Below are 99,676 nucleotides of genomic sequence, written 5' to 3'. Positions count from 1 at the left end.
ACGCCCGGTTACATTCCGAACCCGGAAGCTAAGCCTCACAGCGCCGATGGTACTGCAGGGGGGACCCTGTGGGAGAGTAGGACACCGCCGAACAAATTGTGAGAAAACCCCGCATCGAAAGATGCGGGGTTTTCTGCGTTTAGGCTCGGTGGTATGCGCTATGACCTCATCATCTTCGACAACGACGGTGTCCTCGTGGACAGTGAGCCGATCTCCAACCGGCTGCTGGCCGCGTATCTGACCGAGCTGGGGCACCCCACGTCGTACGAGGACTCGGTCCGGGACTACATGGGGTCGGCGCTGCACCGGGTCCACGACCTGGTGCTGGAGCGGACCGGGCGGCGGCTGCCCGACGACTTCGACGACGTCTTCCACGCCCGCGTCTTCGCCGCGTTCGAGCGGGACCTGAAACCCGTGCCGGGCGTCACGGACGTGCTGGAGAAGCTGACGGCGGACGGGGTGCCGTACTGCGTGGCGTCGTCGGGGAGTCATGAGCGCATCCGGGTCGGGCACCGCACGACGGGACTCGACCGGTGGTTCGAGCAGTCCCGGGTCTTCAGCGCGCAGGACGTCGGACGGGGGAAGCCGGCGCCGGATCTCTTCCTGTACGCGGCCGAGCGGATGGGGGTGGCGCCGCAGCGGTGCGCGGTCGTCGAGGACAGCCCGCTGGGCGTACGGGCGGCCGTGGCGGCCGGGATGGACGTGTTCGCCTTCACCGCGATGACGCCGCCGGCCGGGCTCGCCGGTGCCACGCAACTCTTCGCGGACATGGGCCAGTTGGCTGACCTGCTGAGATGACCGGGGCCACGCCGCGACGCTGACAATTGTCATGCGGACCTCCGGACGATCGTGCCTACTGGCGGACCCCGCCCGCACGGGAAGCTGAGGGCATGACGACGAACACGGTGACCAAGGCCCGGACCACGACGAAGCAGAACGGCGCCCCGAGCGTGCTGGACAACTTCCGTCCGCTGATCGTGGACGTGGCGGTGCCCCTGGGTTCGTACTACCTCTTCAAGGACGCCTTCGGGATGAGCACCTTCGCGGCGCTCGCCTGGAGCAGCGTGGGACCGGCGCTGCGGACCGGGTGGAGCCTGGTGAAGGAGCGCACGGCCAACGGACTCGCCGGCGTCATCCTGGCCGTCAACGTCGTGTCGCTGCTGCTGAGCTTCGTCTCCGGCGACCCGCGGCTGCTCCTCGCCAAGGACAGCGGGGTGAGCAGCACGGTCGGCATCGGCATCCTCGTCTCCGTGGCGCTCGGCCGGCCGATGATGACGGCCGGGATGAAGCCCTTCCTGGTGAAGGGTGACGCGGCCAGGGAGGCCGCGTGGGCGCGGCTGGCGGCCGGTACCGCGGCCGCGTCGGCGGACTTCCGGCGCAAGGAGCGGACGTTCTCCGTGGTGTGGGGTGTGGTGCTGCTGGCCGAGTGCGTCCTGCGGATCGTGGGCGCGTACACCGTGCCGGTGGACACCATGGTGTGGCTCGGCTCGGTGGTGATGGTGGCCGCGATGGTGATCGGGTTCGTCGCCGGCGGCGCGCTGGCGGCCGGACCGATGGAGCGGATGCTGGGCGACGAGGTCAGCGCCCGGGCCGCCACCGAGACCGGCAGCTTCACCGAGGTCGAGGCGGAGGCCGGGTTCCCGGTGCACGCCGAGATCGTCACCGCCGCCTGAGACCGCGGTGGGACCGGCCGAAGGTGAGGGAAACTCATCTTTGGCCGGATCTACCCACAGGTAGCCCGGGGCCCTACGCTCGCCGCCATGACTGATGTGCTGCGGCGCGGCAGGGCCTCGCTGGCGTTCGGCTTCTTCGCCCAGGGCACCGCGTTCGCCCTGCTCGTGACGCGCATCCCGGCCGTCCAGGAGCGGTACGGCGTCTCCGACGCGCTGCTGCCGGTGTTCCTGGCCGCGGTGCCGGTCCTCGCCGGAGCGGGCAGCGTGACGACCGAGCAGCTGGTGAAGCGGATACCGCCCAGCCGGCTGCTGCGCTGGTCCCAGCCGGTGGTGCTGCTGGCGCTGCTCGGTGTCGGGGCGGGCCGCGGGCTGGCCGCGCTGGCGGTGGCGCTGGGGGTGTTCGGGCTGGCCGTCGGCGCGCTGGACGCCTCGATGAACATGCTCGGGGTGAGCCTGCAACGGACGTACGGGCGCAGCATCATGCTCGGCTTCCACGCCGTGTACAGCCTGGGCGGCATTCTCGGGGCGTCGCTGGCCTGGGCGGGGGCGCACTGGCAGCTGGCGCTGTGGGTGTCGTACCTGCCGGTGATCGCCGTGCTGCTGCCGGCGGTGCTGGTGGGCAGCCGGTGGTACGTGGACGCGGGTCCGGCGGCGGGGGCCGGCGGCGGGGCGGGGGGCGCCGGTGCCGGCAGTGGCGGGGGTGTGGTGTTCCGGCTGCTGCTGCCGCTGTGCCTGGTGATGACCTTCGCGTACATCGGGGACTCGACGGTCTCCAACTGGAGCGCGAAGTACCTGAAGGACGTGCTGGGCAGCTCGGAGCAGCTGGCGACGGTGCCGTACAACGTGTACATGGTGACGACGCTGGCCGGCCGGGCGATCGGGGACTTCGGGGTGCGGCGGTTCGGGGCGGTGGCGGTGGTGCGGCTGGGGTCGCTGGTGGCGGCGCTCGGGTTCGCGGTGGTGGCGTCGGCGCCGGGGGCGTGGGTGGGCATGCTCGGGTTCACCCTGCTGGGCCTGGGGCTGTGCGTGCTGGTGCCGCAGACCTTCGCCGCGGCGGGGCGGCTGTTCCCGGACGCGTCGGACGCGGCGGTGGCCCGGCTCAACATCTTCAACTACGTGGGTTTCCTGATCGGTTCGCCTCTGGTGGGCGCTCTCGGGGACGGCTGGAGCTACCGCGGGGCGATGCTCGTGCCGATGGTGCTGGTGCTGGTGACGTGGGGGTACGCCCGGTCGTTCGCCGCTCAACCGGACCGATACGGTGGCGGGCATGAGCGGCCGCGCACAGCTGATGTGGGACGAGGCAGTAACGGGCTATGACTTCGGCCCGGACCATCCGATGGACCCGGTCCGGCTGGAACTGACCCGGCGACTGGTGGGCGCGTTCGGGCTCGACCGGGAGGTGGCGGTCGTCGCGGCCCGCCCGGCCGGGGAGTCGACGCTGCGGCTGGTGCACCGGCAGGACTACATCGAGGCGGTCAAGGCGGCGTCGGCCGACCCGGGCTCGGCGGACGGGTCGTACGGGCTGGGCACGCCGGACGATCCGGCGTTCGCCGGGATGCACGAGGTCGCCGCGCTGATCGCCGGGCAGTCGGTGGGCGCGGCGGAGGCGGTCTGGCGGGGGGACGCGGAGCACGCGGTGAACTTCGCGGGCGGGCTGCACCACGCGATGCCGGGGTCCGCCTCCGGGTTCTGCGTCTACAACGACGCCGCGCTCGCCGTGGCGCGGCTGCTGGAGCTGGGCGCCGAGCGGGTCGCCTACGTGGACGTCGACGTGCACCACGGGGACGGGGTGCAGGCGGCGTTCTGGGAGGACCCGCGGGTGCTGACGATCTCGCTGCACGAGCATCCGCGGACCCTGTTCCCGCAGACCGGGTGGCCGCAGGAGACCGGGGCGGAGGGTGCCGAGGGGGCGGCCGTGAACCTGGCGCTGCCGGCCGGGACCGGGGACGCGGGCTGGGTGCGGGCGTTCCACGCGGTGGTGCCGGAGCTGCTGGCGCAGTTCCGGCCGCAGGTGCTGGTGACGCAGCACGGGGCCGACACCCACTTCGAGGACCCGCTGGCGCATCTCGCCGTGTCGCTGGACGCGCAGCGGGCGGTGCAGGCGGCCTGCCACGAGCTGGCGCACGAGTACGCCGGGGGGAAGTGGCTCGCGCTGGGCGGGGGCGGGTACGCGGTGGTGGACGTGGTGCCGCGGTCCTGGACGCATCTGGTGGGGATCGCGGCGGGGCGGCCGGTCGACCCGGCGGCGGAGATCCCGCAGGAGTGGCGGCAGGCGGTGTACGCGCGGACCCGGCAGCAGGGGCCGCGGCGGATGACCGATGGGCGGTGGCCGGTGGCGTACGCCGAATGGGAGGCGGGCTACGACCCCGCGGACCGGCTGGACCAGGCGGTGCTGGCGACCCGGCGGGCGGTGTTCCCGCTGCGCGGGCTGCTGGCCTGACGCGCGGGCCGCACCACGGGCAGGCGTCACGCGGGGAGCCGTGGCGCGGGCCGTTGGCGCGGGGGAGTCGTAGCGCCGGGTGTTGGGCCAACCGTGCGGTGTTTCCGGGGTTCTCGTCCCGCGTGCGGCGCCCGTGCGTCACCATCGCACCCGTGCTGACCCCCGGAACCCTGCGCGCGCATCTGCTGGCCGCCCGGCTGGCCGGGCCCGTGGCCACCTCGCGCGAGGAGAGCCTGCGCAGCTACCGGCTGTTCGCGGCCCGGGACCCCGGGGTGCTGATCGGGCTCGATCCCGTACGGCGCTGGTCGGTACGGGAACTGCTCGGGCTGATGGCGGACAAGTGCGGGGTTTCGGCCGATCCGGCGCACACGGCAGGGCATGATGTGATCGACCCGGAGCGGACTCTGACCGCGTTGGAGGCCTTCGCGGACCGGATCGGTGCCGCCGCCGGGCGCCGCGCCCCCGTGCTGCTGGGCACCGGGCACCCGCGGCGGCTGCTGGGCTTCTACGTCGCTCTGGCGGACGCCCTGTCGGCGGCGGGATGTGAAGTCCTCACCCCCGCGCAGGGTCTCTGTGTCGACATAACGACCCGGTTCGGTCTACGCACGCACCGCCTCGCCTACGTCCGGGGTGTCGGGTTGATGCGAGATCCGGAAGCCGAGCGCCCCGGTGGTGAGCCGGGCGCACACAGCCATTCACCACTGCCGGTTCGGACCGCGCTCGCCGCGGCCGCCGAAGCCGGAGGACCGCTGCCCGAGCTGGTGATCGGTGACCACGGATGGGTCTGCGGTGCAGGTCAGCTGGGGTTCGAGGCGATCGGGCCGGCGGATGTGAACGATCCCGCGCTGTTCGTGGGGGAGGCCGAGGGGTGCGTGTCGGTCGCCGTTCCGCTTGACGACGCCGTGCGCTCGGAGCACTACCGGCCACTGGCCCGCTACGTACTCAATCGGGCGTGTCTGTCACGGTAGGGCGCCGATGGATGCACCTCTTCCCCACTCGCATCACCCGCCCCTACATTGGGGAGTGAGCACGCAACGACGAAGAGTCACCGGAAGGGGAAGCCGGTGGCCGTCGAGTGCGGAAGGTTCAGGTGTGTCATGGCTGCAGCTGGCGAGAGGCCTCTGAACGAGGTTCAGTTCCTTACCGTGGCGGAGGTCGCCTCGGTGATGCGAGTGTCGAAGATGACCGTGTACCGGCTGGTGCACAGCGGTCATCTGCCCGCGATCCGGGTGGGGCGGTCCTTCCGCGTCCCGGAGCAAGCGGTTCACGAGTACCTCCGCGAGAGCTATGTGGGGGTGGAAACGGCCTGACGGCGATCGCCCGGTGAAGCCCCGGCTCCCTCGATTACGACCTCAGCGCTCGGGCGGGTAGGCTAGCCCCTCGTAGGTCGTATGGGCCCATGGCGCCCAGCACCGAGTGATGAGAAGTGAGCGAGGGTAGTCGTGGGCTCTGTTATCAAGAAGCGGCGCAAGCGGATGGCCAAGAAGAAGCACCGCAAGCTGCTCAAGCGCACGCGCGTTCAGCGTCGCAACAAGAAGTAAGCGGCGTCGCCAGAGCGTGTCCCTGTGGCCCCCCACCGAAGCGGTGGGGGGCCACAGCCGTTCACCGCCGCCCGCGGGTGATCCGATTTCGGCATATTCCGGATGGGGAATTCCCGCCGCTCCGCGCGTCGGGCGGTCATCACAGCGCAACACCGAACCGCTAGGTTGGCCGCACACGGGGAACGCGTGCGGGGACGAGGTGCGGAAGGAAGGCGCTGATCTTGGGCAAGGTCGTGCTCGTGACCGGAGCGGCCCGGCAGCTGGGAGGCCGTTTCGTCCGGCGGATCCAGCGTGACCCGGACGTCGACCGGGTGGTCGCGGTGGACGCGCTGCCGCCCGCCCACCATCTGGGCGGGGCCGACTTCATCCAGACCGACATCCGGCAGCCCACGATCGCCCGGGTGCTCGCCGAGACCGGCGCCGACACGGTCGTCCACCTCGACGTCACCGGCACCGCCCTGGGCAGCGGCAGCCGCACCGCGCTCAAGGAGACCAACGTCATCGGCACCATGCAGCTGCTCGGTGCCTGCCAGAAGTCACCGGCCGTGCAGCGCCTGGTGGTGAAGTCCAGCACCAACGTCTACGGCTCCGCGCCCCGCGACCCGGCCGTGTTCACCGAGACCACCCCGCCCAAGTCGCTGCCCAGCGGCGGCTTCGCCAAGGACGCCGTCGAAGTCGAGGGGTACGTACGGGGCTTCGCGCGCCGCCGGCCCGACGTGGCCGTGTGCGTGCTGCGGTTCGCCAACATCCTCGGCCCCGCCGCGGAGACCCCGCTCGCCGCCTACTTCCGGCTGCCCGTCCTGCCGACCGTGCTCGGCTACGACCCGCGGCTGCAGTTCGTGCACGAGGACGACGTCGTCGAGGTGCTGCGGATCGCCTCCCGCGAGCCCCGGCGCGGAACGCTCAACAGCGGCACCTTCAACATCGCCGGCGACGGTGTCCTGCTGCTCTCGCAGTGCTCGCGGCGCCTGGGCCGCCCCACGGTGCCCCTGCTGCTGCCCGCGGTCACCTGGGCCGGGTCCCTGGTGCGTACGCTCGGTATGACGGACTTCTCGCCCGAGCAGATCCGGCTGCTCACCCACGGCCGGGTGGTGGCCACGGACCAGATGCGCGAGACGCTGGGGTTCCAGCCCTCCCGCACGACGGCGGAGACCTTCGCGGACTTCGTGCGCAGCCAGGGCCAGGGGCTGCTGCCGCCGCAGGCCGTGGCGGCGGCGGTGGACCGGGTCGCCGCGCTGCCCGCCCTGGGCGGCGGCCACCGCCCGACGCAGAGCGCCAACTGAACCAGAGCGGCAACCGAGGAGCGCAGCAACGATGGCGGACGCCAAGGTCATTCCGTTCGACGACGACCGGTCCCGCGGCAGCGCCGTGCAGCGGCCGCAGCGGCGCCGCGGCGCGGGCGGCCGGCGCAAGGGCGGCGAGCCCGCGGTGGTGCGTGAGGTCCAGCCCCTGCCGGGCACGGGACCGGAGCGCGACGATGCCCCGGTGGACACGGACGCCGCGAACGCCGCGGCCCCCCGCCCCGGGGACGGGCGCCCCGAGGGCACCGGCCGCCCGGACAGCGGCCGCGTGGACGCGGGCGCCGGGGAGGCGGGACCGGCGGGCGACGGGGGCCTGGAGCGGCGCGTGGCGGCCGGTCTGGCGTTCCTGCGCCGCCGCCTGACCGGTGACTACGACGTCGACGACTTCGGCTACGACGAGGAGCTGACCGACCAGGTCCTGATGTCGCTGCTGCGCCCGGTGTACGAGAAGTACTTCCGGGTCGAGGTGAAGGGCGTCGAGAACATCCCGGCCGAGGGCGGCGCGCTGATCGTCGCCAACCACTCCGGCACACTGCCGCTGGACGGCCTGATGATGCAGGTCGCCGTGCACGACCACCACCCGGCGGACCGCCATCTGCGGCTCCTCGCGGCCGACCTGGTGTTCGTGCTGCCGGTCGTCAACGAGCTGGCGCGCAAACTGGGGCACACCCTGGCGTGCGCGGAGGACGCCGAACGGCTGCTGGCGCAGGGCGAGCTGGTCGGGGTGATGCCGGAGGGCTTCAAGGGCATCGGCAAGCCGTTCAGCGAGCGGTACAAGCTCCAGCGGTTCGGCCGGGGCGGCTTCGTCTCGACCGCGCTGCGCCAGGGCGCGCCGATCGTGCCGTGCTCGATCGTCGGCGCCGAGGAGATCTACCCGATGCTCGGCAACGCCAGGACCCTGGCCCGGCTGCTGGGCTTCCCGTACTTCCCGCTGACCCCCACCTTCCCGTGGCTGGGCCCGCTGGGGGCGGTTCCGCTGCCGACGAAGTGGACGATCCAGTTCGGTGAGCCGATCCGCACGGACGGCTACCCGCCGGAGGCGGCGGAGGACCCGATGCTGATGTTCAACCTGACCGACCAGGTCCGCGAACAGATCCAGCACACGCTGTACAAGCTGCTGGTGCAGCGCCGCTCGGTGTTCTTCTAGCGCCCGGGGTCCTTCTGACAGCCTGAAGCCTGACAGCGGCCGGTCCTCTCCGGCCCGGGCGCGCCGGTGGGCGTACGGCGGCGGGGGCGCCCTCCGCCTGGAGGACGCCCCCGCCGCCGTACCGCGGAACCGCTAGGGCCGTTCGTCGAGGTCCTCGCCGTTGATGCCCAGGCCTGGCAGGAGGCCCGGCAGGAGCGGCGGGACGGTGACGTCCGGACGGGTCGGCTCGGTCCGGCCGTCGGACGGGGAGGCGCTGCCGGTGCCGGTCCTCGGCGGGTCGAGCAGACCGCCCGTGCCGCCCCCGATCAGGCTGTCGTCACTGCTGCCGGAGGCGGAGCCGCTGGGGCTGCCGCTGCCGGTGTGCTTGCCGGAGGAGGGGGTGTCGCCGGTGGACGGCCGGGTCGACCGGTGGTCGCCTGAGCTGCTGCCGGACGCCGGGTCGGAGCCCTGTGGCCTGCTGCCGCCGCCGCTCGGGGCGGGTGGCTGCGGCAGCAGCGACTGGAGCGGGGCGACCTCTTCGTCTATGGCGTCGAAGACCGACGAGACCTGCTGACTGACGTCTCCGAGCTGGACGGGCAGCTTCTCCCGCAGCGCGCCCCAGACCTCCCGGTGGGACCGGGAGAAGGTGTCGAGGGCCTGGATGGGGCCCAGGGACCCGGGGTCGCGCTCGTAGGCCGCGTGCAGCAGGCGGTGTCCCTCGACGACGTCGTGCTGCATCCCGGTGAGGGTGCGGCGGATCTCGCGGATGGACTCGTGGTCCAGATGGCCGCCGCGGCCCCGGTCCAGCAGCCTGCGGGCCTCGCTCAGCCGGGTGGAGGCCTGGTCGAGGTAGGTCTGGCCGCGCTCGTCGTCACCGTCGCTCAGGTGGTTGAGCCTGAAGTCCTCGATGCCGCGTTTCAGCCCGTACAGCGAATCGCCGGGCAGCGCGTCGGAGCTGGCGGCGGCTACTCCGCCGAAGGCTCCGGCGGCCACGCCGACGCTCAGGCCGCCCGCCGCGAGCCCCTTGGTCAGCCTCGACCGCGGTCGCAGCTTGCCCAGTGTGCTCGCCCGGTGCGCGCCCCGGCCGTGGGTGCGCTGCTCGGGTACCGGCGCCTCCGCCGCCCCGCCCAGGGTGCCCTCCTGGAGCATGGCCTCCATCGCGGCCACCAGCTGGGCCCGCTGGACGACCTTGACCTCCGGGTCGAGCTGCGGCTTGGGCAGCGCGCCGAGACCCGCGGTGAGGGTCAGCAGTTCGCCCTGCTCGGACCGTTCCGCGGTGACCGGCGGGGCTTCCGCCGGCGGTGCGGACTGCTCAGCCGCCGTGTCCCGGTCGGACTGCTCCTCCAGGGCCTGGGCGAAGGCGTTCGCCCGCCGGTGCGCCGATACGTTCGCGATCACTGGCGGCACCTCCTCTCGTCATGACGGTCGACTCCCCAGGGGGTCCTGAGGGTTGCACGCCCGCGACCACTTCACACGATCGAGCGATCAGGGTCGGCCAGGACGTGACCACAGGGAGCCTGTATCCCGCACAACGACTGGCGCGGCACTTGGGTTACGGACGGCGGATGAACGGATCGGAAACGCAACCCGCGCCGACGCGGCGCCAGTTGGCGCCGCCCGGTCGGCGGCCGCCCGGCCGGGGCTCAGCGCACGTCGTCCGGCAGGAGCCGGGCGAGGGTGCGCACGGCCCGGTACTGGAGGGTCTTGATGGCGCCCTCGTTCTTGCCCATCACCCGGGCGGTCTCGGCGACCGAGAGGCCCTGGAGGAAGCGGAGCGTCACGCACTCCTGCTGCTGCGGGTTCAGCCGCCGTACGGCGTCCAGCAGGGCGGCGTTGGAGAGGTGCTCCAGGACGGAGTCCTCCGGGGAGCGCTCGACCTCGTTGGCGTCCAGCATCTCGCCGGTGGTGACCTCGAGGCGGAAGCGGCTGGACTTGAAGTGGTCGGCGACCAGGTTGCGGGCGATCGTGACCAGCCAGGCGCCGAAGTCGCGGCCCTGCCAGGTGAACGTGCCGATGCGGCGCAGGGCGCGCAGGAACGTCTCGCTGGTGAGGTCCTCGGCGGTGGCCTTGCCGTTCACCCGGTAGTAGATGTACCGGTACACCGTGTCGCTGTACTGGTCGTAGAGGCGGCCGAAGGCCTCGGCCTCGCCGGCCTGGGCACGTTCGACGAGGTCCATCATCCGGGCGCTGTCGCTGTCGGCGGCTGGCCGGCGGTGGGTGGTCGCGCCGGTGGCGCGCCCTCGTCTGCCGACCGCGGCGCTGCCGTCGGCCAGTGCGTAGCACGGGCCGACGGGCGCGGCGGTGGCGAAGGCGGGGCCGGCGTACGCGGGGGGGACCAATTCGCGCAACATGTCTTGCACCGTTGCGACCGTTGCGCGCAGCGTAGCCAGGCCCGAGGCGTCAACCCCGACGTGTGGGTACACGGGACTCCCAGAGGCAGAGCTTCCATCACGAGCAGTGCGGAACCGTTCACCCGTCGTAGCGACGGAGGGGTACCGGTATGCGTCTGAGGAGAATAACGCTTCGTGCAGGCACTGCTACACCCAGTTGCTCAAATCTGCGATTACGTCGCTTCCGCAACCGAATGACACCGCTTCAAGTGCCTAAGAGTGATCGCTTATTGATCGGAAAAGCACGTGTTCCGGCGAACTGGGGCGTGTTGGGGGTCGGGTGGGGTATCTCACTCCGACCCGTGTTCGAGCGTCCGGGTCACCGGCCGCGCCGGGGCGGTGCCGGGCGTGGCGGTGCGGCGCGGGCCGGTTCGCGTACCCGCTGTCACCGGCGGCGGCGGTGCAGGGCGATCGCGGCCGCCGTGCCGCCCGCCACCGCGCCCACGCCCGCCGCGGCCGGGATGCCGACCTTCGCCGCCTTGCGGCCGGTGCGGTAGTCCCGCAGCCGCCAGTCCTGCTCGCGCGCGTGCCGGCGCAGCTTGGCGTCGGGGTTGATCGCGTAGGGGTGGCCGACCAGCGACAGCATCGGGATGTCGTTGTGGGAGTCGCTGTAGGCGGCGCAGCGCGACAGGTCGAGGCCCTCCGCCGCGGCCAGCGCCCGTACCGCCTCCGCCTTCGCGGGGCCGTGCAGCGGCTCGCCGACCAGCTTGCCCGTGTAGATGCCGCCGACCGACTCGGCGACCGTGCCGAGCGCGCCGGTCAGACCCAGGCGGCGGGCGATGACCTGGGCGATCTCCACCGGGGCCGCCGTGACCAGCCACACCTTCTGGCCCGCGTCCAGGTGGGCCTGGGCCAGCGCCCGGGTGCCCGGCCAGATCCGCTCGGCCATGTACTCGTCGTAGATCTCCTCGCCGATCGAGCGCAGCTCGGCGACCCGGTGGCCCTTGACGATGGACAGCGCCGAGTCGCGCGCCTCCTGCATGTGCTCGGGGTCCTCGACCCCGGCCAGCCGGAACCAGGCCTGCTGCCAGGCGAACCGGGCCAGGTCGCGGGTCTGGAAGAACTTCCGCTTGTACAGGCCCCGGCCGAAGTGGAACAGGGCGGCGCCCTGCATCACGGTGTTGTCCAGGTCGAAGAAGGCGGCGGCCTCCTCGTCGCCGAGCACCGGGAACACCGGCTCGGGGGCGGGGGCCTCCTGCGAGGACTTGCGCGCTGCCTCCGCCGAAGCCTCGCCTGCCAACACGCTCCGCGCCGTGGCGGAGCGCCTACGGGGAGTGAGCCATCCGAGAGCGGCCATGGCGTGAGCATAGCCAGTCCGTATGGCGGTTCCGGAGCCGAGCGGCCGGGAGCCTGTGAACTCTCCGCGACCGGTTCGTTAAGGATCCGGTCCGGCCCGGACACCGCTCGCGCGAGAATGGCCGGTATGAGTCCCCTTTTCCGACGCAGGACCACCGCCCGGGAGCGGTCGGTCACCCTCGTCCGCAAGCCCGGCTGCCACCTGTGCGACGACGCGCAGCGCGTGATCGAGAAAGTCTGCGGCGACCTCGGCGTGCCGTGGGAGTCCCGGGACATCACCGACGACCGGGAGCTGTACGACCGCTACTGGGAGCAGATCCCGGTCGTCCTGGTCGACGGCGAGCAGCACACGTTCTGGCGGGTCAATGAGGAGCGGCTGCGCAAGGCACTGACCGACTAGTGCAAATGGCCGGGAACGTCGCTTAGGATCGATGGCGGCCCGGTCCCGGGGGGCGGTATTCACGAGGAGTGTGTGGCGGTTTTGCCCCCAGTGATGAAGCGCGTGACCCCGGTCACGTTGGCCGGGCAAATCGGACACCGTCTTTGTGCACGCGTTCACAAAGACATAGCCTGCAAGAGACGGGGCGGTCCAGGGACGTGTGACCGCCTGCAGCCCCGCTCTACCCGCAGGAGCACCGTGGCAACTGGCCGAACTCACCGACCGGCGACCCGTAGCCGAGGAATTCCCGAGGCCACCGTCGCCCGGCTTCCGCTGTACCTCCGCGCCCTCACCGCTCTGTCGGAACGCTCGGTCCCCACGGTCTCCTCCGAGGAGCTGGCCGCGGCGGCGGGCGTCAACTCCGCCAAGCTGCGCAAGGACTTCTCCTACCTCGGTTCCTACGGCACCCGCGGTGTCGGCTACGACGTCGAGTACCTCGTCTACCAGATCTCCCGCGAGCTGGGCCTGACCCAGGACTGGCCGGTAGTGATCGTCGGTATCGGCAACCTCGGCGCCGCCCTGGCCAACTACGGCGGCTTCGCCTCCCGCGGCTTCCGGGTCGCCGCGCTGATCGACGCCGACCCCGCGATGGCCGGCAAGCCGGTCGCCGGCATCCCCGTGCAGCACACCGACGAACTCGAGAAGATCATCGAGGACAACGGCGTCTCCATCGGTGTGATCGCCACGCCCGCGGGCGCCGCCCAGCAGGTCTGCGACCGCCTGGTGGCCGCCGGGGTCACGTCCATCCTGAACTTCGCGCCGACCGTGCTGTCCGTCCCCGAGGGCGTCGACGTGCGCAAGGTCGACCTCTCCATCGAGTTGCAGATCCTCGCCTTCCACGAGCAGCGCAAGGCCGGCGAGGAGAGCGCCGCCGGCAACGGCGCGCTGCCCGCCGCCACCGCCCGCAAGGCCGCCGCCGACCAGGGACCCGACGGGGACGTACCCGCCGTGATGCCGGCATGAGTCTCCTCGTCGTCGGGCTGAGCCACCGCAGCGCCCCGGTCAGCGTGCTGGAGCGGGCCGCGCTGAGCGCGGACGCCCAGGCCAAGCTGGTGCACGACACGCTCGCCGCCGAACCGGCCACCGAGGCCGCGGTGCTCGCCACCTGCAACCGCATCGAGCTGTACGCCGACGTGGACAAGTTCCACGCCGGTGTCGCCGAGCTGTCCACACTGCTCGCCCAGCACAGCGGGGTCGGCCTCGAGGAGCTGACTCCTTATCTCTACGTGCACTACGAGGACCGGGCCGTCCACCACCTGTTCTCGGTGGCCTGCGGGCTGGACTCGATGGTCGTCGGCGAGGGCCAGATCCTCGGCCAGATCAAGGACTCGCTGGCCAGGGCGCAGGAGCTGCACACCGCCGGACGCCTGCTGAACGACCTGTTCCAGCAGGCGCTGCGGGTCGGCAAGCGGGCCCACTCCGAGACCGGCATCGACCGCGCCGGGCAGTCCCTGGTCACCTTCGGCCTGGAGCAGCTGGCCGCGGGCGCCGACGTAAGGCGCTGGGCGGACGGCAAGAAGGCGCTGGTCATCGGCGCCGGTTCGATGTCCTCGCTGGCCGCGGCGACGCTGGCGCGCGCCGGGATCGGCGAGATCGTCGTCGCCAACCGCACCTTCGACCGCGCCGAGCGCCTGGCCCGCATCCTCACCGAGGGCGACGACACGGACGTGAGCGCCCGCGCGGTGCCGATGGACGCGGTACCGGCCGAACTGACACGTGCCGACGTGGTCGTCTCCTGTACCGGGGCGACCGGGCTGGTGCTGGACGCCGGGACGGTCGCGGCCGCGGCCGGGGGCCGTACCGGACAGCCGGTCGCCCCGGCCGCCGGCCACCACCCCGCCGACGCCGACGGCAGCGCGCGTACGGCCGCCGCCGCGGGCGGGACGCGGACCGCCGCGCAGCCCGCCGGCGCCGACGACACCTGCCCGCTGGACCTGGCCGCCGTGCCGGACACCACCGGCTTCTCCGTCCTGGGGGAGGCCGCGGTGGCCGGGATGGACGCGGCCACCCTGGAGCAGCACGGGGCCTGGGCCGCCGCCACCACCGTGGACCGCCGCGAGGCCGCCCGCCGCGGCCCGGAGGCCGACGCCGAGCTGATCGGCGCGCTGGCCGCGGCCGCCGCCGGTGCGGGCCGCATCCCCGAGCGCCGCAAGCCCGAGCCGGTCGCCGGCCTCCCGCGCCCGGCGCCGGTGCTGTTCCTGCTCGACCTCGCCATGCCCCGCGACATCGACGCGGCCGTGCACCGGCTGGCCGGGGTGCGGCTGGTGGACATCGAGTCCCTCGCCGAGGCCTCCGCCGACGCCCCGATGGCGGCCGACGTGGACCTGGTCCGGCGGATCGTCTCCGACGAGGTCACGGCGTTCGGGGCGGCCCAGCGGGCGGCGCACATCACGCCGACCGTCGTCGCCCTGCGCACCATGGCCGCCGACGTCGTGGCCGGTGAGATCGCCCGGCTCGACGGACGCCTGCCCGACCTGGACGAACGCCAGCGCGGCGAGATCCGCCAGGCCGTGCACCGCGTCGTCGACAAGCTGCTGCACGCGCCGACCGTACGGGTCAAGCAGCTCGCGGCCGAGCCCGGCGGCGCCGGGTACGCGGACGCGCTGCGCACCCTGTTCGACCTGGACCCCGAGACGGTGGCCTCCGTCTCCCGGGCCGGGGAAAGCACCGAGAACCAGGCCAAGAACCGAGGGCCAGCATGAGTACCAAGGCACTGAGACTGGGGACCAGGCGAAGCCAACTCGCCATGGCCCAGTCCGGGCAGGTGGCGGACGCCGTGAGCCAGGTGACCGGACGGCCCGTCGAGCTCGTCGAGATCACCACCTACGGCGACACCTCCCGCGAGCACCTCGCGCAGATCGGCGGCACCGGCGTGTTCGTCACGGCGCTGCGCGACGCCGTGCTGCGCGGTGAGGTCGACTTCGCGGTTCATTCGCTCAAGGACCTGCCGACCACGCAGCCCGAGGAGCTGGTCCTGGCCGCCGTACCGGTGCGCGAGGACCCGCGGGACGTGCTGGTCGCGCGGGACGCCCTGAAGTTCACCGACCTGCCGCGCGGCGCCCGGATAGGCACCGGCTCCCCGCGCCGCACGGCCCAGCTGAACGCGTACGCGCGCGGCCACGGGCTGGACATCGAGACGGTCCCGATCCGGGGCAACGTCGACACGCGGATCGGATACGTCCGCGACGGCGAACTGGACGCGGTCGTGCTGGCCGCGGCCGGCCTGAACCGCATCGGCCGGATCGACGAGGTGACCGACTTCCTGTCGGTCGACACGGTTCTGCCCGCCCCCGGCCAGGGGGCACTGGCGATCGAGTGCGCGGCGGACGCCGCGGACCTGATCGCGTCGCTCGGCGAACTCGACGACCCCTTCACCCGGGTCGCCGTCACCGCCGAAAGGTCACTGCTCGCCGCCCTGGAAGCCGGTTGCAGCGCCCCGGTGGGCGCCTTGGCCGACCTTCCCCCCTTCTCCGCTCCGCTGGAGCGGGGGGACGTCCGGGCCGACGGGCAGACTGTCAAGGAAATGCGCCTGCGCGGCGTCGTCGGCACGACCGACGGCACCCGCATGGTGCAGCTGTCCACCACCGGTGTCGTGCCCGAGACGTACGAGCAGGCAACAGCACTCGGTCGCGAACTCGCCACCGAGATGCTCGCCCAGGGCGCGGCCGGTCTGATGGGGGAGCGAGCACAGTGAGCCCCACCACTCTTCCCGCCGGTCCGGAGCACGGGCACGTCACCTTCCTGGGTGCCGGACCCGGGGATCCGGGACTACTGACTCTGCGTGCCGTGGAGGCACTGTCGAACGCGGACGTCCTGGTCGCCGAGCACGACGTGCTCGACGTGATCCGGACGCACGCCCGGCAGAGCGTCTCCGTCGTGCGGACGGACGCGGACTCCTCGTCGGGTCCGCTTCCGGGCACGGGCACGCCCCAGCTCACGGTTGTTGACGGCGCGTCAAAAACCGCTGCTGTCCCCGCCGTGCGGGATGCCGCTCATCTTGTCATGGAGGCCGCGCGGGGCGGCAGGCGGGTCGTGCGTGCCGTGTCCGGGGACCCCGGACTGGATACGTACGCGGCCGGGGAAATGCTCGCCTGCGCCGCCGCCGGGGTGCCCTTCGAGGTGGTGCCCGGGGTCGCGGCCGCGGTCGGCGTGCCCGCCTACGCGGGAGTGCCGCTGCGGGACGCGCAGGGCGCGGACGTCCGGTTCGTCGACGCCCGCACGGCCTCGGACCGCTGCTGGACCGAGGTGGGCGCCTCCGACGGCACTGTCGTGGTGTCCACCACGCTGGACTCGGTGGCCGCGGCCGCCGGTGAGCTGGTGGCCGCCGGCCGCAAGCCGGACACCCCGCTGACGGTGACCGTCGCCGGTACGACGACCCGGCAGCGCACCTGGACCGCCACCCTCGGCACGATCGCGCAGACGCTGAAGCAGGCCAAGGTGCTGCCGTCCCCCGACGGCGGACGCCCGGTGATAGCCGTGGTCGGTGAGCGCTCCGCCGCCGCCCGCCGCGACCAGCTGTCGTGGTTCGAGTCCAAGCCTCTGTTCGGCTGGAAGGTCCTCGTGCCGCGCACGAAGGAGCAGGCGGCTTCGCTCTCCGACCAGCTGCGGTCCTACGGGGCCGTGCCGCACGAGGTGCCGACCATCGCCGTCGAACCGCCGCGTACGCCCCAGCAGATGGAGCGGGCCGTCAAGGGCCTGGTGACCGGCCGCTACGAGTGGATCGCGTTCACCTCGGTCAACGCGGTCAAGGCGGTCCGCGAGAAGTTCGAGGAATACGGCCTCGACGCCCGCGCCTTCGCCGGGATCAAGGTCGCCGCGGTCGGCGAGCAGACCGCCAGGGCGCTGATCGCCTTCGGCGTGAAGCCGGACCTGGTGCCCAGCGGCGAGCAGTCGGCCGCGGGCCTGCTGGAGGACTGGCCGCCCTACGACCCGGTCTTCGACCCGATCGACCGCGTCTTCCTGCCGCGCGCCGACATCGCCACGGAGACCCTGGTCGCCGGGCTGATCGAGCTGGGCTGGGAGGTCGACGACGTCACCGCCTACCGGACGGTGCGCGCCTCGCCGCCGCCGGCGGAGACGCGCGAGGCGATCAAGGGCGGCGGTTTCGACGCCGTGCTGTTCACCTCGTCCTCGACCGTGCGGAACCTGGTGGGCATCGCCGGCAAGCCGCACAACGTCACGGTGATCGCCTGCATCGGCCCGGCGACGGCCAAGACCGCCGAGGAACACGGTCTGCGGGTCGACGTCATGGCACCGGAGCCGTCGGTGCACAAGCTGGCGGAGGCCCTGGCCGACTTCGGCATGAAGCGCCGCGCCGCGGCCCTGGAGGCCGGCGACCCCGTCACCCGCCCCAGCGAACGCCGTCCCGGCGCCCGCAGACGCCGCTCGACGACCTGAGCGGACGGCTACGACGCCCGCAGGGGGCGCCCCGTGAATCGGGGCGCCCCCTGCGGCGTAATCGATCGACCTAGCCGACTCTCCACCCCGTCGGCACCTTCCGCGCACGCCTTCTGTCGCTCCCGACTGGAAGTGGCAGAAGGGAAAGGTTTTCAACCTCACGTCAGACCGATACTCTCCCTGAGAAGGAGCCTTCTCAGGCGTTGGTATCTGTAAGGCTTGTTCGGGGGAGGCGGATCTACTACTGTGGTTAGTGGGCGCCGAGTCGAAGCGACTTGGTCGGCCCTAACTCCAGAAACAGTTGTGCCCCCGATCCGCCTGAATCGGGCGGGCGGATCGAGGGTCACAACCAAGCACTGCCATGGGCTGTGTGCAATGCAGTGACAGTGATCCAAGGCTTACTCGAGAGACCCTACCACAGGCGGGTCGCGGGCGAAAGGACGCGTGATGACGCTGATCGATGGTGGGGCGAGCGAGGATGACCGGTTAATCCAGGCCATCTCTCCGGAGCGGTTTCAGCCCTTCCTGCACAAGTGCGGAGGTGACCGCGTCCGTGCACTTCGGTTGTACGCCTGGGACTCGGAGGTGGCCCGGGCTCTGCAGAGTCCCTTGCGGGACTTGGAGGTGAGCCTGCGCAACCGTCTCCACCGCCAGCTCGTCGGCAAGCACGGTCAGGAGGCGTGGTGGGACGTGCCGAAGGCCCGGCCCAACTACAAGGGCCTGGACATGCTGGATCGGGCGCGGGACACCCTCGAGGACAGGCGGCCGTACCGCCCGTTCGGACCCTCCGACATCGTGGCGCAGCTGTCGTTTGGCTTCTGGGTAGGTCTGCTCGGGCGTGGTGGCCGTGACAACTACGAGATGAAGTACTGGAACTCCTCGCTCCGGCACGTGTTCAGAGAGCACCGCGGTGGTCGGGCCGACCTGTACGAGCAGTTCAAGTTCATGTTGACGCTGCGGAACCGCATCGCGCACCACGAGTGCGTCTTCCAGCGGCATCTGGAGCAGGACCTGGAGACCGCGCTGAGGCTGCTGCGGCACGTCTCTCCGGAGATGGCCGACCGGCACGAGAAATACGGGCAGGTGCCGCAGGTGCTCGCGCGTCGGAGGGCGGTGCTCGCCGGTACCGAGCCGATGCGGCTGTGAGGCGCGCCTTCCCGGCGGCTGCGGCCGTCGGGAAGGGAATGCCGTCGCCGCGAGGGAAGAGAACAAGGATCGGAGGAGCGGAGATGACGGTGCAGGTTCCGGGCGCGGCCGAGGGGGCGGCGCTGGTTTCCCTGGGGGAGATCAAGGAACTCGCCAAGGTCGGCCGGCCAACGGTCAGCAACTGGCGACGGCGGTTCGCCCGGGACGCCCTGGAGGCGGCCGGTGACCGCCGCGTACCGTTCCCCGACCCCGTGGCGGGCAGCGACAGCAGGCCCCTCTTCGACGCCGGGGAAGTGGCGTCCTGGCTGGATCTCCGCCCGATCCCGGACGCGGAGCCGGCCGAGGACGACACCGTCCCGACCTACGGCGACCGGTTCCGCCGGGGACTGCGTCTACGCGGGCTGGTCGCCCTGCGCCACGAACTGGGCTCCGCGAACCGGCTCATCGTCGACGCGCTCGCGGTGTGCGCCATGGCGGGTGAAGGCGGCGACTGGTACCGGGAGGCCCTCCCCGCACAACTGCTGGAGGACGCGGAACACGCCGATCCCCGGGTGGCTCGCGCCGTCCGTGAACTCATCGAGGAGCTCGGCTCGCCCGGCGCCGCCGCCGACACCGTGCTCGGACTGGCCGAGCGGCTGGAGTCGGACCTGACGACGGAGACGACACCACCGGAGGTTGCCCGGCTGATCAGCACCCTGGTCGGACCGTCCGGGGTACTGTCCGCAGGCCCCGGCCAGCCATCGGTGATCAACCTGTGCGCGGGAACCGGTGAGCTGCTGTTCGCCCGGGACGACATCGGCGGACGCGGTGACATCGTGGCGGTGGAGTCCGACCCGTTGCGCGGCAAACTGCTGCTGTACCGGCTGTTCGCCCACTACTGCACCGCCGTGGACGTCTGCGCACGACCGGAAGACCTGGACACCTTGCGGCCCTGGGAACAGCGGGAGTTCGATCTCGACCCGGACCGGCCCTGGGGCATGCCCTCCGCCGATCTGGTCGTCGCCGATCCGCCCTACGCCTCCGGGGAGCGGGAGGCCGACGAGGACGGGCCGCTCGGCTGGGCGCTGGAGGCCGTGCGGCGGCTGAAGCCGGGCGGACGGGGCTATGTCGTCGTGCCGTCGTGGACGCTGAGCCGGCCTCGTGTCACGGCGCCGACGCCGAGTATGCGGATGCGGGAGCAACTGCTGGGCAGCGGCGCGGTGACCGCCGTCGTCCAGTTGCCACGCCGGATCCATCCCTTCCGTACGGGAGCCGAGCACGCGCTGCTCGTGCTGCGTGCGGAAGCGCGGGAGGAAGCGGGCGAGGTGTTGCTGGTCGACGCCGACCGTATCGCCCGCCGGGTCGGCGGGGAGTGGTCCGCCTACGTCGCCGAGGTGCTCGACGCCGGGCGGTCACCGGTGGACGAGGAGGCCGGGTTCTTTCCCGTGTGGGGTGCCGGACCGCGAGCGGAATCGCTCCTGGACGGCCGCTCGATCCTGCCGGCGCACCGACTCGCCTCGAAGGAACAGGACCTGGACCACTTCTCGGCGACCCTGGACGCCCGCCGTGAGGCCGCCGTCGCCCTGCCCCGGCTCAAGGAGTGGATAGGCGATCTCGGGGTCGCCAGGCGCCAGCCGGAGAACAGGGTGGCGCACCGCAAGGTCGCGGAGCATCTGTTGGCCGGACAGCTCAAGCTGCTGGCCGGCCACCGGATCCGCGAGGCGGACGTCGGGGAGGCGGGACTTCCGGTCGTCGGCCGGGAGGAGATGCTCGGCGCGCTGCCTCTTGGCTCGCGGAGGATCATCCTGGAAGACCTGGTGCAGCGGTATCCGCACGCAGTGGTCACGGAGCGCGGCGACGTCTTCCTGCTCGCCGAGCACGGCATCCGTACGCACGTCGACGAGGCGGGCGGATGCGTCCTGCTGGCGCCGGTCCAAGGACTGCGGATCGCCGCCTACCGCCAGTTCCTGGCGGGAGAGGTCCTTTCCGAGGAGTTGTGGATGCGCCCCCAGCCGTTGGCCCAGCTGCTCGCCGCACCGCGCAACCAGCAGCGCAGCAGCGGCTCCCTGGTCCGCCGGGTGAGCGTGCGGGAGATGGATCTGCCCGAGCTGCTTCCCGAGGAGGTCGCCGAGCTGGAGGCCATCCTGAGCGAGACGGAGCGGCAGCGGGCGCAGGTGCGGCGGCAGCTGAACGCGCTGGACGAGCTGGCCCTTCGGCTGGCGGCAGGGGTTGCCGACGGGGATCTCGCGCTGCGGCGCAGAACCGACGGTACCTGAGTGTGGCGGGGGCGAGACTGCCCGTCCGTCCCCCGCCATGACGTACGACGAGAAACACCGCGAACGAGAAAGAGACGAGGCACCGGTGCCGCCACGCAAGAAGAAGACAACTGAGCCCCCGGCCATGAAGAAGGTGCTGTGGGCGTCCGCGGACAAGCTGCGCGGCAGCCTGGACGCCGCCGAGTACAAGCACTTCGTGCTGGGCCTGGTCTTCCTCAAGTACGTCTCCGCCGCCATGGCCGAGAAGCGCGCGCAGCTTGAGGCCGAGCTGCGGGAGGAGGGCGGCTGGAGCGAGGCCGACATCCTCGCCACCCTTGAGGAGCGCCGCGAGTACACCGGTTCCGGGATCTTCTACGTGCCGCCCACCGCGCGCTGGGAGAGCGTCCTGGAGCGGGCCAAGGGCACGGTCGAGGGCCAGAGCATCGGCGAGGCCATCGACGCGGCGATGCGTGCCATCGAGAAGTTCAACCCGTCGCTGAACCGGACCCTGCCGAAGATCTACGACAGCGGGCGCGTCGACAGCGAGCGCCTGGCCGGCCTGGTGAAGCTGCTGGACCGGCTGGTCTTCCAGGAGCAGCTCGGCGAGGACGGCAAGCGCCGGGGCGCGCGCGACATCATGGGCGAGGTCTACGAGTACTTCCTTGCGGAGTTCGCCCTCAAGGAGGGCCGCAAGGGCGGCGAGTACTTCACCCCGGAGAGTGTGGTGAAGCTCCTCGTCGAGGTCCTGGAACCCAAGCAGGGTGAGCGCGTCTACGACCCGGCGTGCGGCTCGGGCGGCATGTTCGTCCAGGCGGAGAAGTTCATCGAGACGCACGGGGGCAACCCGCTGAACGTCGGCGTGTACGGGCAGGAACTCAACCAGACAACCTGGCAGTTGGCCCACATGAACCTCGCGATCCACGGCGTCGAGGCCAAGCTGGGCGACGAGCCGGCCGACACCTTCCGCAACGACCAGCATCCGGAGCTGAAGGCGGACGTGGTCATGGCCAACCCGCCCTTCAACATCTCGGACTGGGGCGGGGAGTTGCTCGGCATGGACAAGCGGTGGGTGTACGGCACCCCGCCTGTCGGCAACGCCAACTACGCCTGGCTTCAGCACATGATCAGCAAGCTGGCGCCTGGCGGGCGGGCCGGTGTGGTCCTGGCGAACGGCTCGATGAGCAGCAAGCAGTCCGGTGAGGGCGACATCCGGCGCGCGATGGTCGAGGACGACCTGGTGGCCTGCATGATCGCCCTGCCGGGCCAGCTCTTCCGATCCACGCAAATCCCGGCCTGCCTGTGGTTCCTCGCGGAGGGCAAGGGGCGGCACTCGGGGTGGGCGCCGGGGCGCAAGGGCGAGGTGCTGTTCATCGACGCGCGCGAGTTCGGCGAGATGGAGAACCGGACGCTGCGGGTGCTGACGGAGGACGAGATCGTCCACCGCATCGGCGACACGGTGCGGGCGTGGCGGGGAGTGCACGGGCACGGGCCTTACGAGGACGTGCCGGGGTTCTGCGTGAGCGCACCGCTGGAGGTCGTCGCCGAGCACGACTTCGTGCTGACGCCGGGGCGGTATGTCGGGGCGGCCGAGGTGGAGGTCGATCCGGATGCGGAGCCGGTGGAGGAGAAAATCGCCCGGCTGACGGCGCTGCTACGGGAACAGTTCGCGGAGTCGGAGCGGCTGGCGAAGGTTGTGGACGAGCAGTTGGGGAGGGTGTGATGAGCCGCGTGGTACAACTTGGTGATCACGTCGAGGTTCTTAGCGGCTTTCCCTTCAGAAGTGGCGACTATTCGGAACGCGGAGTTCGGCTGCTGCGGGGAGACAACATCGCGCCAGGACGCCTTCGGTGGTCTGGTGTGAAGAGGTGGCCCGAGGACCGCTCGGATATAAGTAAGAAGTATGCGCTGGCCGTTGACGACGTTGTCCTAGCGATGGACCGTCCATGGATTGAATCCGGGCTCAAATACGCGCGTATCCGAGAATCGGACTTGCCCTGTCTGCTTGTGCAGCGGGTCGCCAGAATCAGGGCAAGGGAAGGGATGGAGCAATCGTTTTTGCCCTATCTGTTGGGGAGTCGCGACTTTGTGAACCACGTTCTCGGTGTTCAGACGGGCACGGGGGTTCCGCACATCAGTGCAGGGCAGATCCGTGAATTCCGTTTTACTTGGATCCCGTATGCTGATCAACGCGCGATCGCCGAAGTCCTCGGGACCCTGGACGACAAGATCGCACTCAACGAGCAGCTTGCGGATACGGCCTTGGAGTTGGCGGGCTCTATTTACGAGCGTGAATCCATTGGGTCCGGTAGTTGGGCCGAGGTCGCGTTGAGTGAGACCGCGAAGTGGCTTTCCGGGGGTACTCCCAAGACCAGTGAGCCCAGCTACTGGGGAGGCGACATTCCCTGGATCTCTGCGGCCAGCCTCAAGACGCCCTGGCTTTACGAGTCCGAGCGGCGTGTGACCAGTCTAGGTGCGCGGAATGGAACGCGGCTGGTACCGAAGGGGACGGTCCTCTTCGTGGTCCGCGGAATGAGTTTGACTTCGGAGTTCAGGGTCGGAGTCGCGCAGCGAGAAGTGGCGTTCGGGCAGGACTGCAAGGCGCTCATCCCTCATCCGGATATCGACCCGGCTACGCTCTTTTTGGCAATCAAGGCGCAGACGGCCAACATCCTGGGAATGGTTGATCTCGCTGGCCACGGCACAGGGCGCCTGGTCACCGAGCGGGTCGCAAATCTTCGCGTGCGCCTTCCGCAGGGCCGGTCGGCAACCGAGTTCGCCGCACGCGTGGGAGCGTTGCTTGGCCGCGCTGTGGCCGCGACCAACGAGAACCGCACCCTCGCCGACCTCCGCGACACCCTTCTCCCCCAGCTCCTCTCCGGAAAGCTCCGGGTGAGAGACGCCGTCCGTGCCGTCGAGGAGGTCGTATGACCGCAGCCGCCGATCACCAGCCCGGTGAGCCGCCGATGGACCGGCTCACCGAGGCGGAGTTGGAGCTGCACGCGCTCGAACTGCTCGCCGAGTACGGGTGGCAGCACATTCCCGGGCCGGAGCTGGGGCCCGCGCACGGGGTGCGTACCGACTGGGACGACCTGACCCTGCGGCCCCGCCTACTCAAGGCGATCCGCACCCGGTACCCGCGCCTGCCCGAGCACGTCGCCGATGACGCCGTCAACGAGTTGCTGCGCTGGCAGACGCGGAACGATCTCCGGGAGAACCACCGGTTCTACGAGCGGCTGACCGACGGAATCAGCGTGCCCTACGACGACCCCGCCACCGGCGAGCAGCGGCACGCCCGCATCCGTCCCGTCGACTTCGCAGACCCGCACGGCAACGATCTCGTCGCCGCCTCCCAGGTGCGGGTACGCAGTACGAAGGACCGGACCTTCGTCTTCGACATCGTGCTGTACGTCAACGGGCTGCCCCTGGCCGTCTTCGAGCTGAAGAAGGCCGACAGCAACGACAGCGCCCGCACGGCGTACGACCAGGTCCAGGGCTACCGGCGGGAGCTAAAGGAAACCGGCACCTTCGCCACCCTCCTGCTCACGCTCGTCTCCGACGGGATCACCGCGCGCGTCGGCACCCCCTTCACGCCCTGGCAGCACATGGCCCCCTGGCACGCCGACGAGAACGACGTCTTGCTCCGTAAGGACGAGCGGCAGGACGGGCGGGCGCTGGAGCGGATGCTGTACGGGGCCTTCGAGCCTGTCCACTTCCTCGACCTCGTCGCTAATTTCCTTTCCTACTCGGCCCCGAAATCCGGTGCCGTCGACACGGTCAAGCTCGCTAAGGCGCACCAGTACATCGCCGTCAACGCAGCGGTGCGCGCCACCGAGTCCGCCGTGGCCACCGACGGCCGGGCCGGTGTCGTCTGGCACACGCAGGGCGCCGGCAAGAGCGAGGAGATGCTGTTCTACGTCGGGAAGGCCGCCCGGACGCCCGAGCTGTCCAACCCGACGTTCGTCCTGCTCACCGACCGCATCGACCTCGACACCCAGCTCTACGACACCTTCGCCGCCAGCCGCACCCTGGAGAAGATCACCGGGGCTCCAGAGAAGGCCAACGACGCGAGCGAACTGCGGCGGCTGCTCCAACGGCAGGAGGGCGGCGGGGGCGCCGTTTTCACCACCCTCCAGAAGTTCCGGCTCAACCCGGAGGAGAAGGAGGCCGGCGTCCGGCACCCGCTCGTCTCTCCGCGCCGTGACGTGATCGTCGTCGTCGACGAGGCACACCGCAGTCACTACGACTTCATCGACGGGTACGCCCGCAACCTCCGAGACGCGCTGCCGAACGCCACGTTCATCGCTTTCACCGGAACCCCCATCGAGAACGGCGTCGGCAGCACCCGTGCCGTCTTCGGTGAGAACATCCACACCTACGACCTCACCCAGGCCGTGGACGACGGGGCGACCGTCCCCGTCTTCTACGAGCCGCACCTGGTCCGCGTCGACCTCCCCGCGGATGTCGATCTCGACGAACTCGACGCCCGTGCTGAGGGATTGATAGAGGGGCTGTCGGAGGAGGAGAAGCGCAAGGCCCGCCGTCAGTTCGGGGACTACGAGAGCCTGATCGGCGCCTCAGGGCGGATCGAGGAGCTGGCCGGGACGATCCTCGAACACTGGGACGCGCGCCGCTCGGAGATGGTCAAGCTCACCGGTCATCCCGGCAAGGGCATGGTCGTCTGTGCGTCACGGGTCATCGCCGCGCGTCTCTTCGAGGCGATCGTCCGGCGTCGGCCTGAGTGGGCGGGGGAGAAGGATCCGGAGACCGGGCTCCTCACCGACGACACCGGCCATATCCGGGTCGTGTTCACCGGCAACGCCGCGAAGGACGTTCCCGAGGTCGCCGACTACGTCCGCACCCCGATCCAGCTGAAGAACATCCAGAAGCGGGTCACCGACGCGGACGACGTGCTGGAACTCGTCATCGTCCAGTCCCTCTGGCTGACCGGATTCGACGCCCCACCGCTGCACACCCTCTACCTGGACAAGCGGATGCGCGGCGCGGCCCTGATGCAGGCCATCGCCCGCGTCAACCGCACCTGGCCGGGGAAGCCGTCGGGGCTGGTCGTCGACTTCCAGGGAGTGATCCGGGAGATCAAGGAGGCTCTGGCCGAGTACTCCGAGCGGGACCAGGAGAACCCCATGCTCGGTGCCGACCTTCGCCAGGCCGTCCAGCTCGTCCGCGAGAACCACCAGCGCATCGACGAACTCCTTCATGGCTGCTCCTGGCGCGAGATCCGCGACGCGGGCGGCCCGAGCGCCTACCGCGAGGCGCTGACGGAGGCCCTGGAGTTCCTGATCGCGCCCGAGCCTCCGCCGGAGCAGGGGAAAGCGACCCGCCGCCAGCGGTTCATGTATCACGCGAACCTGCTCCGCCAGGCGTTCTCCCTCTGCCCCACCGACGAGCGGGTGCAGGACCTGCTTCCCGACATCCGGTTCTTCGAGGCCGTGCGCACCTCCCGCGAGAAGTACGCCATGGACGAGAAGGAGGAGCAGGGACTCGCCACGGCCGCCGACGTCCGCCTCCTCATAGCCCAGCTCAACGAGTCCGTGGTCGCCGCCGAGGGGGTGGTGGACATCTACGACGCGGCCGGGCTCACCAAGCCCGACCTGTCCCATCTGGACGACCGGGTGCTGAACGACCTGAAGGCGAGCCGTCACCCCAACCTGGCCATCGCCGCGCTCCGACAGGCGCTCATGAAGGAGATCAAGGACGCCCATCCGAACAACCTCACCCGCCAGGAGACCTTCACCAAGAAGATGAAGGCCGCCATGAACCGCTACACCAACGGCCTGCTCACCGCCGCCGAGTTCATGGAGTTCCTGGTCAACCTGGCGCGCGAGGTGTCGGCCGATCGCGGCCGGGCGAGGAAGCTCGGACTCTCGGAGGACGAACTCGCCTTCTACGACGCCCTCGCCGCCGACCCGTCGGCGGTGGAGGAGATGGAAGACACCGTCCTCGCGAAGATCGCCCACGAGTTGTACGAGCAGATACGGAAGGACGTCACGGTCGACTGGAAGGTGAAGGAGCAGGCCCGGGACAAGATCATGGCGCGCGTCCTGCGCCTGCTGCGCAAGCACGGCTACCCGCCGGACAAGCAGCCCGCGGCGATCGAACGCGTCCTGAAGCAGGCGGAGGAGATGGCGGAGAGCCTCGCCTGAATCTCTGGCCGGGCTCCCGTCCGGTGCGGACGAGCGGGAGCCCGGCCGGCGGTGGCGTCAGTGGTCGGACGCGTACGGGAGGAAGGCCGCCCAAGCGGTGGGGGCCAGGGCGAGCCGAGCCCACTGGGGATGCTTGGAGTCGCGGATCAAGATGCGGGCGGGAGCAGAGGCCACTTCTACGCAGGGTCACCCCGTACGGCCCGGACGGAACCGGACGCCACCCGGACAGACACCGTCCGCACGGGCCGCCTTCCTTCACAGGTTACGCACGTAGGGGCACGCTGCTTCCGTCTCGTGGGGTGCGCGGTGCGGGCCGGTGCCGTGCAAGACCGTGTGGGCGGAACTGGATCTCGACCCATGCCGGTGAACTCCGCACCGGAGCCCGGAAACACGGGACCTGGTGGGGCGAATGCCGGTGCTGCGGGCCGTGTGAGCACCATGACAAGGCCGTCGCTCTGCTGGCGGGTCTGCGGCGCACCGACGACCGCTTCACGCTCTCCCAGCGGGAGGTGGCACGCCTCGCTCCCGCCGTAATGGCCTGGTTCGGCAACGGCGCGTCCCGGGCCGCCGTGATCCATGCCATGACCGACGGTGTTCCGGCCCTCCTGAAGTCCCCGGCTCGGTTCCTCGCGCACCGGCTGCGGGAGGGACTGCCACCGCCCCTGCCGTCGCTTCCGTCGTACGCGGCTCCGTCCGGCGCCCCGCCGACCGCCGCCGTGTCGGTTCCGCCCGAGCCCTGGTCGGACCCCTGGGAGGACTGCGTGGGCGGATGCTCGCGCTTCGTCCGCGCGTCAGCGCCCGACACCTGCTGCCGGGACTGCCGTGCGCGCAGAGCGGGAGCGGTACCGGCGACCGGGGCCGACTGGGCGTCGGTAAAGGCAGGGGAGGGGCGGGCGTAGCGTAGGAGGTATGGCGAAGTACGGATCCTTTCCCGGTACGCGACCTCGTCGGCTGCGCACCACCCCCGTGATGCGGCGCATGGTCGCGGAGACCCGGCTGCACCCGGCCGACCTCATCCTGCCCGCGTTCCTGCGCGAGGGCGTGAGCGAGCCGGTGCCGATCTCGGCGATGCCCGGGGTCGTGCAGCACACGCGGGACAGTCTGAAGAAGGCCGCCCTGGAGGCGGTGGAGGCCGGGATTTCCGGGATCATGCTGTTCGGTGTGCCGGAGGAGTCCAAGAAGGACGCCGTCGGCACCGCCGGGACCGACCCGGACGGCATCCTCCAGGTCGCCATCCGGGACGTGCGCGCCGAGGTCGGCGACGAGCTGCTCGTCATGTCCGACCTGTGCCTGGACGAGACCACCGACCACGGGCACTGCGGGGTGCTCGACGCGCAGGGGCGCGTGGACAACGACGCCACCCTGGAGCGGTACGCGGAGATGGCCCAGGTGCAGGCCGACGCGGGCGCCCACGTCGTCGGGCCGAGCGGGATGATGGACGGCCAGATCGGCGTCGTACGCGACGCGCTCGACCAGATCGGGCGGGAGGACGTCGCCGTCCTCGCCTACACCGCCAAGTACTCCTCCGCCTTCTACGGCCCCTTCCGCGAGGCCGTCGGCTCCTCGCTCAAGGGTGACCGCAAGACGTACCAGCAGGACCCCGCCAACTGGCGCGAGTCGCTTCGGGAGCTGGAGCTGGACCTCACCGAGGGCGCCGACATGGTCATGGTCAAGCCGGCCGGCCCCTACCTCGACATCCTCGCCCGCGTCGCGGACGCCGTGGACGTGCCGGTCGTCGCGTACCAGATCTCCGGCGAGTACGCGATGATCGAGGCCGCCGCCGAGAAGGGCTGGGTCGACCGCGACCGGGCCGTCTTCGAGACCCTCACCGGCATCAAGCGGGCCGGGGCGCGCAACATCCTGACCTACTGGGCCACCGAGGTGGCCCAGAAGCTGCGCGAGGAGCTGTAGGGCCCACGCGCCGCCTCACCAGCTGAGCGCGTCCTGCGCGTCGCGCTGCCAGTACGTCACCTCCAGCGAGCTGTCGTAGGAGACGCCCTTCGCGGGCAGGGCCGGCGTGGCCGAGGCGCCGCCGGAGCTGCCCGGGGTGGCGCCCTGGAAGGCGACGGTCAGCCGGTGCCCGGTCGTGCCGCCGTCGCCGCTGCCGTCGGCGGCCGCCAGCAGCACGCCCGCGTAGCCCGACTCGCCGGGCGCCAGGGTGGTCACGGCCTGCGGCCTGGTCTCCTCGGCGCCCTGCGGCGCCCACTGCATCTCGTCGAAGCGCAGCACGGGGTAGTAGGTCAGGTCGCAGGTCCGGGTGCCGGTGTTCCTCACCGTGATCAGCATGTGGTTCAGCGGCCGGGAGACCGGGGCGGCGGTGACGGTGGTGTTCGAGCCGTTGCAGAAGGGCCGGGGGCCGGAGTCGCGAGCCGTGGTCGCGGTCGAGCTCGAGGTCGCGCGGGGCGTCTTCGCCGTCGTGCCGGAAGTCCGGGTGGACGTGCCGCTGCCGGACGTGCCGCCGCCTTCCGACGTGGACGCGGACGGGGAGGGCGCGGCGGAGCCGGACGGGGAGGGCGACGCGGTGACGGACGCCGGGGCCGACGCGCCCTCGTCCTTCGCGCCGGTCCCGTCCTCGCACGCCGTCAGCGCGAGGGCGGCGACGACGGCACCGGTGGTGGCGAGCAGGCGGATACGGCGGCTGCGCATGGCAAGTCCTCTTTCGGGAGCGGGGTGTTGGCGTGCTTGGATGGCTACAGCCTGTGGGGCGGCCCGTCCCGCCCGCCACGGTTACCGGGTGATCCGGGACGCTGGAACGCCCACACCGGCTGTGACCTGCGTGAACATCCCTCCCTTGGAACGGGGGAGCGGGACGGGGAAGAGGGGGAACGGTGCCGGACAGCACTGCGGGAAGCGGTTTCGCGGAGTTGCTGCGGGAGTTGAAGGACCGCTCGGGACACAGCTACGGCACGCTCGCGCGACGGCTGCACATGAGCACGTCGACGCTCCACCGCTACTGCAACGGGGACGCCGTACCGGCCGACTACGCCCCGGTGGAGCGCCTCGCCCGCCTGTGCGGGGCGGCGCCGGAGGAACTGGTCGAGCTGCACCGGCGGTGGGTGCTGGCGGACGCGGCGCGCGGCCGGAAGGGGGACCCACGGGACCCACGGCAGGCCCCGGCGCCGGACGTGCAGAGCGAGGGGGCGCCGGCCGGCGCTGACCATCCGGTGCCGGTCGGCGACACCGACGACCCGGTCCAGGTCGCCGAGCCCGCTGAGGTCACGGTCACCGACCTACCCCCGGCGCCGCCCCGCCGTCCCCGCCGTCCGCGGCGCCCCGTGCTGCTCGGCGCAGTCGCCGCGGCCGCCGCGGTGGCCGTGTCCGGTGCGGTGGCGCTGGCCGTCGGGCTGCCCTCGGACGGTGCGGACACCGGCTCGGCGGCGGCCGCGGGTGCGGCGAAGGGCGGGACGGCACCGAGCCGGACGCACGGCTCGCGCACGCCGGGCCCGGCCGGGTCCGCCTCGGCCTCCGGCTCCCCCTCCGCCGCCGTCTCCGCCTCGGTGCCGGCGTCGGCCGGTCCGCCCCCGGCCTCGGCCCGTGTCTCCGGTCCGCCCGCCGCCGCGTCCGCGGGCACGGCGGGGGCCGTCGGCGGCGTCCCGCCCCTGACGGTCGCCGCCGAGCCGTACAGCTGGCAGAGCGCCTGCTCGCAGCGGTACCTCATCGACCGGCCGCCGGCGCGGGTGGCGCCGCCGCCGCTGGAGGGGGACGCGCCCGCCTGGGTGGCGGCGCACGGGGCGGTGTCGTCCGGGGAGCAGTACCTGACGCTGACCGTGCAGGGCACCGGTGCGCGGACGGTGGTGGTGCGGGGCCTGACCGTGCACGAGGCCGGCCGGCGCTCACCGCTGGCCTGGAACGACTACGCGATGGGCTACCCGGGCGTCGGCTGCGGCGGGGGCGTCCCGACGCGCTCCTTCACCGTGGCGCTGGACGCGATGCGCCCGGCGGTGGTGCCGCAGGCCGGGCACCGGGACTTCCCGTTCAAGGTGAGCGAGTCGGACCCGGAGGTCTTCCACATCACGGCGGACGCCTCGGCCTACGACGTCAGCTGGTACCTGGAGCTGTCCTGGTCCAGCGGCGCCCGGCAGGGCACCCTGCGCATCGACGACCACGGAAGGCCGTTCCGCACCAGCGGCGCCAACGGGCGCCCCGCGTACGCCTTTCCGCTGGGCGGCGACGCCTGGGCGGCGGCGACGGGCTGACGCGGGCGGCACCGGGCCCGCCGTGGGGCGCGGCACCGGGTACGGCGTGTGTCCCGGCGTGCGTCCCGGCGTCCGGATCCCGGAATGTCGGGTGTAGACGGCATGTACCTGCCTAGGCTGCGGCCAGGACGCCGTCCCGCAGCCGAAGGAGCCGTGTCATGACCGTCACCGAGCCCGCGCCGCCCCGTGCCCCCAGCGCGCCCGTCCCGCCCCTGGCCGCCCGCACCCGCGCGGTGGGCGGCTCGCCCGTGCGGGACATCCTGGCGGTCACGGCCCGCCCCGAGGTGATCAACTTCGCCGGCGGCCTGCCCGCGCCGGAACTCTTCGACCGGGACGGCATCGCCGCCGCGTTCCGGCAGGTGCTGGAGGAGACCCCGGACCGGGCACTGCAGTACTCCACCACCGAGGGCGAACCGGCGCTGCGGGCGGGGCTGGCGGCCCGCGTCACGGCCCACGGCCTGCCGACCGGCGCCGACGACCTGCTCGTCACCACCGGTTCGCAGCAGGCGCTGTCGCTGCTGGCCACCGCCCTGCTCGACCCCGGGGACACCGTCCTGGTCGAGAGCCCCTGCTATCTGGCCGCACTCCAGGCCTTCGGCCTGGCGGGCGCCCGGGTGCTGGCCGTTCCGGGCGACGACGACGGCGTGGACCCGGCGGCCCTGGAGGAGCTGATCCGGCGCGAACGCCCCAAGCTGCTCTACCTCGTGCCCACCTTCCAGAACCCCACCGGCCGCACCATGCCGGCCGCCCGCCGCGCCGCCGTCGCCACCGCGGCCGCCCGGTACGGACTGTGGATCGTCGAGGACGACCCCTACGGCGACCTGCGCTACGACGGCGAGCGCGTCCCCTGGATCGCCTCGCTGCCCGGCGCCGAGGACCGGGTCGTGCTGCTCGGCTCCTTCTCCAAGATCATGGCTCCGGGCCTGCGGCTGGGCTGGCTGCGCGCACCGGCGGCGCTGCGGCGGGCGTGCGCGGTGGCCAAGCAGGCGGCCGACCTGCACACCCCGACCGTGAACCAGCTCGCCGCCGCCCGGTACCTGGACGTCCTCGACCCGCACGTGGCCAGGGTGCGCGCCGTCTACCGTGAGCGGCGCGACGCCATGCTGGCCGGGCTGCCCGCGGCCCTGCCCGAGGGCTCGGTCTGGCACCGCCCCGACGGCGGCATGTTCCTGTGGGCCAGGCTGCCCGCCGGGTACGACACCACGGCCCTGCTGGCCGGCGTCGTGCGGCAGCACGTGGCCTACGTCCCCGGCGAGCCCTTCTACGCCGGTGAGCCCGACCGCGCGACCCTGCGCCTGTGCTTCGTGACGCAGACCCCGGAGGAGATCGGGGAGGGCCTGCGGCGCCTGGCGAAGGGCCTGGCCGGCTGAGCCCCGGCCGCGGCCGGGGTCAGTCCCACCAGAAGTGCCAGGCGGGCGCGCCGACGAGGTCCTTGGCGTACGCCCGCAGGGTGCCGGCGTCGTCCTGGAGGACGCTGTCGGGGCAGAGGGCGAGGTGTTCCGCCGCCACTGCCTCGGCGTCCTCCAGGGTGGCCGGGGGCGCCGCCACCGACACCACGAGCGTGTCGAGTCCGAGCGCCACCACGCGGACGCCGAAGCGGTCCTCCCAGGAGCGCAGCACCGCGCAGATCCGGGCCACGTCCCCCTCGTAGTTGACCGGGCCGGTCCAGCCGATCGCCGCCGGTATGTCGGCCGACCGGCGGGCCGGGACCAGCGCCAGGCGGGCTTCCTCGATCAGCGGGTCGTCGCCGTCGTCCCAGGCGTCGGCGATCTGGGCCGCGCGGGTGTCGGGGTCGGCGGTCAGGGAGGCGGCGGGGGCGAGACCGGGCCACTCGGGGCCGAACGGCTCGACGGCCGCGGGCGGTTCCTCGGCCGCCACGTCCTCCCAGCACTCCGCGAGGACGTCCTCGGGGTCGTGGTCCCCGGGGTACGACGTCTCCCCGGGGCTCAGCTCCCAGTCGTGCAGGCCGCCTTCGCACCCGCCGACGTCCACGAGGACCGGCAGCAGGCCGGCCCGGGCGGCCGGCCCGCCCAGGGCCTTCCAGGTGCCGGGCCCGGCGGGCTTCTGCGCGTACCACAGCAGGGGCTCGTGCCACGGTCCCTCGTGCGTGGCGTCGAACAGTGTGCCGGGCGGGAGTTGGAGCCCGAGGGACCTGCCGCTGGGGTCGGTGGCCAGCCGGGGCAGCGCGTTGGGAAGAGTCGCCATGGGGGTGACTGTAAGGGGCGGCACTGACAACGCAGTTGGCGCGACCACCCCTCGGTCGCCCGCGTTACAGCTTCTCGGGCGTGCGGATGCCCAGCAGGCCCATGCCCCGGTGCAGGGTGCGGGCCGTGAGGTCCACCAGGAACAGCCGGTTGGCGGTCTGCTCCGGCGACTCGGCCTTCAGGACCGGGCACTGGTCGTAGAAGGACGTCAGCAGCGTCGCCAGCTGGAACAGGTACGCGGCGAGCTTGTGCGGCTCGTACCCGGCGGCCACCTCGGCGATCGTCTCGCCGAAGCGGTCCAGGTGCAGGCCGAGAGCGCGCTCGGCGGGTGCCAGCGCGAGCTGGGGGTGCGGGGCCGGACGCGCGTCGCCGGCCTTGCGCAGGATCGACTGGATGCGGGCGTAGGCGTACTGGAGGTAGACGGAGGTGTCGCCGTTGAGCGAGACCATCTGGTCCAGGTCGAACTTGTAGTCCCGCACGGCGGACGTGGACAGGTCGGCGTACTTCACCGCGCCGATGCCGACGTACCGGCCGTTCTCGGTGATCTCCTGCTCGCTCAGGCCCACCTTGCCGGCCTTCTCGCGGACCACGGCCGTCGCCCGTTCGACCGCCTCGTCGAGGAGGTCCTCCAGCTTCACCGTCTCGCCCTCACGGGTCTTGAACGGCTTGCCGTCCTTGCCGAGGACGGTGCCGAACGCCAGCTGGTGCGCCTCGACGTCCTCGTTCAGCCAGCCCGCCCGGCGGGCCGTCTCGAAGACCATGCGGAAGTGCAGCGCCTGCCGGGCGTCCACCACGTACAGCAGGGTGTCCGCCTTGAGGTGGAAGACGCGGTCGCGGATGGCGGAGAGGTCGGTCGCCGCGTAGCCGTAGCCGCCGTCGGACTTCTGCACGATCAGCGGGACCGGGTTGCCGTCGGGGCCCTTGATGTCGTCGAAGAAGACGCACAGCGCGCCCTCGGAGCGCACGGCGACGCCGGACTCCTCCAGCAGGCGGCAGGTCTCGGCCAGCATGTCGTTGTAGCCGGACTCGCCGACGATGTCGGCGTCGCGGACCTCCATGTCCAGCTTCTCGAAGACGGAGAAGAAGTAGATCTTCGACTCGTCGACGAACTTCTGCCAGACGGCCAGGGTGTGCGGGTCGCCGGCCTGGAGGTCGACCACCCGGCGCCGGGAGCGGGTCTTGAACTCCTCGTCGGCGTCGAACAGCCGGCGCGCGGCCTTGTAGAGGCGGTCCAGGTTGGACATCGCCTCCTCGCCGCTGACCTGGCTGTCCTTGTGGTCCAGCTCGTGCGGGTGCTCGTCCAGGTACTGGATGAGCATGCCGAACTGGGTGCCCCAGTCGCCGATGTGGTGCCGGCGCACGACGGTCTCGCCGGTGAACTCGAGGATCTGCACGACCGCGTCGCCGATCACCGCCGAGCGCAGGTGGCCGACGTGCATCTCCTTCGCCACGTTGGGCTGGGCGTAGTCGATGACCGTGGTGCCGGGCGCGTCGGCGAGCGGCACGCCGAGGCGGCCGGTGTCGTCGGCGTAACGGGCGGCGAGGTTCTCGGTGATCGCCCGGTCCGCGACGGTGATGTTCAGGAAGCCGGGCCCGGAGACCTCGATGTCCTGGATAGCGTCGCCCGACTCGACCCGGGCCACGACCTGGGTCGCCAGCTCGCGCGGGTTGGCCTTGGCCTTCTTGGCCAGCGCGAGGATGCCGTTGGCCTGGAAGTCGGCCCGGTCGCTTCGGCGCAGCAGCGGGTCCGCCCCGGTGGCCTCCGGCAGGGCGGCCGTGAGGGCGGAGGCGAGGTGCTGCTGGACGGAGTCGCTGAGGGACGTGACCGGGGCCATGGCTGGGTGCCGTTCTCCTCGTGGGAATGGATGGGCCCGGCCAGTATCCCATGGGGGTAAAGCGGTTTTCCCGGGCGTGAGCGGGTCTGGGAGAATGGAGCGGTCAGCCGTGTGAGCGTGCCGGCTGCCCGTGGAGAACTCTCCGTACCGCTGCCAGAAAGAGGACGTGCCGATCGTGGGTCAGAGCACCGAGACCGCCGACTGGGTCTCCCGTTTCGCGGATGAGGTCATCGAGGAGTCGGAGCGTCGGGCCCCGGGCAAACCGGTCGTCGTGGCGTCGGGGCTCTCCCCCTCCGGGCCGATCCACCTGGGCAACCTGCGCGAGGTCATGACCCCGCACCTGGTCGCCGACGAGATCCGGCGCCGGGGCCGCCAGGTGCGCCACCTCATCTCCTGGGACGACTACGACCGCTACCGGAAGGTGCCCAAGGGCATCGACGGGGTCGACGAGGAGACCTACCTGGAGCACATCGGCAAGCCGCTGACGTCGGTGCCCGCGCCGCGCGGCTCGGCGCACCCGAACTGGGCGGAGCACTTCAAGGCGGCGATGACCGAGTCGCTGGCCGAGCTGGGCGTGGAGTTCGACGGCATCAGCCAGACGGCGCAGTACACCTCCGGCGTCTACCGCGAGCAGATCCTGCACGCGATGCGGCACCGCGCCGACATCGACGCCATCCTGGACCAGTACCGGACCAAGAAGGCCCCGGCCAAGAAGCAGCAGCAGAAGCCGGTGGACGAGGCGGAGCTGGAGGCCGAGGAGGGCTCGGGCGCGGCGTCCGAGGACGACGGCTCCTCCGGTTCCGCCGGGTACTTCCCGTACAAGCCGTACTGCGGCAACTGCGAGAAGGACCTGACCACGGTCACCGCCTACGACGACGACAGCACCGAGCTGGCGTACACCTGCACCGTGTGCGGCTTCGCGGAGACGGTGCGGCTGAGCGAGTTCAACCGCGGCAAGCTGGTGTGGAAGGTCGACTGGCCGATGCGGTGGGCGTTCGAGGGGGTCGTCTTCGAGCCCTCCGGTGTCGACCACTCCTCCCCGGGGTCGAGTTTCCAGGTGGGCGGGCAGATCGTCGGCATCTTCGGCGGCAAGCAGCCGATCGGGCCGATGTACGCCTTCGTCGGCATCAGCGGCATGGCGAAGATGTCCTCCTCGCGCGGCGGCGTGCCCACGCCCGCCGACGCGCTGAAGATCATGGAGCCGCAGCTGCTGCGCTGGCTGTACGCCCGCAGGCGCCCCAACCAGTCCTTCAAGATCGCTTTCGACCAGGAGATCCAGCGGCTCTACGACGAGTGGGACAAGCTGGGGGCGAAGGTCGCCGACGGCTCGGCCCTGCCGGCCGACGTCGCCGCCCACACCCGGGCGGTCGGCACCGCCGCCGGTGAGCTGCCGCGCACGCCGCGCCCGCTGCCGTACCGCACGCTGGCGTCCGTCGCGGACATCACCGCCGGGCACCAGGACCAGGCGCTGCGCATCCTGAGCGAGCTGGATCCGGCGAACCCGCTCTCCTCGCTTCAGGAGGTCCGGCCCCGCTTCGACCGGGCCGAGGCGTGGATCAACACGCACGTGCCGGCCGACCAGCGGACCATCGTGCGGTCCGAGCCGGACGCCGAGCTGCTGAAGTCGCTCGACGAGGCCTCCCGGCAGTCGCTGCGGCTGCTGCTCGACGGGCTGGCCGAACACTGGTCGCTGGACGGGCTGAGCCACCTGGTCTACGGCGTGCCGAAGGTGCAGGCCGGGTTCTCCGCCGACGCCACGCCGAAGGAGCTGCCGCCGGAGATCAAGACCGCCCAGCGGTCGTTCTTCGCGCTGCTCTACCACCTGCTGGTCGGCCGGGACACCGGTCCGCGCCTGCCCACCCTGCTCCTCGCGGTCGGCCAGGACCGGGTGCGGACCCTGCTGGGCGAGTAGGCACCCCGGCCGCCGCGACCGGCGGCCGGTACCACGGCGAGAGGGGCGCCCGGTGATCACCGGGCGCCCCTCTCGCCGTACTCCCGCACAGCGGGTCGCCGTCAGGCGATGTGGTCCTCCTCCAGCTCCGCGTTGAAGCGGTTCTGGAAGCGCTCGGTGAGGTTCTTCAGCTCGCTCGGGCTGAGCGTGGTGCCGTAGGTGGCCTGGATGTTGTCGCCGAGCACCCGGGGCGTGGGGAAGCTGCCGTCTATGGACTGGCGGAACACCTGGTAGTACGCCTCCTCGTCCGGTGCGGCGGCCGGGGTGCCGCCGCCCTCGCCGAGCTGGCGGGTGCGGCCCGGGCCGGACGGGATGGGGAAGCTGCCGGTCTCCTCCGACACCGGCTCCGGCGGCCGCTGGTCGGCGGCGGGCTCCGGGGCGGGGGCCTGCGGGCGGCGCTGCGGCTGGTTCTGCTGGTAGTGCTCGGGCAGCTGCTCCTCGTACCAGTCCTCGTACTGCTCCTCGGGGACGTACTGGGGGTCGTAAGGAGGCTCGAAGGTGGGGTCGTAGCCGCCGTGGTAGTCGACCTCGCGGGGCGTCTGGAACCACGGGCTCGCCTCCTCCTCGAGCGGCTCGGGGCGCTGCGCACCGGCGCCCGGCTGCTGCCGCTGTCCGGCGGGCGCGGCCTCGACGGCGGCGCGGCCGGCCGCGGGCGCGGCGGTCAGCGCCTCGGCCGGCTGGGGCGCGGGGGGCAGCACCGCGGGTTCGATGCCGGCCGCCGCCAGTCCGGCCGGGGCGGTCTGGGCGAGCGGGACGCCGTAGCGGGCCAGGCGCAGCGGCATCAGCGACTCCACCGGGGCCTTGCGGCGCCAGGCGCGGCCGAAGCGGGAGCGGAGCCTGGCCTGGTAGACGAGACGTTCCTGCTCCAGCTTGATGACCTGCTCGTAGGAGCGCAGCTCCCACAGCTTCATGCGCCGCCACAGCAGGAAGGTGGGCAGCGGGGAGAGCAGCCACCGGGTGAGGCGGACGCCCTCCATGTGCTTGTCGGCGGTGATGTCGGCGATGCGGCCGATGGCGTGCCGGGCCGCCTCGACGGAGACCACGAACAGGATCGGGATCACCGCGTGCATGCCGACGCCCAGCGGGTCCGGCCAGGCCGCCGCGCCGTTGAAGGCGATCGTCGCCGCCGTCAGCAGCCACGCCGTCTGGCGCAGCAGCGGGAAGGGGATGCGGATCCAGGTCAGCAGCAGGTCCAGCGCGAGCAGGACACAGATGCCGGCGTCGATGCCGACCGGGAGGACGTAGGAGAAGTTCCCGAAGCCCTTCTCGACGGCCAGCTCACGGACGGCCGCGTACGAACCGGCGAAGCCGATCCCGGCGATGATCACCGCGCCGGTCACGACCACGCCGATGAGTACGCGGTGCATCCGAGTCAGCTGAAGTGGCGCGGCCACTCGTACTCCCCTCCCTTTGCGTGTTGTTGCGCGCAACAGAGTGGCACACGTGTGCGGCGAACGTGCTACCGGTCAGCTCTTCGCGGCCGCCGCGCGGGACGCCGACCTGCTCGGGGAGGCACTCGCGGACGGCGACTTCGAGGCCGGCTCGCTCGCCGACTTCGAGGGGGAGGCCTTGGCGGACTTCGAGGCGGACGCCGAGGGGGCGGCGGGGGCGCCGGAGGAGGTGGAGCCCGAACCGGCCCCGCCGCCACCGTTGTTGGCCGACGACACGGCGGCCACGACCTCCCGTACGGCCTTCTCGGCGGCCTTGGTCAGATCGTCCGCGTCGGGGGTCTTCTCGCCCGCCAGGCCGGCTCCGTTGTAGTCGACGGTGACGACGACGTTCTCGACGCGCGCCACCACCGTCTGCTGCTTGAAGCTGCCCTCTTTCTTCTTCAGGTCGTAGCGCACGGCCGTCGCCTCGTCACCGGTCGCGGCGACCGGCTGGGCCGTGACCTTCTTCGCGCCGTCGACGCCCTTGGCCTCCTGGACCTGCTGGGCGTAGTAGGCGTGCGCCTGCTCGTCGCCCGCGCCGCGGTTGGCGTCGGAGTCGAAGCGGAGGAGGGAGACGTTGAGCCAGCGGAACTGGGAGCCCTTGACGCCGTTGTTGTCCAGACTGCTCCAGGAGCAACTGGCCCGCGAGGAGGTGTCGTCGGACGTGCCCTCCTTGCCCGACTTCGCACCCTTCGGCACGAGATCGGTGAGGGTTTTCTTCGACAGCGCGGCGCACGGCTCCGGCAACGTCCGGTAGGCGGCCGCCCGGACGGTCGGGGAGGCGCTCGCGGAGGGCGTCGGGGCGTCGCTGCTCTGCCGGGCGCCGGAGCCGTCGCTGCCCTTGGCGTCGCCGGAGCCGGAGGAGCAGCCGGCCGCGAACAGCACCACGGGAACGGCGGCCGCGCAGACAAGTGCGCGGGTCAGGCGCCCCGATCGCTTCTCTCGTCCGGCGCGGTGGGCGTCTCGCTGGTCAGCTCGCTGCATGGTTCCTTCACTCATGACACTCGGTGGTCGTGCGGGTTCCTGCCGGGCCACGGTACGCGGTGAAGGGGCTGTGCGGTCGGTGTGCACCGGCTTCGCGCGCGAGGGCGGCAGGGGGCGGACGGGGCGTCAGCCGTTGAGGGCGCTGGCCAGTTGGGCGGCCAGATTCTGGGCCCTGTCCTGCATTTCCTTGCTGTCCGGGACCGTTCCGGTGGCCGTCGGCTGCTCCTCGTACTCGATGGTGACGACGACGTTGGACGTGCGGAACACCACAGTCACCGTCCGCTGTCCGGCCGTCGGACCGGAGTCGCCGAGCTGGTCGTCGAGGTACCCCTCGTCACCGAGACCGGTCAGCAGGCGTGGCTGGAGGTCGGCGGAGGCGGCTCCCGAGGCGCCCGTGGCGGCCGACGCCGGTGCGGAGGAGTCGTCGGAGCCGGCCTCGGGGCCCTTGCCGGAGCCACCACCGGAGTCCGGGCCGGGGGACGCGTCGGCGCCGGCGTCGGACGGGTCGCCGCCCCCGGGGGACGCCGAGGCGCCGGCGGAGGGGGTGCCGGCCGGGCTGGAGGAGGTGGCCGGCGTGCTGGTGGCCGGGTCGGGCAGATCGGCCGCCGCCTGCTTCTGCGTGTACAGCTTCTGTGCCTCGGCGTCGTCGCTGACCGCGTTGTCGTAGCTCACCACGCGCTCGAAGTCGACGTGCAGCCGGTCGGTGGCGGCGGCGGACTCGACCTTCCAGCGGCAGCCCACCTTGCGGTCGGTGTCGAAGGTGACCGTGGCCTCGCCCGCGTAGGCCTTGTCGCGCTGGTCCTGGTCGGTGAGCTGCGCGAGGCCCGGCAGCAGGGAGTCGAGGCTGTCCTGGCCGACCGCGCCGCAGGGCTCCGGCAGGAAGCGGTACTTGCCGGGCTGCGCCGCGATGGTGGCGGTGCCGGCGTCGCCGGGGTTGGCGTCGTCCGTGGGGCCGCCGGAGCCCGAGCCGCTCGTGCAGCCGGCGAGCAGCGCCACGAGCAGGGCGGCGATGCCGGTTGTGTACGCCTTCCGCTGCACGGTCGGGCTCCTCTCGACGGTGTTCCGGTCGCTCGGTGTCGCTCGGTCTGGCCCGGGCCCCGCCCGGTCCGCGGGCGTCCCCGCTGGTTATTCGCTTGCCGCGGCAGGGCGCCCACTGGAGACAATGTGTATCGCACGCACTGCTGTGAACGCCGGTCCGTTGTCCCTTTTCGCCGACCTTGGCATGGCATTTGCGTTTTCTTGCGTAAGTATTTTTTGCCGACTATTGCTGGGTATTGCTGGAAGTCGCCGGGTATTCCGGGGAACGGGGAAGACATGTCGTACGTGGAGATGCCGGGCGCGAAGGTACCGATCCGGATGTGGACCGACCCCGCGACGGTCGAGGACGTGGCGCTGCGCCAGCTCCAGAACGTCGCCACGCTGCCCTGGATCAAGGGCCTGGCGGTGATGCCGGACGTGCACTACGGCAAGGGCGCGACGGTCGGCTCGGTGATCGCGATGCGCGACGCGGTGTGCCCGGCCGCGGTGGGCGTCGACATCGGGTGCGGGATGTCGGCGGTGCGCACGTCGCTGACCGCCAACGACCTGCCGGGCGACCTCTCGCGCCTGCGGAACAGGATCGAGGAGGCGATCCCGGTCGGGCGGGGCATGCACGACAGCCCGGTCGAGCCCGGACGCTTCCACGCGCTGCCCACCTCCGGGTGGGACGGCTTCTGGGCACGGTTCGACGGGGTCGCCGAGGCCGTGCGCTTCCGCCGGGAGCGGGCCGCCCTCCAGATGGGCACGCTCGGCGGCGGCAACCACTTCGTCGAGGTGTGCGTCGACACCGAGGGCGCGGTGTGGCTGATGCTGCACTCCGGATCGCGCAACATCGGCAAGGAGCTGGCCGAGCACCACATCGGCGTCGCCCAGAAGCTGCCGCACAACCAGGGCCTGGTCGACCGCGACCTCGCCGTCTTCGTCGCGGACACCCCGCAGATGGCGGCCTACCGCAACGACCTGTTCTGGGCGCAGGAGTACGCCAGGCACAACCGCTCGATCATGATGGCGCTGCTGAAGGACGTGATCCGCAAGGAGTTCAAGAAGGCGAAGCCCGCCTTCGAGCCGGAGATCAGCGCGCACCACAACTACGTGGCCGAGGAGCGCTACGACGGCATGGACCTGCTGGTCACCCGCAAGGGCGCGATCCGCGCGGGCTCCGGCGAGTACGGGATCATCCCCGGTTCCATGGGCACCGGCTCCTACATCGTCAAGGGCCTCGGCAACGAGAAGGCCTTCAACTCCGCCTCGCACGGCGCGGGCCGGCGCATGAGCCGCAACGCCGCCAAGCGGCGCTTCTCGACCCGGGACCTGGAGGAGCAGACCCGGGGCGTGGAGTGCCGCAAGGACTCCGGCGTCGTCGACGAGATCCCGGGCGCCTACAAGTCGATCGACCAGGTCATCGAGCAGCAGCGGGACCTCGTCGAGGTGGTGGCCAAGCTGCGGCAGGTGGTGTGCGTCAAGGGCTGAGCGGACCGCACCGGCGCGCGGTGCGGTCCGCGGTGGCCGGCGCCGGTCAGCGCTCCCGGTGGACCTTGGTGTTGGAGGCCTGGGCGCGGGGCCGGACGACCAGCAGGTCGATGTTGACGTGGCTGGGCCGGGTCACCGTCCAGGCGATGGTCTCGGCCACGTCCTGCGCGGTGAGGGGCTCGGCGACGCCCTCGTAGACCTTCGCGGCCCGCTCCTCGTCGCCGCCGAACCGGGTCAGCGCGAACTCGTCGGTCTTCACCATGCCGGGCGCGATCTCGATCACCCGGACCGGCCGGCCGACGATCTCCAGCCGCAGGGTCTCGGCGAGGACGTGCGCGCCGTGCTTGGCGGCGACGTAGCCGCCGCCGCCCTCGTAGGTGCCGTGGCCCGCGGTGGAGGACAGCACCACCACCGTGCCGTCACCGCTCGCCTCCAGCTTCGGCAGCAGGGCCTGGGTGACGTTCAGGGTGCCGATGACGTTCGTCTCGTACATCGTGCGCCAGTCCGCCGGGTCGCCGGTCGCGACCGGGTCCGCGCCGAGCGCGCCGCCCGCGTTGTTCACCAGGACGCCGACCGTCTTGAACGCCGTGGCGAACTCGTCCACCGCGGCGCGGTCGGTGACGTCCAGCTGGTACGCGGTCGCCGCGTGGCCGGCCGCGTTGATCTCCTCCGCCAGCGCCTCGATACGGTCCTTGCGACGGGCGGTCAGCACCACCCGGTATCCGGCCGCGGCGAGTGCGCGGGCCGTCGCGGCACCGATTCCGCTGCTCGCACCGGTGACGACGGCGATGCGGGAGGCCGGGGACGGGGCGGCGGTGGCCATGGGCTGCTCCTGGGGCGTTCGGTCGTACGGGCGGACGGCTGCGTCCAGCCTAGGGTCTGCGGTGAGCGACGGCAGAAGGACCCCGGGTGAACGCGAGCCCCCTCGGCGCGCGTCAGCCGCCGTTCCTCGGGGCCCACATGAGCACCGCCATCCCCGCCAGGCAGATCGCCGCCCCGGTGAGGTCCCAGCTGTCGGGGCGGTAGCCGTCGGCGACCGCGCCCCACAGGAGCGAGCCCGCCACGAAGACACCGCCGTACCCGGCGAGGACGCGGCCGAAGGGTGCGTCGGGCTGGAAGGTGGCGACGAAGCCGTACGCGCCCAGGGCCAGCACCCCGCCGGCCGCCCACAGCCAGCCCCGGTGCTCGCGCACGCCCTGCCAGACCAGCCAGGCCCCGCCGATCTCGAACAGCGCGGCGACGACGAAGAGGGCGGCGGAGCGGACGATCAGCATGCGGGCAGCTTCGCACGCGCCCGGGCGGCGGTGCGGGCGGCGGGTGGGGAGGTGCCCGGGTGCCGGAGTGTGGCCGGGCCGGCGGGGCACCCCGGCGACGTACGATCACCGCACCGCGCGGACGGGACGGCGCGGCCGACGCAGCGAAGGGGTGCACCGCATGGGCGGGAACGGTACGAGCCCGCGGTCCGGGCTGCTGGCGGAGCTGTCCACCGTCTCGCGCCGGTACATGGCGTCCTACGCCCTGTTCAACCAGGCCGTCGCCGACCGCCTCGGGCTGCACCCCACCGATCTGCAGTGCCTGAACCTGCTCACGCTGGAGGCGGAGCCGGTGACCACGGGCCGGGTCGCGGAGCTGACCGGGCTGACCACCGGGTCGGCGACCCGGCTGGTGGACCGGCTCGAGCGCGCGGGCTACGTGGAGCGGCGGCGCGACGCGGCCGACCGGCGCCGGGTGCTGGTGGTGACCGTGCCCGAGCGGATCGCGGAGTTCGGGCGGATGTGGGAAGGGCTGGCCGGGGACTGGTCCGCGCTCTTCGACGAGCTGGACGACGCCGAACTCGCCGCGATCGTGAAGCACATGCGGCGCACGGTGGAGTTCTCCGGCGAGCAGGTGGCCCGGCTCCGGGAAGGGCGGGCCTGAGGCTCGCTCGCGGAGGGGGGCGGAATACCGCCGGGCGGGTGGTCGTTCACGGGTATAGTTGAATCATCAACAACCTGGAGGTCGAGCGACCATGCAGTTCGGGATCTTCACCGTCGGTGACGTCACCGCGGACCCCACCACGGGCCGTACGCCGACCGAGCGCGAGCGGATCAAGGCCATGGTCGCCATCGCGCTGAAGGCCGAGGAGGTGGGCCTGGACGTCTTCGCGACCGGTGAGCACCACAACCCGCCGTTCGTGCCGTCCTCGCCGACCACGATGCTCGGCTACATAGCGGCGCAGACGCGGAAGCTCATCCTCTCCACCTCCACCACCCTCATCACCACCAACGACCCGGTGAAGATCGCCGAGGACTTCGCGATGCTCCAGCACCTGGCCGACGGGCGTGTCGACCTGATGATGGGCCGCGGCAACACCGGGCCGGTCTACCCCTGGTTCGGCCAGGACATCCGCCAGGGCATCAACCTCGCCGTCGAGAACTACGCCCTGCTGCGACGGCTGTGGCGCGAGGACGTCGTGGACTGGGAGGGCAAGTTCCGCACCCCGCTCCAGGGCTTCACCGCCACGCCCCGGCCGCTGGACGGGGTCCCGCCGTTCGTCTGGCACGGCAGCATCCGCTCCCCGGAGATCGCCGAGCAGGCCGCCTTCTACGGCGACGGCTTCTTCCACAACAACATCTTCTGGCCCGCCGACCACACCAAGCGGATGATCGAGCTGTACCGCACCCGGTACGCCCACTACGGGCACGGCACGCCGGAGCAGGCGATCGTCGGACTCGGCGGCCAGGTGTTCATGCGGAAGAACTCGCAGGACGCGGTGCGCGAGTTCCGGCCGTACTTCGACAACGCGCCGGTCTACGGCCACGGGCCCTCCCTGGAGGACTTCACCGACCAGACGCCGCTGACCGTCGGCTCCCCGCAGCAGGTCATCGACAAGACGCTGTCCTTCCGCGCGTACGCCGGCGACTACCAGCGCCAGCTGTTCCTGGTGGACCACGCCGGGCTGCCGCTGAAGACCGTGCTGGAGCAGATCGACCTGCTCGGCGAGGAGGTCGTACCGGTGCTGCGCAAGGAGTTCGCGAAGGACCGTCCGGCCGAGGTGCCGGAGGCGCCCACCCACGCGTCCCTGCTCGCCGCCGCACAGAACACGCAGGAAGAGGCAGGGGTGACCGCCGTATGAAGCTCGTCGTCGTCTCCGCGGGGCTGAGCGTCCCGTCCTCCACCCGGCTGCTGGCCGACCGGCTGGCCGCCGCGGTGGGGCGCCAGACGCCGGTGGACCTGCGGGTGGTCGAGCTGCGGGACCTCGCGGTCGAGATCGCGCACCACTTCACCAGCGGCTTCCCGGGCCGGACCCTCGCGGCCGCGCTGGCGGCGGTGACGGAGGCGGACGGCCTGATCGTCGTCACGCCCGTGTTCACCGCGTCGTACAGCGGGCTGTTCAAGTCCTTCTTCGACGTGCTCGACAAGGACGCGCTGGCGGGCAAGCCGGTGCTGATCGCGGCGACCGGCGGCACCGCCCGGCACTCGCTGGTGCTGGAGCACGCCCTGCGCCCGCTGTTCGCCTACCTGCGGGCCGTCGTCGTGCCCACGGCCGTGTACGCAGCCTCGGAGGACTGGGGCGCCGAGGGGCTGCCGGAACGGATCGAGCGGGCCGCGGGTGAGCTGGCGGCGCTGATGGCGGGGCTGTCCGCGCCGCGGACGGCGCCGGGTGCGGCCCAGGTCCCGGAAGCGGGCGGGGGCCGCGCGTCCGGCGCCGCCGCTGACGCCTTCGAGGTCGTACCGTTCGCGGAGCGGCTGGCGGCGCTGCGGGCGTGAGACCCCGCTGCCCCGGCAGGGTGAGAGGCCGGTAAAAAGGTCGTCGCGGGCCCGCTCGCCCGGCCGCGGCGCCGGTGGCCTTGGCAGACTGGGCACGTGCCCCAGACTGTGCTGCTCGCCGAGGACGACCGTGCCATCCGACATGCCCTCCAGCGTGCCCTGACCCTGGAGGGCTACGAGGTGACGGCGGTCGCCGACGGCGTCGAGGCGCTCGCGCAGGCCCACCGGACACCCCCGGACGTCCTGGTGCTTGACGTGATGATGCCGGGCATCGACGGCCTCCAGGTCTGCCGGGTGCTGCGGGCCGAGGGCGACCGCACCCCGATCCTCATGCTCACCGCCCTCGTGGAGACCGCCGACCGCATCGCGGGCCTCGACGCGGGCGCCGACGACTACGTGCTCAAGCCGTTCGACATCGAGGAGGTCTTCGCCCGGCTGCGCGCCCTGCTGCGCCGCACCAGCCCCGAGCCCGTGAACCCCGGCAACGGCAGCGGCGGGGCGGGCGGAAGCGGAGGCGCCGGTGCGGCCGCCCCCAGGGAGGCGCCGGGCGACGAACGGCAGATCGGGGCGGCCGGGCTGCGCGTCGACCCGCGGGCCCGCCGAGCCTGGCGCGGGCCGCGCGAACTGGAGCTGACCCGCACCGAGTTCGAGCTGCTGGAGCTGCTGGTCCGCAACGCCGGGATCGTCCTCGACCACTCCACCATCTACGACCGCATCTGGGGCTACGACTTCGGCCCCGGCTCCAAGAACCTCGCCGTCTACGTCGGTTACCTGCGCCGCAAGCTCGACGAGCCCGGCGCGCCGCAGCTCATCCACACCGTGCGGGGCGTCGGTTACGTGCTGCGGGAGGACTGAGTGCGCCGCCCGCGGCGGCCGCCCGTGCTGCGCCGGCCCAAGCTGGTGTCCCTGCGCACCACCTTCGCGGTGTCCTTCGCGGCCGTCGCCGCCGCCGTCACGATCCTCGTCGGCATCCTGTCGTACGGCGCCGCCGCGCGCCTGGTCCGCGTCGACCAGCAGTCGGTGTTCACGCAGGTCGTGCGGGACGTCGAGGACGAGGTGCGCCAGCACGAGATGGTCCCCGGGGACTTCTCCTCCTCGCGGCCCGGCCACGACGTGGTACGGCCCGCCCGCACCGACGTCCAGGTGCTGGGCGCGCGGGGGCAGATCGTCGACCACGGCAGCCCGGTGCTGCCCGTCACCGCGCGGGACCGGGCCGTCGCCACCGCCCGGGAGGCCGGACGGACGCTCCAGCACAAGGACGTACGGGTCGGCGCGGACCTGTTCCGCATCGCGACCGTGTCCCTCGGCGACGGGCGGGGCGCGGTGCAGGTGGCGCAGGAGTTCAGCGACACCGAGGACCTGCTGCGGGCGCTCCAGCAGCGCACCCTGGCGCTGATGGCGGCGGTGGTGGTCGCGGCCGGGCTGTTCGGCTGGTGGCTGGCCCGGCGCATCACCCGCCGGCTGGTCGTCCTCACCTCCGCCGCCGAGGACGTGGCCCGCACCCGGCAGCTCGGCATCCAGGTGCCCGTCGCCGGGCTGGACGAGGTCGGCCGCCTCGGCCGGGCCTTCGACCGGATGCTCGGCCGCCTCGCCCAGTCGGAGGAGGACCAGCGCCGCCTGGTCCAGGACGCGGGCCACGAGCTGCGCACGCCGCTGACGTCGCTGCGCACCAACATCTCGCTGCTGCGCCGGATCGACGAACTCCCGCCCGCCACCCGCGACGACCTGGTCGCCGACCTCACCCAGGAGGCCCGGGAACTGACCGACCTGGTCAACGAGCTGGTCGACCTGGCCGCCGGGCAGTCCGACGCCGAGCCGCCGCAGCGGGTGGACCTGGCCGACATCGCCGAGGACGTCGTGGGCCTGGCGCGGCGCCGTACCGGCCGGGAGATCGTGCTGCGGGCGAGCGGCGACACGACGACCGACGGCCGGCCCGGCAGGCTCCAGCGGGCCGTCTCCAACCTCGTGGAGAACGCCGCCAAGTTCGACCGCGACGGCCATGCGCCCATCGAGGTCACCGTCACCGGCCCGGCCCGGCCCCCCTCCCGGCTCCGCCCGGTCGGCGGTCCCCCTCCCGGCACGGTCCGCGTCGAGGTCGCCGACCGCGGTCCCGGTATCGCCGAGGGCGACCTGATCCGCATCTTCGACCGCTTCTACCGCGCCGCCGACGCCCGTTCCCTGCCGGGCTCCGGGCTCGGCCTGTCCATCGTCCGGGAGGTCGCCATGGCCCATGGCGGCACCCCGTTCGCCTGCCGCCGCGACGGAGGCGGCGCGGTCATCGGCTTCACGGTCGGCGGCGGCCTGGCCGGCACGCGGGAGGGCGGCTGAGCGGAGCGCCGCCGCGGGCTCAGCCGGCCAGGTCGGCCGCCCCGGCCCGGTCCGCGTGGCGGCGGGCCGCCGTCAGCAGCCAGGCCAGGTCGCCCGCCGCCGCCCCGGCCGCGACCGCCGCGGCGATCACCCCGCCGGTGGCCAGTCCGTCGCTGAACAGGTGCGGGCGCCGGCCGAGGCTGTGCAGGCCGAACCCGCAGAGTTCGTACACGCCGACGGCCGCGATCACCAGGCTGACGACCAGCACGGCCACCGTCGGCCCCAGCCCCCGCCCCGCCCCGCGACCGTCCGTTGCCGTTCCCTGCATATGTCCCCCCGAAGAACAGACGTGGCCACTGGCGGTAGCGAACCTACAATACGTAGGGTCGGCGCCCCGGCCCCACCGCCGAGCCCCGGCCGGCTCCCGCGCGGCGCGGACCTGGAGGCGGACACGCAAAAGGGCGAGGTCCGAAGACCCCGCCCGTCGTCAGCAGCCCCGCCTCAGGGCCACACCAAGCAGTACGGCTGATGCCCCGCCTCGTGCAGGCGGTGGCTGAAGTCCTGCCACTCGTGGAGCAGCTGGTAGACGTTGAACGCGTCGCGGGGGCCGCCGCGGTCCGGGACCGTGGACCAGATGAAGGCCGCCGCGCCCACCGCCTCCTCGCCGATGCCCCGCAGGGGGTCGACGACGGTCATGGGGAGTTTGACGACCGCGTAGTCGGGGTGGAGGACGACCAGTTCCAGGGGCGGGACCTTGTGCAGGGGGACGCCCTCGATGCCGGTGAGGACCATCGCGGCCATCGTCTCCGGCTTGATCTTGGTGAACATGCCGTTCATGCCCAGCTCGTCACCGCCGAGCTCCTCGGGGCGCATCGAGATCGGGACGCGGGCCGCGGTCGCGCCGTCCGGTGCGCCGAAGTATTTGTACGTCACCCCCACCCGACCACCATTCCTGCTCCCCGCCCGGAGGCGGTCGATCCGGCGCTCGACCTGGTGGTCGGCCCGCCGCTCGAGTCGCTCGGACTCATTCGATACATCCGGTACGCCCTGCGCGCCCGAAACACCCTGTGTGCCCGGGACACCCTGTGCACCCGGGACGGCCGGCGCGCCCTGCCCGCCGGGAACACCCTGCACGCCGTGCACATTCTGCACATCCTGTACGCCGTGCACATCGTGCACGCCCTGCGCCCGGCGCGTCTCGGCCCGGCGCGCCTCGGCCTGACGTGCTTCCGCCTGGCGGGCCTCCGCCTGGCGTGCCTCGCTCTGCCTCAGTTCGTTCGCTTCCTCCGCGTCGCGCCGGTGCCTTCCCCGCCGGGCACGTCGAGGACCCAGGTCATCAGTCCCCTCGCCCAGTCCGCCACCGCGATGCATATCTCCACCCGACTGCTTTTCTAGGACGCCCGGCCCCCGCCGCGCAACCCGATCATCGTGTCAGTGACCTCCCCCACGCCCGCTCGCCGAAACGTGCGGTGAAACACCAGTCCGCGGATCATCGCACCCCTGGACACGGTGAGCGCCAGGAGCCGCGGAGCCGTAGCTGTGTGTATCAGCGGGTACCGCCGTTCAGTCTCGCAGATCGCGCGCGCTCGGCCGGGGTGATCGCGATCGGCGCCGGGTGGTGCCGTGCGGTGACGGGGGCGGCGGCCACCGCGGCCTACCCTGAGGGAGTCACTACGCAACCGGAGTTCCGAGAAGTCGGAGAAGTCGCACGTCATGAGCGTCATGAGCGAACTGCCCTATCCCTACGAAGCGCCCGTCTCCCAGGCGCTGTTCGACCGTGCGGCCGTCGTCACGCCCGGTGGCGTGAACTCCCCGGTGCGCGCCTTCGGCGCCGTGGGCGGCACGCCCCGGTTCATGGTGTCCGGCCGGGGTCCGTACCTGACGGACGCCGACGGGCGGGAGTACGTGGACCTGGTCTGCTCCTGGGGGCCGATGATCCTGGGCCACGCGCACCCGGAGGTCGTCGCCGCCGTGCAGGAGGCCGTCGCGCGCGGTACGTCCTTCGGCACCCCCGGTGAGGGCGAGGTCGCGCTCGCCGAGGAGATCGTCGCCCGGGTGGAGCCGGTCGAGCAGGTGCGGCTGGTGTCGAGCGGGACCGAGGCGACCATGTCGGCCATCCGGCTCGCCCGCGGGTTCACCCGGCGGACCAAGGTGATCAAATTCGCCGGCTGCTACCACGGCCACGTCGACTCGCTCCTCGCCGCCGCCGGCAGCGGTGTGGCCACCTTCGCGCTGCCCGACACCCCGGGCGTCACCGGCGCCCAGGCGAGCGACACGATCGTGCTGCCGTACAACGACCTGGAGGCCGTGCAGGAGGCCTTCCACCGGCACCCCGGCGAGATCGCCTGTGTGATCACGGAGGCCTCGCCCGGCAACATGGGCGTCGTGCCGCCGGCCCCCGGGTTCAACCAGGGGCTGAAGGACACCTGCGCCAAGAACGGCGCCCTCTACATCTCCGACGAGGTGATGACCGGGTTCAGGACCAGCCGCAGCGGCTGGTACGGGATCGACGGGGTCCGGCCCGACCTGATGACCTTCGGCAAGGTCATGGGCGGCGGCTTCCCGGCCGCCGCCTTCGGCGGCCGGGCCGACGTCATGGCGCACCTCGCCCCCGCCGGGCCCGTCTACCAGGCCGGCACCCTCTCCGGGAACCCGGTGGCGACCGCGGCCGGCCTCGCCCAGCTGCGGCTCCTCGACGACGCCGCCTACGACACGGTCGACGCCGTCTCGGCGCAGATCCAGGGCCTGGTCACCGAGGCGCTCGCCAAGGAGGGGGTCGCGCACCGGCTGCAGTCCGCCTCCAACATGTTCTCCGTGTTCTTCACCGACCGGCAGGTGCGCACCTACGAGGACGCCAAGCGGCAGGAATCCTTCCGCTTCACCGCGTTCTTCCACTCGCTGCTGGAGAACGGCGTCTACCTGCCGCCGTCCTCCTTCGAGTCCTGGTTCGTGTCCACGGCCCACGACGAGCGGGCCATCCAGAAGATCGCCGACGCCCTCCCGGCGGCGGCCCGAGCCGCCGCGGAGGCCACGGCAGCATGAGCAGCGACAACGGCAACACGGGCAACAGCGGCAACAGCGGCGGCGGCGGCACCGGCAAGGACATCACCGTCGTCCATCTCATGCGCCACGGTGAGGTCGCCAACCCCGACGGCATCCTGTACGGGCGGCTGCCCGGCTACCACCTCTCCGAGCTGGGCCGGAAGATGGCCGACCGGGTCGCCGAGCACCTCTCCTCCCGGGACGTGACGTACGTCGCCGCCTCCCCGCTGGAGCGGGCGCAGGAGACCGCCACCCCGATCGCCAAGGCGCACGGGCTGGACCTCGGCACCGACCCGCGGCTGATCGAGGCCGAGAACGTCTTCCAGGGCAAGACCTTCGGCGTCGGCGACGGCGCGCTGCGCAAGCCGGACAACTGGCGCCACCTCGTCAACCCGTTCCGGCCCTCCTGGGGCGAGCCGTACATCGACCAGGTGGTGCGGATGATGGGGGCGCTGGAGGCGGCCAAGGAGCGGGCGCGCGGGCACGAGGCGGTGCTGGTGAGCCACCAGCTGCCGATCTGGATCGTGCGCTCGTACGTGGAGAAGCGGCGGCTGTGGCACGACCCGCGCCGGCGGCAGTGCACGCTCGCCTCGCTGACCACGTTCACCTACCAGGGCGACCGGATCGTGTCCGTCGGCTACACCGAGCCCGCCCGCGACCTGGTCCCGGCCCATCTGCTCCCCGGCGCCAAGCCGGTCAAGGGCGCGGGGCAGCCGCAGGGCAAGGCCTTCGGCGCCTGAACCCGGCCCGGACGGGCTCGGGCGCCTGAACCCGGCCCGGACGGGCTCAGGTGCCCGCGCCCGGACGGCTTTGTTACAACTGTTGCGAAAAGCGTAAGAACTCCGGGAACCTCCCCGTTCGTCACGCCCTCTGTCTGGGTGACCAGCAGCAGGACGTGACGAATCGGGGACCCCATGCGCACCCACTCCCGGACCCTCTCCCGGCGCGGGATACTCGGCCTCGGCGCGGGTGCCGCGGCCGCCGCCGGACTCGCCGGCTGCGGGACGCTCACCGGGTCGGACGGCCAGGGGCACGCTCCCGGTTCCGGCGCGGGCGGCCGGCATCCCCGCGCCGGCGCCACCCACCACCCCGTCCGCCCGCTGGGTGACGGCTCGACCTCCTTCACCGGCAAGCAGCCCCACCAGCCCGCCCCGCCCGAGCCGCTGGAGCCCGGCCAGGCCCCGCCGCAGTTCGTGATCTTCTCCTGGGACGGCGCCGGCGAGGTCGGCAACGGACTCTTCCCGCGCTTCCTGGACCTGGCGAAGAAGCACGGCGCGAGCATGACCTTCTTCCTCTCGGGGCTGTACCTGCTCCCGGAGTCGAAGAAGCGGCTGTACGACCCCCCGAACAACCCGCGCGGCGCCTCCGACATCGGCTACCTCACCGACGAGCACATCAGGGCCACGCTCACCAACGTCCGCCGCGCCTGGCTCGAGGGCCACGAGATCGGCACCCACTTCAACGGCCACTTCTGCTCCGGCTACGGCACCGTCGGCAACTGGACCGCACAGCAGTGGCGCAGCGAGATCGCGCAGGCCCGGTCGTTCGTGCGGGAGTGGCGCACCAACACCGGCTGGACCGATCTGCCCTCGCTGCCCTTCGACTACGACAAGGAGCTGGTCGGCGGCCGTACGCCCTGTCTGCTCGGGCAGGGCAACCTGCTGCCCGCGGCCCGCGAGCTGGGCTGGCGCTACGACGCCTCCTCGCCCGGCGGACGCCAGGTGTGGCCCGCCAAGAAGCTCGGCATCTGGGACCTGCCCCTTCAGCAGATACCTTTCCCCGGCCACTCGTTCGAAGTGCTCTCGATGGACTACAACATCCTCGCCAACCAGTCCGTCGCCTCCACCAACGCCCCCGCCTACAACTACCCCGGCTGGCGCCGCCAGGCCGCGCAGGCCTACATCGCCGGGTTCCGCCGGGCGTACGAGACGAACCGGGCGCCGTTCTTCATCGGCAACCACTTCGAGCAGTGGAACGGCGGCATCTACATGGACGCCGTCGAGGAGGCCTTCACGCACATCGCCCGGGAGAAGGAGAAGGGTGCCGACGTGCGGCTCGTCTCCTTCCGGCAGTTCACGGACTGGCTGGACGCGCAGCGGCCCGAGGTGCTCGCCGCGCTGCGCACGCTGGACGTCGGCCAGGCGCCCGTCGGCGGCTGGAAGGCGCTGGCGCCGAAGGGTGCCGGGGCCGCCGGATCCGCTGCCTGAAATGCGGATTTCCACCCGCAAGGGGGGTGCGCAAGATCCCCGGAACGGGCATGCGAAACTTTTCACATGAGTACCCGTAGCCGCGCCGTCCTGCTCAGCGCCGTGGCCGCCGTCGCGGCCCTGACCCTGTCCGCGTGCGGTTCCGGCGGCACCTCCGGCGGGGGCGGCAACACCAACTTCATCACTGGTCACAACGGCATCGACACCGCCCCGGCGGGCAAGCGGACCGCCGCGCCCGACCTCGCCGGCAAGACCATCGACGGCAAGAGCCTCGACATCGGCGACTACAAGGGCCAGGTCGTCGTGGTCAACTTCTGGGGTTCCTGGTGCGGCCCGTGCCGGGCGGAGGCGCAGAACTTCGCCAAGGTCTCCAAGGAGTACCGGGGCAAGGGCGTGGAGTTCGTCGGCGTCAACACCCGGGACACCAGCACCACCCCGGCGATCGCCTTCGAGAAGGAGCACGCCATCGGCTACCCGAGCCTGTACGACCCCACGGGCAAGCTGATGCTCCGCTTCACGAAGGGCATGCTCAACCCGCAGCTGATCCCCTCCACGCTGGTCCTGGACCGCGACGGCCGGATCGCCGCGCGGGCGCTGGAGGCGCTCAGCGAGGAGAACCTGCGCACGATGCTCAAGCCGGTCGTGGCGGAGAAGTGACGTGAGTGCCCTCCTGACGCTCGCCGCGGTCACCGGCCGCAACGAGACCGTCCTCAGCGGAGCCCTGCTGATCGCCCTGCCGGTCGCCGTCCTGGGCGGACTGGTCTCCTTCTTCTCCCCGTGCGTGCTGCCGCTGGTCCCCGGCTACCTCTCCTACGTCACCGGGGTCGCCGGCACCGACCTGGCCGACGCCCGGCGCGGCCGGATGGTCGCGGGCGCCTCCCTGTTCGTCCTCGGCTTCACCGTCGTGTTCGTCTCCGGCGGCGCCCTCTTCGGTTTCTTCGGCCAGAACCTCCAGGAGCACAAGGACACCCTGACCCGGGTGCTGGGCGTGCTCATGGTGGCCATGGGCGTGTTCTTCATGGGTCTGATGCCCTGGCTGACCCAGCGCGAGTTCCGCTTCCACCGGCGGCCGACGGCCGGGCTGGCCGGGGCGCCGCTGCTCGGCGCGCTGTTCGGCATCGGCTGGACGCCCTGCATCGGCCCGACCCTGGCCTCGGTGCAGGGGCTGGCGATGAACCAGGCCAGCGCCGGCCGCGGCGCGGTGCTGACGGTCGCCTACTGCGTGGGCCTCGGGGTGCCCTTCGTGCTGGCCGCGGTCGCCTTCCGCAAGGCGCTCGGCGCCTTCGGCTGGGTGAAGCGGCACTATGTCTGGGTGCTGCGGATCGGCGGCACCATGATGATCGTGACCGGTGTGCTGCTGCTCACCGGCGCGTGGGACCGTCTGGTGCAGGAGATGCAGACCTGGTCCGACGGCTTCACTGTGGGGATCTGATCGATGAGCGAGACCACCTCCGGCACCCCCGGCACCTCCGCCGGCGAAGCCGACCGGCAGGACCGGCTGGAACAGCAGGACCGGCAGGACCTGGGAGCGGCCGGTTCCCAGCTGTCCACCGCCCCGCAGGAGGAGGCGGTGAGCCTGCCGTCCCTCGGGGTGGTCGGCTGGATCCGCTGGTTCTGGCGGCAGCTGACCTCGATGCGGGTCGCGCTGATCCTGCTCCTGCTGCTGTCCCTCGGCGCGATCCCCGGCTCGCTGATCCCGCAGACCGGCATCGACGCCACCAAGGTCGAGGACTTCCGCAAGGCCCACCGCACCCTCGCGCCCCTCTACGACAAGCTGGGCCTCTTCCACGTCTACAGCTCGGTGTGGTTCTCCGCGATCTACATCCTGCTGTTCGTCTCCCTCATCGGCTGCATCGTGCCCCGCACCTGGCAGTTCGTGGGCCAGCTGCGCGGCCGTCCGCCGGGCGCCCCCAGGCGGCTCGACCGGCTGCCCGCGTACACCACCTGGCGCACCACCGCCGAGCCGGAGCAGGTCCGCGAGGTCGCCCTCGCCCTGCTGAAGAAGCGCCGCTTCCGCGCCCACGTCGCCGGGGACGCCGTCGCCGCCGAGAAGGGGTACGTCCGTGAGCTGGGCAACCTCCTCTTCCACTGCGCGCTGATCGTGCTGCTGGTCGCCTTCGCCTCCGGCCAGCTGTACAAGTCGGACGGCACCAAGCTGGTCGTCGAGGGCGACGGCTTCTCCAACGCGCTGCCGATGTACGACGACTTCAAGTCCGGCAACCTCTTCCGTACCGACGACCTGGCGCCGTTCAGCTTCGACCTGAAGGACTTCCGGGCCACCTACGAGACCAGCGGCCCCAGCAAGGGCACGCCGCGCGCCTTCCAGGCGAGGATCACCTACAGCGAGGGCGCGTACGGCAAGCAGCGGTCGACCACCGTCAAGGTCAACGAGCCGCTGAAGATCGGCGACGCCAAGGTCTACCTCGTCAGCCACGGCTACGCGCCCGTCGTGACCGTCCGCGACGCCAAGGGCGCCGTCGTCTACCACGACGCCGTGCCGCTGCTGCCGCTCGACGGCAACGTCACCTCGTCCGGTGTGATCAAGGTGATGGACGGCTACCGCGACGCCCACGGCACCTCCGAGCAACTCGGCTTCCAGGCGTTCTTCGTGCCGACCTTCGGCGGCTCGCAGAGCGGCACGATGCTCTCCCAGTTCCCGGCGCTGCTCAATCCGCTGCTCGCGGTGAACGCCTACCACGGCGACCTCGGCGTCGACTCGGGCATTCCGCAGAGCGTGTACCAGCTCGACAAGAAGCACATGAAGGCCTACAAGGACGCCACGGGCCAGCCGCTGAAGAAGCTGCTCAAGCCCGGGCAGACCATGCGGCTGCCCGACGGGGCCGGCTCGATCACGTTCGAGAAGGGCGTGAAGGAGTGGGCCGGCTTCGAGGTCGTCCAGGAGCCCGGCAGCGTCTGGGCGCTCGCCGGTGCGCTCGGCGCCATCCTCGGCCTGGCCGCCTCCCTGTTCATCCAGCGCCGCCGGGTCTGGGTGCGCGCGGTCCGCGGCGCCGACGGCGTCACGGTCGTCGAACTGGCCGGGCTCGGCCGCAGCGAGTCGGCGAAGGTGCCCGAGGAACTGGGCGACCTCGCCGGAATCCTCTACGACCGGGCGCCGGGGGCACCGGAGCCCGGCGACAGCACCGCGTCACCCGACAAAACCCCCGACCGCCACGTCGTACCTGCCGAAGGGGCTGAGAAGTGACTCTCGCCGCCGCAACCAACGAACATCTCGCGAGCATCAGCAACACGCTGATCTACTCCTCGATGGCCGTCTACACCCTCGCCTTCTTCGCCTACATCGCCGAATGGCTGCTCGGCAGCCGGAGCAAGGTGGGCCGTACGGCCGCCGCGCTCACCGCCCCCTCGGCCGGGGCGGCCGCCGCGCCCGCGGTGAGCGTGCGGCAGGGCGGCGCCACCGCGGTGCTGGAGCGGCCCAAGGTCGTCGTCCGGGCCGCCTCCGGTGCCCGGGACGTGCCGGACGGCCCCGGCGCGCACGGCGGTGACGAGCAGGGCGACCTGTACGGCCGGATCGCCATCTCCCTCACCGTGCTCGCCTTCGCCGTGGAGCTGGCGGGCGTCGTCGCCCGCGCCGCCTCGGTGCAGCGGGCGCCGTGGGGCAACATGTACGAGTTCAACATCACCTTCTCCACGGTCGCCGTCGCGGTCTACCTGACGCTGCTGGCGCTGCGGAAGAACGTCCGCTGGATGGGCCTGTTCCTCGTCACGACCGTCCTGCTCGACCTGGGCCTGGCGGTCACCGTGCTGTACACGGCGAGCGACCAGCTGGTCCCCGCCCTGCACTCGTACTGGCTGTACATCCACGTCTCCACCGCGATCTTCTGCGGCGCGGTCTTCTACGTCGGCGCGGTCGCCACGATCCTGTACCTGTTCAAGGACTCCTACGAGACCAAGCTGCTCGGCGGCGGCAAGCCCGGCCGGTTCGCCACCTCGGTGCTGGAGCGGCTGCCCGCCTCCGCCTCCCTGGACAAGTTCGCCTACCGGGTCAACGCGGCCGTCTTCCCGCTGTGGACGTTCACGATCATCGCGGGCGCGATCTGGGCGGGCGACGCCTGGGGCCGCTACTGGAACTGGGACCCCAAGGAGACCTGGTCCTTCATCACCTGGATCGCGTACGCCTGCTACCTGCACGCCCGCGCCACGGCCGGCTGGAAGGGCCGCAAGGCCGCCTACCTGGCGATGATCGCCTTCGCCTGCTGGCTGTTCAACTACTACGGCGTGAACATCTTCGTCACCGGCAAGCACTCCTACGCCGGCGTCTGAGGCGTCCGGGGCGCCCGGCCGGGCGCCCAGGGGTGCACGAGCCACCCGTTCGGGTCAGGCTGGTGTCATGACCGGTTGTGTCGAACAGGGCACCAGCCAGACCCACGGGAACACCCACATCCTGCATTTGCTGGTGCGGCTCCCGCAGTCCATGGAGACGGTCTGGCCGGCGGTGGCCACCCCGGAGGGGCTGGGGCGCTGGTGCACCGCCGCCGATGTCCTCGAACCCCGCCTCGGCGGCCGGGTCGCCCTGCGCGACCTGGGCAGCGGGCAGGTCACCGCGTGGGACGTGGACCGGGTCGCCGAGTACACCGTGGAGGGCGGCGGCCGTCTCCGCTTCCACCTGGAGCGGGACGGGGAGCGGGGCAGCGCGCTGCGCTTCACCCACGAGTTCCAGGGCGAGCGGGAGTCCGAGCGGGGCTGGCGCACCCGCTTCGAACGCCTCATCGCCGTCCTCCCGCCACCCCCGGCGGACGGGTCCTAGGACGGCGGCAGGTCAGGACGGCGGCAGGCAGTCCTTGCCGGGCGGCCTGCCCTCCGGCCAGGCCAGCCGCACGAAGCGGTTGCCGCCCGCCGGGGTCAGCTCAACGACCGCCACGGCCTTGTCGTAGGGGTTGCCGTGCGCGTCCAGGCAGATCCAGCCGCTCGCCCCGTTCACCCGCAGCGAGCCCTTGACCTGCGGCCACTGCAATCCGACATCGGCCAGCGCCGGTATGGTGCGGCCGTCCGGCACCGCCTCCCGGATGCCGTGCACCGCCAGCCGTACCGCGTCGTAGCCGATGATCAACTGTCCGTCGTCCAGGGCGACCGGGCCGATGCCGTCACGCCGGCGGTCGGCGAGCAGCGTGCGCAGGGTCCGCGCGTCCGCCGCCGAACCGCCCGTCCGGGGCGCGCCGGCCGTCCAGGCGTCGGGGTGGGCGAGGGAGGTGTAGCGGACGGAGAGGTTGTGCCGCAGCGCGTCCCGGTCCAGGGTCTTCTCCCCGGTGAGGTACGACCCCTCGTCCCCGGTCAGCAGCGTGAACTTCCGGTCGATGCACCCCCGCCCGCCCAGCGCGTTGATGAACTGCCGCAGCTGGGTGTGGCGCCCCGCGAACAGGATGGTGTCGGTGTCCCGTGAGGTGTCGCACACCAGGTGGGTGATCTGCCGGAAGGTGTTGGCGGTGGTCCCGTCCCGGCTGCGGTCGGCGGGCGGGGTGAAGGGCCACGGCTGGTACGGGGAGCCCTTGATCAGCGCCGCGAACGACCGCTGGAGCGTCCGCGTGTACGGGTCGCCGGGCTTGTCGTACACCAGCAGCGCCGTGCCCGCGCCGACCTTCGCGAACGAGGCGAGCGCGCGGGCCTCGTCGGTGTTGGTCGGCGACACCCGGGCCAGCCCCGGATAGGAGTCGTCGCCGTGCTGCCCGTTCGCCAGGTCGTCGGCGGTGATGGAGGAGCCGACCACCGGGATGCCGCGCCGGGTCAGCTCCCGCACGGCCCGCTTGTTGTTGTCGGTGCTCTGCCCGATGCCCTCGACCGCCCGCAGCCGGTCGGGGCCCGTCGTCATCCGGATCAGCTGGTCGACCGTGCCGCGCCAGTGCCCGCCGGTCGCGCCCGGGTTGGCCAGCACCAGCCGGATCGCCGGCGCCTCGCCGTTGGCCTGGTGGTTGGCCTGGTACTGGGCCAGGTAGGCGCCCTGCAACTGGTGCTGGATGTCGCGCAGGTTGGCCGCCGCGGTCGAGGTGTACGGCAGCATCACCGCCACGGTGACGTACGTCCCGGGCTTCAGCCGGTGGTTCTCGGCGTCGATCGCCGCGACCACCGGCCGCAGCTGGGGCCGCCCGAAGTCGTAGCCGCCGGCCGTCGCCACGCCCACGCACTCCGTGCTGCCCGGCGGCCGTACGACCCCGGCCGCGCAGGAGCGGTCGTCCCGCGCCAGCGCGCGCACCGCGAAGGCCACCCCGGCCACCAGGACCACGGTGACCAGCAGGGCCAGATAGCGGCGCAGCGGGATCTCCCAGATCCCCTCGCGCACCCAGGTGCCCACGCCCGTGCGTGCCATCACGCCGCTCCGTTCCCGGCGGACCCGCCGTCGCCGTGACCGCCGTCGCCGTGACCGCCGTCACCGGGCCGGCCGTCGCCGGACCCGTCGTCCCCGTCGAGGTCGTCGCCCGCCGGGGGCACGTCCAGCGGGCGCCCGGCGAGCGCGGCCGCCGGCCAGTCCCGGGAGGCCCGCCACAGCAGCGCGTTCGCCGCGGGGCGCAGGTTGGACAGCTGCTCCAGCTCGAACCGCAGCCGGTCGCACACCTTCGGGTCGGGCAGCACCAGCCGGTCCGACAGTTGCCACACCGCGTGCAGCAGCCTGCGGATGCGCAGGTGCAGCACGGCGTCCGCGTCCTCGGGCACCGGGTGCCCGGCGTCCGTCAGGCCCAGCGCCACCGCCGCCCGCCGGTCGCCCGGGCCGGTGAAGTCACGGCCCTCGGCGTCGTGGGCGTGGAAGTAGGGGGCGGTGGCGACGAAGCACAGGGTGCGCAGCCAGGTGCGGATGTCCGCGACGGGGAAGGTGTCGCGCAGGTGGGCGACGGCCCGCTCGGTCAGGCCCAGCGCCAGCTCGTGGTGCAGCCGGTACCCGGCCCGCTCGGGATCGTCCCGCTCGGGGCCGTAGTGCGCGATCAGCGTCTCGTGCGCCGTACGCCATCCGCTGTGGTCCCGGTCGCGCAGGTGCAGCCGCAGCAGCAGCAGGGTCCGCGCGAAGGGGTCGCCGACGAACTGCCCGCGCGCGGGAGGCAGCCCCTCCTCGGTGAGCCGGGTCCGCAGGGACCGCACGTCCGCCGGGCCGAAGTCGTCCGGGAGCAGGGCGGCGGCCAGGGCGCAGGCCGAGTCGTGGTCGTGGGCGGCGGCCAGTACCGTCAGCTCGTCCAGCCGGTCGGCGGGCACCAGCCGGTCCAGCAGCTCCCGGTAGGCGGGCGTGTCGTCCCCGGCTCCGGCCGTCAACAGCTCGCCGAGCGAGGCGACGCCGGGCAGGTGGCGCGCGGCGGACTCGGCGAGCAGCACGATGCCGAGCGGGTTGCCGCCGGTCAGCCGGTGTGCGGCGGGCGGCAGCTGCGGCGGCACCGCGGTCTCGCCGCAGACGGCGCCGACGATGTGCAGGGTGTCGTCCGGGGTGAGCGGCGGCAGGGCGACGACCAGGGCGCGGGAGGCGGGCGTCGCCGCGTCCGGGGTCCAGTCGCTGCGCCGCGCCACCTCCGGCAGCTCCCGCCGTACGGCGCCGCGCAGCGCCTGGCCGCCGTCGCCGCGCCGGGCGGCGACGAACGCCACCTGGTCGGCGAGCAGTTCGGCGCGCTCGCGCAGCACGGCGGCCACCAGCCCGGGGCCGGGCTCGCTCTGCGCGTTGTCGACCAGCACCAGGGGCCGCCCGATGCGCTGCATCCGGGGCAGCACCCCGGTGTAGGCCTCGGTCAGGTCGGTCAGCAGCGCCCGGACGAGGTGCCGCTCGGCGTGTTCCCGGGAGGTGCCGCCCGCCCGGAAGTGCCCGGAGAGCAGGATCAGGCCGCGCTGGGCGTGCCCGCCCGCGTTCGGATACGTCCGGTACCACACCGAGGCCTTCTGCTGCCGCCGGCTGGTGAAGCCCTCGGCGACCGACTCCAGGGTGGCCTCGATGGCGCCGGACACCAGCGGGCCGGTGCCGGTGGCGGCGGCGACCACCTTGGCGGTGACCTTCCCGGCCCAGCGCCCGGCGAAGCCGCTGATCCAGGAGCCGCTCTCGTTCAGCAGCAGGATGCGCTCGACCTCGCGCCGGATGCGCTCGGAGTCGGCGTCGCCCCAGCCGCCGGCCGCCACCGCGACCAGCCCCGACATCAGCCGCGGGAAGGTGATCCGCCCGGCGCCGGTCACCGGTTCGGCCAGCTGTTCGGCGATGACGAGCAGCGCCTGCGCGACCGGCGACCAGGACTCGGCGGGCCGGTCGGCGGGCGGTTTCGCGAACTGGTCCTCCGCGCAGTCGATCAGCGCGACCGGGGTGTGTCCCTTGTAGGCGTCCCGCAGCTCGCCGAGCACCGCGCTCTTGCCCAGCCCCCGCGCACCCGTCAGCACCACGAAGGGCGGCTCGTCCGGGTGCTCGTACGGATGGCCGCGGTGCTGGTGGGGGCGCAGGCCCACGAGCCGAGGCGCCAGCCCGGCCGGGTCCACGTCGAACAGCGCTCCGCGCCCGTGCAACCGTCTGTGCACCGCATTCCCCCCTCAACGTCAGTGTAGAAAGGGGCAGTTGAGCATGCCAGGTCGTGGGATGTCCGTTGGGTTACGAAACTGGCGTGCCCGGCGCCCGGCCGGCGGCCACCGAGAGGATCAGGTCGCGCAGCCGCTCCACGTACAACCCCACGTTCTTGTAGGCCACGTCCGTGTCCGGGTAGCGGCCGGCGAACCACAGGCCCTCGTGCAGCCTGCTGATCCACGCGCACACCTGGTCCCCGTACGACACCCGCAGCAGTGCGTACGCGTTCTGCCCGGTCCACCGCTCGGACCCGGCGATGCCCCGGGTGTCGACGTACGACACGATCGAGTAGTGGTCGGGCGAGGTGGGGCGGAACTCCGTGCCCAGCAGGGCGAGCACGCGGGCCAGCGGCATGCGCGCCAGGGACCGGGTGGCCGCCAGTTCGGCCCGCACCGCCTGCAGCGCGCCGGGGAAGTCGGGGAGGTCCGCCACGGGGACCTCGACGGGGGCGCCGCCGACGTACCAGCCCACCGAGTCCGACCAGCGCGACCTGGCCCGGGTGTGGAAGGGCACGACCGTGCGGTAGACGGGCTGCCGGCCGATCTCGTGGACGATCAGGGCGGTGGCGGCCAGCACCCCGACCAGGCTGCCGCCGTAGGGCCGGCAGTACGTCTCGAACGCGGCGGCCGCGGCCGCGTCGACCAGCGGCTCGCTGATCATCCGCTGGGCGGGCAGCGGGCCGCCCGGCTCCAGGCCGAGGTCGACGGGGAAGCCGGGCAGCCTGCCGTCGCAGCGGCGGATGAACTCGCGCCAGCGGCCCACGATCGCGTGGCCGTCGTCGATGCGGTCGGCGTCCGCGCGCTCGATCTCGCAGAAGTCGACGTAGCTGGCGACCGCTCCGCCCGGCCCCGTCCCGCCCGCCCGCGGGCCCGCCGTGTACAGCTGGTGGATCTCCGCCGGGATGGCAAGCAGGGAGTAGGCGTCGACGTTGCTGTGGTCGAAGGCCATGTACACGCTGACGCCGTCGTCCCGGACGACGGCCGCGTAGATGAGGTTCGGCCAGCGCAGCGCGTCCGCCACGGCGTCGAAGCGGTCCTGGAGACGGCGGGCCAGCGGCCCGGCGTCGGGGAAGTCGCCGGCTTCCTCGCGGTGCAGGGACACGGCGTCGGCGTCCAGCGTGAACCGGCGCAGTTCGTCGCCCACCCAGCGGAAGCCGCTGCGCAGCGTCTCGTGGCGCAGGGTCCAGCGGCGCAGGGCCTCGCCGAGCGCGTCGAGGTCGACCGGCCCGGGCAGGTCGAAGGCCGTACCGAGCCAGGTGGGCACGAACAGGCCGCCCTCGCGTACCCCCTTGGCGGTCCTGATGTGCGACTCCTGGATGTAGGCCGGCGGCCGGGAGTCCTCGGGCAGCGCGGCCGCCGCCCCGACGGTCGCCGGGCTCAGCGTCCACTCGACGAGCCGTCCCGGCCGGACCTCACAGCGCTGGATGTCAGTGATTCGCACGTGTCTCCGATCGCAGAGGGACCCCGGTGAACGGGTCCCCTGCCAAGGGAATGCCGCCGGGCGTGGCCAGGGCATGCGCTGCCCCGACATTTCAGCGGAACGGGTGGCGGCCCGAACGGCGAAGCGATCGGCGCTCCGGTCGGCCGCCCGGCCGGTGCCGGAGCGGTCCCGCGGTGTCCCGGGGCGTGAGACGGGCCCCGGTGGCCGGGCCGGTGCGGTGGGTGGCCGATACTGGGACGCATGGCTTACGACGATCTTCGCTCCCTGCTCAGGGCGCTGGAGCGCGAGGGAGACCTCAAGCGCATCAAGGCCGAGGTCGACCCGTATCTGGAGGTCGGTGAGATCGTCGACCGGGTGCAGAAGGCGGGCGGTCCGGCGCTGCTGTTCGAGAACGTGAAGGGCTCGGCGATGCCGCTGGCCATGAACGTCTTCGGCACCGACCGCAGGCTGCTGAAGGCGCTGGGCCTGACGTCGTACGGCGAGATCTCCGAGAAGATCGGCGGGCTGCTGCGGCCCGAGCTGCCGCACGGGTTCGTCGGGGTGCGCGAGGCGTTCGGCAAGCTGGGCGCGATGGCGCACGTGCCGCCGAAGAAGGTCAAGCCCGACAACGCGCCCGTGCAGGAGGTCGTGCTCAAGGGCGACGAGGTCGACCTCGACCGGCTGCCGGCCCTGTTCACCTGGCCCCAGGACGGCGGCTCCTTCTTCAACCTCGGGCTCACCCACACCCGGGACCCGGAGTCGGGCGTCCGCAACCTCGGGCTGTACCGCCTCCAGCGCCACGACAAGCGCACCATCGGCATGCACTGGCAGATCCACAAGGACAGCCGCAACCACTACCAGGTGGCGGCCCGGCGGGGCGAGCGGCTGCCCGTCGCGATCGCCTTCGGCTGCCCCCCGGCCGTGACCTACGCCTCCACCGCGCCGCTGCCCGGCGACATCGACGAGTACCTGTTCGCCGGGTTCCTCGCGGGCCGGCGGATCGAGATGGTGGACTGCCGAACCGTCCCGCTCCAGGTGCCCGCCCAGGCCGAGGTGGTGCTGGAGGGCTGGCTGGAGCCGGGCGAGATGCTGCCCGAGGGTCCCTTCGGCGACCACACCGGCTTCTACACCCCGCAGGAGCCGTTCCCGGCGCTGACGATCGACTGCGTGACGATGCGCAGGCGACCCCTGCTCCAGTCGATCGTGGTGGGCCGCCCGCCGACGGAGGACGGGCCGCTGGGCCGGGCCACCGAGCGGTTCTTCCTGCCGCTGCTGAAGATCATCGTCCCGGACATCGTGGACTACCACCTGCCCGAGGCCGGCGGCTTCCACAACTGCGCGATCGTCTCGATCGACAAGAAGTACCCCAAGCACGCCCAGAAGGTGATGCACGCCATCTGGGGCGCGCACATGATGTCGCTGACCAAGCTGATCGTGGTCGTGGACAGCGACTGCGACGTGCACGACCTGCACGAGGTCGCCTGGCGTGCGCTCGGCAACACCGACTACGCCCGCGACCTCACGGTCGTCGAAGGCCCCGTCGACCACCTCGACCACGCGTCCTACCAGCAGTTCTGGGGCGGCAAGGCGGGCATCGACGCGACGAAGAAGTGGCCCGAGGAGGGCTACACGCGCGACGGCGGCTGGCCGGACATGGTCCTGTCCGATCCGGACACGGCCGACCGGGTGACGCGGCGCTGGAAGGAGTACGGACTGTGAGCGGCGAGGCCATTGCCGACAACGGCAGCGCGGGGCCTCTGCCCCGGCGCGGCGGGGTACCGGCGTTCCTGCGGCTGGTGATGATCGAGCACTCGGTCTTCGCGCTGCCCTTCGCCTACATCGCCTCGCTGACCGCGATGTACGAGTGGGACCGCACCATCCACTGGGGGCGGCTGCTGCTGGTCACCGTCTGCATGGTGGGCCTGCGCACCTTCGCGATGGCGGTCAACCGCATCATCGACCGCGAGATCGACGCCCGCAACCCGCGCACGGCCCACCGCGAGCTGGTCACCGGCGCGATGTCGGTGAAGCACGCCTGGACCGGGGCGCTGGTGGCCCTGGTGGTCTTCCTCGGCGCGGCCGCCCTGCTGAACCCGCTGTGCCTGGCGCTCGCGCCGGTCGCGGTGATCCCGATGGTGGTCTACCCCTACGGCAAGCGGTTCACGAACTTCCCGCAGGCCATCCTGGGCCTCGCCCAGGCGATGGGACCGATCGGCGGCTGGCTGGCGATCACCGGCACCTGGTCCTGGGACGCGGTGGTCCTCGGCCTCGCCGTGGGCGTCTGGATCGGCGGCTTCGACCTCATCTACGCCTGCCAGGACGTCGAGACCGACCGCGAGATCGGCGTCAAGTCGGTCCCGGCCCGCTTCGGCGTCCCGGCCGCGATCTGGGGCGCCCGGGCCTGCCACACCGTGACGACCGCCCTGTTCGTCTGGTACGCGCTGCGCACCGACGCCGGCCCCTTCTTCTGGCTGGGCCTGGTGATCGTCGCGGCCGCCTTCGGCTACGAGCACCGCATCGTGCGCCCGCACGACCTGTCCCGCCTCAACAGGGCGTTCTTCTCCGTCAACGGCTTCATCGGCATCGCCCTGTTCGTCTGTGCGCTCCTCGATCTGCTGGTGCGGGGCCTGACCGTCTGAGCCTCGCCGGCCCGCCACCGGCCGCGCCTCGCCTCCCTGTCGATCCCGGGGCGGCCCACCGGTCCTGAACACTGCTCAACTCACCGGTACGCTCAAGGTGTGAACGCAGGAGAAACGCAGCGCGTGCCTTGGATCGTGGGGGTGTCCGGAGCTTCCGGGACGCCGTATGCGGCTGCCGTGCTGCGGGCGCTGCTGGCGGCGGGGGAGAGCGTCGACCTGGTGGTCAGCCGGGCCTCGCGGCTGACCCTGCTGGACGAGACGGGGATCTCGTTCCGGGACGCGCACTGGCAGGACGACCTGCGGGAATGGCTGGGCCGCGGAGCCGACGGCAAGCCGGGGACGTATGCGGTGGACATCGCCGCGGTGCGGTACTGGGGCGCCGGGGACCTGGCCGCCGGCCCGTCCTCGGGGTCGTACCCGGCCAAGGGCATGCTCATCGTGCCCGCCTCGACCGCCTGCGTGGCCGGTGTGGCGCTGGGGCTGTCCAAGGACCTGCTCCAGCGCGTGGCGAGCGTCACACTGAAGGAGCGCCGCCCGCTGGTGGTGGCCGTACGGGAGACCCCGCTGAACGGCCAGACGCTGCGGCACCTGGTGGCCCTGGACGACGCGGGCGCGAGCGTGGTGCCCGCCTCTCCGGCCTTCTACGCGGGCGCGACGCACATCCAGGACCTGGTGGACTTCGTCGCGGGTCGCGTCCTGGACGCGGCGGGCGTCCCGCACCGGCTCTACCGCCGCTGGACGGGCGAACTCGGCGGCGGCGCCCCGGCACGCTGACGGCACCGGGCAACACCTCTCATCACTCCAAGAACTTTTCACCGGAAGGCTTCGATCGCATGGACGCGGTGGACAGGCAGCTCATCCAGGCCCTACGGGAGAACGGCCGGGCCTCCTACGCGGAGCTGGGGCGCCTCGTCGGTCTGTCGGGACCCAGCGTCACCGACCGCATCAACCGGCTGGAGGCGGCCGGTGTCATCACCGGCTACCGCGCCACCGTGGACGCGGCCTCGCTGGGCCTCGGCGTGATCGCGCTGATCGGCATCTCGCTCTCCGACGCCGCCGACCACGAGGACGTGGCCCGCCGGCTGAAGGACCTGCCGGAGATCGAGGACTGCTGGTTCATCGCCGGTGACGACTCGTTCATGCTCAAGGTGCGCTCGACGGACGTGGACGGCCTGGAGAAGACCATCCGCCGGCTCAGCGGCACCAAGGGCGTCTCCCGCACCCGGACCACCATCGTGCTGTCCACGAAGTGGGAGAACCGGGTCGGGGAGCTGCCCGAAGAGGTGTAGGACCGCTCCCGACCAGGGGCGCGGCGCCGGACGGGGGCGCCGGGGCCCGGCGGGCGGGGCGTACGGTGGTGCAGTCGTCGGAGAAAGGTGTGGTCATGGACGTCGGGCTCAAGCGCGAGCTGGAGGAGAAGGTCAGGGCCGGTGAGCGGCTGACCCGTGAGGACGGCATCGCGCTGTACGAGTCGGACGACCTGGCGTGGCTGGGCGGTCTGGCCCACGAGGTGCGCACCCGCAAGAACGGTGACGTGGTCCACTTCAACGTCAACCGGCACCTCAACATGACCAACGTGTGCACCGCGTCCTGCGCGTACTGCTCCTTCCAGCGCAAGCCGGGGGAGAAGGACGCGTACACGATGCGCATCGAGGAGGCCGTCCGCCTCGCCAAGGCGATGGAGAACGAGAACCTCACCGAGCTGCACATCGTCAACGGCCTGCACCCCAACCTGCCGTGGCGGTACTACCCGCGCTCGCTCAGCGAGCTGAAGAAGGCGCTGCCGCACGTCTCGCTGAAGGCGTTCACGGCCACCGAGATCCACCACTTCGAGACCATCTCCGGGCTGTCCGCCTCCGAGATCCTCGACGAGCTGATCGAGGCCGGCCTGGAGTCCCTGACCGGCGGCGGTGCGGAGATCTTCGACTGGGAGGTCCGCCGGCACATCGTCGACCACCGCACCCACTGGGAGGACTGGTCGCGCATCCACCGCCTGGCGCACCAGAAGGGGCTGAAGACCCCGTGCACCATGCTCTACGGCCACATCGAGGAGCCCCGCCACCGTGTGGACCACGTGCTGCGCCTGCGCGAGCTCCAGGACGAGACCGGCGGCTTCCAGGTCTTCATCCCGCTGCGCTACCAGCACGACTTCGTGGACATGAAGGACGGCAAGGTCAGGAACCGCCTCCAGGCGCGTACCCAGATGGCGACCGGCGCCGAGGCGCTGAAGACCTTCGCCGTCTCCCGGCTGCTGTTCGACAACGTCCCGCACGTGAAGGTGTTCTGGGTGATGCACGGCGTGCAGACCGCCCAGCTCGCCCTCCAGCACGGCGCCGACGACATGGACGGCTCGGTCGTCGAGTACAAGATCACGCACGACGCGGACAACTACGGCACGCCGAACAAGCTGACCCGCGAGGACCTGCTCGACCTGATCCGCGACGCCGGGTTCCGCCCGGTCGAGCGCAACACGCGCTACGAGATCATCCGTGAGTACGACGGCCCCGACCCGGCGCGCCGCGAGGCGCCGCAGCCGATGCGGGTGTGATCTCCCGGGGCGGGGCCGGCCGGCCCCGCCCCGTCGTTCGTTCGCCGCCGGCCCCCCCGGGGACCGGCGGGCACGGGGCCCGGTGCCGGGCGCGGCCGGGTAATGGCTACTGTGCCTCCATGGCCCTTACCTTCACCCTCGATCCGGCCGTCACCCCTGCCCTGCGCGACGGCATCCTCGACCTGTGGACGGACGTGACCAACGCGGGCGGCGCGGTGGGCTTCACGGCGCCGGTGACGCGCGAGGAGATACGGTCCGAGCTGGTACGGCACCTCGCGCACCTGGCCGAGGGCCGCACCCGGCTCCTCGTGGGGCACGACGCGGCGGGCGAGGTGGCCGCCACCGCCTTCCTGACCTTCAACACGCACCGGCTGATGACCCACTGGGTGTGGCTGTACACCGTGATGGTCCACCCCCGGCACCAGAGCCGGGGGCACGGCCGTGAGCTGATGGCCGCCGCCGCCGACGCGGCCCGGGGCTTCGAGGGCGTCGAGGCGATCCGGCTGACCTGCCGGGGCGGCCTCGGCCTGGAGCGGTTCTACGGCTCCTGCGGCTACAAGGAGGTCGGCCGGGTCCCCGGCGCGATCCGGGTCGCCCCCGGTGACGACCGGGACGACGTCACGATGCTGCTGCCGGTGCACTGACACCGCGCGGCGCGGCCCCGCGAGACCGCCGCGGACCGCGCGCCGGCCGCCTCCCACCCCCCTCGAAGATCCCCGCCCGGACGTGCTTCACTGGACGGTGGCCCTTTGGGCTGTTCGGACGGTTCGGAACGGAAGAGTGGATTGCGATGCTCCGCTACACGCTGATGCGCCTCGGGATCTTCGTGGGCTGCCTCGTGGTCGTCTGGGGTGCCGTCTACTCCGGCATCTTCCCGCGCGGCTTCGGCGACTCGAACCTCCTGTGGGTCCTGCTGCTGTCCCTGGTGATCTCGGCGCCGATCAGCTGGGTCGTGCTGCGCAAGGAGCGGGAGCGCGCCTCGGTGCGGATCGTGGAGCGGGTGGACCGGGCGAAGGCCAACCTGGACGCCAGCCGCAGCCAGGAGGACCTGGCCGACGACAGCGCCCGGGCCCGCAGCCAGGCCTCCTGACCGCCCGCCGCACCGCCCGCCCGGCCCCGGGCCGTCCGGCGCCCGATTAGTCTTGCCCCATGGGTGCCGTGAAGACCAAGCGGATGCCGCGTGCGGTGCGGGAGCAGCAGATGCTCGACGCCGCCGTACGGACCTTCGGCCAGCGCGGGTACATGACCGCGTCGATGGACGAGATCGCCGAACTGGCGGGCGTGTCCAAACCGTTGGTGTATCTGTACCTGAACTCGAAGGAAGAGCTGTTCACCGCCTGCATCCGGCGGGAGGCCCGGGCGCTGACCGAGGCGGTGCGCACCGGGGTGCGCCCCGGGGTGCCCGCCGACCGCCAACTGTGGGACGGGCTGCGGGCGTTCTTCGCGCACACCGCCGAACACCCCGACGGCTGGGCCGTGCTGCACCTCCAGGCCCGCACCCACGGCGAGCCCTTCGCCGCCGAGGTGGCCCGGATGCGCGAGGACATCGTCGCGTTCGTCACCGAGCTGATCGCGGTCGCCGCGCGGCAGGCCGTGCCGCACTCCCGTACCTGCTCGGCCGCGGGGGCCCCCGCCGACCCGGACCTGCCCGAGCGCGAGGTCGCCGGGCTGGCCGAGGCCCTGGTGGGCGCCGCCGAGTCCCTCGCCGCCTGGGCCAACGCCACCCCCGGCGTCACGGCGAAGCAGGCGGCGGCCACCCTGATGAACTTCGCCTGGGCGGGCCTGGGCAACCTCATGCAGGGCCGCCCCTGGACCCCGCCCGCCCAGCCGGAGTAACCGCCGCTCACCCGGGTGGCGCCAGCACCTCACCGGCCAGGTGCAGCCGCCCCCGCCCGCTGCCGTCCCCGCCGTCCCGTCCGGCCCCGCGCAGCTCGAAGCGGCCGGTGCCGTCCGCGCCGTAGGCGAGCGTCCCGGGCAGCAGCACCGGTGCCCGGAACCGCGCCCGCACCCGGGCCGCCTCCGGTGTGCCGTGGGCGGCGAGGCAGCGGGCCACGGTCCACATGCCGTGCGCGACGGCCCGTGGGAAGCCGAAGGGGCGGGCGGTGAGCGGGTGCAGGTGGATGGGGTTGCGGTCGCCGGACGCGGCGCCGTACCGGCGGCCCACGTCCGCCCCGACCCGCCACTCGGCGACCACCGGCAGCACGGCGTCCCCGGCCCCGGGCGCCCCGGCGGAGGCGGCATCGGGGGCGGCTTCGGCGCGGCGGTGGCGGTGCCGGGCCAGATAGGTGCTGCGGGACTCCCACACGACGTCACCGCCCGCCCGGACCTCCGTCACCACGGTGGCCTCCGTGCCGCGCCGGTGCGGGGCCAGTCCCGCGACGTGCACGGTCAGTTCGTACGCGTCGGTGGCCGGCAGGCCGGTGTGCCGGACGATCTCGATCGAGGTGTGCACCAGGCCCAGCAGCGGCAGCGGGAAGTCCCGCCCGCTCATCAGGCGCATGGCCAGCGGGAAGCCCAGGACGTGCGGATAGGTCACCGGCAGGCAGTCCGCGCCGGTGGCGAAGCCGCACACCCGCTCGTAGGCGGTGAGCCGGGCCGGGTCGGCGCGCAGGCCGGGCAGCACGAGCCGGGTGCGCGGGAAGCCGGCGTCGGGCGCGGGCCGCTTGAACGGCGAGCGCAGGGCGCCCCGGGCGAGCAGCGGAGCCAGCGCCGGAGCGGCGGTGAGGACGACGGCGGACATCAGGCCCCCAGCAGGCTCTGGCCGCAGACCCGGACGACCTGGCCGTTGACCGTGCCGGAGGCCGGGTGGGCGAGCCAGGCGGTGGTCTCGGCGACGTCGACGGGCAGCCCGCCCTGCCCGAGGGAGTTCATGCGCCGGCCCGCCTCCCGGATGACCAGCGGGATCGCGGCGGTCATCGTCGTCTCGACGAACCCGGGCGCGACGGCGTTGACCGTGACCCCGTGCTCGGCCAGGGCCCGCGGGGCCAGGGAGCGCACCAGCCCGACGACACCGGCCTTGGCGGCGCCGTAGTTGGTCTGGCCCGCGTTGCCCGCCAGGCCCGCGATGGAGGCGGTGGCGACGATCCGGCCGCCGGTCCGGAGGGTGCCGGCCGCCAGCAGCGCGTCGGTGGTGCGCAGCACGCTGCCCAGGTTCACGTCGAGCACCGCGCGCCAGCGGTCGGCGGGCATGTTGACCAGCCGCCGGTCCCGGGTGATGCCGGCGTTGTGGACCAGCACGTCCAGCCCGTCGGGGAGGGCGGCGGCGATCCGCTCACCGGCGTCGGGCGCGGTGATGTCGAGGGTCAGGGCGGTGCCGCCGAGCCGCTCGGCGAGGGCGCGGGCCTCCGCCTCGGCCGCCGGCACGTCCAGGACGACGACCCGGGCGCCCTCCCCGGCCAGCGTCTCGGCGGTGGCCGCGCCGATGCCGCGCGCGGCGCCGGTCACCAGGGCGGTCCGCCCGGCGAGCGGCCGGCGCGGATCGGCGGGGGCGGTGACCTCCCCGGCGCCGACCTCGATCACCTGGCCGCTGACGTAGGCGGACCGGGGGGAGAGCAGGAAGTGCAGGGTGGACTCGGCGGCGGCCGCGTCGGTGAGCCGGACGAGGTTGACGGTCCTGCCCCGCCCGACCTCCTTGCCCAGCGAGCGGGTGAAGCCCTCCAGGGCCTGCTGGGCGGCGGCCTGGTGGTGGTCGGCGGCGAGCGGCGGGGCGCCCAGCACCAGCACCCGGCCGCTCGCCGCGACGGACCGGACGACCGGGTGCAGGGCCGCGTGCACGGCGGCGAGCGTGTCGAGGTCGCGCACGCCGGTGGCGTCCAGCACCACGGCGGCGACCCGCCCGGCCCCGGCCGCCTCCTCGGCGGACGCCCCGCCCGCCCCCTCGGCCGGTGCCCCGGCGGTGCTCACGGCGACGTCCCCGGCGGTGCTCACGGTGAGGCCGGTGCGGGCCAGGACGGGGGCGAGTCCGGCGCCGAGCGCGGACGGACCCGCGGTGAGGTGCAGCACCGGGCCGCCGAGCGAGGTCTGCCCGGCCGAGCGGCGCTTCAGCGCGGCGGGCTGCGGCAGGCCGAGGCGGCGGGTCAGGAAGCGGCCGGGCGCGGTGCCGGTGAAGGTCAGGTAGCGGTCGGCCATGTGCAACTCCCACACCACTCGGTCAACATGCTTACTCTGGAGTAAGGTTACCGGAGGTAAGACTATGTCACGGGTGAGGAGCAGGTCGAGATGAGTACCCTTCAGCCCCCTCGGTCGCGCCGGGTCGCGGTGATCGGCGGCACCCGCGTCCCGTTCGCCCGCTCCGACGGCCCGTACGCCACCGCGTCCGACCAGGAGATGCTGACGGCGGCCCTCGACGCCCTGGTCGAGCGCCACGGCCTCGAAGACCCCGGCGCCGTGGGCGAGTTCGTCGCCGGCGCCGTCCTCAAGCACAGCCGGGACTTCAACCTCGCCCGCGAGACGGTCCTCGGCTCCCGGCTCGATCCGCGCACCCCGGCCTACGACATCCAGCAGGCCTGCGGCACCGGCCTCCAGGCCGTCATCGCCGCCGCCAACAAGATCGCCCTCGGCCAGACCGAGTCGGCCGTCGCGGGCGGCGCCGACACGGCGAGCGACGCGCCCCTCGGCGTCAACGACGAGCTGCGCCGCATCCTGCTGGAGGCCCGCCGGGCCCGGACGGCAACCGCCCGCCTGAAGGCGCTGGCCAGGATCCGCCCCGGCCACCTCGTCCCCGACATCCCGCGCAACGCCGAGCCGCGCACGGGCCTGTCGATGGGCGAGCACGCGGCGGTGACGGCCCGGGCCTGGGGCATCACCCGCGAGGCCCAGGACGCCCTCGCGGCGGCCAGCCACCAGCGCCTCGCCGCCGCCTACGAACGCGGCTTCTTCACGGACCTGGTGGTGCCCTTCCGGAGCCTGGAGCGGGACCAGAACCTGCGGCCGGACTCCACCGTGGAGAAACTGGCCCGCCTGAAGCCGGTGTTCGGGCTCAAGGACCCCGAGCCGACCATGACGGCCGGCAACTCGACGCCGCTGACGGACGGTTCGGCCCTGGTGCTGCTGGCGTCCGAGGAGTGGGCCGAGGCGCGCGGCCTGACGCCCCTGGCCTACCTGACCGCGTACGAGACGGCCGCCGTGGACTTCGTGCGGGGCGACGTGGCGGACGGCGAGGACGGCCTGCTGATGGCACCGGCGTACGCGGTCCCGCGCCTGCTGGAGCGCACCGGCCTCGACCTGTCCGACTTCGACCTCGTCGAGATCCACGAGGCCTTCGCCTCCCAGGTGCTGGCCACCCTGGCCGCCTGGGAGAAGCGGGGCCTCGCGCCGGTGGACCGCGCCCGGCTGAACGTCGCCGGCTCGTCCCTGGCGACCGGGCACCCCTTCGCGGCGACCGGCGCGCGGATCGTGGCCACGCTGGCCAAGCTGCTCGCCGAACGGGAGGGCCCCGGCAAGGGGCTGATCTCCATCTGCGCGGCGGGCGGACAGGGCGTCACGGCGATCCTGGAGCGGCCCTGACCGCACCCGGCCCGCGCGGCCGCGCCCCGCTCGGCCGCGCCCGGCCCCACCGAACCTGAACACCCCTCATCTGATCCCCGACATTGCACAGCCCCGGCCCCGGACCATCCCGGAAACCGCACAAGCCCGCCACAGCGGGGCCGTACGCTCACCTGCTCAACCGCCGGTAACACCTGCCCCCGGTCGCCCGCGGTGAACGCCCCGGTAACCGGGGCACGTACGTCATGCAGCAAACGGTGCACCGCTGCACGCCCGAGGAGCCGCCCCCGTGTCCACCCCGTATCCGCACAACCCCCTCTCCTCGGGCGCGACCGTCTCGGCCACCGACTACGACGGCGAACCGGTCCTCGTGCCGCCCGTGGTCCAGCGGCTGGACGGGGCGGTGCGGGAGGCGTCCGTACCGCCGTTCGCGCCCACGGTCACGCACGGCTCGCTCGCCGACCTGCCGTTCGAGAACGCGGAGGCGGACCCCGCGAAGGTCGTCCTCAGCCGCCGGCTGCCCGGCGGGCAGTGGGCGGACGTGACGGCGGCCCGGTTCGCCGAACAGGTCCTGGCGCTGGCCAAGGGGCTGATCGGCGAGGGTCTGGTACCCGGCGACCGGATCGCCATCATGGCCAGGACGACCTACGAGTGGACGCTCCTCGACTTCGCCGCCTGGGCCGCCGGCCTGGTCACCGTGCCCGTCTACCCCACCTCCTCCGTCTTCCAGACCCGCTGGATCCTCCAGGACTCCGGCGCGGTCGCCCTGGTCACGGAGACGGTCGCGCAGGCCGCCGCCCTCGGCCCCGAACTCGGCCACATCCCCGACCTGCGGCACCTGTGGGTGATGGAGAAGGAACACGTCGAACGGCTCGGCGAACTGGGCACCGGGATACCCGACGGCGAAGTGGCCGTACGGCGCGGCATGCTGGGCCCCGACACCCTCGCCACCCTCATCTACACCTCCGGCACCACCGGCCGCCCCAAGGGCTGCGCCCTCTCCCACGGCAACTTCTTCGCCGAGGTCGACAACGCCGTCGAACTCCTCCACCCGATCTTCAAGGCCAGGGACGAGGACCCGTCGGTCCTGCTCTTCCTGCCCATGTCCCACGTCTTCGGCCGGATGGTGGCCATCGCCTGCGTACGGGCCCGGGCACGGCTGGGCCACGCGCCGAGCCTCAAGGCCGACGACCTGCTCCCGGACCTGGCCGCCTTCCGGCCGACCGCGCTGCTGACCATCCCCTACATGCTGGAGAAGGTCTACAACTCCGCCCGGGCCAAGGCGGAGGCGGGCGGCCGGGCGGCCGTCTTCGACCGCGCGTCGACCGTGGCCCGGCGCTACGGCGAGGCACTGGAGGGCCGCCAGACCGGCACCGGCCACGGCCCGGGCCGCGCCCTGAAGACATCCCGCGCCTTCTACGACCCGCTCGTCTACCGCAAGATCCGCGCGGCCATGGGAGGCCGGGTCCGCTACGCGATCTGCGGCGGCTCCCCGCTGGACCCGGGCCTCGCCGCGTTCTACGCCGGCGCGGGCATCGAGATCTACGAGGGCTACGGCCTCACCGAGACCACCGGCGCCTCCACCGTCACCCCGCCCCTCAAGCCCCGTCTGGGCACGGTCGGCTGGCCGATGCCCGGCACCCGGGTGCGGATCGCGGCGGACGGCGAGATCCTGCTGGCCGGCGACCACGTGCTGCGCGGTTACTGGGACCCGCAGGCGGGCGGCGTGGTCCCCGCCACCCGCGACGGCTGGCTGGCCACCGGCGACCTCGGCGAACTGGACGACGAGGGTTATCTGACCATCACCGGCCGCAAGAAGGAACTCCTCATCACCGCGGGCGGCAAGTCCGTCGCCCCGGCCCCGCTGGAGAACTGGCTGCGCCGGCACCCGCTGATCTCCCAGGTGATGCTGGTCGGCGACGGCCGTCCGTACGTGGGCGCGCTCATCACGCTCGACCCCGACGGCATCACCCACTGGCGCCAGATGATCGGCAAGCACCCGGTGCCGGCGGAACTCCTCCTCGACGACCCCGAGCTGACCGCGGTCCTCCAGCGGGCGGTGGACGAGGCGAACAGGCTCGTCTCCCGCCCGGAGTCCATCCGCCGCTTCGCGGTCCTGCCGGTGGACTTCACCGAGGAGGCGGGCCACCTCACCCCGTCGATGAAACTCCGCCGCGACCACGTCCTGCGGGACTTCGCGGCGGAGGTGGAAGGCCTCTACGGCAGCTGACGGCTCCCGGGGCCGAGCGGCAGCTCCGCCCAGACCGTCTTGCCGACGCTCCGTCCGGACACCCCCCACCGCTTCGCGAGCACCTGTACGACGATCAGGCCCCGGCCGTGCTCGTCCAGCGGGCCACCGTCCAGGAACCGCAGGGCGCGGTCGTCCCGGCTGTCGCTCACCTCGACCCGCAGCACGTCCCGGTCCCGCGCCAGCAGCACCCGCAGCTCGAAGTCCCGTCCCGGGACCCGGCCGTGGGTGACGGCGTTCGCCGCGAGTTCGGCGACGACGAGCTGGGCGGTGTGGCTGAGGTCGCTGTCATGGGGGTGCCCCCAGCCGGCGAGCGCGGTGCCGGTCAGCCTGCGGGCCAGCCGGGCACCGCGCGGCGTCGCGCTCAGCCGCTGCACGAGTTCGTCCCGGTGGGTGGAGATTTCTACGTTCACGTCACCGAGCGTGGCGGGTTCTCCCTACGCTGACCAGGGGAGACCCGGCGACGGTGCGTAGTCGTACGGGTGCGGTACGTCCGGTGTACGGCTTGTCGGAGGGTGGCGTGACGGAGGAGCGGAGGCCGGAGACACCGGCGGAGGCCAACGGGTCGGCGGCGGTCTTCGTCGTCCTCGGCAAGCAGTTGCGGCTGCTGCGGGAGCGGGCGGGGCTGAATCAGCGGGAGTTCGGCAGCATGGTGGGCTACGGCCCCGACCAGATCTCGGCGGTGGAGCGCGGGGTGCGGACGCCGAGGCCGGAGTTCCTCCAGCGGGCGGACCAGATCCTCGGCGCGGAGGGGCTCTTCACGGAGGTCATCCCCCAGGTCGAGGAGGCGATGACGAGGTCGCGGACGCGGCATCCGGAGTGGTATCGAGGCTATGCGGCGCTTGAGGAGCAGGCCTCGGCCCTGCACGTCTACAACAACCTGCTGGTGCCCGGGCTTCTTCAGACCGAGGGCTACGCCGAGGCGGTGTTCTCGCAGTGGCGCCCCTTGCTGGGTGAGGAGGCGATCACAAAGCGGGTGGCCGACCGGATGGCTCGCCAGCAGAAGTTCGACAACTGGCCGTCCGCCACCTTCAGTTTCGTACTCGACGAGAGCGTATTGCTGCGCCCGGTGGGTGGCCGAGCGGTGCACAGGGGTCAGCTGGAGAACCTGCTCCGGATCGGCAGTCTGCGGACCGTCGAGATTCAGGTCATGCCCATGGACCGTCCCGAACAGCCCAGTCTGGACGGTCCCTTCAACCTACTGACGGTCCGCAAAGGGGAGCAGGTAGCGTACGTGGAGATCCACACGTATCCACGGCTCATCACCGACGCGGAAGAAGTGAGCGTCTTGGCCGAACGCTACGGGCTCCTGAGAGCACAGGCCCTGCGTCCCAGTGAGTCGCTGGACTTGATTGAGGGACTACGGGGACGACTATGAGCAGTGTCGAACTCAGCTGGTTCAAGAGCAGTTACAGCAGCGGCGGAGGCGGAGAGTGCCTCGAACTCGCCTACACCTGGCAAAAATCCAGCCACAGCGACGGCGAGGGCGGCGATTGCGTCGAGGTCGCCCCCCACCCCACCGCCGTACACATCCGTGACTCGAAGCAGCGGCCCAGCGCCCCGCACCTCACCGTGACCCCGGCCACCTGGGCGGCCTTCCTCGGCGTCCTCTGACCACGCTGCCCCACCGCCGGAGGCAAAAGGCAGGAGCCCCGTCGCCGTACGGCGTGGGGCTCCTTGGGTACTGCACTCAGGTTCTGCGATCAGGCAGAGATCAGACCGGGGTGACGTTCTCCGCCTGCGGACCCTTCGGGCCCTGCGTCACGTCGAAGTTCACCTGCTGGTTCTCCTCGAGGGAGCGGAACCCGGAGGCGTTGATCGCGGAGTAGTGGACGAAGACGTCGGGGCCGCCGCCGTCCTGGGCGATGAAGCCAAAGCCCTTTTCGGCGTTGAACCACTTAACGGTTCCGGTAGCCATAAGCCCTCCTTGGGCCCAAAAGGGTTGCCCTGCTCCAGAACCTGCGCGTGCGAAACGGTGCTGCACAACTGCATTCATCTGAAAACGACGAGAGCCCGCGGTTACATGCTCCGCAGGCTCTGTACTGCAAGGGAAACCAAACTGCAACTTGCGGCGAGCCTAGCATGCGGGCAGCCGGAAGCAACAGAGGGAAAGATCACGTCACCCGGATGTTTGAACCACGGGTCGAAAGGGTTGACGGTGGGGCCGGTCCCTGCACCGTACTCCACGGGGTCTAGTCTCGCGATGTGGACAATTCTCGCACCCGGCCGCGCGTCGGCCACATCCAGTTCCTGAACTGCCTGCCCCTGTACTGGGGGCTCGCGAGAACCGGCACCCTCCTCGACTTCGAGCTGACCAAGGACACCCCCGAGAAGCTCAGCGAGCAGTTGGTCCGCGGCGACCTCGACATCGGGCCGATCACTCTCGTGGAGTTCCTGCGCAACGCGGACGACCTCGTCGCCTTCCCCGACATCGCCGTCGGCTGCGACGGCCCCGTGATGTCGTGCGTGATCGTCTCCCAGGTCCCGCTGGACCAGCTCGACGGCCGCCGGGTCGCCCTGGGCTCGACCTCGCGGACCTCGGTCCGGCTGGCCCAGCTGCTGCTGGCGGACCGGTTCGGCGTCCGGCCCGAGTACTACACCTGCCCGCCCGACCTCAGCCTGATGATGCAGGAGGCCGAGGCGGCCGTCCTCATCGGTGACGCCGCGCTGCGGGCCAACCTGCTCGACGGGCCGCGCTACGGGCTCGCCGTGCACGACCTGGGCGCGCTGTGGAAGGAGTGGACGGGGCTGCCGTTCGTCTTCGCGGTGTGGGCGGCCCGGCGCGACTACCTGGAGCGCGAGCCGGAGATCACCCGGCAGGTGCACGAGGCGTTCCTCGCCTCCCGCAACCTGTCCCTGGAGGAGGTCGGCAAGGTCGCCGAGCAGGCCGCCCGCTGGGAGGCCTTCGACGAGCCGACCCTGGCGGAGTACTTCACCACCCTCGACTTCAGCCTCGGCGGCCCGCAGCTGGAGGCCGTCACCGAGTTCGCGCGGCGGGTCGGTCCCACGACCGGCTTCCCCGGGGACGTGAAGGTGGAGCTGCTCCAGCCGTAGGGTCTTCGGCGACGGGTCCATGGACCCGTCGTGGACCCAGGGGGAGAGGTGTGGCGCCATGCAGCCGCTCGGAGCCGGTGAACCGGCCGCCGTCGGGCCCTACCGGCTGCTCGGCCGGCTCGGGGCCGGCGGGATGGGCCGGGTCTACCTCGGCCGCAGCGCGGGGGGCCGCACGGTCGCGGTGAAGATGGTCCACCCGCACTTCGCGCTGGACGAGCAGTTCCGCGCCCGGTTCCGGCGGGAGGTGGAGGCCGCGCGCCGGGTGGGCGGTGCCTGGACCGCGCCGGTGCTGGACGCCGACGCCGACGCGCCCGTGCCCTGGGTCGCCACCGCCTACGCGGCCGGCCCCTCGCTGGCCGCCGCGGTCACCACCGGCGGACCGCTGCCCGGCCACTGCGTACGGGTGCTGGGCGCGGGCCTCGCCGAGGCGCTGGCCGCCGTCCACGACCTGGGCCTGGTGCACCGGGACGTCAAGCCGTCCAACGTGCTGCTCTGCCTCGACGGTCCGCTCCTCATCGACTTCGGCATCGCCCGCGCCATGTCCGCCACCGCCTCCCTGACCGCCTCCGGCGTCTCCGTCGGCTCCCCCGGCTACATGTCCCCGGAGCAGATCCTCGGCCAGGCCGCCACCGGCGCCGCCGACGTGTTCTCCCTCGGCGCCGTACTGGCGTACGCGGCCACCGGCGAACCGCCCTTCCCCGGCGACTCCTCGGCCGCGCTGCTGTACAAGGTCGTCCACGAGCCGCCGGAACTGGGCGGGCTGAGCGGGGAGCTGCGGGAGCTGGCGGAGGCCTGCCTGGCCAAGGACCCGGCCGCCCGGCCCGCCCCCGGCGAGCTGGCCCGGCGGCTCGCACCGCAGGGAGCGGCCCGGCTGGTCGCCGCGGGCTGGCTGCCGGGCGCGGTGGTGGAGCAGGTCAGCCGCAGCGCCGTACAGCTGCTCAACCTGGAGGCGGCGGACGGGCCGCTGTCCGGCCCGCTGGGCTTCACCAGCCCTTCGGTGGGCGGCCCTTCGGGCGTCGGAGCGGCCACCGGGGTGTTCGGCCCCGCGCCGGTGATGGGACCGGCGGCGCCCGTGACGGCACCGGGGCAGGCGCCCGCCGAGTTCCCGCCCGCCGCGCCCTCGGCACCCCCGCAGCCGCCCACCGCGCCGCCGCGGCCCCGCCGCTCCGACGACCCCGGACCGGCCGCCGCCTCCCCCGCGACCGGGGAGCGGCCCGGCAAGGTCTCCGTGACGGTGGCGGCCGCCGCCGCGCCCGGCGAAGGGGGCCGGGGCCGGCGGGTGAGCTGCACGGTGGCGCTGGCCGTCGCCGGGGCGCTGGCCGCGGTCAGTGTCGGCCTGGGCTTCCTGCTGCGGCCGCTGACCGGCCACGACGACACCGAGGCCGGCGGCAGCGGCCACGCCCACTCCGCGCCGCCCGACGCCACGGCCGGCGGCACGCCCGGCGACGGGCCCAGCACCGCGCCGAGCACCGGGCCCAGCGCCGGGTACAGCACCGCGCCGAGCACCGGGTCCAGCTCCTCCGCCGGCCCCGCCCCCACCGCCACCCCCACTGCCACCGCCGTACCCGACCGCTACCTCGGCACCTGGGAGGGCCAGGGCTCCGCCCTCGACGGCCGGCTGCCCATCGGCACCTTCCGGATCACCGTCCACCGGGCCGCCGTCGGCCAGGAGCTGGGCCGGGTGCGGCAGACCGACCAGCTCGGCGGCGTCTGCACGGACGTCCTCACGGTCACGTCGGTCACCGGTACCCGGATCACCGCCACCTCCGTGGGCGCGAAGGACAACCACGACGGCTGCAACCCGGCCCCGCACACCGTGCGGCTCACCCCCGTCGGCGACGACCTCGAATACCGCTCCGACAGCTCCGCCGAGGGCAACCCGGTGGCCCGGATGTCCAAGGTGGGGTAGCCGGTCGGGGAGGGCCCGGGCGGTCAGCCCGGGACGACCACGGTGCGCAGTTCGCCGTCGCCGAGGTGCAGCATGCCCTTGCCCGGGACCACCTGGCCGCCGACCATGCTCCGCGACAGCCGGACGCCGATCAGCTCCCCGCTCGACGACTCCTGCGGGGACAGCAGGATGCCCCGGCGGGCCTTCTTCGCCTCCACCTGCCAGCCGGAGAACCCGCTGCACACGTCCTCCTCGTCACCGGCGATGACGAGGGCGAGACCGCGTTCGGCGCCCCGCGAGACGATGCGCTTCAGCTGGGACCCGGCGTCGCAGTCCTCCAGGATCTCGCCGTCGTCGACGAGCACGGCGACCGGCTCCTCCACCGACGCCGAGTCGACGACCTCCTCGAAGTCGTCCTCGTCGATGTCGTCGCCGGTGTACACCTTCAGCACGCCCTCCGTGCCGTCCAGCGCGCGCAGCGGGGACTGCCGGGGCGCCGCCACGACCAGTCGCACGCCCTGCGCGAGGAACGACCGGGCGACGTTCATCAGCACCGTCGAGCGGCCGGACTTCGCCGGTCCAGCGATGACGAACGACGGCACGCCCTGCCCCAGATCGGGCCCGAAGCCGGTGATCTCGTCGCCGCCGATGCCCGCCAGCGCCCACAGCCGCGACCCCGAGGCCCGCGGATCGCGCATCTCCCAGGCGTCGTCGAAGGAGATCCGGCTGGGCAGGCTGTCCACCCGGAACGGGCGGCGGGCGCGCGGCACGCCCGCGTCACGGGCCGCCGCCGCCTCGCCGATCGCCGCGATCGCGGCCGCCTGCCCCTGCCCGGTGGTGTCCTCGGCGAGCAGCGCGAACTGGGTCTCCGTACCGGACTCGTTGCGGAACGCCCGCCCCGGAGGTATCTCCTCCGGCACCTTGCGGGTGGGGATGCCGAGGGTCGCGAAGTCGCTGCGGTCGGCCAGCCGCAGCCCGTACTTGTCCTCGGTGAGCGTGGCGATCCGGCCCACCAGCAGCGTGCGGTCACCGGTGAGCACCAGGTGGATGCCGACGCTCGCGCCCTCCCGCATCATCGTCGTCAGCTCGTCGGTCAGGGAGCCGTGGTCCAGCTCGCCCAGCGTGGGCACCCAGCCCTCCCACCGGTCCAGCAGCACCACGATGTGCGGCAGCCGCTCCTCCTGCGGCGCCGCCGCCCGCTGCTCACCGATGTCCGCGTACCCCTGCTCCGCCAGCAGGTCCTGGCGCCGGGAGAGTTCGCCCTTGAGCCGGCCGACCAGGCGGACCACCCGCTCGGTCTGGTTGCGGCCGACGACCGCGCCGCAGTGCGGCAGCCGCGTCAGCGCGTTGAGCGCGCCGTTGCCGCAGTCGATGCCGTACAGATGCACGTCCGCGCAGGAGTGCGTGCGCGCCAGCGAGGCCGCGATGGTCCGCAGCACCTGCGAACGGCCGCTGCGCGGGGCGCCGCCGATCATGAGGTGCCCGAACACCGAGAAGTCCACGACCACCGGGCGGCGCGCCTGGTCGGCGGGCAGGTCCTCGACGCCGTACGGCGCCGGCGGCAGCCTGCCCGGGGCGAGGGCGGCGACCGGGGTGTCGATCTCGTCCAGCAGCAGCGTCTCGGACAGCGCGGGCAGCCAGGGGCTGTGCTGCGCGGGGATGGCGAGCGCCCGCCCGGCGTCGCGGACCGCGTCCACGAGCACCTTCAGATCGGTGATCTCCTCGTCCTCGCGTGCCTCGGACTTCGGCTTCGCCACCGCCGCCCGGCCGAGATCCGCCCAGCTCAGCTCGCCCGCCCAGGGCGCGAGCGCGGCCGGATCGGCGGCCCCGGGGCGGCGGCCGCCGACGCGGCCGGACTGGAACGGCACCAGGGAGGCGTGCCCGAGGCGGACGTACGCCCGGCCCGGGGTGTTCTTGGAGATGTGCCCGGCCTCGGGCGAGTCGATGACGTCGGACGACTCCCCGCCGTCCGTCACGCGCAGCGCGATCCGCAGGTTGGTGTTGGCCCGGATCTCCGGGGAGACGACACCGCTGGGCCGCTGCGTGGCGAGCAGCAGGTGGATGCCCAGCGAACGGCCCCGCTGGGCGATGTTGACCAGACCGGTGACGAAGTCCGGCAGGTCGCGCACCATCGAGGCGAACTCGTCGATGACGATCAGCAGCCGGGGCACCGGCCGGTGCGAGGGGTCGCGGCGCACCAGATCCTGGTAGTCCTCTATGTCCTTGGCGTCGGCGGCGGCCAGGATGTGCTCGCGCCGCTTCAGCTCCGCGCCCAGCGACTCCAGCGCCCGCTCCACGAGATGCGCGTCGAGGTCGGTCACCATGCCGACGGTGTGCGGCAGTTTGACGCAGTCCTTGAACGCCGAGCCGCCCTTGTAGTCGACCAGCACGAACGTCATGTTCTCCGGCGTGTTCGCCACGGCCAGCGAGGCGACGATCGTCTGGAGCAGCTCCGACTTGCCCGAACCCGTCGTACCGGCGATCAGGCCGTGCGGCCCGTCCTTGCGCAGGTCGATGCCGAAGGGGCCGTCGTAGGACTCACCGATCACGGCGAGCGTCGACTGCCCGCCCATCCGCCAGCGCGCCACGATCGCGTCCCGGGTCGGCGGTTCCAGCCCCAGCACGTCCAGCAGCCGGCTCGACGCGGGCAGCGCGGAGTCCTCGGTCTCCCCGCTGATGTCCCGCAGCGGGGCCAGCGCGCGGGCCAGCCGCAGACACCAGGGGGCGGAGACGAAGTCGGGCCGTACGTCCGTGATCCGCTCGGCCCCCGCCTCCTCCACCCGCAGCCGCAACTCCTGTGCCTGCTGGGCCTGTTCGACGGGCGTCCCGGCGGTGTGCCAGGCCTGGAAGGACGGGAACGCCGGGGAGGCCGGGGAGGAGGACGAGTGGGCGGGGGAGGCGGAGGGCAGGGGCGGAAGGCCGCCGGCCGGCTGCGGCGGGAGCGCCTGCCCGCCGGGCTCACCGTCCCCCGTGCCGTACTCCCGCGCCCGGGGCTCGGCCACCACGAACGCCTGGCACTCGCCCGGCAGGAACCGCTCCTCGGCGTCCAGGCAGACGGCGTACATCCCCACCGCCGGCCCCTCGCGCAGCAGCCGTACCGCACCCGGCAGCGACCGCAGCCGCCGCGAGCCGTCCCACACGACGACGATGTCGGGATCGCCGAAGGAGACGCCCTGGGCGCGGCTCTGCTCGGCGGCCTTCTTACGGGCGTCGAGGATCTGCGTCAGCTCGCCGATCCGGGCACCGACCGTCTCGGCGTCGGTGCCGATGAGGACGTTGACGTCCTGCCCGCCGCCGGGCCGCGCGTGCGGCAGCCACCGCACCCAGTCCCAGCCGTCCCGGGCGCTCTGCTCGCTCAGCACGTAGACCTGCACGTCCATCGGGCTGTGCAGCGCCGCGCTCTGCGCCACCGCCCACCGCCCCATGGCCCGCGCGGAGTCACCCGGCCCCGCCATGCCGATCACCCCGAGCGACCTGAGCGACAGCGCCACCGGCGCGTCCTCGATGTGCCAGGTGACCTGCCGGCGGTGGTCGTCCTGCTCGGGGTCGTCGAGCACGACCTCCGACGGCAGCCGCCCGGTCCCCACCCGGATCAGCAGGTGGTCCCGGTCGGTGCGCCGCCGCTCCCACAGCCTGGTCCGCGGCCCGGTCCCCAGGGACAGCACGGCCGCGGGGTCGGGTATCGCGTGCCGCCGGTCCCGCCGCTCCGCGACGAGCGCGTCCCGGGCGTCCCCCTCGATCCGCGCCTTCTGCTCCTTGTACTCCTTGACCTGCTTGGCGTGGGAGGTGCGCCCGTGCTTCTTGTCCATGAAGTAGTTGGCGAACAGCAGCACGGGACTGAGCCCCGCCATGATCAGGTAGTACCAGCGGTGGAAGATCAGCACCGACACCACCGACCCCACCAGCGGGGTGAGCGCCATCAGCCAGGGCAGCGGCCGGGCCTCGTACTCGCGGGGCGGCGACGGCAGCCGGAACGTGGTCTGCCGGTCCGGCGGGCGCAGCCGGGGCGGCCGGTTGTAGTCGAGCCCGACACCGTCCTCCGACCACTTCAGCGCGGCGTCGGGCGGGCTGTAACGGGCCAGCTCCAGCAGGGTGTTGCCGAGGGCGACCTGCGCGCCGAGCGGCCAGTCGTCGCCCTCCGGCACGGCCCCGTCCAGCGTCACCGCGTCCCGGTCGCCGTGCACGGCCACCCGGCAGGTCCCGTCGGTCGCGACCGACAACGTCAGGGCCCGCGCGCCCACTTCCGGGTCGTCGACGCGCACGTACGACGCCGGCCCGCTGCCGATGTCGTAGCGCCCGACGCCGAGCCGGTGCACGGACCCGGCCGCCGGCCCGCCCACGACCCGCAGTTCGACCAGCCCGGTCGGCTCGCCCGGCAGACAGCCGGCCGGGTCCTGGAGACTGACCACGGCGCCCTCGCGCAGCGGCGACCCGACGACCGTGGCGGCCGGGTCGACGGCGTACCCGTCGACGTACACCATCGGCGCACCCCCGGCGGGCACCTGGTGCTGCCCGATCGGGATCACCTGCGCACCGCCGCCCACGCCGACCTGCCTGGCGAGTTCCCGGGCGACGTCCTCCACGGTGGACTCGGGATCGGCGTCGAGCACGACGTCGGCGGTGCCCCCGCCGAACGGGTCGACGACGGTCAGAGTCAGGCGCACGCTCGTCCTCCCCAGGCCGCTGCGACCGCGTTCCCTCCCGCTGGTCACAGTGCAAGCGACGATAGCGGCAACGATATCGGCCGCCCCGCCGGGCCGGGCCGGGGTGTCGTCCCCCTCGTTCCCTCCGGGATGTGACACCTCAGGCCTCGCCCGTAAGCTGCTGCCTCAGCAGTGACAGGGAGCCACGGGGGTTGGCCCTGCGGCGTATTGACGAGGGAGCGGCTTCATGGCCAAGGACCTGGACATCACATACCAGGACATGCGCGACGCGGCCAAGCACGTCGTGAAGGAGAAGGAAAAGCTCCAGGAGAAGCTGGACGGCCTGCGCAAGTACATCGCCAACCTGGTCGAGTCCGGCTACGTCACGAAGAGCTCCTCCAAGGCCTTCGACGAGAACTTCGACGAGTTCGTCCGCGGCACGAAGGACACGCTGGACGGCCTCGACGGCATGGGCGACTACCTGACCACGGCCGCGGACAAGTTCGAGCAGATCGACGACGAGCTGGCTAAGGCGGCGCGGAGCAAGTAGGCGCGACCGTTCCCGGTCGACGGTGCGGCGGCTCACCGGCCGCCGCACCGCTCGTCCCATGGTGGACGTGTTCCGGGGAAGGGACTCGTCGGGCATTACGTCATCAGCCGGTTCGTCCTGGACCGCCCCTTCGAGCACAGCCGCCGAGACGGCACGCGCACGCGGGACGGCAGCGCCTGCTCCCGTCAGCCTCGGGGGGCCGGCCTGAGGCGGAGACTGCGGGCGAAGTCGTCGATGGCGTCGAAGGACGACTCCAGGACGGCAGGGTCGTCGTAGTGCCCCTTGAGGACGAGATCGATGTCCTGGGCGGGGTCGTTCCAGGCGTAGGCCACGGACAGCATCAGGCCACCGTCAGGCGTCGCCCAACTGCGCAGGCACCGCAGACCCTCACCGAAGTGGGGTGAGACGAAGGGAACGGTCTCGACACGCTGGCTCGCGGCGGCGGTCGCCGGGTCGGGCTCGGCCAGCATGCTCAAGTGCACCGCGCTGTGCTCCTCGTCGCAGGCGAACTGCTTGGTGAAGAACACCAACGGAGCGGCATCCGGCGGGATCGGCCCGAACAGGAACGCCTGCTCGGCCCCGACACTGCGGTGCAGGGACGAAGCGGAGTGCTCCAGAAATTTCTTCAGCTGCCGCTTCTCACCCCAGGTGAGCTTGCGCTGGTGGAGCAGGGCGGTCGCGTCGAGTTGCAGGTCGAGCCACTCCGCGAACTCACGCCTGCCGGTCCCCAGAGGCATGTGGAACCACACCGCCGGGTCGGAGTCGGTGTCGACGATCATCATGAGTAACTCCAGCGGAAAGTGGTCATCACGGCGTCGAACAACTCACCCAGGGTCACGGTGAACTCAGCGTCCACATCAGGCACGATCAGGGTGCTGAAGGAGAAGGTCAGCCACTGGGCCGGCCTGCAGTTCGGGATCGGCACGAGGTACTGCACGCGCCAGGAAGGCACGTCCACACCCTTGTCCGGGTCCGCTGGAAGACTCCGCGTGGTCCGCAGGGCGGACGTGCCGTCAAGTGTCCGAGGGGAGGCGTCGTCGGCTTCACGAGCGAGATCGACGAGCATCGCCTCCGGATCGCTGTTCTCCGTCGGCGGTCCCATCGGTTTCGATGCGATGAAGGAGGCCGGGATGATCATCCCGTGAATGCGTTCGACGGGCAGGTACAGCGTCAGTCCGTCGGACTCACGCGCCTTCCGCACCGTCTCTCGCAGTTCCTTCGTCAGCCGCATCCGAGCTTTCGGGATGTCGTCCCGGGGAAAGTCGGCAGGTAGCTGGGACACGGACTTCCCGACGATCCGGTGGACGGCCTCGTCGGTCCCTGCCTGAAGAGGGATGGTGTCCCACCCTGGCGGTGGTACGACGTTGAAGCCCGTGGGAGAAGCGGTGGACTCCACGGATCGCTCAGGAGCTGACACTACGGTTCCGCATCTTCTCAGCGACCGAGGTCGCGCCGACGAGCACGGTGAACAGCGGTGCGCCGATGATCCCGGGCCAGAAGGAACTGATGAGGCTGGGCAAGAGGATCGCCCAGCCCATGGCGAGGTCACGCGTCAGCAAGGGCGGCCGTCTGCTGGGCGTGGGGTGCTGCGCCAAGATCCACAGGAGGTGGAGCAGGCAACCGGACAGCAGCACCCAGTAGACCCAGAAGAGGGCCGGCCGACCGGAGCTGGGGATCAGGAGGGAGCACACGATCAGCGGACCGATGGACACGAGAGCGCCGATGATCGTCATGCGCGCCCTGAAGTTCGCACCGGTACCCATGTGATCTCTGAGGGACTCAGCCATGTCTCCTGCTTTTCCTGTCACGTCTTCCGACAGCCTCGGCGCATGCGTTCGTGCTCACCAATGAGTGTCCGGAGCGGGCATCCAACCGCTCCCCTTCCACGTGTTGTAGCCCTCGTTATACGGTTTGTCCCCGGGGAGCAGGCCTTCCTGGGCCAGCCAGCCGACGGAGTCGCTCTGACTGAGTGACTTGTCGACGACGTCGACTCCCATGCCACCGTATGCGGCGGTCATCGACATTCCGTAGCCCACATGTCCCATCGTGGAAGCTCCTCCGGAGACGGCATCCGGGAAGACTCCCTTGTTGGTCCGTAGCTGGCCGAACAAGCCGGCCGCCTCGTCATCGCCCAGGTGCAGCCACTTGGAGACCGTGGAGACCTCGGTCGGTGCCTTGGAGACCAGTCCCGCCTCCCGGGAGATCTTCTTGAGAGTGTAGGTGCGCAGGTCCGAGAAGAACTGCCGGGCTGCGGTGCCCTGACTGTTCGCCATCGCCTTGCCCAGATCGTCCAGCATCCCCCTGTGGGCCCTGAGGCCGGCCTTGAGCCCGGCAGTCCGCGTGGTCTGCGCGGCCGCACTCGTGACCCTGTTGGCACCCTTGAGCATGGCGAGGCCCCCGCGGCCGACGCCCATCAACAGCAGGCCTCCGACATCGAAGATCAGATCAGTCCATGACGCGTCGCCTGATGCGACCAGCATGGATCTCGCAAGAATGGTCAGCACGGCGATCCCGAGGACGAGGAGATTCAGCCCCGGGATCCAGATGGCGACGATGCCGGCGATGGTCGCGACCCAGCCCAGGCCATCCAGGACGATCTTGATCCACTTCGCGTTGTCGTGGACCCAGCCCTTGATGTTGTCCCAGGTGCTGTCCTTGATGACATCGTTCAACTGACCGCCGATCTTGTGGGCGTAATACGCCGCACGATCGTCGCGATCGCCGGTGATGCGTTCGAGCTGTTCGCGGAACTTCCGCAGCGGGTCCTCTTCCCGCCCGCTCTCGTGCGGATGCTGGGCGCCCTTGTCGCCGGACTCCTTCTTGGCCTTGTCGGCCTCCAGCTCGTCCTGCTCGCGCTTGGCGTTCGCCAGAACCTTGTCGGCGTCCGACTGGAAGTCTTCCAGTTCGTTGGCCCAGTTGGTCAGATGGCCATGGACGTGTTCGTACCGCTCGGCGACCTCACGAAGGTGTTTCTCGAGGACTTCCGACTCATCGCGCAGCTTGCTGGCGTATTTCCCCTTCAGTTCGTTGTCGCTCTTGATGCCACGAAGAACCTTCGCTTGCCCCCGGAGCTTCTCTGCGACAGAGATCATGTGCCTGACCTCATCGCGGATCTCCTCCGGATCGCCCGGTACGGGATCGGATTCGGCGAGCGGATGCCAGTCACGGGGGCGTGGCTTCGACGTTGCGCTCACTTCTTGCCTTTCCTCGCCTTTCGCAGCTCATCCGCGAGCTGGGCGTCCAGCCCGGTGAAACCGTCGATGGTGGACTTCACCAACTCGCCCACGGTCTTGACGCTGTCCAGCATCTTGCCGCGATAGTCGTCCCAGTTGTCGACGAAGTCGTCCATTTTGTCCGCGATCTTGTCGCTGCCCCAGTAGGGGCGCATGTCGTCCCTGCGGTGGCCGAGATTCATGAGCTCCTTCTGAATGCTCTTCAGCTGAGACTCCGACTCGACGAGGAGGTCGACGTTGACGATGAGATCCGAGTCGTCGGCCATCGCGCTGATCAGCCCCTTGTCCGAGGGGCGGCCGCGGTTGGCGCGGTCGTCGCGACGTCGGCGAATGCGGGCGCAAGGTGCTTCATGGTCAGCTCCCCGTGTGACACCAGTTCCATCGAGGTATGGACGGTAGCTCTGTGGCGAGGTCCGGTGCCAGGCGCGGCCCGCTCGCAGGAACGGGTGATTAGCGTCCCAAGCGGGAGCAAGGGGATGTGAGGTCTTTGCGTCGCCCGGTACGCCGACCGGTGGGGTACGGGCGGTCACCGGTTGACGGACTGGATCTCCTGCACCGTGACCTCCCGCGTGGTGCCGAACGTCCCGTCGGGCAGGTCGCCGCCCGTGCCGTCGGTGCCCGACCAGGTGATCTTCCAGGTGACGGTGGCTCGCATCCTGTACGTGCCGTCGCCCGAGGAGCGCAGGTAGGTGAGTCCGCAGGGCGGGTCCTGGTCGGCCCTGCCGGTGGCGTAGGGCTCGCCGATGGTGCCGTCGGCGGTGACGGCGCACCGTCCGGAGGCGGGGAAGGTCTCGGCGTCGGCGGTGCCGGGCTGGAGGGTGAGGGCGACGGGCTCGGCGGTGGTCGTGGCCCGGATGGCGAGGCCGGCCACGTTCAGGGAGGCGGTGACGGAGACCTCCTTGAAGCGGGCCCTGTCCAGCCAGGCCCAGGTGGCCAGGTTGACCTTGGTGGTCCGACGCGGGGCGAGAGAGACCTCGGTGGGCGGCAGCTCGGCCTGCGCGTAGGCGAGTTCGGCCAGGATCTTCGGGGTGGCCATGTTGTTCACCGGCGGTCTGTCACCGTGCTTCACCCAGAAGGGCTGCTTGTCGCAGACCTGGGCGGCGGGTTCCATCCAGCGGGCCTGGTCGACGACGGCGACCCACCAGGTGCCCTCGTTCGCCTTGTCCAGGTTGTAGTTCCGGTAGGTGCCGTCCTTGTAGTCCTGGCGGAACATGCCGACGGCCGCCTTGGCATAGCTGTGCTGGCCCGGCGTGTTCATCGTCTCGTCGTACACGTCCTCCACGTACCGGGCGAACTCCTCGGCCCCGCGCGGCTCGTACCAGCAGGCGGGCGGGGTCCAGCCGGTCACGGGCCGGACGTTGCCGCCACCTTCGGCGTTCGCCTTCGCGCCGGCGGTGGCACCGCTGAACGTGACGCGGGAGACGATGCTGGTGCCGTTCCGCCCGCCACCGGTGTTCGCGGTCCGGCCGTTCGACCCGCCCGCGGTGCCCCATGCGAAGGCCGTTCCGGGCAGCAGGGCCAGCGTGCCGGTGAGCGCCCCCAGGGCGAGCCCGCGGTACGTCACCCTCACGGCGTGCACGCCTTGTTGCCCCGCTGCGACGCCAGCTTCGTCGTCTGCCACACGCCCTGGCCGGTCAACTCCAGCCGGGTGCTGTAGAGCACGTAGGACGCGGACGTCACCGGCACCCTGTCGACCTTGCCCGTCTTCCGGTTCTTGTTGAACGCCCTGCTCTCGTCGGCGCAGTAGGAGACACCGGCCGACTTCTCGTCGAACACGCTGATCCTGGCCGCGTAGTAGCGGACCGAGCCCGAGTAGGTGGAACCGCTGTCGACGATCGACCTGACCCAGTCCCGGCTGTTCGCGAGCGCCGTACCGGCCTGGTAGAAGCCCAGCGCCGGCGACTCGGGATCGTCCTGCGTGACGGCGTAGGTGACGGCCGTCTGCGCCCGGCCCGCATCCGCCAGGATCGCGTCCTTGGTGGCGTCCCCGGTCTTCCAGCTCTCGAAGGTCTCCGTGACATCACTCGGAAGGGTCATGCCCGGGCGGCGGGCATCTGCTGGTGACGGGCTCGGCGACGCGGACGCCACGCTGCCGCTGTCCGCACCGGCGATCCTGTCGTCGCCCCCGTCCTCGGAACCGCCGCCACCCCCACCGCACCCGGTGAGCAGAACGGCCGCGGCTGCGGTGAGCGCGGCGGCGACGGGCAGAGGGCGACGCTTCAACGGGGGCTCCCGGGGGGACGGATGTGCAACCGAGCGCACAGACGGTATCGGCGGAATTCGCGGTGTCACCGACGCGAACTCACCCGTGACCACTCCTTCTCAGCCGCTGCCGCCCCCCGCTTCGGCACGCGGGCACGGGAAGGCGGAGGTCGGCCCGAGGGCGGCACCGACCCGCCCCCCGCCGCGGGCGTCAACTCCCCGTCCCGGACGTTCACTCCCTCACCCGCACCCCGCGTCCCCGCCCCGTGTGACGTACCGCACGCGTGGGTGAAACGTGCAGGGCTGGTGGGTGGTGCGTGAGGGGAGAGGGAGCGGGGAGCGGGGTGGGTTCGCTGGCGCACAGGGGCGGGGCCGGGGGTGGGCTTTGCTCAACGGGGCTGGACGGCACCGGCGTTGCGGAGTGGAAAGCCGGGATGCGCGGGGACGGGGAGTCGTAACGTGCCTTGAGGGGCTTATGTGCGGCTGATACGGTGCGTTCGCTTGACACTCACTCCGGCGCTGGGTATCCGACCAGGTCGGGCGGTGCGTCCAGCGTGACCCGGGGAGTCTGCCGGGACGTTCGGGGGGTGCGGTGTCCGCTTATGCACGGAAACTGGCAGACAGAGTCTTGGGTGTACGGGGAGCGGTTGCGTGAAGATCCAGGAGCGTACGGGGGCGGGCGCCGGCCGGGTCGCCGCTCCCGCTCAGCCGTCGGTCGGTGACCGCCTTCCCACGCCGCCCCGTGAGCGCAAACCCGCGCTGGCCGCGCTCGCCGTACTGCTGATCCTGCTCGGCGCGCTCGGGGCGACGACGCTCGTGCTGCGGGCCGGGGACCGGATCGAGGTCGTCAAGGTGACGAAGCAGGTCGAGGCCGGCGAGTCCGTCGAGGACAGTGACGTGACCTCCGTGATGGTCGCCGAGGACAGCGGCATCCACTACATCCGCTGGAAGCAGCTCGACCTCCTGAAGACCCTGAAGGCCAAGTCCACGATCTACCAGGGCACGGTCGTCGTGGGCGAGATGTTCGCCGAGGGCGCCTCCCTGCCGGCCGGCAAGGCCTCGGTGGGCGTCGCGCTGAAGGAGGGCCAGTACCCGGCCGACATCAAGGCCGGTGACACCGTGGCCGTCTACAACGTCGACAGCCCCGGCTCGACCTCCTCCACCTCCTCCACCGCTTCCGGTTCCTCCGGTACCGACAAGAGCGGCTCCGCCGGCAGCATGCTCAGCGGCACCGCGAAGGTCAGCAAGGTGGCCGACGACAGCGACGCCACCGTGAGCACCGGCAACCTCTCGCTCACCCTCCTCGTCGACCGGTCCGACGCCGCCGCCCTGGCGCGTGCCGCCGCCGCCGGTGCGGTGGCCGTCGTGCACATCCCCGGCACCGGCAACTAGAAGGCGGCACACACCCCATGGCGCTCATCGCTCTCGCCGCCGACAAGGGCTCGCCCGGCGTCACCACGGCCGCCGTCGCCCTCGCCGCCGTCTGGCCGCGCCGGGTCCTGCTCGCCGAGACCGACCCGGCGGGCGGTGACCTGGTCTACCGCAGCGCCGCCGCGCACGGCGGACCGCTCAACCCCAACACCGGCATGCTGTCGATAGCCGCGACCGCCCGCCGCGGACTGGTGCCGGACCAGCTCTGGGACCACGCGCAGCCGCTCAGCGGCGGCCTCGAGGTGCTGGTCGGGCTGGGCATCGCCGAGCAGGCCACCGGGTTCACCGGGCTCTGGCCCACCCTGGGCCGCGCCTTCGCCGCGCTCGCCGACTCCCCGCACGCCCCCGCCGACGTCATCGCCGACTGCGGCCGGATCAGCGGCGACACCCCGGCCGTCGACCTGTTCCCGCACGCCGCGCTCGTGCTGCTCGTCTCCCGTACCGAGCCCGAGGCCCTCGCCCGGGTCCGGGACCGGGCCGCCGCCCTCTCCGCCAAGCTGCACGGCGGCCCGCGCGGCGCCGCGGCCCTCGCCACCCCGCTCATCGGGGTCGTGCTGATCACCGACCCGGGCAGCTCCGCCAAGCTGGTCAACCAGGTCAACGACATGCTGGTGCACTCCCAGACCGGCGCCCGGGTCGTCGGCACCCTCGCCGCCGACCCCGCCGGCGCCGACCAGCTCGCCGGCCGCAAGCGCGGCCGGCTCGACAAGTCGCTGCTGATCCGCTCGGCCCGCAAGATCACCGCCGACCTCCACCAGCAGTACGGCGCCGCCTGGGCCGTCTCCGCCCAGGCCGGCCCGCCGCACCACCCGCAGCACCCCGAACCTCAGCAGCAGCAGGCGCAGCAGCACGCACCGCAGCACCCGGAGCCGTACCAGGGCCACGCGGAGGCCGGTCGATGACCGCTGTCGACCACCAGTTGGTCAAGCGGTTCCGGCAGGAGGCCGGCGACCGTATCGCCGAGCAGCGCCGCCTCGACCAGGTGGGCGGCGTACCGCCGATGTCCACGGAGGACGAGCGGCAGTACGCCCGCGCGGTCATCGCCCAGATCCTGGAGGAGTACGCCCGCGCGGAGATCAACGCCGGCCGCACCCCGCTGGACGCCGAGACGGAGGAGCAGTACGCGGCCGCCGTGCACGCGGCGCTGTTCGGCGTGGGGCGGTTGCAGCCGCTGCTGGACGACCCCGAGGTCGAGAACATCGACATCAACGGGTGCGACCAGGTCTTCGTCGGCTACTCCGACGGGCGTGAGACCCGGGGGGAGCCGGTCGCCGAGACCGACGAGGAACTCATCGAGCTGATCCAGGTGCTGGGCGCCTACTCCGGTCTGTCCTCCCGGCCCTTCGACTCCGCCAACCCCCAGCTCGACCTGCGGCTGCCCGACGGCTCCCGGCTGTCGGCCGTGATGGACGTCGCCCGGCGGCCCGCGCTGTCCATCCGCCGCGCCCGCATGGGCAAGGTCTTCATCTCCGACCTCGTCGGCAACGGCACCCTCACCCCGGAACTCGGCCACTTCCTGGCCTGCGCGGTCCGCGCCCGCAAGAACATCATGATCGCGGGCGCCACCAACGCCGGCAAGACGACACTGCTGCGCGCGCTCGCCAACGAGATCCCGCCGCACGAACGGCTCATCACCGTGGAGCGGGCGCTGGAACTGGGGCTCGACACCTTCGCCGACCTGCACCCCAACGTCGTCGCGTTCGAGGAGCGGCTGCCCAACTCCGAGGGCCAGGGCGCCATCGGCATGGCCGAACTCGTCCGCCGCAGCCTGCGCATGAACCCCTCCCGGGTCATCGTCGGCGAGGTGCTCGGCGACGAGATCGTCACCATGCTCAACGCGATGTCGCAGGGCAACGACGGCTCGCTGTCCACGATCCACGCCAACAGCTCCAGCGAGGTCTTCAACCGCATCTCGACGTACGCGTTGCAGGCCACGGAGCGGCTGCCCATCGAGGCCAGCCAGATGCTGATCGCGGGCGCGGTGAACTTCGTCGTCTTCATCCAGCGGCGCAACGACTACCAGTCCGGCGGCCGCCTCCAGCGCGTGGTCACCTCCGTGCGCGAGGTCAACGGCGTCGACGGCCGCGTCCTGTCCAGCGAGGTGTTCGCCGAGACCCCCGACGCCCGGGTGGTCCCGCACGCCCCCATAGCCTGCCTGGAGGACCTGATGGCCTACGGCTACCAGCCGCACGGGGCCTGGGGGTGAGCGGCATGAGCGTCATGCACGGCGCGAGTGCGCACGGCGCGCACGGTACGGCGTACGCGGCCCTCGCCCCGCTCGGCTCCCTCGGCGGACTGTTCTCCACCACCGTCCTGTACGCCCTCGGCTGCGGGGTCGCCGTCGGCGGCGGCCTCGGCCTGCTCCTCGTCGCCCTGCGCGGCCTGCCCGCCAAGCCCGCGCACGAGAAGCAGAAGGCCAACGAGCGGGCGGCGGAGCTGATCCGGTTCGCCGGGCGGCGCGGCTCGCTCGCCGCGCTCGTCGGACTCGCCGTGCTGCTGCTGACCCGCTGGACGGTGGCCGGTCTCGCCGCCGGCATCCTCGTCTTCTTCTGGGACCGCCTCTTCGGCGGCGCCGCCGAGGAACGCTCCGCCATGCGCCGCGTGGAGGCCCTCGCCTCCTGGACGGAGTCCCTGCGCGACACCATCGCCGGCGCGGTGGGCCTGGAGCAGGCCATCCCGGCGTCCGCGCGGGCCGCCGCGCCCGTGCTGCGCCCGCACCTCGACGCCCTGGTCGACCGGCTGCGCTCCCGCACGCCGCTCCCGGAGGCCCTGCAACTGCTCGCCGACGAGATCGACGACGCCTCGGCCGACATCATCGTCGCGGCGCTGATCCTCAACGCCCGCCTGCGCGGGCCGGGTCTGCGCCAGGTCCTCGGCGCGCTCGCCAAGTCGGCGCGCGAGGAGGTCGACATGCGTCAGCGCGTGATGGCCCAGCGCGCCTCCACGCGCCGCTCGGTGCAGATCGTGGTCGCCGTCTCCGTCGCCTTCGTCCTCGGACTCGCCGTCTTCAACCGCGACTTCGTCGAGCCGTACGGCACCGCCGTCGGGCAGCTCGTCCTGGCCCTCGTGTGCGCCCTGTTCGCCCTCGGCTTCTGGTGGCTGCGCAAGCTGTCCACCATCGAGACACCCGAACGGTTCCTGGTCCGGGACGAGCCGTCGGTGCAGTTCGTCCGTCCGCGCCCGCCCGGTCAGCACCAGGTGCCGCAGCAGCAGCCGTCCCAGCAACCGTCGTCCCAGCAGCAGGCCCAGTCCGGGCAGTCGGCGCCGTCCGCGCCGGGAGAGGGGGTGCGGCGATGAGCCTGACGATGCCCGTCGTGGTCGGTGTCATCTTCGGCCTCGGTGTCTACGCCCTCATCCGCGCCCTGGTGCCGGCCAAGCGCAGCGCCGTGGCGCAGGTCGCCCGGATCGACGCGATGCGGGCGCGGGGATCGGCGTACGAGTCCGCGCGGCCGGCCCGGGACACCGGACGCCTCGGCTCGCTGCGGTCCCAGGTCGGCGCCCGCGTGGCCCAGTTCTACCTCCAGCAGGGCTGGGAGCAGCGCTCGCAGCGCGCCGACCTGGCGGTGCTGAACCGCGGCTGGGAGAAGTTCCTGGCGACGAAGGTGCTGCTGGGCGTGGCCGGGCTGTTCTTCGGTCCGCTGCTGTTCGCCGTGGTGTGGACGCTGGGCTTCGGCTCCAGCCCGGCCATCCCGGTCTGGCTGGCCCTGCTGTGCGCCGCCGTGTTCTTCTTCCTGCCCGACCTCGAGGTACGGCGGGACGCGGCCGCCAAGCGCCGGGACCTCAGGCGGGTGATCGGCGCCTATCTGGACCTGGTGTCGATGAGCCTGGCCGGTGGCCGGGGCCTGCCCGAGGCGCTGATGGCCGCCGCCGAGGTCTCCGACGGCTGGGCCAACCAGCGCATCCGCAGCGCCCTCGCCGACGCCCGGATCACCGGCGTCAGCCAGTGGCAGGCGCTCGGCGCGCTCGGTGAGGAACTGGGCGTGGAGGAGCTGAAGGACCTCTCCGCCTCCCTGGCCCTGGTCGCCGACGACGGGGCCAAGGTGCGCGAGTCGCTCGCCTCGCGCGCCGAGACCATGCGGCACCGCGAACTCGCCGAGATCGAGGGCAGCGCGGGTGAGAAGTCGCAGTCGATGCTCGTGGCCCAGCTGCTGCTGTGCGCCGGTTTCCTGGTGTTCCTGATCTTCCCGGCGGCGATGCGGGTCTTCCAGGTGTGAGCCGCTTCCCGACCTTCTGCCAACTGCTGTTTCGAGAGGACAACCCATCATGAACGGACGGAACGTCTTTACCGGGATCCCGGCCGTGGACTTCCTGGTCACCTTCCTCCAGGGCCGCGTCGAGCGCGCCCGCTCCGGCGAACTCGACCGCGGTGCCTCCGCGGTGGAGTGGGTCATCATCTCCGCGGTCGTCGTGGCGATCGTCGGCGTGGTGGCCGCCATCCTCAACGCCGCGCTGAGCGACGGCGCCAACAAGGTCGGCGACTGCATCAAGGGCACGACCGCGTCCAAGACCTGCTGAGCGCACGCAGGAGACGTACGGAACGGGGACTGCCGGGTGACGGGGGTGACGGGGGTGACCTGGGTGACGGGGATCCGGGCCAGGCTGCGCGGCTGGGCGCGGCGCCGGGCGCGGGCCGCGCGCGGTGACTCCGGCATGACCGCGATCGAGTTCGTGCTGCTCACTCCGGTCCTGTTCTTCATGATCTTCGCGACCGTCCAGTTCGCGCTGTACTTCTTCGCCGACCACGTGGCCCAGGCGGCGGCCCAGGCGGGCGCCCGCAAGGCCCGCGCCACGGCCGACGCGCAGCCCGGCGCGTGGCGGGGCGAGGCGCGGGACGTGGCCGACTCCTACATCCGCCAGCTCGGCCCGCAGCTGGTGCTGTCCCCGGACGTGAAGCTGATCCAGCCGGGGCGGCACACGGTGGGCGTGGAGATCTCGGCCCGGGTGCCGTCGGTGTTCCCCGGACTGGACCTGACGGTGCACGCACGCTCGGCGGGCCCGGTGGAACGGTTCGTGAAGGAGGGGGAGAACTAGATGCCCCGCACCCTGCCGCCCCGCCCCCGACACCAGCGCCCCCGACACCAGCGCCCCACCCCGACGGACGACCGAGGCCTGTCGACCGTCGAGGTCGTCATCCTGGCCCCGGTGATGTTCCTCTTCATCCTGGTCCTGGTCGCCTTCGGGCAGCTCGTCGACGGCCGGGGCGCGCTGGACGGCGCCGCCCGTGACGCGGCCCGCGCCGGCTCGATCCAGAAGGACCACGCCACGGCGATGGCACAGGCCCGCGCGGCGGCCGCGGCCGACCTCGCGGACGTCTGCGCGGGCCCGGTGTCGGTCGTCCAGAAGAGCGCCGGCTTCGACCCCGAGGTGGACCCCTTCTTCACGGTCGAGGTCAGCTGCGAGGTCCGCGGCCTGGCCATGCTGGGCCTGGACGTCCCGACCCACCTGTCGGCCCGCTTCTCGTCCTCCCTGGACCCGTACCGGAGGTCGGCGTGAGCAACCCCGTACGAGAGCCCGTACCGACACCGGGACGGGCACCGCTGACACCGGAGCCGGTACGCAGCTGGTGGTCCGCCCGCCGTCGACACCTGGACGACCGGGGTTCGGGAGCCGGCGCGGTCATCATCTTCGCGCTGGTCTTCCTGTCCCTGTCCGCCTTCGTCATCGACGGCGGCCTGTCCATCTCCCAACGCGAACGCGCCGCCGACATCGCCGAACAGGCCGCCCGTTACGCCGCCCAGGACATCGACAAGGCCGCCCTGTACGAGGACGAGGGCGGCCCCGCCCCCATCAACTTCCAGCACTGCGACGCCCGGGTGCGGGCCTACGCCCGCGAGATGGACCTCACGGCCGCCGACACAGCCGCGACCCGCTGCGTGACCGCCGACGCCCGCCGGGTCGAGGTCGAGGTGCAGCTGACGTACGAGCCGGTGTTCACCGGGCTGTTCTACGGCGGAGACGTGACCGTGCGCGGGCGCGCGGCGGCGGAGAACGAAGTCGGCTGAGGCCGGCCACGGCGAGGAGCGGGTCACCATGGCCGGCGGTTGCCGTAGGGGCTTCGACGCTGTCGGTCCGGGTCCATAAGATCTCGGTAGGCTCGACCCGCCTCCCCCCCCCACCGACCCTCCTCCCACACACGACCCAGGACACCCGCCATGGCGCGACGCAGCACATCAAGCTCGACGGGAACACCGACGGGACCGCGCAACCGGACACCGCAGCCGGTGCGGGTGCGGCGGCGTTCGTTCGGGGACT

At 72.2% G+C, this 99,676-nt stretch carries 92 protein-coding genes and 1 rRNA gene (1 of these 93 cut by a window edge); 64 read left to right on the top strand and 29 right to left on the bottom strand.

Annotation, left to right across the window (positions count from 1 at the left end):
• The 10 genes from rrf to ACZ6CZ_RS26840 all read left to right on the top strand — a co-directional run.
• Positions 1 to 93 (top strand): 5S ribosomal RNA (gene rrf, locus ACZ6CZ_RS26885); the annotation flags it as partial.
• A gap of 60 nt (positions 94 to 153) precedes the next feature.
• Positions 154 to 798, top strand: a complete 645-nt coding sequence (locus ACZ6CZ_RS26880) for an HAD family hydrolase (protein WP_469025995.1) — start codon at positions 154 to 156, stop codon at positions 796 to 798.
• Positions 799 to 890: 92 nt separating this feature from the next.
• Positions 891 to 1,673, top strand: coding sequence for a VC0807 family protein (locus ACZ6CZ_RS26875; RefSeq protein ID WP_469025993.1), 783 nt, complete (start codon positions 891 to 893; stop codon positions 1,671 to 1,673).
• Positions 1,674 to 1,760: 87 nt separating this feature from the next.
• Positions 1,761 to 2,990 (top strand): MFS transporter, encoded by a 1,230-nt coding sequence (locus ACZ6CZ_RS26870; RefSeq protein ID WP_469025991.1) that lies wholly within the window; start codon positions 1,761 to 1,763, stop codon positions 2,988 to 2,990.
• Positions 2,941 to 4,113 (top strand): acetoin utilization protein AcuC, encoded by a 1,173-nt coding sequence (locus tag ACZ6CZ_RS26865; RefSeq protein ID WP_469025989.1) that lies wholly within the window; start codon positions 2,941 to 2,943, stop codon positions 4,111 to 4,113. Before ACZ6CZ_RS26870 ends, ACZ6CZ_RS26865 begins: the two co-directional genes overlap by 50 nt.
• A gap of 152 nt (positions 4,114 to 4,265) precedes the next feature.
• On the top strand, positions 4,266 to 5,081 hold the full coding sequence (locus ACZ6CZ_RS26860) for a phosphatase (RefSeq protein WP_469025987.1): 816 nt from the start codon (positions 4,266 to 4,268) through the stop codon (positions 5,079 to 5,081).
• A 129-nt stretch (positions 5,082 to 5,210) separates the two neighbouring features.
• Complete coding sequence (locus ACZ6CZ_RS26855; RefSeq protein WP_004984898.1) at positions 5,211 to 5,423, top strand: helix-turn-helix domain-containing protein; 213 nt, start codon at positions 5,211 to 5,213, stop codon at positions 5,421 to 5,423.
• A 132-nt stretch (positions 5,424 to 5,555) separates the two neighbouring features.
• Entirely contained in the window at positions 5,556 to 5,654 is a 99-nt protein-coding gene (locus ACZ6CZ_RS26850) for a 30S ribosomal protein bS22 (RefSeq protein ID WP_003948845.1), read from the top strand.
• A gap of 221 nt (positions 5,655 to 5,875) precedes the next feature.
• Entirely contained in the window at positions 5,876 to 6,937 is a 1,062-nt protein-coding gene (locus tag ACZ6CZ_RS26845; RefSeq protein ID WP_469025984.1) for an NAD-dependent epimerase/dehydratase family protein, read from the top strand.
• A gap of 31 nt (positions 6,938 to 6,968) precedes the next feature.
• Complete coding sequence (locus ACZ6CZ_RS26840; RefSeq protein ID WP_469025982.1) at positions 6,969 to 8,102, top strand: lysophospholipid acyltransferase family protein; 1,134 nt, start codon at positions 6,969 to 6,971, stop codon at positions 8,100 to 8,102.
• A 132-nt stretch (positions 8,103 to 8,234) separates the two neighbouring features.
• Here the strand turns inward: ACZ6CZ_RS26840 and ACZ6CZ_RS26835 are convergent, their stop codons facing one another.
• From ACZ6CZ_RS26835 to ACZ6CZ_RS26825, 3 genes are all read right to left on the bottom strand, one after another.
• Positions 8,235 to 9,479 carry a DUF5667 domain-containing protein gene (locus tag ACZ6CZ_RS26835; RefSeq protein WP_469025979.1) on the bottom strand — a complete coding sequence of 415 codons (1,245 nt, stop codon included), beginning with the start codon at positions 9,477 to 9,479 and terminating at the stop codon, positions 8,235 to 8,237.
• A 245-nt stretch (positions 9,480 to 9,724) separates the two neighbouring features.
• Complete coding sequence (locus ACZ6CZ_RS26830) at positions 9,725 to 10,504, bottom strand: ECF subfamily RNA polymerase sigma factor, BldN family (RefSeq protein ID WP_469025976.1); 780 nt, start codon at positions 10,502 to 10,504, stop codon at positions 9,725 to 9,727.
• Between the two features lie 352 nt (positions 10,505 to 10,856).
• Positions 10,857 to 11,768, bottom strand: coding sequence for an HAD family hydrolase (locus ACZ6CZ_RS26825; RefSeq protein WP_469025973.1), 912 nt, complete (start codon positions 11,766 to 11,768; stop codon positions 10,857 to 10,859).
• Positions 11,769 to 11,885: 117 nt separating this feature from the next.
• Here ACZ6CZ_RS26825 and ACZ6CZ_RS26820 point away from each other — a divergent pair, with 117 nt between their 5' ends.
• The 10 genes from ACZ6CZ_RS26820 (at position 11,886) to ACZ6CZ_RS26775 (ending at position 27,144) form a co-directional block, all read left to right on the top strand.
• Entirely contained in the window at positions 11,886 to 12,167 is a 282-nt protein-coding gene (locus tag ACZ6CZ_RS26820; protein ID WP_469025970.1) for a glutaredoxin family protein, read from the top strand.
• Between the two features lie 237 nt (positions 12,168 to 12,404).
• Entirely contained in the window at positions 12,405 to 13,169 is a 765-nt protein-coding gene (locus ACZ6CZ_RS26815) for a redox-sensing transcriptional repressor Rex (RefSeq protein ID WP_469025968.1), read from the top strand.
• Positions 13,166 to 14,908, top strand: coding sequence for a glutamyl-tRNA reductase (locus ACZ6CZ_RS26810; RefSeq protein ID WP_469025965.1), 1,743 nt, complete (start codon positions 13,166 to 13,168; stop codon positions 14,906 to 14,908). The genes ACZ6CZ_RS26815 and ACZ6CZ_RS26810 overlap by 4 nt, the downstream gene beginning before the upstream one ends.
• Positions 14,905 to 15,900 (top strand): hydroxymethylbilane synthase, encoded by a 996-nt coding sequence (gene hemC / locus ACZ6CZ_RS26805; RefSeq protein WP_469025962.1) that lies wholly within the window; start codon positions 14,905 to 14,907, stop codon positions 15,898 to 15,900. The genes ACZ6CZ_RS26810 and hemC overlap by 4 nt, the downstream gene beginning before the upstream one ends.
• Entirely contained in the window at positions 15,897 to 17,603 is a 1,707-nt protein-coding gene (locus ACZ6CZ_RS26800) for a bifunctional uroporphyrinogen-III C-methyltransferase/uroporphyrinogen-III synthase (RefSeq protein WP_469025959.1), read from the top strand. The genes hemC and ACZ6CZ_RS26800 overlap by 4 nt, the downstream gene beginning before the upstream one ends.
• A gap of 447 nt (positions 17,604 to 18,050) precedes the next feature.
• Positions 18,051 to 18,749 carry a hypothetical protein gene (locus ACZ6CZ_RS26795; RefSeq protein WP_469025956.1) on the top strand — a complete coding sequence of 233 codons (699 nt, stop codon included), beginning with the start codon at positions 18,051 to 18,053 and terminating at the stop codon, positions 18,747 to 18,749.
• Positions 18,750 to 18,832: 83 nt separating this feature from the next.
• Positions 18,833 to 21,004 (top strand): N-6 DNA methylase, encoded by a 2,172-nt coding sequence (locus ACZ6CZ_RS26790; protein WP_469025954.1) that lies wholly within the window; start codon positions 18,833 to 18,835, stop codon positions 21,002 to 21,004.
• A 37-nt stretch (positions 21,005 to 21,041) separates the two neighbouring features.
• Entirely contained in the window at positions 21,042 to 22,703 is a 1,662-nt protein-coding gene (locus ACZ6CZ_RS26785; protein WP_469025951.1) for a class I SAM-dependent DNA methyltransferase, read from the top strand.
• The gene (locus tag ACZ6CZ_RS26780; protein WP_469025948.1) at positions 22,703 to 23,911 is read left to right on the top strand and encodes a restriction endonuclease subunit S; all 1,209 of its coding nucleotides are present in this window, start codon (positions 22,703 to 22,705) and stop codon (positions 23,909 to 23,911) included. The genes ACZ6CZ_RS26785 and ACZ6CZ_RS26780 overlap by 1 nt, the downstream gene beginning before the upstream one ends.
• Positions 23,908 to 27,144, top strand: coding sequence for a type I restriction endonuclease subunit R (locus ACZ6CZ_RS26775; protein ID WP_469025945.1), 3,237 nt, complete (start codon positions 23,908 to 23,910; stop codon positions 27,142 to 27,144). The genes ACZ6CZ_RS26780 and ACZ6CZ_RS26775 overlap by 4 nt, the downstream gene beginning before the upstream one ends.
• Positions 27,145 to 27,201: 57 nt before the next feature.
• Here the strand turns inward: ACZ6CZ_RS26775 and ACZ6CZ_RS26770 are convergent, their stop codons facing one another.
• Complete coding sequence (locus ACZ6CZ_RS26770; RefSeq protein WP_469025943.1) at positions 27,202 to 27,318, bottom strand: DUF397 domain-containing protein; 117 nt, start codon at positions 27,316 to 27,318, stop codon at positions 27,202 to 27,204.
• 735 nt (positions 27,319 to 28,053) lie between these two features.
• On the opposite strand from ACZ6CZ_RS26770, the gene hemB reads away from it, so the two are divergent.
• The gene (gene hemB, locus ACZ6CZ_RS26765) at positions 28,054 to 29,055 is read left to right on the top strand and encodes a porphobilinogen synthase (RefSeq protein WP_469025940.1); all 1,002 of its coding nucleotides are present in this window, start codon (positions 28,054 to 28,056) and stop codon (positions 29,053 to 29,055) included.
• A gap of 15 nt (positions 29,056 to 29,070) precedes the next feature.
• On the opposite strand, the gene ACZ6CZ_RS26760 is transcribed toward hemB, so the two are convergent.
• A complete protein-coding gene (locus ACZ6CZ_RS26760; protein WP_469025938.1) occupies positions 29,071 to 29,790 on the bottom strand; it encodes a DUF4232 domain-containing protein in 720 nt (239 codons plus the stop codon).
• 182 nt (positions 29,791 to 29,972) lie between these two features.
• On the opposite strand from ACZ6CZ_RS26760, the gene ACZ6CZ_RS26755 reads away from it, so the two are divergent.
• A complete protein-coding gene (locus ACZ6CZ_RS26755) occupies positions 29,973 to 31,340 on the top strand; it encodes a helix-turn-helix domain-containing protein (protein WP_469025936.1) in 1,368 nt (455 codons plus the stop codon).
• 158 nt (positions 31,341 to 31,498) lie between these two features.
• The gene (locus ACZ6CZ_RS26750; RefSeq protein WP_469025933.1) at positions 31,499 to 32,710 is read left to right on the top strand and encodes an aminotransferase-like domain-containing protein; all 1,212 of its coding nucleotides are present in this window, start codon (positions 31,499 to 31,501) and stop codon (positions 32,708 to 32,710) included.
• Positions 32,711 to 32,729: 19 nt separating this feature from the next.
• Here the strand turns inward: ACZ6CZ_RS26750 and ACZ6CZ_RS26745 are convergent, their stop codons facing one another.
• A complete protein-coding gene (locus tag ACZ6CZ_RS26745; protein ID WP_469025931.1) occupies positions 32,730 to 33,545 on the bottom strand; it encodes a DUF4253 domain-containing protein in 816 nt (271 codons plus the stop codon).
• Between the two features lie 64 nt (positions 33,546 to 33,609).
• Positions 33,610 to 35,379, bottom strand: coding sequence for an arginine--tRNA ligase (gene argS, locus ACZ6CZ_RS26740; protein WP_469025929.1), 1,770 nt, complete (start codon positions 35,377 to 35,379; stop codon positions 33,610 to 33,612).
• Positions 35,380 to 35,545: 166 nt separating this feature from the next.
• On the opposite strand from argS, the gene lysS reads away from it, so the two are divergent.
• A complete protein-coding gene (gene lysS, locus ACZ6CZ_RS26735) occupies positions 35,546 to 37,291 on the top strand; it encodes a lysine--tRNA ligase (RefSeq protein ID WP_469025926.1) in 1,746 nt (581 codons plus the stop codon).
• 101 nt (positions 37,292 to 37,392) lie between these two features.
• On the opposite strand, the gene ACZ6CZ_RS26730 is transcribed toward lysS, so the two are convergent.
• The 3 genes from ACZ6CZ_RS26730 to ACZ6CZ_RS26720 form a co-directional block, all read right to left on the bottom strand.
• Positions 37,393 to 38,697, bottom strand: a complete 1,305-nt coding sequence (locus tag ACZ6CZ_RS26730; protein ID WP_469025924.1) for a DUF2637 domain-containing protein — start codon at positions 38,695 to 38,697, stop codon at positions 37,393 to 37,395.
• Positions 38,698 to 38,796: 99 nt separating this feature from the next.
• Positions 38,797 to 39,744 carry a DUF3558 domain-containing protein gene (locus ACZ6CZ_RS26725; protein WP_469025921.1) on the bottom strand — a complete coding sequence of 316 codons (948 nt, stop codon included), beginning with the start codon at positions 39,742 to 39,744 and terminating at the stop codon, positions 38,797 to 38,799.
• 126 nt (positions 39,745 to 39,870) lie between these two features.
• Positions 39,871 to 40,782, bottom strand: a complete 912-nt coding sequence (locus tag ACZ6CZ_RS26720; protein ID WP_469025918.1) for a DUF3558 domain-containing protein — start codon at positions 40,780 to 40,782, stop codon at positions 39,871 to 39,873.
• 276 nt (positions 40,783 to 41,058) lie between these two features.
• Between ACZ6CZ_RS26720 and ACZ6CZ_RS26715 the strand changes: the two genes are divergently transcribed.
• Positions 41,059 to 42,252: an RtcB family protein gene (locus tag ACZ6CZ_RS26715; protein WP_469025915.1), complete on the top strand. Its 1,194-nt coding sequence runs from the start codon at positions 41,059 to 41,061 to the stop codon at positions 42,250 to 42,252.
• Between the two features lie 46 nt (positions 42,253 to 42,298).
• On the opposite strand, the gene ACZ6CZ_RS26710 is transcribed toward ACZ6CZ_RS26715, so the two are convergent.
• Both ACZ6CZ_RS26710 and ACZ6CZ_RS26705 read right to left on the bottom strand, forming a co-directional pair.
• Complete coding sequence (locus tag ACZ6CZ_RS26710; RefSeq protein ID WP_469025913.1) at positions 42,299 to 43,075, bottom strand: SDR family NAD(P)-dependent oxidoreductase; 777 nt, start codon at positions 43,073 to 43,075, stop codon at positions 42,299 to 42,301.
• A gap of 112 nt (positions 43,076 to 43,187) precedes the next feature.
• Positions 43,188 to 43,526, bottom strand: coding sequence for a YnfA family protein (locus ACZ6CZ_RS26705; RefSeq protein WP_469025911.1), 339 nt, complete (start codon positions 43,524 to 43,526; stop codon positions 43,188 to 43,190).
• A gap of 160 nt (positions 43,527 to 43,686) precedes the next feature.
• On the opposite strand from ACZ6CZ_RS26705, the gene ACZ6CZ_RS26700 reads away from it, so the two are divergent.
• From ACZ6CZ_RS26700 to ACZ6CZ_RS26680, 5 genes are all read left to right on the top strand, one after another.
• The gene (locus tag ACZ6CZ_RS26700; RefSeq protein WP_469025909.1) at positions 43,687 to 44,169 is read left to right on the top strand and encodes a MarR family winged helix-turn-helix transcriptional regulator; all 483 of its coding nucleotides are present in this window, start codon (positions 43,687 to 43,689) and stop codon (positions 44,167 to 44,169) included.
• A 91-nt stretch (positions 44,170 to 44,260) separates the two neighbouring features.
• A complete protein-coding gene (locus ACZ6CZ_RS26695; protein WP_469025906.1) occupies positions 44,261 to 45,367 on the top strand; it encodes an LLM class flavin-dependent oxidoreductase in 1,107 nt (368 codons plus the stop codon).
• On the top strand, positions 45,364 to 46,002 hold the full coding sequence (locus tag ACZ6CZ_RS26690) for an FMN reductase (protein ID WP_469025904.1): 639 nt from the start codon (positions 45,364 to 45,366) through the stop codon (positions 46,000 to 46,002). The genes ACZ6CZ_RS26695 and ACZ6CZ_RS26690 overlap by 4 nt, the downstream gene beginning before the upstream one ends.
• Before the next feature lie 96 nt (positions 46,003 to 46,098).
• Complete coding sequence (locus ACZ6CZ_RS26685; RefSeq protein WP_469025901.1) at positions 46,099 to 46,857, top strand: response regulator transcription factor; 759 nt, start codon at positions 46,099 to 46,101, stop codon at positions 46,855 to 46,857.
• Positions 46,858 to 48,330, top strand: a complete 1,473-nt coding sequence (locus tag ACZ6CZ_RS26680; protein WP_469025899.1) for a sensor histidine kinase — start codon at positions 46,858 to 46,860, stop codon at positions 48,328 to 48,330.
• 19 nt (positions 48,331 to 48,349) lie between these two features.
• Here the strand turns inward: ACZ6CZ_RS26680 and ACZ6CZ_RS26675 are convergent, their stop codons facing one another.
• On the bottom strand, positions 48,350 to 48,577 hold the full coding sequence (locus ACZ6CZ_RS26675) for a hypothetical protein (protein ID WP_469025897.1): 228 nt from the start codon (positions 48,575 to 48,577) through the stop codon (positions 48,350 to 48,352).
• 233 nt (positions 48,578 to 48,810) lie between these two features.
• Positions 48,811 to 49,248, bottom strand: coding sequence for a hypothetical protein (locus ACZ6CZ_RS26670; RefSeq protein WP_003974483.1), 438 nt, complete (start codon positions 49,246 to 49,248; stop codon positions 48,811 to 48,813).
• A 198-nt stretch (positions 49,249 to 49,446) separates the two neighbouring features.
• On the opposite strand from ACZ6CZ_RS26670, the gene ACZ6CZ_RS26665 reads away from it, so the two are divergent.
• From ACZ6CZ_RS26665 to ACZ6CZ_RS26625, 9 genes are all read left to right on the top strand, one after another.
• Complete coding sequence (locus ACZ6CZ_RS26665) at positions 49,447 to 49,704, top strand: hypothetical protein (protein ID WP_469025895.1); 258 nt, start codon at positions 49,447 to 49,449, stop codon at positions 49,702 to 49,704.
• A gap of 327 nt (positions 49,705 to 50,031) precedes the next feature.
• Positions 50,032 to 51,351, top strand: coding sequence for a glutamate-1-semialdehyde 2,1-aminomutase (gene hemL, locus ACZ6CZ_RS26660; RefSeq protein ID WP_469026010.1), 1,320 nt, complete (start codon positions 50,032 to 50,034; stop codon positions 51,349 to 51,351).
• Between the two features lie 80 nt (positions 51,352 to 51,431).
• On the top strand, positions 51,432 to 52,091 hold the full coding sequence (locus ACZ6CZ_RS26655) for a histidine phosphatase family protein (RefSeq protein WP_469026007.1): 660 nt from the start codon (positions 51,432 to 51,434) through the stop codon (positions 52,089 to 52,091).
• Between the two features lie 174 nt (positions 52,092 to 52,265).
• Positions 52,266 to 53,558 carry a polysaccharide deacetylase family protein gene (locus ACZ6CZ_RS26650; protein ID WP_469025892.1) on the top strand — a complete coding sequence of 431 codons (1,293 nt, stop codon included), beginning with the start codon at positions 52,266 to 52,268 and terminating at the stop codon, positions 53,556 to 53,558.
• A 66-nt stretch (positions 53,559 to 53,624) separates the two neighbouring features.
• Positions 53,625 to 54,215, top strand: coding sequence for a TlpA family protein disulfide reductase (locus ACZ6CZ_RS26645; RefSeq protein WP_469025889.1), 591 nt, complete (start codon positions 53,625 to 53,627; stop codon positions 54,213 to 54,215).
• A 1-nt stretch (position 54,216) separates the two neighbouring features.
• Positions 54,217 to 54,990, top strand: a complete 774-nt coding sequence (locus ACZ6CZ_RS26640) for a cytochrome c biogenesis CcdA family protein (protein ID WP_469025886.1) — start codon at positions 54,217 to 54,219, stop codon at positions 54,988 to 54,990.
• A 3-nt stretch (positions 54,991 to 54,993) separates the two neighbouring features.
• Positions 54,994 to 56,760 carry a cytochrome c biogenesis protein ResB gene (gene resB / locus ACZ6CZ_RS26635; protein WP_469025884.1) on the top strand — a complete coding sequence of 589 codons (1,767 nt, stop codon included), beginning with the start codon at positions 54,994 to 54,996 and terminating at the stop codon, positions 56,758 to 56,760.
• On the top strand, positions 56,757 to 57,839 hold the full coding sequence (gene ccsB, locus ACZ6CZ_RS26630) for a c-type cytochrome biogenesis protein CcsB (protein ID WP_469025881.1): 1,083 nt from the start codon (positions 56,757 to 56,759) through the stop codon (positions 57,837 to 57,839). The genes resB and ccsB overlap by 4 nt, the downstream gene beginning before the upstream one ends.
• 67 nt (positions 57,840 to 57,906) lie before the next feature.
• Entirely contained in the window at positions 57,907 to 58,323 is a 417-nt protein-coding gene (locus tag ACZ6CZ_RS26625; RefSeq protein ID WP_469025879.1) for an SRPBCC family protein, read from the top strand.
• A gap of 12 nt (positions 58,324 to 58,335) precedes the next feature.
• Here ACZ6CZ_RS26625 and ACZ6CZ_RS26620 read toward each other — a convergent pair whose 3' ends face one another.
• From ACZ6CZ_RS26620 to ACZ6CZ_RS26610, 3 genes are all read right to left on the bottom strand, one after another.
• The gene (locus tag ACZ6CZ_RS26620; RefSeq protein ID WP_469025877.1) at positions 58,336 to 59,877 is read right to left on the bottom strand and encodes a type 1 periplasmic-binding domain-containing protein; all 1,542 of its coding nucleotides are present in this window, start codon (positions 59,875 to 59,877) and stop codon (positions 58,336 to 58,338) included.
• Positions 59,877 to 62,042, bottom strand: coding sequence for a hypothetical protein (locus ACZ6CZ_RS26615; RefSeq protein WP_469025874.1), 2,166 nt, complete (start codon positions 62,040 to 62,042; stop codon positions 59,877 to 59,879). Before ACZ6CZ_RS26615 ends, ACZ6CZ_RS26620 begins: the two co-directional genes overlap by 1 nt.
• A 70-nt stretch (positions 62,043 to 62,112) precedes the next feature.
• On the bottom strand, positions 62,113 to 63,525 hold the full coding sequence (locus tag ACZ6CZ_RS26610; RefSeq protein ID WP_469025872.1) for a condensation domain-containing protein: 1,413 nt from the start codon (positions 63,523 to 63,525) through the stop codon (positions 62,113 to 62,115).
• Between the two features lie 240 nt (positions 63,526 to 63,765).
• On the opposite strand from ACZ6CZ_RS26610, the gene ACZ6CZ_RS26605 reads away from it, so the two are divergent.
• The 8 genes from ACZ6CZ_RS26605 (at position 63,766) to ACZ6CZ_RS26570 (ending at position 70,527) form a co-directional block, all read left to right on the top strand.
• Positions 63,766 to 65,223, top strand: coding sequence for a menaquinone biosynthesis decarboxylase (locus ACZ6CZ_RS26605; protein ID WP_469025869.1), 1,458 nt, complete (start codon positions 63,766 to 63,768; stop codon positions 65,221 to 65,223).
• The gene (gene mqnP, locus ACZ6CZ_RS26600) at positions 65,220 to 66,143 is read left to right on the top strand and encodes a menaquinone biosynthesis prenyltransferase MqnP (protein ID WP_469025867.1); all 924 of its coding nucleotides are present in this window, start codon (positions 65,220 to 65,222) and stop codon (positions 66,141 to 66,143) included. The genes ACZ6CZ_RS26605 and mqnP overlap by 4 nt, the downstream gene beginning before the upstream one ends.
• A gap of 123 nt (positions 66,144 to 66,266) precedes the next feature.
• Positions 66,267 to 66,917, top strand: coding sequence for a UbiX family flavin prenyltransferase (locus ACZ6CZ_RS26595; RefSeq protein ID WP_469025865.1), 651 nt, complete (start codon positions 66,267 to 66,269; stop codon positions 66,915 to 66,917).
• 59 nt (positions 66,918 to 66,976) lie between these two features.
• Positions 66,977 to 67,432 carry an Lrp/AsnC family transcriptional regulator gene (locus ACZ6CZ_RS26590; RefSeq protein WP_469025862.1) on the top strand — a complete coding sequence of 152 codons (456 nt, stop codon included), beginning with the start codon at positions 66,977 to 66,979 and terminating at the stop codon, positions 67,430 to 67,432.
• 95 nt (positions 67,433 to 67,527) lie between these two features.
• Positions 67,528 to 68,691, top strand: a complete 1,164-nt coding sequence (gene mqnE, locus ACZ6CZ_RS26585) for an aminofutalosine synthase MqnE (RefSeq protein ID WP_469025860.1) — start codon at positions 67,528 to 67,530, stop codon at positions 68,689 to 68,691.
• Between the two features lie 119 nt (positions 68,692 to 68,810).
• Complete coding sequence (locus ACZ6CZ_RS26580; RefSeq protein ID WP_469025857.1) at positions 68,811 to 69,335, top strand: GNAT family N-acetyltransferase; 525 nt, start codon at positions 68,811 to 68,813, stop codon at positions 69,333 to 69,335.
• Positions 69,336 to 69,481: 146 nt separating this feature from the next.
• A complete protein-coding gene (locus ACZ6CZ_RS26575; protein ID WP_469025855.1) occupies positions 69,482 to 69,781 on the top strand; it encodes a DUF4229 domain-containing protein in 300 nt (99 codons plus the stop codon).
• A 59-nt stretch (positions 69,782 to 69,840) separates the two neighbouring features.
• On the top strand, positions 69,841 to 70,527 hold the full coding sequence (locus tag ACZ6CZ_RS26570; RefSeq protein WP_469025852.1) for a TetR/AcrR family transcriptional regulator: 687 nt from the start codon (positions 69,841 to 69,843) through the stop codon (positions 70,525 to 70,527).
• Between the two features lie 7 nt (positions 70,528 to 70,534).
• Here the strand turns inward: ACZ6CZ_RS26570 and ACZ6CZ_RS26565 are convergent, their stop codons facing one another.
• Positions 70,535 to 71,431 (bottom strand): MaoC/PaaZ C-terminal domain-containing protein, encoded by an 897-nt coding sequence (locus tag ACZ6CZ_RS26565; RefSeq protein ID WP_469025850.1) that lies wholly within the window; start codon positions 71,429 to 71,431, stop codon positions 70,535 to 70,537.
• On the bottom strand, positions 71,431 to 72,819 hold the full coding sequence (locus ACZ6CZ_RS26560) for a 3-oxoacyl-ACP reductase (protein WP_469025848.1): 1,389 nt from the start codon (positions 72,817 to 72,819) through the stop codon (positions 71,431 to 71,433). Before ACZ6CZ_RS26560 ends, ACZ6CZ_RS26565 begins: the two co-directional genes overlap by 1 nt.
• A gap of 90 nt (positions 72,820 to 72,909) precedes the next feature.
• On the opposite strand from ACZ6CZ_RS26560, the gene ACZ6CZ_RS26555 reads away from it, so the two are divergent.
• Both ACZ6CZ_RS26555 and ACZ6CZ_RS26550 read left to right on the top strand, forming a co-directional pair.
• A complete protein-coding gene (locus ACZ6CZ_RS26555) occupies positions 72,910 to 74,196 on the top strand; it encodes an acetyl-CoA C-acetyltransferase (protein WP_469025845.1) in 1,287 nt (428 codons plus the stop codon).
• Between the two features lie 268 nt (positions 74,197 to 74,464).
• A complete protein-coding gene (locus ACZ6CZ_RS26550) occupies positions 74,465 to 76,405 on the top strand; it encodes an AMP-dependent synthetase/ligase (protein ID WP_469025843.1) in 1,941 nt (646 codons plus the stop codon).
• On the opposite strand, the gene ACZ6CZ_RS26545 is transcribed toward ACZ6CZ_RS26550, so the two are convergent.
• Positions 76,393 to 76,836, bottom strand: a complete 444-nt coding sequence (locus tag ACZ6CZ_RS26545; RefSeq protein ID WP_469025841.1) for an ATP-binding protein — start codon at positions 76,834 to 76,836, stop codon at positions 76,393 to 76,395. The genes ACZ6CZ_RS26550 and ACZ6CZ_RS26545 overlap by 13 nt on opposite strands.
• A gap of 107 nt (positions 76,837 to 76,943) precedes the next feature.
• Here ACZ6CZ_RS26545 and ACZ6CZ_RS26540 point away from each other — a divergent pair, with 107 nt between their 5' ends.
• Positions 76,944 to 77,801: a helix-turn-helix domain-containing protein gene (locus tag ACZ6CZ_RS26540; RefSeq protein ID WP_469025838.1), complete on the top strand. Its 858-nt coding sequence runs from the start codon at positions 76,944 to 76,946 to the stop codon at positions 77,799 to 77,801.
• Positions 77,798 to 78,037: a DUF397 domain-containing protein gene (locus tag ACZ6CZ_RS26535; RefSeq protein WP_469025835.1), complete on the top strand. Its 240-nt coding sequence runs from the start codon at positions 77,798 to 77,800 to the stop codon at positions 78,035 to 78,037. The genes ACZ6CZ_RS26540 and ACZ6CZ_RS26535 overlap by 4 nt, the downstream gene beginning before the upstream one ends.
• 100 nt (positions 78,038 to 78,137) lie before the next feature.
• On the opposite strand, the gene ACZ6CZ_RS26530 is transcribed toward ACZ6CZ_RS26535, so the two are convergent.
• Complete coding sequence (locus ACZ6CZ_RS26530; RefSeq protein ID WP_003984261.1) at positions 78,138 to 78,341, bottom strand: cold-shock protein; 204 nt, start codon at positions 78,339 to 78,341, stop codon at positions 78,138 to 78,140.
• Positions 78,342 to 78,628: 287 nt separating this feature from the next.
• Between ACZ6CZ_RS26530 and ACZ6CZ_RS26525 the strand changes: the two genes are divergently transcribed.
• A complete protein-coding gene (locus ACZ6CZ_RS26525; protein WP_469025833.1) occupies positions 78,629 to 79,477 on the top strand; it encodes a menaquinone biosynthetic enzyme MqnA/MqnD family protein in 849 nt (282 codons plus the stop codon).
• 58 nt (positions 79,478 to 79,535) lie between these two features.
• On the top strand, positions 79,536 to 81,386 hold the full coding sequence (locus ACZ6CZ_RS26520) for a serine/threonine-protein kinase (protein ID WP_469025831.1): 1,851 nt from the start codon (positions 79,536 to 79,538) through the stop codon (positions 81,384 to 81,386).
• Between the two features lie 23 nt (positions 81,387 to 81,409).
• Here ACZ6CZ_RS26520 and ACZ6CZ_RS26515 read toward each other — a convergent pair whose 3' ends face one another.
• Positions 81,410 to 86,029 carry an FtsK/SpoIIIE domain-containing protein gene (locus ACZ6CZ_RS26515; RefSeq protein WP_469025829.1) on the bottom strand — a complete coding sequence of 1,540 codons (4,620 nt, stop codon included), beginning with the start codon at positions 86,027 to 86,029 and terminating at the stop codon, positions 81,410 to 81,412.
• Positions 86,030 to 86,255: 226 nt separating this feature from the next.
• On the opposite strand from ACZ6CZ_RS26515, the gene ACZ6CZ_RS26510 reads away from it, so the two are divergent.
• Positions 86,256 to 86,558: a WXG100 family type VII secretion target gene (locus ACZ6CZ_RS26510; protein WP_469025826.1), complete on the top strand. Its 303-nt coding sequence runs from the start codon at positions 86,256 to 86,258 to the stop codon at positions 86,556 to 86,558.
• A 185-nt stretch (positions 86,559 to 86,743) separates the two neighbouring features.
• On the opposite strand, the gene ACZ6CZ_RS26505 is transcribed toward ACZ6CZ_RS26510, so the two are convergent.
• The 7 genes from ACZ6CZ_RS26505 to ACZ6CZ_RS26475 form a co-directional block, all read right to left on the bottom strand.
• On the bottom strand, positions 86,744 to 87,340 hold the full coding sequence (locus tag ACZ6CZ_RS26505) for a hypothetical protein (RefSeq protein ID WP_469025824.1): 597 nt from the start codon (positions 87,338 to 87,340) through the stop codon (positions 86,744 to 86,746).
• Positions 87,337 to 87,954: a hypothetical protein gene (locus ACZ6CZ_RS26500; RefSeq protein ID WP_469025821.1), complete on the bottom strand. Its 618-nt coding sequence runs from the start codon at positions 87,952 to 87,954 to the stop codon at positions 87,337 to 87,339. The genes ACZ6CZ_RS26505 and ACZ6CZ_RS26500 overlap by 4 nt, the downstream gene beginning before the upstream one ends.
• Positions 87,955 to 87,961: 7 nt before the next feature.
• On the bottom strand, positions 87,962 to 88,345 hold the full coding sequence (locus ACZ6CZ_RS26495; protein ID WP_469025819.1) for a hypothetical protein: 384 nt from the start codon (positions 88,343 to 88,345) through the stop codon (positions 87,962 to 87,964).
• A 54-nt stretch (positions 88,346 to 88,399) separates the two neighbouring features.
• Positions 88,400 to 89,752: a hypothetical protein gene (locus ACZ6CZ_RS26490; protein ID WP_469025816.1), complete on the bottom strand. Its 1,353-nt coding sequence runs from the start codon at positions 89,750 to 89,752 to the stop codon at positions 88,400 to 88,402.
• Complete coding sequence (locus tag ACZ6CZ_RS26485; protein WP_469025814.1) at positions 89,749 to 90,057, bottom strand: hypothetical protein; 309 nt, start codon at positions 90,055 to 90,057, stop codon at positions 89,749 to 89,751. Before ACZ6CZ_RS26485 ends, ACZ6CZ_RS26490 begins: the two co-directional genes overlap by 4 nt.
• A 260-nt stretch (positions 90,058 to 90,317) precedes the next feature.
• Entirely contained in the window at positions 90,318 to 91,361 is a 1,044-nt protein-coding gene (locus tag ACZ6CZ_RS26480; RefSeq protein WP_469025813.1) for a hypothetical protein, read from the bottom strand.
• Positions 91,358 to 92,014, bottom strand: coding sequence for a hypothetical protein (locus ACZ6CZ_RS26475; RefSeq protein WP_469025811.1), 657 nt, complete (start codon positions 92,012 to 92,014; stop codon positions 91,358 to 91,360). The genes ACZ6CZ_RS26480 and ACZ6CZ_RS26475 overlap by 4 nt, the downstream gene beginning before the upstream one ends.
• Before the next feature lie 630 nt (positions 92,015 to 92,644).
• On the opposite strand from ACZ6CZ_RS26475, the gene ACZ6CZ_RS26470 reads away from it, so the two are divergent.
• The 10 genes from ACZ6CZ_RS26470 to ACZ6CZ_RS26425 all read left to right on the top strand — a co-directional run.
• Complete coding sequence (locus tag ACZ6CZ_RS26470) at positions 92,645 to 93,385, top strand: hypothetical protein (protein ID WP_469025808.1); 741 nt, start codon at positions 92,645 to 92,647, stop codon at positions 93,383 to 93,385.
• Positions 93,386 to 93,402: 17 nt separating this feature from the next.
• Complete coding sequence (locus tag ACZ6CZ_RS26465) at positions 93,403 to 94,326, top strand: hypothetical protein (RefSeq protein ID WP_469025806.1); 924 nt, start codon at positions 93,403 to 93,405, stop codon at positions 94,324 to 94,326.
• Positions 94,323 to 95,630, top strand: coding sequence for a CpaF family protein (locus ACZ6CZ_RS26460; protein ID WP_469025804.1), 1,308 nt, complete (start codon positions 94,323 to 94,325; stop codon positions 95,628 to 95,630). The genes ACZ6CZ_RS26465 and ACZ6CZ_RS26460 overlap by 4 nt, the downstream gene beginning before the upstream one ends.
• A gap of 5 nt (positions 95,631 to 95,635) precedes the next feature.
• Entirely contained in the window at positions 95,636 to 96,721 is a 1,086-nt protein-coding gene (locus tag ACZ6CZ_RS26455; protein ID WP_469025801.1) for a type II secretion system F family protein, read from the top strand.
• Complete coding sequence (locus ACZ6CZ_RS26450; protein WP_469025798.1) at positions 96,718 to 97,638, top strand: type II secretion system F family protein; 921 nt, start codon at positions 96,718 to 96,720, stop codon at positions 97,636 to 97,638. Before ACZ6CZ_RS26455 ends, ACZ6CZ_RS26450 begins: the two co-directional genes overlap by 4 nt.
• Positions 97,639 to 97,687: 49 nt before the next feature.
• Positions 97,688 to 97,939 carry a hypothetical protein gene (locus tag ACZ6CZ_RS26445; protein WP_469025795.1) on the top strand — a complete coding sequence of 84 codons (252 nt, stop codon included), beginning with the start codon at positions 97,688 to 97,690 and terminating at the stop codon, positions 97,937 to 97,939.
• Positions 97,940 to 98,074: 135 nt separating this feature from the next.
• A complete protein-coding gene (locus ACZ6CZ_RS26440; protein ID WP_469026005.1) occupies positions 98,075 to 98,455 on the top strand; it encodes a TadE family protein in 381 nt (126 codons plus the stop codon).
• Positions 98,456 to 98,917, top strand: coding sequence for a TadE/TadG family type IV pilus assembly protein (locus ACZ6CZ_RS26435; protein ID WP_469025792.1), 462 nt, complete (start codon positions 98,456 to 98,458; stop codon positions 98,915 to 98,917). It begins immediately after the preceding gene.
• 44 nt (positions 98,918 to 98,961) lie between these two features.
• Positions 98,962 to 99,426, top strand: a complete 465-nt coding sequence (locus ACZ6CZ_RS26430) for a TadE/TadG family type IV pilus assembly protein (RefSeq protein WP_469026002.1) — start codon at positions 98,962 to 98,964, stop codon at positions 99,424 to 99,426.
• A gap of 150 nt (positions 99,427 to 99,576) precedes the next feature.
• Positions 99,577 to 99,676, top strand: the 5' end (the start) of a protein-coding gene (locus ACZ6CZ_RS26425; RefSeq protein WP_469025789.1) for a BTAD domain-containing putative transcriptional regulator. The gene runs 2,909 nt beyond the window's last position; the window shows 100 of its 3,009 coding nt (coding positions 1-100); the start codon lies at positions 99,577 to 99,579; its stop codon lies off the right edge, out of view.

The organism is Streptomyces sp. NPDC041135 (genome assembly GCF_055592085.1).
The sequence above is the reverse complement of the archived record's forward strand: the minus strand, read 5'-3'. Positions and strand labels throughout refer to the sequence as shown.

What these genes read in the sequence shown, in the direction of transcription:
- ACZ6CZ_RS26880 (WP_469025995.1), top strand. Translation starts at nt 154, where the DNA reads ATGCGCTATGACCTCATCATCTTCGACAACGACGGTGTCCTCGTGGAC.
- ACZ6CZ_RS26875 (WP_469025993.1), top strand. Translation starts at nt 891, where the DNA reads ATGACGACGAACACGGTGACCAAGGCCCGGACCACGACGAAGCAGAAC.
- ACZ6CZ_RS26870 (WP_469025991.1), top strand. Translation starts at nt 1,761, where the DNA reads ATGACTGATGTGCTGCGGCGCGGCAGGGCCTCGCTGGCGTTCGGCTTC.
- ACZ6CZ_RS26865 (WP_469025989.1), top strand. Translation starts at nt 2,941, where the DNA reads ATGAGCGGCCGCGCACAGCTGATGTGGGACGAGGCAGTAACGGGCTAT.
- ACZ6CZ_RS26855 (WP_004984898.1), top strand. Translation starts at nt 5,211, where the DNA reads ATGGCTGCAGCTGGCGAGAGGCCTCTGAACGAGGTTCAGTTCCTTACC.
- ACZ6CZ_RS26840 (WP_469025982.1), top strand. Translation starts at nt 6,969, where the DNA reads ATGGCGGACGCCAAGGTCATTCCGTTCGACGACGACCGGTCCCGCGGC.
- ACZ6CZ_RS26825 (WP_469025973.1), bottom strand. Translation starts at nt 11,768, where the DNA reads ATGGCCGCTCTCGGATGGCTCACTCCCCGTAGGCGCTCCGCCACGGCG.
- ACZ6CZ_RS26820 (WP_469025970.1), top strand. Translation starts at nt 11,886, where the DNA reads ATGGCCGGTATGAGTCCCCTTTTCCGACGCAGGACCACCGCCCGGGAG.
- ACZ6CZ_RS26810 (WP_469025965.1), top strand. Translation starts at nt 13,166, where the DNA reads ATGAGTCTCCTCGTCGTCGGGCTGAGCCACCGCAGCGCCCCGGTCAGC.
- hemC (WP_469025962.1), top strand. Translation starts at nt 14,905, where the DNA reads ATGAGTACCAAGGCACTGAGACTGGGGACCAGGCGAAGCCAACTCGCC.
- ACZ6CZ_RS26795 (WP_469025956.1), top strand. Translation starts at nt 18,051, where the DNA reads ATGACGCTGATCGATGGTGGGGCGAGCGAGGATGACCGGTTAATCCAG.
- ACZ6CZ_RS26790 (WP_469025954.1), top strand. Translation starts at nt 18,833, where the DNA reads ATGACGGTGCAGGTTCCGGGCGCGGCCGAGGGGGCGGCGCTGGTTTCC.
- ACZ6CZ_RS26785 (WP_469025951.1), top strand. Translation starts at nt 21,042, where the DNA reads ATGACGTACGACGAGAAACACCGCGAACGAGAAAGAGACGAGGCACCG.
- ACZ6CZ_RS26780 (WP_469025948.1), top strand. Translation starts at nt 22,703, where the DNA reads ATGAGCCGCGTGGTACAACTTGGTGATCACGTCGAGGTTCTTAGCGGC.
- ACZ6CZ_RS26775 (WP_469025945.1), top strand. Translation starts at nt 23,908, where the DNA reads ATGACCGCAGCCGCCGATCACCAGCCCGGTGAGCCGCCGATGGACCGG.
- hemB (WP_469025940.1), top strand. Translation starts at nt 28,054, where the DNA reads ATGGCGAAGTACGGATCCTTTCCCGGTACGCGACCTCGTCGGCTGCGC.
- ACZ6CZ_RS26760 (WP_469025938.1), bottom strand. Translation starts at nt 29,790, where the DNA reads ATGCGCAGCCGCCGTATCCGCCTGCTCGCCACCACCGGTGCCGTCGTC.
- ACZ6CZ_RS26750 (WP_469025933.1), top strand. Translation starts at nt 31,499, where the DNA reads ATGACCGTCACCGAGCCCGCGCCGCCCCGTGCCCCCAGCGCGCCCGTC.
- ACZ6CZ_RS26745 (WP_469025931.1), bottom strand. Translation starts at nt 33,545, where the DNA reads ATGGCGACTCTTCCCAACGCGCTGCCCCGGCTGGCCACCGACCCCAGC.
- argS (WP_469025929.1), bottom strand. Translation starts at nt 35,379, where the DNA reads ATGGCCCCGGTCACGTCCCTCAGCGACTCCGTCCAGCAGCACCTCGCC.
- ACZ6CZ_RS26730 (WP_469025924.1), bottom strand. Translation starts at nt 38,697, where the DNA reads ATGCACCGCGTACTCATCGGCGTGGTCGTGACCGGCGCGGTGATCATC.
- ACZ6CZ_RS26725 (WP_469025921.1), bottom strand. Translation starts at nt 39,744, where the DNA reads ATGCAGCGAGCTGACCAGCGAGACGCCCACCGCGCCGGACGAGAGAAG.
- ACZ6CZ_RS26715 (WP_469025915.1), top strand. Translation starts at nt 41,059, where the DNA reads ATGTCGTACGTGGAGATGCCGGGCGCGAAGGTACCGATCCGGATGTGG.
- ACZ6CZ_RS26710 (WP_469025913.1), bottom strand. Translation starts at nt 43,075, where the DNA reads ATGGCCACCGCCGCCCCGTCCCCGGCCTCCCGCATCGCCGTCGTCACC.
- ACZ6CZ_RS26705 (WP_469025911.1), bottom strand. Translation starts at nt 43,526, where the DNA reads ATGCTGATCGTCCGCTCCGCCGCCCTCTTCGTCGTCGCCGCGCTGTTC.
- ACZ6CZ_RS26700 (WP_469025909.1), top strand. Translation starts at nt 43,687, where the DNA reads ATGGGCGGGAACGGTACGAGCCCGCGGTCCGGGCTGCTGGCGGAGCTG.
- ACZ6CZ_RS26695 (WP_469025906.1), top strand. Translation starts at nt 44,261, where the DNA reads ATGCAGTTCGGGATCTTCACCGTCGGTGACGTCACCGCGGACCCCACC.
- ACZ6CZ_RS26690 (WP_469025904.1), top strand. Translation starts at nt 45,364, where the DNA reads ATGAAGCTCGTCGTCGTCTCCGCGGGGCTGAGCGTCCCGTCCTCCACC.
- hemL (WP_469026010.1), top strand. Translation starts at nt 50,032, where the DNA reads ATGAGCGAACTGCCCTATCCCTACGAAGCGCCCGTCTCCCAGGCGCTG.
- ACZ6CZ_RS26655 (WP_469026007.1), top strand. Translation starts at nt 51,432, where the DNA reads ATGCGCCACGGTGAGGTCGCCAACCCCGACGGCATCCTGTACGGGCGG.
- ACZ6CZ_RS26650 (WP_469025892.1), top strand. Translation starts at nt 52,266, where the DNA reads ATGCGCACCCACTCCCGGACCCTCTCCCGGCGCGGGATACTCGGCCTC.
- ACZ6CZ_RS26645 (WP_469025889.1), top strand. Translation starts at nt 53,625, where the DNA reads ATGAGTACCCGTAGCCGCGCCGTCCTGCTCAGCGCCGTGGCCGCCGTC.
- resB (WP_469025884.1), top strand. Translation starts at nt 54,994, where the DNA reads ATGAGCGAGACCACCTCCGGCACCCCCGGCACCTCCGCCGGCGAAGCC.
- ACZ6CZ_RS26625 (WP_469025879.1), top strand. Translation starts at nt 57,907, where the DNA reads ATGACCGGTTGTGTCGAACAGGGCACCAGCCAGACCCACGGGAACACC.
- ACZ6CZ_RS26620 (WP_469025877.1), bottom strand. Translation starts at nt 59,877, where the DNA reads ATGGCACGCACGGGCGTGGGCACCTGGGTGCGCGAGGGGATCTGGGAG.
- ACZ6CZ_RS26605 (WP_469025869.1), top strand. Translation starts at nt 63,766, where the DNA reads ATGGCTTACGACGATCTTCGCTCCCTGCTCAGGGCGCTGGAGCGCGAG.
- ACZ6CZ_RS26590 (WP_469025862.1), top strand. Translation starts at nt 66,977, where the DNA reads ATGGACGCGGTGGACAGGCAGCTCATCCAGGCCCTACGGGAGAACGGC.
- mqnE (WP_469025860.1), top strand. Translation starts at nt 67,528, where the DNA reads ATGGACGTCGGGCTCAAGCGCGAGCTGGAGGAGAAGGTCAGGGCCGGT.
- ACZ6CZ_RS26580 (WP_469025857.1), top strand. Translation starts at nt 68,811, where the DNA reads ATGGCCCTTACCTTCACCCTCGATCCGGCCGTCACCCCTGCCCTGCGC.
- ACZ6CZ_RS26575 (WP_469025855.1), top strand. Translation starts at nt 69,482, where the DNA reads ATGCTCCGCTACACGCTGATGCGCCTCGGGATCTTCGTGGGCTGCCTC.
- ACZ6CZ_RS26570 (WP_469025852.1), top strand. Translation starts at nt 69,841, where the DNA reads ATGGGTGCCGTGAAGACCAAGCGGATGCCGCGTGCGGTGCGGGAGCAG.
- ACZ6CZ_RS26565 (WP_469025850.1), bottom strand. Translation starts at nt 71,431, where the DNA reads ATGTCCGCCGTCGTCCTCACCGCCGCTCCGGCGCTGGCTCCGCTGCTC.
- ACZ6CZ_RS26560 (WP_469025848.1), bottom strand. Translation starts at nt 72,819, where the DNA reads ATGGCCGACCGCTACCTGACCTTCACCGGCACCGCGCCCGGCCGCTTC.
- ACZ6CZ_RS26555 (WP_469025845.1), top strand. Translation starts at nt 72,910, where the DNA reads ATGAGTACCCTTCAGCCCCCTCGGTCGCGCCGGGTCGCGGTGATCGGC.
- ACZ6CZ_RS26535 (WP_469025835.1), top strand. Translation starts at nt 77,798, where the DNA reads ATGAGCAGTGTCGAACTCAGCTGGTTCAAGAGCAGTTACAGCAGCGGC.
- ACZ6CZ_RS26530 (WP_003984261.1), bottom strand. Translation starts at nt 78,341, where the DNA reads ATGGCTACCGGAACCGTTAAGTGGTTCAACGCCGAAAAGGGCTTTGGC.
- ACZ6CZ_RS26520 (WP_469025831.1), top strand. Translation starts at nt 79,536, where the DNA reads ATGCAGCCGCTCGGAGCCGGTGAACCGGCCGCCGTCGGGCCCTACCGG.
- ACZ6CZ_RS26510 (WP_469025826.1), top strand. Translation starts at nt 86,256, where the DNA reads ATGGCCAAGGACCTGGACATCACATACCAGGACATGCGCGACGCGGCC.
- ACZ6CZ_RS26505 (WP_469025824.1), bottom strand. Translation starts at nt 87,340, where the DNA reads ATGATGATCGTCGACACCGACTCCGACCCGGCGGTGTGGTTCCACATG.
- ACZ6CZ_RS26495 (WP_469025819.1), bottom strand. Translation starts at nt 88,345, where the DNA reads ATGGCTGAGTCCCTCAGAGATCACATGGGTACCGGTGCGAACTTCAGG.
- ACZ6CZ_RS26485 (WP_469025814.1), bottom strand. Translation starts at nt 90,057, where the DNA reads ATGGCCGACGACTCGGATCTCATCGTCAACGTCGACCTCCTCGTCGAG.
- ACZ6CZ_RS26465 (WP_469025806.1), top strand. Translation starts at nt 93,403, where the DNA reads ATGGCGCTCATCGCTCTCGCCGCCGACAAGGGCTCGCCCGGCGTCACC.
- ACZ6CZ_RS26460 (WP_469025804.1), top strand. Translation starts at nt 94,323, where the DNA reads ATGACCGCTGTCGACCACCAGTTGGTCAAGCGGTTCCGGCAGGAGGCC.
- ACZ6CZ_RS26455 (WP_469025801.1), top strand. Translation starts at nt 95,636, where the DNA reads ATGAGCGTCATGCACGGCGCGAGTGCGCACGGCGCGCACGGTACGGCG.
- ACZ6CZ_RS26450 (WP_469025798.1), top strand. Translation starts at nt 96,718, where the DNA reads ATGAGCCTGACGATGCCCGTCGTGGTCGGTGTCATCTTCGGCCTCGGT.
- ACZ6CZ_RS26445 (WP_469025795.1), top strand. Translation starts at nt 97,688, where the DNA reads ATGAACGGACGGAACGTCTTTACCGGGATCCCGGCCGTGGACTTCCTG.
- ACZ6CZ_RS26440 (WP_469026005.1), top strand. Translation starts at nt 98,075, where the DNA reads ATGACCGCGATCGAGTTCGTGCTGCTCACTCCGGTCCTGTTCTTCATG.
- ACZ6CZ_RS26435 (WP_469025792.1), top strand. Translation starts at nt 98,456, where the DNA reads ATGCCCCGCACCCTGCCGCCCCGCCCCCGACACCAGCGCCCCCGACAC.